Annotated in this window: 94 protein-coding genes, 2 tRNA genes, 1 other RNA gene and 2 pseudogenes; 63 read left to right on the forward strand and 36 right to left on the reverse strand. The window is 72.0% G+C overall.

All coding sequences use genetic code 11. The annotated features are described in order from the left end of the window. Nucleotides 1-462: 462 nt before the first annotated feature. Both ACFV18_RS27870 and ACFV18_RS27875 read right to left on the reverse strand, forming a co-directional pair. Entirely contained in the window at nucleotides 463-957 is a 495-nt protein-coding gene (locus ACFV18_RS27870; protein ID WP_380487828.1) for a hypothetical protein, read from the reverse strand. A gap of 234 nt (nucleotides 958-1,191) precedes the next feature. Further along, nucleotides 1,192-1,707, reverse strand: a complete 516-nt coding sequence (locus ACFV18_RS27875) for a very short patch repair endonuclease (protein ID WP_380487830.1) — start codon at nucleotides 1,705-1,707, stop codon at nucleotides 1,192-1,194. Between the two features lie 116 nt (nucleotides 1,708-1,823). On the opposite strand from ACFV18_RS27875, the gene ACFV18_RS27880 reads away from it, so the two are divergent. After that, nucleotides 1,824-2,969 (forward strand): hypothetical protein, encoded by a 1,146-nt coding sequence (locus ACFV18_RS27880; protein ID WP_380487831.1) that lies wholly within the window; start codon nucleotides 1,824-1,826, stop codon nucleotides 2,967-2,969. Nucleotides 2,970-3,019: 50 nt separating this feature from the next. On the opposite strand, the gene ACFV18_RS27885 is transcribed toward ACFV18_RS27880, so the two are convergent. Together ACFV18_RS27885 and ACFV18_RS27890 are read right to left on the reverse strand one after the other, a co-directional pair. Beyond that, nucleotides 3,020-3,433: an NUDIX hydrolase gene (locus tag ACFV18_RS27885; RefSeq protein WP_380487833.1), complete on the reverse strand. Its 414-nt coding sequence runs from the start codon at nucleotides 3,431-3,433 to the stop codon at nucleotides 3,020-3,022. After that, nucleotides 3,426-3,776 (reverse strand): annotated as a pseudogene (locus tag ACFV18_RS27890) (NUDIX hydrolase); the annotation flags it as partial. The pseudogene ACFV18_RS27890 and the gene ACFV18_RS27885, both read right to left, overlap by 8 nt. Here ACFV18_RS27890 and ACFV18_RS27895 point away from each other — a divergent pair. After that, nucleotides 3,773-4,444: pseudogene (locus tag ACFV18_RS27895) on the forward strand (tyrosine-type recombinase/integrase); the annotation flags it as partial. The pseudogenes ACFV18_RS27890 and ACFV18_RS27895 overlap by 4 nt on opposite strands. Before the next feature lie 246 nt (nucleotides 4,445-4,690). Here the strand turns inward: ACFV18_RS27895 and ACFV18_RS27900 are convergent. The 3 genes from ACFV18_RS27900 to ACFV18_RS27910 all read right to left on the reverse strand — a co-directional run bounded on the left by ACFV18_RS27900 (nucleotide 4,691) and on the right by ACFV18_RS27910 (nucleotide 6,266). Further along, entirely contained in the window at nucleotides 4,691-5,473 is a 783-nt protein-coding gene (locus tag ACFV18_RS27900; protein WP_380487834.1) for a helix-turn-helix transcriptional regulator, read from the reverse strand. After that, nucleotides 5,470-5,766, reverse strand: a complete 297-nt coding sequence (locus ACFV18_RS27905; RefSeq protein WP_380487835.1) for a hypothetical protein — start codon at nucleotides 5,764-5,766, stop codon at nucleotides 5,470-5,472. Before ACFV18_RS27905 ends, ACFV18_RS27900 begins: the two co-directional genes overlap by 4 nt. 412 nt (nucleotides 5,767-6,178) lie before the next feature. Further along, nucleotides 6,179-6,266, reverse strand: a tRNA-Ser gene (locus ACFV18_RS27910). 154 nt (nucleotides 6,267-6,420) lie between these two features. Here ACFV18_RS27910 and ffs point away from each other — a divergent pair. From ffs to ACFV18_RS27950, 8 genes are all read left to right on the forward strand, one after another. Further along, an RNA gene (ffs, locus tag ACFV18_RS27915) (signal recognition particle sRNA small type) lies at nucleotides 6,421-6,511 on the forward strand. Between the two features lie 65 nt (nucleotides 6,512-6,576). Continuing rightward, nucleotides 6,577-8,718 (forward strand): DNA polymerase III subunit gamma and tau, encoded by a 2,142-nt coding sequence (locus ACFV18_RS27920; RefSeq protein ID WP_380487837.1) that lies wholly within the window; start codon nucleotides 6,577-6,579, stop codon nucleotides 8,716-8,718. A gap of 191 nt (nucleotides 8,719-8,909) precedes the next feature. Continuing rightward, entirely contained in the window at nucleotides 8,910-9,221 is a 312-nt protein-coding gene (locus ACFV18_RS27925; RefSeq protein WP_380487984.1) for a YbaB/EbfC family nucleoid-associated protein, read from the forward strand. 293 nt (nucleotides 9,222-9,514) lie between these two features. Further along, nucleotides 9,515-10,114, forward strand: coding sequence for a recombination mediator RecR (recR, locus tag ACFV18_RS27930; protein ID WP_380487986.1), 600 nt, complete (start codon nucleotides 9,515-9,517; stop codon nucleotides 10,112-10,114). Further along, the gene (locus ACFV18_RS27935; protein ID WP_380487839.1) at nucleotides 10,107-10,907 is read left to right on the forward strand and encodes a DUF5063 domain-containing protein; all 801 of its coding nucleotides are present in this window, start codon (nucleotides 10,107-10,109) and stop codon (nucleotides 10,905-10,907) included. Before recR ends, ACFV18_RS27935 begins: the two co-directional genes overlap by 8 nt. Nucleotides 10,908-11,144: 237 nt before the next feature. Next, the gene (locus tag ACFV18_RS27940; protein WP_380487841.1) at nucleotides 11,145-12,425 is read left to right on the forward strand and encodes an aspartate kinase; all 1,281 of its coding nucleotides are present in this window, start codon (nucleotides 11,145-11,147) and stop codon (nucleotides 12,423-12,425) included. 256 nt (nucleotides 12,426-12,681) lie between these two features. Further along, nucleotides 12,682-13,209, forward strand: a complete 528-nt coding sequence (locus tag ACFV18_RS27945; protein ID WP_157032412.1) for a SigE family RNA polymerase sigma factor — start codon at nucleotides 12,682-12,684, stop codon at nucleotides 13,207-13,209. Next, nucleotides 13,202-14,236: a hypothetical protein gene (locus ACFV18_RS27950; RefSeq protein WP_380487842.1), complete on the forward strand. Its 1,035-nt coding sequence runs from the start codon at nucleotides 13,202-13,204 to the stop codon at nucleotides 14,234-14,236. The genes ACFV18_RS27945 and ACFV18_RS27950 overlap by 8 nt, the downstream gene beginning before the upstream one ends. Nucleotides 14,237-14,429: 193 nt before the next feature. Here ACFV18_RS27950 and ACFV18_RS27955 read toward each other — a convergent pair whose 3' ends face one another. Then, complete coding sequence (locus tag ACFV18_RS27955) at nucleotides 14,430-15,017, reverse strand: hypothetical protein (protein ID WP_380487844.1); 588 nt, start codon at nucleotides 15,015-15,017, stop codon at nucleotides 14,430-14,432. A gap of 142 nt (nucleotides 15,018-15,159) precedes the next feature. Between ACFV18_RS27955 and ACFV18_RS27960 the strand changes: the two genes are divergently transcribed. Together ACFV18_RS27960 and ACFV18_RS27965 are read left to right on the forward strand one after the other, a co-directional pair. Next, the gene (locus ACFV18_RS27960) at nucleotides 15,160-16,983 is read left to right on the forward strand and encodes a prolyl oligopeptidase family serine peptidase (RefSeq protein ID WP_380487846.1); all 1,824 of its coding nucleotides are present in this window, start codon (nucleotides 15,160-15,162) and stop codon (nucleotides 16,981-16,983) included. A gap of 33 nt (nucleotides 16,984-17,016) precedes the next feature. Further along, the gene (locus ACFV18_RS27965; RefSeq protein WP_380487848.1) at nucleotides 17,017-17,652 is read left to right on the forward strand and encodes a hypothetical protein; all 636 of its coding nucleotides are present in this window, start codon (nucleotides 17,017-17,019) and stop codon (nucleotides 17,650-17,652) included. Nucleotides 17,653-17,677: 25 nt separating this feature from the next. Here the strand turns inward: ACFV18_RS27965 and ACFV18_RS27970 are convergent, their stop codons facing one another. Continuing rightward, nucleotides 17,678-18,460, reverse strand: coding sequence for an SURF1 family protein (locus ACFV18_RS27970; RefSeq protein WP_380487849.1), 783 nt, complete (start codon nucleotides 18,458-18,460; stop codon nucleotides 17,678-17,680). Nucleotides 18,461-18,529: 69 nt separating this feature from the next. On the opposite strand from ACFV18_RS27970, the gene ACFV18_RS27975 reads away from it, so the two are divergent. Beyond that, a complete protein-coding gene (locus tag ACFV18_RS27975) occupies nucleotides 18,530-19,048 on the forward strand; it encodes a GNAT family N-acetyltransferase (protein WP_380487850.1) in 519 nt (172 codons plus the stop codon). Between the two features lie 16 nt (nucleotides 19,049-19,064). Here the strand turns inward: ACFV18_RS27975 and ACFV18_RS27980 are convergent, their stop codons facing one another. After that, complete coding sequence (locus tag ACFV18_RS27980) at nucleotides 19,065-19,436, reverse strand: YybH family protein (protein WP_380487852.1); 372 nt, start codon at nucleotides 19,434-19,436, stop codon at nucleotides 19,065-19,067. Nucleotides 19,437-19,526: 90 nt separating this feature from the next. Here ACFV18_RS27980 and ACFV18_RS27985 point away from each other — a divergent pair, with 90 nt between their 5' ends. After that, entirely contained in the window at nucleotides 19,527-20,399 is an 873-nt protein-coding gene (locus ACFV18_RS27985; protein WP_380487854.1) for a LysR substrate-binding domain-containing protein, read from the forward strand. A gap of 94 nt (nucleotides 20,400-20,493) precedes the next feature. Here the strand turns inward: ACFV18_RS27985 and ACFV18_RS27990 are convergent, their stop codons facing one another. The 4 genes from ACFV18_RS27990 to ACFV18_RS28005 form a co-directional block, all read right to left on the reverse strand. Beyond that, nucleotides 20,494-21,609 (reverse strand): aminopeptidase P family protein, encoded by a 1,116-nt coding sequence (locus tag ACFV18_RS27990; protein WP_380487856.1) that lies wholly within the window; start codon nucleotides 21,607-21,609, stop codon nucleotides 20,494-20,496. Between the two features lie 20 nt (nucleotides 21,610-21,629). Next, a complete protein-coding gene (locus ACFV18_RS27995) occupies nucleotides 21,630-22,976 on the reverse strand; it encodes a dipeptidase (protein ID WP_380487858.1) in 1,347 nt (448 codons plus the stop codon). A 114-nt stretch (nucleotides 22,977-23,090) separates the two neighbouring features. After that, on the reverse strand, nucleotides 23,091-24,140 hold the full coding sequence (locus ACFV18_RS28000; protein WP_380487860.1) for a hypothetical protein: 1,050 nt from the start codon (nucleotides 24,138-24,140) through the stop codon (nucleotides 23,091-23,093). 425 nt (nucleotides 24,141-24,565) lie between these two features. Further along, nucleotides 24,566-25,036: an NUDIX hydrolase gene (locus ACFV18_RS28005; protein WP_380487862.1), complete on the reverse strand. Its 471-nt coding sequence runs from the start codon at nucleotides 25,034-25,036 to the stop codon at nucleotides 24,566-24,568. A 17-nt stretch (nucleotides 25,037-25,053) separates the two neighbouring features. Between ACFV18_RS28005 and ACFV18_RS28010 the strand changes: the two genes are divergently transcribed. From ACFV18_RS28010 to ACFV18_RS28105, 20 genes are all read left to right on the forward strand, one after another. Then, nucleotides 25,054-25,833 (forward strand): GntR family transcriptional regulator, encoded by a 780-nt coding sequence (locus tag ACFV18_RS28010; RefSeq protein ID WP_380487864.1) that lies wholly within the window; start codon nucleotides 25,054-25,056, stop codon nucleotides 25,831-25,833. Between the two features lie 882 nt (nucleotides 25,834-26,715). Then, nucleotides 26,716-26,967 carry a hypothetical protein gene (locus ACFV18_RS28015; RefSeq protein ID WP_380487866.1) on the forward strand — a complete coding sequence of 84 codons (252 nt, stop codon included), beginning with the start codon at nucleotides 26,716-26,718 and terminating at the stop codon, nucleotides 26,965-26,967. After that, nucleotides 26,967-27,362 carry a WhiB family transcriptional regulator gene (locus tag ACFV18_RS28020; protein WP_380487868.1) on the forward strand — a complete coding sequence of 132 codons (396 nt, stop codon included), beginning with the start codon at nucleotides 26,967-26,969 and terminating at the stop codon, nucleotides 27,360-27,362. Before ACFV18_RS28015 ends, ACFV18_RS28020 begins: the two co-directional genes overlap by 1 nt. A gap of 101 nt (nucleotides 27,363-27,463) precedes the next feature. After that, nucleotides 27,464-28,948, forward strand: coding sequence for a DUF2637 domain-containing protein (locus ACFV18_RS28025; protein ID WP_380487870.1), 1,485 nt, complete (start codon nucleotides 27,464-27,466; stop codon nucleotides 28,946-28,948). Between the two features lie 15 nt (nucleotides 28,949-28,963). Further along, entirely contained in the window at nucleotides 28,964-29,101 is a 138-nt protein-coding gene (locus tag ACFV18_RS28030) for a hypothetical protein (RefSeq protein WP_380487872.1), read from the forward strand. Between the two features lie 2 nt (nucleotides 29,102-29,103). After that, the gene (locus ACFV18_RS28035; RefSeq protein WP_380487874.1) at nucleotides 29,104-29,490 is read left to right on the forward strand and encodes an ATPase; all 387 of its coding nucleotides are present in this window, start codon (nucleotides 29,104-29,106) and stop codon (nucleotides 29,488-29,490) included. 10 nt (nucleotides 29,491-29,500) lie between these two features. Continuing rightward, nucleotides 29,501-29,695: a hypothetical protein gene (locus tag ACFV18_RS28040; RefSeq protein ID WP_380487875.1), complete on the forward strand. Its 195-nt coding sequence runs from the start codon at nucleotides 29,501-29,503 to the stop codon at nucleotides 29,693-29,695. Nucleotides 29,696-29,706: 11 nt separating this feature from the next. Continuing rightward, nucleotides 29,707-30,246, forward strand: a complete 540-nt coding sequence (locus ACFV18_RS28045; RefSeq protein WP_380487877.1) for a hypothetical protein — start codon at nucleotides 29,707-29,709, stop codon at nucleotides 30,244-30,246. A 17-nt stretch (nucleotides 30,247-30,263) separates the two neighbouring features. Further along, nucleotides 30,264-30,857: a plasmid transfer protein TraA gene (gene traA / locus ACFV18_RS28050; protein ID WP_380487879.1), complete on the forward strand. Its 594-nt coding sequence runs from the start codon at nucleotides 30,264-30,266 to the stop codon at nucleotides 30,855-30,857. 125 nt (nucleotides 30,858-30,982) lie between these two features. Beyond that, nucleotides 30,983-33,043, forward strand: coding sequence for a plasmid transfer protein TraB (gene traB, locus ACFV18_RS28055; RefSeq protein WP_380487881.1), 2,061 nt, complete (start codon nucleotides 30,983-30,985; stop codon nucleotides 33,041-33,043). A 176-nt stretch (nucleotides 33,044-33,219) separates the two neighbouring features. Further along, nucleotides 33,220-33,411 carry a hypothetical protein gene (locus ACFV18_RS28060; protein ID WP_380487883.1) on the forward strand — a complete coding sequence of 64 codons (192 nt, stop codon included), beginning with the start codon at nucleotides 33,220-33,222 and terminating at the stop codon, nucleotides 33,409-33,411. A 29-nt stretch (nucleotides 33,412-33,440) separates the two neighbouring features. Next, on the forward strand, nucleotides 33,441-33,854 hold the full coding sequence (locus tag ACFV18_RS28065) for a hypothetical protein (protein ID WP_380487884.1): 414 nt from the start codon (nucleotides 33,441-33,443) through the stop codon (nucleotides 33,852-33,854). Nucleotides 33,855-33,870: 16 nt separating this feature from the next. Then, nucleotides 33,871-34,146 carry a hypothetical protein gene (locus ACFV18_RS28070; protein ID WP_380487886.1) on the forward strand — a complete coding sequence of 92 codons (276 nt, stop codon included), beginning with the start codon at nucleotides 33,871-33,873 and terminating at the stop codon, nucleotides 34,144-34,146. 177 nt (nucleotides 34,147-34,323) lie between these two features. After that, on the forward strand, nucleotides 34,324-34,914 hold the full coding sequence (locus ACFV18_RS28075) for a hypothetical protein (RefSeq protein WP_380487888.1): 591 nt from the start codon (nucleotides 34,324-34,326) through the stop codon (nucleotides 34,912-34,914). Between the two features lie 110 nt (nucleotides 34,915-35,024). Next, nucleotides 35,025-35,669: a DNA methylase gene (locus ACFV18_RS28080; RefSeq protein WP_380487988.1), complete on the forward strand. Its 645-nt coding sequence runs from the start codon at nucleotides 35,025-35,027 to the stop codon at nucleotides 35,667-35,669. Then, nucleotides 35,666-36,022, forward strand: coding sequence for a hypothetical protein (locus ACFV18_RS28085; RefSeq protein ID WP_380487890.1), 357 nt, complete (start codon nucleotides 35,666-35,668; stop codon nucleotides 36,020-36,022). Before ACFV18_RS28080 ends, ACFV18_RS28085 begins: the two co-directional genes overlap by 4 nt. Before the next feature lie 53 nt (nucleotides 36,023-36,075). Further along, on the forward strand, nucleotides 36,076-37,014 hold the full coding sequence (locus ACFV18_RS28090) for a bifunctional DNA primase/polymerase (protein WP_380487892.1): 939 nt from the start codon (nucleotides 36,076-36,078) through the stop codon (nucleotides 37,012-37,014). Then, entirely contained in the window at nucleotides 37,011-38,285 is a 1,275-nt protein-coding gene (locus ACFV18_RS28095; protein WP_380487894.1) for a DUF3631 domain-containing protein, read from the forward strand. The genes ACFV18_RS28090 and ACFV18_RS28095 overlap by 4 nt, the downstream gene beginning before the upstream one ends. A 167-nt stretch (nucleotides 38,286-38,452) precedes the next feature. Then, nucleotides 38,453-38,791, forward strand: coding sequence for a helix-turn-helix domain-containing protein (locus ACFV18_RS28100; RefSeq protein WP_380487896.1), 339 nt, complete (start codon nucleotides 38,453-38,455; stop codon nucleotides 38,789-38,791). Between the two features lie 63 nt (nucleotides 38,792-38,854). After that, nucleotides 38,855-40,378, forward strand: coding sequence for a LacI family DNA-binding transcriptional regulator (locus tag ACFV18_RS28105; RefSeq protein ID WP_380487898.1), 1,524 nt, complete (start codon nucleotides 38,855-38,857; stop codon nucleotides 40,376-40,378). 115 nt (nucleotides 40,379-40,493) lie between these two features. On the opposite strand, the gene ACFV18_RS28110 is transcribed toward ACFV18_RS28105, so the two are convergent. Further along, a tRNA-Pro gene (locus tag ACFV18_RS28110) sits at nucleotides 40,494-40,567 on the reverse strand. 88 nt (nucleotides 40,568-40,655) lie between these two features. Further along, on the reverse strand, nucleotides 40,656-41,600 hold the full coding sequence (locus ACFV18_RS28115; RefSeq protein WP_380487899.1) for a metallophosphoesterase: 945 nt from the start codon (nucleotides 41,598-41,600) through the stop codon (nucleotides 40,656-40,658). 131 nt (nucleotides 41,601-41,731) lie between these two features. On the opposite strand from ACFV18_RS28115, the gene ACFV18_RS28120 reads away from it, so the two are divergent. Beyond that, nucleotides 41,732-42,187: a GatB/YqeY domain-containing protein gene (locus ACFV18_RS28120; RefSeq protein ID WP_380487900.1), complete on the forward strand. Its 456-nt coding sequence runs from the start codon at nucleotides 41,732-41,734 to the stop codon at nucleotides 42,185-42,187. Between the two features lie 90 nt (nucleotides 42,188-42,277). On the opposite strand, the gene ACFV18_RS28125 is transcribed toward ACFV18_RS28120, so the two are convergent. Further along, nucleotides 42,278-44,602, reverse strand: coding sequence for a transglycosylase domain-containing protein (locus ACFV18_RS28125; protein WP_380487902.1), 2,325 nt, complete (start codon nucleotides 44,600-44,602; stop codon nucleotides 42,278-42,280). 400 nt (nucleotides 44,603-45,002) lie between these two features. Between ACFV18_RS28125 and ACFV18_RS28130 the strand changes: the two genes are divergently transcribed. Continuing rightward, nucleotides 45,003-45,326: a WhiB family transcriptional regulator gene (locus ACFV18_RS28130; protein ID WP_380487904.1), complete on the forward strand. Its 324-nt coding sequence runs from the start codon at nucleotides 45,003-45,005 to the stop codon at nucleotides 45,324-45,326. Nucleotides 45,327-45,363: 37 nt separating this feature from the next. On the opposite strand, the gene ACFV18_RS28135 is transcribed toward ACFV18_RS28130, so the two are convergent. Next, the gene (locus ACFV18_RS28135) at nucleotides 45,364-46,509 is read right to left on the reverse strand and encodes an ArsA family ATPase (RefSeq protein ID WP_380487905.1); all 1,146 of its coding nucleotides are present in this window, start codon (nucleotides 46,507-46,509) and stop codon (nucleotides 45,364-45,366) included. Then, a complete protein-coding gene (locus tag ACFV18_RS28140; RefSeq protein ID WP_380487907.1) occupies nucleotides 46,506-47,591 on the reverse strand; it encodes an ArsA-related P-loop ATPase in 1,086 nt (361 codons plus the stop codon). The genes ACFV18_RS28135 and ACFV18_RS28140 overlap by 4 nt, the downstream gene beginning before the upstream one ends. A gap of 173 nt (nucleotides 47,592-47,764) precedes the next feature. On the opposite strand from ACFV18_RS28140, the gene ACFV18_RS28145 reads away from it, so the two are divergent. From ACFV18_RS28145 to ACFV18_RS28165, 5 genes are all read left to right on the forward strand, one after another. Continuing rightward, nucleotides 47,765-47,920, forward strand: a complete 156-nt coding sequence (locus ACFV18_RS28145) for a DUF4177 domain-containing protein (RefSeq protein ID WP_152645221.1) — start codon at nucleotides 47,765-47,767, stop codon at nucleotides 47,918-47,920. A 2-nt stretch (nucleotides 47,921-47,922) separates the two neighbouring features. Next, the gene (locus ACFV18_RS28150; RefSeq protein ID WP_380487909.1) at nucleotides 47,923-48,387 is read left to right on the forward strand and encodes a RidA family protein; all 465 of its coding nucleotides are present in this window, start codon (nucleotides 47,923-47,925) and stop codon (nucleotides 48,385-48,387) included. Between the two features lie 95 nt (nucleotides 48,388-48,482). Continuing rightward, the gene (locus tag ACFV18_RS28155) at nucleotides 48,483-49,325 is read left to right on the forward strand and encodes an NUDIX hydrolase (RefSeq protein WP_380487911.1); all 843 of its coding nucleotides are present in this window, start codon (nucleotides 48,483-48,485) and stop codon (nucleotides 49,323-49,325) included. A gap of 95 nt (nucleotides 49,326-49,420) precedes the next feature. Next, nucleotides 49,421-49,615, forward strand: coding sequence for a hypothetical protein (locus tag ACFV18_RS28160; protein ID WP_380487912.1), 195 nt, complete (start codon nucleotides 49,421-49,423; stop codon nucleotides 49,613-49,615). Then, on the forward strand, nucleotides 49,612-50,433 hold the full coding sequence (locus ACFV18_RS28165; protein ID WP_380487914.1) for an MBL fold metallo-hydrolase: 822 nt from the start codon (nucleotides 49,612-49,614) through the stop codon (nucleotides 50,431-50,433). The genes ACFV18_RS28160 and ACFV18_RS28165 overlap by 4 nt, the downstream gene beginning before the upstream one ends. A 177-nt stretch (nucleotides 50,434-50,610) precedes the next feature. On the opposite strand, the gene ACFV18_RS28170 is transcribed toward ACFV18_RS28165, so the two are convergent. Both ACFV18_RS28170 and ACFV18_RS28175 read right to left on the reverse strand, forming a co-directional pair. After that, nucleotides 50,611-51,285: a Crp/Fnr family transcriptional regulator gene (locus ACFV18_RS28170; RefSeq protein ID WP_014136744.1), complete on the reverse strand. Its 675-nt coding sequence runs from the start codon at nucleotides 51,283-51,285 to the stop codon at nucleotides 50,611-50,613. Between the two features lie 194 nt (nucleotides 51,286-51,479). Further along, entirely contained in the window at nucleotides 51,480-51,905 is a 426-nt protein-coding gene (locus ACFV18_RS28175) for a universal stress protein (RefSeq protein ID WP_380487916.1), read from the reverse strand. 114 nt (nucleotides 51,906-52,019) lie between these two features. On the opposite strand from ACFV18_RS28175, the gene ACFV18_RS28180 reads away from it, so the two are divergent. The 3 genes from ACFV18_RS28180 (at nucleotide 52,020) to ACFV18_RS28190 (ending at nucleotide 53,930) form a co-directional block, all read left to right on the forward strand. Then, nucleotides 52,020-52,634: a universal stress protein gene (locus tag ACFV18_RS28180; protein WP_380487918.1), complete on the forward strand. Its 615-nt coding sequence runs from the start codon at nucleotides 52,020-52,022 to the stop codon at nucleotides 52,632-52,634. Further along, a complete protein-coding gene (locus tag ACFV18_RS28185; protein ID WP_380487920.1) occupies nucleotides 52,627-52,965 on the forward strand; it encodes a hypothetical protein in 339 nt (112 codons plus the stop codon). Before ACFV18_RS28180 ends, ACFV18_RS28185 begins: the two co-directional genes overlap by 8 nt. Before the next feature lie 122 nt (nucleotides 52,966-53,087). Continuing rightward, nucleotides 53,088-53,930 carry an NAD-dependent protein deacetylase gene (locus tag ACFV18_RS28190; protein WP_380487922.1) on the forward strand — a complete coding sequence of 281 codons (843 nt, stop codon included), beginning with the start codon at nucleotides 53,088-53,090 and terminating at the stop codon, nucleotides 53,928-53,930. Between the two features lie 18 nt (nucleotides 53,931-53,948). Here ACFV18_RS28190 and ACFV18_RS28195 read toward each other — a convergent pair whose 3' ends face one another. Continuing rightward, complete coding sequence (locus ACFV18_RS28195; RefSeq protein ID WP_380487924.1) at nucleotides 53,949-54,209, reverse strand: hypothetical protein; 261 nt, start codon at nucleotides 54,207-54,209, stop codon at nucleotides 53,949-53,951. Beyond that, nucleotides 54,206-54,358, reverse strand: a complete 153-nt coding sequence (locus ACFV18_RS28200; protein ID WP_380487925.1) for a hypothetical protein — start codon at nucleotides 54,356-54,358, stop codon at nucleotides 54,206-54,208. Before ACFV18_RS28200 ends, ACFV18_RS28195 begins: the two co-directional genes overlap by 4 nt. A 127-nt stretch (nucleotides 54,359-54,485) precedes the next feature. Here ACFV18_RS28200 and ACFV18_RS28205 point away from each other — a divergent pair, with 127 nt between their 5' ends. From ACFV18_RS28205 to ACFV18_RS28245, 9 genes are all read left to right on the forward strand, one after another. Further along, nucleotides 54,486-54,638: a hypothetical protein gene (locus tag ACFV18_RS28205; RefSeq protein WP_380487927.1), complete on the forward strand. Its 153-nt coding sequence runs from the start codon at nucleotides 54,486-54,488 to the stop codon at nucleotides 54,636-54,638. Beyond that, entirely contained in the window at nucleotides 54,635-54,724 is a 90-nt protein-coding gene (gene kdpF, locus ACFV18_RS28210; RefSeq protein WP_380487929.1) for a K(+)-transporting ATPase subunit F, read from the forward strand. Before ACFV18_RS28205 ends, kdpF begins: the two co-directional genes overlap by 4 nt. Before the next feature lies 1 nt (nucleotide 54,725). Next, nucleotides 54,726-56,387 carry a potassium-transporting ATPase subunit KdpA gene (gene kdpA, locus ACFV18_RS28215; RefSeq protein ID WP_380487931.1) on the forward strand — a complete coding sequence of 554 codons (1,662 nt, stop codon included), beginning with the start codon at nucleotides 54,726-54,728 and terminating at the stop codon, nucleotides 56,385-56,387. Then, nucleotides 56,387-58,474 carry a potassium-transporting ATPase subunit KdpB gene (gene kdpB / locus ACFV18_RS28220; protein ID WP_380487932.1) on the forward strand — a complete coding sequence of 696 codons (2,088 nt, stop codon included), beginning with the start codon at nucleotides 56,387-56,389 and terminating at the stop codon, nucleotides 58,472-58,474. The genes kdpA and kdpB overlap by 1 nt, the downstream gene beginning before the upstream one ends. Nucleotides 58,475-58,493: 19 nt before the next feature. Beyond that, nucleotides 58,494-59,111 (forward strand): K(+)-transporting ATPase subunit C, encoded by a 618-nt coding sequence (gene kdpC / locus ACFV18_RS28225; RefSeq protein WP_380487933.1) that lies wholly within the window; start codon nucleotides 58,494-58,496, stop codon nucleotides 59,109-59,111. Between the two features lie 101 nt (nucleotides 59,112-59,212). Then, on the forward strand, nucleotides 59,213-61,756 hold the full coding sequence (locus ACFV18_RS28230) for an ATP-binding protein (protein ID WP_380487935.1): 2,544 nt from the start codon (nucleotides 59,213-59,215) through the stop codon (nucleotides 61,754-61,756). After that, a complete protein-coding gene (locus ACFV18_RS28235; protein WP_380487937.1) occupies nucleotides 61,753-62,427 on the forward strand; it encodes a response regulator in 675 nt (224 codons plus the stop codon). Before ACFV18_RS28230 ends, ACFV18_RS28235 begins: the two co-directional genes overlap by 4 nt. 35 nt (nucleotides 62,428-62,462) lie before the next feature. Further along, nucleotides 62,463-63,122, forward strand: coding sequence for a response regulator (locus tag ACFV18_RS28240; RefSeq protein WP_380487939.1), 660 nt, complete (start codon nucleotides 62,463-62,465; stop codon nucleotides 63,120-63,122). Between the two features lie 89 nt (nucleotides 63,123-63,211). Then, nucleotides 63,212-64,282, forward strand: a complete 1,071-nt coding sequence (locus tag ACFV18_RS28245) for a sensor histidine kinase (RefSeq protein ID WP_380487940.1) — start codon at nucleotides 63,212-63,214, stop codon at nucleotides 64,280-64,282. Nucleotides 64,283-64,418: 136 nt separating this feature from the next. Here the strand turns inward: ACFV18_RS28245 and serS are convergent, their stop codons facing one another. Continuing rightward, nucleotides 64,419-65,714, reverse strand: coding sequence for a serine--tRNA ligase (gene serS, locus ACFV18_RS28250; RefSeq protein ID WP_380487942.1), 1,296 nt, complete (start codon nucleotides 65,712-65,714; stop codon nucleotides 64,419-64,421). Between the two features lie 313 nt (nucleotides 65,715-66,027). Here serS and ACFV18_RS28255 point away from each other — a divergent pair, with 313 nt between their 5' ends. Continuing rightward, entirely contained in the window at nucleotides 66,028-66,453 is a 426-nt protein-coding gene (locus tag ACFV18_RS28255; protein WP_380487944.1) for an SRPBCC family protein, read from the forward strand. Next, nucleotides 66,450-66,950: a MarR family winged helix-turn-helix transcriptional regulator gene (locus tag ACFV18_RS28260; protein WP_380487946.1), complete on the forward strand. Its 501-nt coding sequence runs from the start codon at nucleotides 66,450-66,452 to the stop codon at nucleotides 66,948-66,950. Before ACFV18_RS28255 ends, ACFV18_RS28260 begins: the two co-directional genes overlap by 4 nt. A 125-nt stretch (nucleotides 66,951-67,075) precedes the next feature. On the opposite strand, the gene ACFV18_RS28265 is transcribed toward ACFV18_RS28260, so the two are convergent. Further along, a complete protein-coding gene (locus ACFV18_RS28265) occupies nucleotides 67,076-67,873 on the reverse strand; it encodes an alpha/beta fold hydrolase (protein ID WP_380487948.1) in 798 nt (265 codons plus the stop codon). A 32-nt stretch (nucleotides 67,874-67,905) separates the two neighbouring features. After that, on the reverse strand, nucleotides 67,906-68,100 hold the full coding sequence (locus ACFV18_RS28270) for a DUF4287 domain-containing protein (RefSeq protein WP_380487950.1): 195 nt from the start codon (nucleotides 68,098-68,100) through the stop codon (nucleotides 67,906-67,908). A 237-nt stretch (nucleotides 68,101-68,337) separates the two neighbouring features. Here ACFV18_RS28270 and ACFV18_RS28275 point away from each other — a divergent pair, with 237 nt between their 5' ends. Beyond that, the gene (locus ACFV18_RS28275) at nucleotides 68,338-69,243 is read left to right on the forward strand and encodes a hypothetical protein (protein ID WP_380487952.1); all 906 of its coding nucleotides are present in this window, start codon (nucleotides 68,338-68,340) and stop codon (nucleotides 69,241-69,243) included. Between the two features lie 9 nt (nucleotides 69,244-69,252). Here ACFV18_RS28275 and ACFV18_RS28280 read toward each other — a convergent pair whose 3' ends face one another. The 3 genes from ACFV18_RS28280 to ACFV18_RS28290 form a co-directional block, all read right to left on the reverse strand. Further along, on the reverse strand, nucleotides 69,253-69,696 hold the full coding sequence (locus ACFV18_RS28280) for an iron chaperone (protein ID WP_380487954.1): 444 nt from the start codon (nucleotides 69,694-69,696) through the stop codon (nucleotides 69,253-69,255). A 160-nt stretch (nucleotides 69,697-69,856) separates the two neighbouring features. Next, a complete protein-coding gene (locus ACFV18_RS28285; RefSeq protein WP_380487955.1) occupies nucleotides 69,857-72,109 on the reverse strand; it encodes a heavy metal translocating P-type ATPase in 2,253 nt (750 codons plus the stop codon). A 56-nt stretch (nucleotides 72,110-72,165) separates the two neighbouring features. After that, nucleotides 72,166-72,438: a heavy-metal-associated domain-containing protein gene (locus ACFV18_RS28290; RefSeq protein WP_380487957.1), complete on the reverse strand. Its 273-nt coding sequence runs from the start codon at nucleotides 72,436-72,438 to the stop codon at nucleotides 72,166-72,168. Nucleotides 72,439-72,796: 358 nt separating this feature from the next. Here ACFV18_RS28290 and ACFV18_RS28295 point away from each other — a divergent pair, with 358 nt between their 5' ends. The 4 genes from ACFV18_RS28295 (at nucleotide 72,797) to ACFV18_RS28310 (ending at nucleotide 76,997) form a co-directional block, all read left to right on the forward strand. Continuing rightward, nucleotides 72,797-73,789, forward strand: coding sequence for a hypothetical protein (locus tag ACFV18_RS28295; RefSeq protein WP_380487959.1), 993 nt, complete (start codon nucleotides 72,797-72,799; stop codon nucleotides 73,787-73,789). A gap of 107 nt (nucleotides 73,790-73,896) precedes the next feature. Beyond that, nucleotides 73,897-75,324: an MFS transporter gene (locus ACFV18_RS28300; protein ID WP_380487961.1), complete on the forward strand. Its 1,428-nt coding sequence runs from the start codon at nucleotides 73,897-73,899 to the stop codon at nucleotides 75,322-75,324. Between the two features lie 105 nt (nucleotides 75,325-75,429). After that, on the forward strand, nucleotides 75,430-76,305 hold the full coding sequence (gene nth / locus ACFV18_RS28305) for an endonuclease III (protein ID WP_380487963.1): 876 nt from the start codon (nucleotides 75,430-75,432) through the stop codon (nucleotides 76,303-76,305). Beyond that, the gene (locus tag ACFV18_RS28310) at nucleotides 76,302-76,997 is read left to right on the forward strand and encodes an NUDIX hydrolase (RefSeq protein ID WP_380487965.1); all 696 of its coding nucleotides are present in this window, start codon (nucleotides 76,302-76,304) and stop codon (nucleotides 76,995-76,997) included. Before nth ends, ACFV18_RS28310 begins: the two co-directional genes overlap by 4 nt. Before the next feature lie 7 nt (nucleotides 76,998-77,004). Here the strand turns inward: ACFV18_RS28310 and ACFV18_RS28315 are convergent, their stop codons facing one another. Next, nucleotides 77,005-77,811: a DUF4389 domain-containing protein gene (locus ACFV18_RS28315; protein WP_380487967.1), complete on the reverse strand. Its 807-nt coding sequence runs from the start codon at nucleotides 77,809-77,811 to the stop codon at nucleotides 77,005-77,007. A gap of 145 nt (nucleotides 77,812-77,956) precedes the next feature. On the opposite strand from ACFV18_RS28315, the gene ACFV18_RS28320 reads away from it, so the two are divergent. Then, the gene (locus ACFV18_RS28320) at nucleotides 77,957-79,141 is read left to right on the forward strand and encodes a MarP family serine protease (RefSeq protein ID WP_380487969.1); all 1,185 of its coding nucleotides are present in this window, start codon (nucleotides 77,957-77,959) and stop codon (nucleotides 79,139-79,141) included. 125 nt (nucleotides 79,142-79,266) lie between these two features. Further along, a complete protein-coding gene (locus tag ACFV18_RS28325) occupies nucleotides 79,267-79,965 on the forward strand; it encodes a metal-dependent hydrolase (RefSeq protein ID WP_380487971.1) in 699 nt (232 codons plus the stop codon). 69 nt (nucleotides 79,966-80,034) lie between these two features. Here the strand turns inward: ACFV18_RS28325 and ACFV18_RS28330 are convergent, their stop codons facing one another. The 5 genes from ACFV18_RS28330 to acs form a co-directional block, all read right to left on the reverse strand. Next, nucleotides 80,035-80,229 (reverse strand): hypothetical protein, encoded by a 195-nt coding sequence (locus ACFV18_RS28330; protein ID WP_380487972.1) that lies wholly within the window; start codon nucleotides 80,227-80,229, stop codon nucleotides 80,035-80,037. A 130-nt stretch (nucleotides 80,230-80,359) separates the two neighbouring features. Further along, complete coding sequence (locus tag ACFV18_RS28335) at nucleotides 80,360-81,307, reverse strand: alpha/beta fold hydrolase (RefSeq protein ID WP_380487989.1); 948 nt, start codon at nucleotides 81,305-81,307, stop codon at nucleotides 80,360-80,362. Nucleotides 81,308-81,406: 99 nt separating this feature from the next. Next, entirely contained in the window at nucleotides 81,407-81,883 is a 477-nt protein-coding gene (locus ACFV18_RS28340) for a phage holin family protein (protein ID WP_380487974.1), read from the reverse strand. A gap of 124 nt (nucleotides 81,884-82,007) precedes the next feature. After that, nucleotides 82,008-83,324, reverse strand: a complete 1,317-nt coding sequence (gene nhaA, locus ACFV18_RS28345; RefSeq protein ID WP_380487976.1) for a Na+/H+ antiporter NhaA — start codon at nucleotides 83,322-83,324, stop codon at nucleotides 82,008-82,010. Nucleotides 83,325-83,526: 202 nt separating this feature from the next. Then, the gene (acs, locus tag ACFV18_RS28350; protein WP_380487978.1) at nucleotides 83,527-85,479 is read right to left on the reverse strand and encodes an acetate--CoA ligase; all 1,953 of its coding nucleotides are present in this window, start codon (nucleotides 85,477-85,479) and stop codon (nucleotides 83,527-83,529) included. 308 nt (nucleotides 85,480-85,787) lie between these two features. Between acs and ACFV18_RS28355 the strand changes: the two genes are divergently transcribed. Further along, nucleotides 85,788-86,309 carry a hypothetical protein gene (locus tag ACFV18_RS28355; RefSeq protein WP_380487980.1) on the forward strand — a complete coding sequence of 174 codons (522 nt, stop codon included), beginning with the start codon at nucleotides 85,788-85,790 and terminating at the stop codon, nucleotides 86,307-86,309. Nucleotides 86,310-86,509: 200 nt separating this feature from the next. Here the strand turns inward: ACFV18_RS28355 and ACFV18_RS28360 are convergent, their stop codons facing one another. Next, complete coding sequence (locus ACFV18_RS28360) at nucleotides 86,510-88,885, reverse strand: SulP family inorganic anion transporter (RefSeq protein ID WP_380487982.1); 2,376 nt, start codon at nucleotides 88,883-88,885, stop codon at nucleotides 86,510-86,512. Nucleotides 88,886-89,204: the final 319 nt, after the last annotated feature.

Genomic DNA, 89,204 nt, shown 5'->3' on the forward strand with positions numbered 1-89,204 from the left:
ACGCGCCGGGGTTGGGGGCGGGGGCGTGGGGGTGGCGCTACCCCCGCCCGCGCCACCGACTGCGTCACCCGCGCTCAACGAGGCGTTGGTTCGAGGACCCGCGTCAGGCCCCGGCAGGCCGACCGTACGTTCTATGGGGCAGTCCAGAACGTGGCTGCAGACGAGAACTGCAAACCAAAACTGCAACCACGAGACGACGAAGGCCCCGACCGCTGAGTGGTCGGGGCCTTCGTTTGCCCTGGCGGGCGAAGGCGGAGGATACGAGATTCGAACTCGTGAGGGGTTGCCCCCAACACGCTTTCCAATTCTCCTCAGCACTGTCCACCGGGGTTTACACCCGTCCTGACCTGCGGCTGAGCACACGGTTGGGCGGCGGCTGAACCTGCCCGGACGGGGCTGAATGAGACCAGAACTGAGACCAGTACGGGTCCTGTCGAAGAAGGACGGCGGGTTCGCTGCCGATCAGGTGCCCAGGCTCTTGCGGCGGGCTCGCATGTAGGTCCCGGAGGTGGAACTCCCTCCCCAACCGCCTGTGGTGGCGATGTCCCACCCCCGCTGCTCGCGCATCTGGCCGGCGAAGGTGCCGAGGTCCTGGATGGAGCAGCCGCAGTCCAAGTGGACTCGGATCGTGATGTACGAGCCGAGCGGCTTCGTCTCGCTCGGGTCCAGCGACCAACGAACGGTGTGCTCGTGATCGGCGAGCCCCGTGCGCTTCTCGTCGTGGACGAGCCCGTGGGCACGGGCGTACTCGTCCAGATCGTCGATGACGAACAGGTGACTGCTCCACTCGCCCGGCCAGACCGCGTAGAGGGTGGACTTCCCGCTCCGTGCCCGCTCGTAGGTTCCGGAGTCGGTGCCGTGAGAGACCGTGCCGTCTTCGGATATCTCGATGTAGCAGGTCGTCCGGCTGGTGTAAGGGAAGTCTGTGCCAGCGGCAGCGGCACTTCTCGGCTGCATCGGTGTTTTCTCCTGTGGGCCGGTTGGAGCAGAAGGCTGGGCGCCGTAGATCGTCAGCCTCATAGGCGCACCAACCAATGCGATCTGCGCCGAGGTTACGGCCCTTTCCCCCGTTGCTTCTACCGGTCCCTCTCGTGGAGCAGGTGGATCGGCCGTCCCCCACAAGCTCAGGCCAGCGTCTTTGCTGCGGCTGCTGGGCTCTCTCCTTGCCTGCCGTAGCGCCCTGGAACCACCTCAGGCACTCCCCGCTCTTCCGGCCGGCTGCGGGGAGAGGGGCCTGCGGTTCCGTTCCTGGACCTCCTGTGCCCGTGGGTGCCCTTGGTGAGCGAGCACCTCAACCACCTTGGTCACCGCAGTCTCCACGGCTTCGTGCTCCCATACCCTCAGCGGAAGCCAGCCCAGCCGGACGAGGTAAGCGTCGGTGTCCGCGTCTCGGCCGACGTTGTGCTGGAGCTTGTTCCACCACCACTCGGCATTGTGCTTCGGCGCGTGCAGGTGCTGGGGACAGGCGTGCCAGAAGCAGCCCTGGACGAACACCGCAGTGCGCCAGCGCGTGAACGTGAGGTCCGCACGGCGTCGTCTCAATCCCGGCAGTGGGAGGTTCACTCGGTACCGGAACCCCAGCGAGTGCAGCGCGCACCGCAGCGCGAGTTCGGGACGGGTGTTGATACTGCGCTGCGCGATCATCACGCGACGGGCGGCGGCATCGCGGGGCGGTGGCGCGTCGGGGCGGTTGGCTCTGTCTCCCATGCGCTGAACAACCGGTGCTCAGCGTCCTGGTCACTCCCAGTTGGCGTTCTCCACGGGCCGGCCGTGCAGGAAAACTGTGTGGGACCCGCCAGATCTGCGGCATACAATCCCTTGCCATGGCCGTGTATGACAACCGGAGGCGGACGGATCCTGCGCCGAAGCGCGAAATGGAGTCGAGTGCCGATTTCTTCAACAGGATTTCCGGTCCATTTTGGGATCAAATTCGCGACGTGGTCAACGAGTGGTGGGCGCACTTTCCCGACCATGTGCGGCCCGGCCTGATGAGTCGACTGGTGGACCGAAACTCGGATGCCAATGTACATTCCGCGCTCTGGGAGCTGTATCTGCATGAGATGCTGATCGGATCCGGTTGCACTGTGCAGATCGAGCAGCAGGTAGGCGCGCGGGGGAAATATCCCGACTTTTTGGTAACGTACGGTGAGACGCAGTTCGTGCTTGAGGCGATCTGGACAGCTCAGCGAGTAGGGGGCGGGGAGCCTGGCCGAATGCCGCCTCAGTTGGTCGATGCCATCGATCGTGTCCCCAGCCCGAACTTCTTCGTCGCCTACCAGCTCGACGTGGCAGGGCTGGCCACACCCCCGCAGAGGAAGCTGAAGGCCGAGCTCGCGAAGTGGCTCGACGGGTTGGACCCGGACCGGGTCGTCGCTGCGCGGGAGCGCGGAGTTCCACTGCCCCGGCACGTATGGCAAGAGTCCGGTTGGCGCGTCACGTTCGATGCGATTCCTCGCAGTCCTGATAGACGAGGTGATCCAACGGCCAGGACCATCGGCGTTCACGCCTCGGTGTGGCTCGACGAAGATTTGAACCTGGTGCTGGAGGCAGTCAGGAGGAAGGGAGGAAAATACGGGGAAATGAACCTTCCATTCATCGTCGCTGTCGGCAATGAGGTCGTCTTCCCGGAAGATTCGGAAACCGAAGCTGCGCTGTACGGAGCCTTGAATGGAAGAGCTTCCGGTCGCGCTTCGGGAGGCTATTGGGGCGTTCCGGAAGGGCATCCTCATAGTCGCGTCAGCGGCGTTCTCGTAGTCGATAATCCAGGGCCTTGGAACTGGGCCAGAAGGACTCCCGTCCTTTGGCGAAGCCCTCACCCGGAATCGATGCCGGCACCTGTCCTCCCGACTTGGGAGGCTGCATCGCTGGTCGGGACGGAGGTCGCCCGCGTGCCTGCGGAGAGTCCCGTCAGCTCAGCTCTTGAGCTACCCGACCACTGGCCGGTCGGGGCGCCGTTCCCGCGCAGTTAGCCGACTTTCCATGACTGACGAGGCGGTGCATGCGGCGTGGTGCGATTCCGTCAGGACGAGAGTTCGGCATCCAGGTATGCCTGAACGGGTTCGAACAGGCCGTAGGGAACGAACCGGGCGATCCGGTCGTGCGTCACCCACGCGAGTTCCGCCAGCTCTTCGGTGTCGACCACGGTCGCAGTGCCGCTCACCACTTCGCAGGCGGTGTACGACATCTGTCGGCCGGTCTTCGGGTGCAGGCGCTCGCCCAGGAGCCCTACGGCCTTCACCGTCAGGCCAACCTCCTCGGCGGTCTCGCGGACGGCAGCCGCTTCGGGCGTCTCACCTGCCTCGAGCTCGCAGGCCGGGAACTGCCAGGACAGCTCGCCCTCGGCGACACGGCGCTGGACCATCAGGACGCGGCCGTCCTGGACCACGACGGCTGCGGCGATGCCCGGCTTCGTGCTGCTGGTCGGCTCAGTCATTCTGCGGCTTCTCCAGGGCGGCCAGGATCGGCGGGAAGAGCGTATCGACGGGGATGAACCGGGTCACGGCGTTTCGCGGAACCCACATCACGTCGGCGTTCTCGATCGCGTCCTGGTTGCGGGCCTCACCGGCCAGGTACTCGGTGAGGTAGTACTGGCACCACACCCCGGTGGTCGGGTGGAGGCGGCCGCCGAGGTCTTCGCGGACCGCGCAGTGGACACCGGTCTCGGCGAGCGTTTCGCGCACGGCCACCGAGGACGGGTTGCTGCCCGGCTTCACGACGCCCGCTGGGAACTGCCAGCGGATGCCGGCCGATTCGTCGTCCCGGCGGCAGACGAGCAACTGCGCTGGCGGGCCGGAACTCCGCCCGCTGGATCTTTGCCCTCGCGCTCGGCCTGCGACAGGGCGAGGTACTCGGGCTCCAGTGGAAGGACATCGACTTCGACCGCGGCATCGCCTGGGTCCGACGAGGCCGCCTCCGGCCCAAGTACGCGCACGGCTGCGGCGACCGCTGCGGGCGGAAGCCCGGCTTCTGCCCGCAGAAGGTGGCCGTCCGCCGCGAGACCAAGGACACCAAGTCCCGCGCCGGCCGCCGCCCGGTCCCGCTGCCCGAACCGCTCGCCGTCGTCCTCCGCCACCACCAGGAGGAACAGGACCGCGAGCGCGCCCTCGCCCGCGACCTCTGGACGGAGAAGGGCTACGTCTTCACCGACGAGACCGGCCAGCCCCTCAACCCCAGCACCGACTACCACCGCTGGAAGCGCCTCCTGTGCGAGGCCAACATCCGTGATGGCCGCCTCCACGACGCCCGCCACACCGCCTCGACCGTCCTCCTCCTGCTCGGTGGCCCCGAGCGGATCGTCATGGCGATCATGGGCTGGTCCTCGGCCTCGATGGCCAAGCGCTACCAGCACGTCACCGACCCGATGCTGCACGACGTCGGCCAGAAGATCGGCGGGCTGCTCTGGGGCATCGCAGGCGACGAGGCCGATACGGGGAGCGCAGAGTGATGTAGGGCGCGCTGGGACATGGTGATGGGACGGCCTGTAGAGCGGGCCGTTCCATCACTCGGTCGACGACGTCTCAGGCTCATGAGCGGCGCGGTTTGCCTCAGTTCTGCCTTCGTCGCTGGTGCTTTGGTCGGCATGCGCGAGCTGTGCCGTGGTTGGTGCGAGGGCCCTGCCTGCTGCTCAGCGAGGTTTTCTCAACGATGTTCGCTTCCGGATACGGACCACTGCGGATCGTCGCCGCGCTGCTCACACCTTCTCGACGGCGAAGGTCCGGCCGGTGTGGCGTTCGGCGAAGTACGCGTCATTGGCTGCCTTGACCGCGCAGTCCGTGGCGTACCCCCTCACCGTGCCGTCCAGACTGGTCGCCCGGTACCGGGCGTCGGGCTGGCAAGGAAGGCAGGGCTCGACCCCAGGGCGCGCACGAGCATTATGGTGTCGGCAGTGGTGGAGAGACGGCTGCGGCTTGGCGGGCGGAGGTGCGGGCCTCGAAGCAGGCTTCCGATGTACCGGTGCTATCGGGGTTGCGCTGGTGAAGAGATACGCGTGGTCCCATCCGGAGGCGGCGAGGGCGCGGTCGACCGACGGTGAGCTCTTCCCGGACTCCCAGGCCCGAAAGGTATAGGCCGTTATACCCAGCGCCCGGGCTACCTCGGTGGAAGTCATGCCCGCACGTTTCCTGCACGAGCAGAAGACGACGCCGGCCGCCTGCGTTCGGAGTTGTTTGATCACCGTAGACTCGCGCCTTCCGAAGAAGACGCGATTGAGTACCTCAGCGGCGTTTCTGTGAAGGGCTCCACCTCGATCTATGCCCTTCTTCCATTCCCGATAACGGCGGCTGAGGCCGAGGCTGTCGATGCCCAGGAGATCGGCCCACTCCAGAATCGGTTCGGCGATGTCCCGGGCGGTTCCTAGCTCGGCGCTCTGGACCGCGGAGATACTGGCTCCGGCCTCCATGGCCAACTGCGTCTGAGTCAGGCCCAGCTTGGCCCTAAGCTCGGCCAGCGGCCCTCCCATAGCCAGCTTTTTCACCAGGCGACCAGCGGGGACAGTGCCGAGGTGATCGTGGAGGAGGCGCATTCGTCAGTCGCGATGATCACCAGGTGGCGGTCAGCGGCCGCAGGTCTGAGCGCGTCCGTGTGCGGCCGGTCGGGACTCCCGAGGCGGGCGGTCTGCACGAGCTGGCCTAGCGCCTTGCCCAGAGGGCCATTGGGTGTGGTGCTCAGGTTCAGGCCCTTCTTGGCCTGAACTATGACCCAGCCGACGTCTGTGAAGATGCCAAGGTCGTCGACGGGCCGGTTCGTCTGGCCTCCCACGGTCAGCACTTGGCAACCTGACGCCCAGGCTGGCAGGGGCGTCTCGGTCAACATATGTGCTGCAGCCCCTGCCAGGAAACGGCCTTCATGGCCAACTCCACCGGCTGTTCCGGCCCCTCCAGCTAAGCCTCGGTTCCTGGCCATCCCGCGCCGACCCCTCTGAACGATGCATGGTTCGCCGCATGTCGCCCTGATGTGCAAGGCGGCGCTTCGACGAGCGCAGCCTACGACGTGGCTGGTTCTCCTGACAGGTCCGTTGCTGTTGGAGATTTGCGCCTCTTGCATCCGATCGGAACGCCGACTGCGACCGGCGTCTTCTGGCGACAGGGCGGCTGCGACCCTGGGTAACGCAACTGAGACCACGACACGACGTAGGCCCCGACCGCTGAACGGTCGGGGCCTACGTTATGGCTGTAAGCCATGGCGGAGGATACGAGATTCGAACTCGTGAGGGGTTGCCCCCAACACGCTTTCCAAGCGTGCGCCCTAGGCCTCTAGGCGAATCCTCCGTGGGAGAGCTTAGTACATGTCGAGGGGTGGTTGCGACCACGGTCTCGCAGGTGGGTGGCGGGGGTGGCCTGCGGATCGGAGATCGGGGTGGGATCGGGGTGGGATTGGAGTGGGTGGGGGGAGTGGGGGCCGGGATCCGCTACTCTTGGGGGCAGCCCCTCGTGTGGCGTCATCTCTCTGAACCCCCCCAGGGCCGGAAGGCAGCAAGGGTAGGAGGGCTCTGGCGGGTACGCGAGGGGTCCTTGCGTTTCCGGGGTCGGTGGTGGTGGGGGGCCACGTTTGTCGGTTGGTCCCGATATCGTCGGTGGCGTGTCCCTAGCCCTGTACCGCCGCTACCGCCCCGAGACCTTCGCGGAGGTCATCGGGCAGGAGCACGTGACCGTCCCGCTCCAGCAGGCCCTGCGTAACAACCGGGTCAACCACGCGTACCTGTTCAGCGGGCCGCGCGGGTGTGGAAAGACGACCAGTGCCCGCATCCTGGCCCGCTGCCTGAACTGTGAGCAGGGGCCGACCCCGGAGCCGTGCGGGGAGTGCCAGTCGTGTCGCGACCTGGCGACCGGCGGGCCGGGTTCGATCGATGTGATCGAGATCGACGCGGCGTCGCACGGTGGTGTGGACGATGCGCGTGAGCTGCGGGAGCGGGCGTTCTTCGCGCCGGTGCACAGTCGCTACAAGATTTTCATCCTGGACGAGGCGCACATGGTGACCTCGGCCGGTTTCAACGCGCTGCTGAAGGTGGTGGAGGAGCCGCCGGAGCACCTGAAGTTCATCTTCGCCACCACCGAGCCGGAGAAGGTGATCGGGACGATCCGGTCCCGCACCCACCACTACCCGTTCCGGCTGGTTCCCCCGGGCACGCTGCGCGACTACCTGGCGCAGGTGTGCGGCCGTGAGGGCATCCAGGTGGAGGATTCGGTGTTCCCGCTGGTGGTGCGGGCCGGCGCCGGGTCGGTGCGTGACTCGATGTCGGTGATGGACCAGCTGCTGGCGGGTGCCGGTGAGGCCGGCGTGACGTACCAGATGGCCACCGCGCTCCTGGGGTACACCGATTCCTCGCTGCTGGACGAGGTGGTGGACGCGTTCGCGGCGCAGGACGGCGCGACGGTGTTCCAGGTGGTCGACCGGGTGGTCGAGGGCGGGCACGACCCGCGGCGTTTCGTCACGGACCTGCTGGAGCGGCTGCGCGACCTGGTGATCCTGGCCACCGTGCCGGACGCGGGGGAGAAGGGCCTGATCGACGCCCCGGCCGACCGGGTCGCGGTGATGCAGGCGCAGGCCGACCGCTTCGGCCGGGCCGAGCTGAGCCGCGCCGCGGACCTGGTCAACACCGGCCTGACCGAGATGCGCGGCAACGCCGCCCCCCGGCTGCAGCTGGAGCTGATCTGCGCCCGGGTGATGCTGCCCGGCGCGTACGGGGACGAGCTGTCGACGCAGGCCCGGCTGGACAAGCTGGAGCGCCGGGCCGCCACCGGCGGCTTCGCCGCGCCGATGGCGTTCCAGCCCGCGCCGGTGGAGGCGCCCGTGCAGCAGGCCCCGGCTCCGCAGCCGCAGGCCCAAGCCCCGGCGCCCGCGCCCGTGCCGGCCCCGGCCCCGGCCCCCGCGCCGTCGGGCCCGGCCCCGGGCGCCTGGCCGATCGCCCGCAGCTTCCCCCCGGCGGACCAGACCCCGCCGCCCGCCCCGGCCCCGCAGTCGCAGGCCCCACAGGCTCCGCAGCCGCAGGCCCCGGCACCGCAGCCGCAGGCTCACGCGCCGCAGCCGTCCGCCGCCCAGCCCTCCGTGGCCGCGCAGCAGGGCGCGGCGCAGATCCGGCAGATGTGGCCGCAGATCCTGGAGGCGGTGAAGAACCGCCGCCGGTTCACCTGGATCCTGCTCAGCCAGAACGGCCAGGTGGCGGGCTTCGACGGCAGCACGCTGCAGGTGTCGTTCGTGAACGCGGGCGCCCGGGACAGCTTCGTCGGCAGCCACAGCGACGAGGTGCTGCGGCAGGCGCTGACGGACGCGCTGGGCGTGGACTGGCGGGTGGACTGCATCATCGACCCGTCGGGTGGCACGTCCTCGCCGTCCGGCCAGCCCGCCGCCTCGTACGCGCCCCCGGCGGCTCCGACGGCCCCGGCCCCGGCCGCGCCGGTCGTGCCGCCCGGCGGTGGCTGGGGCGGGACTCAGGCGCACGCCCCGCAGTCGGCCGCGCCCGCTCCGGTCGCACCGCCCGCGCAGCAGCCCCCGTCCGCCCCGCAGGCCCAGGTCCAGGCCCCGAGGCCGTCCGCCGCACCGCCCGTCCAGCAGCCCCCGGCCGCCCCGCCGGTGCAGGCGCCCCCCGCGGTGGCGCCGGAGGACGACATCCCGGAGGAGGACGACCCGGACCTGAACGAGGACGCGTTCTCCGCGCAGGAGCTGATCGTCCGGGAGCTGGGGGCGACGGTGCTGGAGGAGATCCACCACCGTCCGGGCTGAGCCGCCGCAGGCAGCGCGGGCCTTCGGAGCTGCCCGGGCCTGCGCGGGGTCCCGGAACTGACGTGGGGCCGACGAGCGGCCGCGTAGGCTCGGGGGCAGGTGTCGGCGCGGGTGCTCGTGGTGGTTCGCGTCGGCCGTGTGAGTGCCGATGGATCGAGGAGAGTGCCGTGTTCCCTGGTGGCCAGCCGAACATGCAGCAGTTGCTGAAGCAGGCGCAGAAGATGCAGGAAGAGCTCGGCCGGGCTCAGAAGGAGCTCGCCGAGACCGTGGTCCGCGGTTCGGCGGGCGGCGGTCTGGTGGAGGTGACGGTCACGGGCGCCGGCGAGCTGACGTCGGTGACGATCTCCCCGGAGGCGGTCGACCCGGAGGACACCGAGACCCTGGGCGACCTGGTGCTGGCCGCGGTGCGGGACGCCAACGCGGCGGCGCAGAAGCTCCAGGCGGAGCGGATGGGCCCGCTCACCCAGGGCCTGGGCGGCGGCATCCCCGGCCTCCCGTTCTGAACCGCGCTGAACCGCTCTGAACCACGCACAGCAACCGAACCGCACGCGGCACTGCCGCCGCAGCATTGCGGCACTGCGCCGCAGCACCGCGGCACTGCCGCCGCAGCACTGCGGCGCGTAGCCCCGAGCAGCACCGTGCAGCGCCCGGCGGTTCCTGCACGCTTCACTGGCAGCTTCACTGGCAGTGAGTTGTGTGATTTATGAGCCAGTAGGGCGTCGGGCGGTGTGTCCGGCGCCCGATTCGTTGGATGATGGCACCGGAGTGCGAACCCTGGTCGAAGGAAGGCGTGGCGGTGTACGAGGGCGTGGTGCAGGACCTGATCGACGAGCTGGGCAGGCTGCCCGGAGTCGGTCCGAAGAGCGCCCAACGGATCGCCTTCCACATCCTGCAGGCCGATCCGACGGACGTGCGCAGGCTGGCGTACGCGCTGCAGCAGGTGAAGGAGAAGGTGCGGTTCTGCGTGGTCTGCGGCAACGTCGCGGAGTCCGAGCAGTGCCGGGTCTGCCTGGATCCGCGCCGCGACCTCGCGGTGATCTGCGTGGTGGAGGAGCCCAAGGACGTGGTGGCGATCGAGCGGACGCGCGAGTTCCGCGGCCGCTACCACGTGCTGGGCGGGGCGATCAGCCCGATCGAGGGGGTCGGCCCGGACGATCTGCGGATCCGTGAGCTGATGACCAGGCTCGCGGACGGCACGGTCACCGAGCTGATCCTGGCCACCGACCCCAATCTGGAGGGGGAGGCGACCGCGACCTACCTGGCCCGGCTGTGCAAGCCGATGGGCCTCAAGGTCACCCGGCTGGCGAGCGGACTGCCCGTCGGCGGGGACTTGGAGTACGCCGACGAGGTCACCCTCGGCCGGGCGTTCGAAGGGAGACGACTGCTCGATGTCTGACCGAACCGACACCGCTCACCGGACCGACGCCGCCCACCGCGCCGACGCCGCCCACCGCGGCACCGAAAGCGCGTCCTACAGCAGCGCGCTCCACACCAGCGCGCCCTACAACAGCGCGTCCCCCCACGACACCGCCGACCGGCCTCACCCCTCGGACCCGGCCGCGCTGCTGGGCCGCACCGAGGCTCCGGACGACTTCGCGGTGCAGATCGCGGACTCGGTGGAGAGCTTCGTGCTGGCCGTCACCGAGGTCGCCAAGGGCGACGAGCCGGGCAGCGCGATCTCGCTGCTGCTGCTGGAGGTGTCGCAGCTGCTGCTGGCGGGCGGCCGGCTGGGCGCGATCGAGGACGTGCTGCCCGAGGACCGCTTCGAGCCGGACGCCGGCCCGGAGCCGGACGGGGTGGAGCTGCGCGAGCGGCTCGCCGAGCTGCTGGCGCCGATCGACGTCTACCACGAGGTGTTCGACCCGTACGGCCCGCCGGAGAAGCCGAGCGCGTTCCGGATCTCGGACGACCTGGCGGGGGTGGTCAGCGAGCTGAGCCACGGCCTGACGCACTACCGCGAGGGCCGGGTGTCGGAGGCGCTGTGGTGGTGGCAGTTCTCGTACCTGTCCAACTGGGGCTCGACCTGTACGGCGGTGCTGCGCGCCCTGCAGTCGCTGATCGCGCACGTGCGGCTGGACTCGCCGCTGGGCGCGGTGCCGGACGGGGCGGACACCGACGACGACGGGTTGACGGACGAGCAGCTGGAGCAGCAGGCGGGCGACCTGATGGCGGCCGAGCTCGGGCTCTGAGGGCGAATCGCGGGGGAGTGTGACGCATCCGTCACCCGCGCGCCGGAGGCGAAGATTCCGGTACCGGGGTGGTGTGCGGGCGGCGATTCTTCGGGGCGGGTCGCCGGGGCCCGCAGACCTGACAGTCCGCGGTGATCAGATTTCGATATTCACATCTCACCATGTGGAAGTCGTCGGCCGGAACATCCCTGCTCGTTAGACTGACGGTGACCCAACACCCCAAGTCGAGGAGCCCCCGTGGGCCTTGTCGTGCAGAAGTACGGCGGCTCATCCGTCGCGGATGCCGAAGGCATCAAGCGCGTCGCCCGCCGAATCGTGGACACCCGGAAGGCCGGCCATGAGGTCGTCGTCGTGGTCTCCGCGATGGGTGACACCACGGACGAGCTCATCGAACTCGCGGAACAGGTGACGCCTATTCCGTCCGGCCGTGAGTTCGACATGCTGCTGACCGCCGGAGAGCGCATCTCCATGGCGCTGCTGGCGATGGCGATCAAGACGCTGGGCTTCGACGCCCAGTCGTTCACCGGCAGCCAGGCCGGTGTGATCACCGATGCGACGCACAACAAGGCGCGGATCATCGACGTGACGCCGGGCCGGATCCGCAACGCCCTCGACGAGGGCAACGTCGCGATCGTGGCCGGTTTCCAGGGCGTTTCGCAGGTCTCCAAGGACATCACCACGCTGGGCCGCGGCGGCTCCGACACCACCGCGGTGGCGCTGGCGGCCGCGCTGGGCGCCGAGGTGTGCGAGATCTACACCGACGTGGACGGCGTCTTCACCGCCGACCCGCGGGTGGTCAAGAAGGCCCGCAAGATCGACTGGATCGCCTTCGAGGACATGCTGGAGCTGGCCTCGTCCGGTACCAAGGTGCTGCTCGACCGCTGTGTGGAGTACGCGCGGCGCTACAACATCCCCATTCACGTACGATCGTCGTTCTCCGGCCTGCCGGGGACCATCGTCAGCGCCACCAACCCGAACCAGCCCGAAGGGGGCGAGATGGAGCAGGCCATCATCTCCGGAGTCGCCCACGACACGTCGGAGGCCAAGGTCACCGTCGTCGGCGTGCCGGACAAGCCGGGCGAGGCGGCACGGATCTTCCGCGCCATCGCCGACGCCGAGGTCAACATCGACATGGTGGTGCAGAACGTCTCCGCCGCCGCCACCGGCCTCACCGACATCTCCTTCACCCTGCCCAGCACCGAGGGCCAGAAGGCCATCGACGCGCTGAACCGGGTCAAGGCGGGCATCGGCTACGAGTCGCTGCGCTACGACGACGCGATCGGCAAGATCTCGCTGGTCGGCGCCGGCATGCGTTCCAACCCGGGCGTCACCGCGACCTTCTTCGAGGCGCTGTCCGAGGCGGGCGTGAACATCGAGCTGATCTCCACCTCCGAGATCCGGATCTCGGTGGTCACCCGCGCCGAGGACGTGCCGGAGGCGGTCCGCGCCGTGCACACCGCCTTCGGGCTGGACAGCTCCGGCGACGAGGCGGTCGTCTACGGCGGCACCGGCCGCTGAACCCCGCACCCGAGGCCGTGCACAGCGCAGAGGTTGTGTGCGGGACGGGTGAAGCGGACCCTGACCGTCCGCCGGGTCTGCCAGAATCCCCCTTCGGAGCGATGTGTTCCGGAGGGGGATTCCCTCTCTGCGGAAGAACTCCCCCGGCGCGGGGCAACCAGGACAGGGGATCGGGTGTCCAACCAGCGTGATGAACGTGACAGGGGCGGTGGTGGCGATCACCCTGCCCGGGGCGGCCCGGCGGGCCGGTAGTCGGATGGGCTTTGCTGCGGCGGCAGCGGACGCGACCGGGGCCAGCGTCGACCAGCTCACCGACACCTACCGGGCCCACTACCGTTCCCTGCTGCGGCTCGCCGCACTTCTGCTGGACGACCTGTCCTCCTGCGAGGACGTCGTGCAGGAGGCGTTCATCCGGGTGCACGCCGCCCGGCGCCGGGTCCGCGATCCCGAGAAGACCCTGGCGTACCTGCGGCAGACCGTGGTCAACCTGTCCCGCTCCACGCTGCGACGCCGACTGCTCGGCCTGCGCCTGCTGCCCAAGCCCATGCCTGACATGGCCAGTGCAGAAGAGGGGGCATACGATGCGCTGGAGCGCGATGAACTGAAGGCCGCGCTACGGGGGTTGCAACGCCGTCAGCGGGAGGTGCTGGTGCTGCGCTACTACGCCGACCTGACGGAGGCGCAGGTCGCGGAGGTGCTCGGCATCTCCATCGGCTCGGTCAAGGCCTACGGCTCGCGCGGACTGGCCGCCCTGCGGGTGCGGCTGGAGACCGGCGATGACTGACCCGCACCGGCCGCACCCGCCCCGCGAACTGACCGAGGACCAGCTCCGGGACCGGCTGCACCGCGCCGTCGCCGGTGTCCAGCCCGAACCCGGGGCGCTGCCCAGGCTGCGCGCCGCCGTCCCCCGCCGCCGGGCCGCCCGGCGGCGCGCCTGGGGCGGCGCCGCCGTGCTGGCCGCCGCCGTCGCCGGGCTGCCCGTGGTGCACGCCGCCCAGCCGTTCCACCTGTCCGGCGACCCCACCGGCGGCCAGGCCGCGCCCGGCGCCACCGCCGCCCCGGACCACTCGGTGGCCGCCCCCGGCCGCGCGCACAGCCCCGCCACCGCGACCGCCGCCGGGGCCGACGGCACCGGCCCCGGAACCACCGCCGACCCGAGCGCCGACAGCAGCCCGGGCGGCTCGCCCGCCGCCACGCCGCTGTGCGGCCGTGCCGACCTCGGCCGGGGCGAGTCCCAGAAGACCGCCACCGCCACGGCCGACGGCCGGATCTACGGCTGGTTCCGGCTCACCAACACCGCCGACCACCCGTGCCGGATCACCGGCCCGGGCGCCGTCGACGTCGACCCCGGCACCACCGGCGTCCGCCTGCTCGCCCACACCGTCGGCGACCCGGCCGAGGCGCTGCCCGACCCGGCCGGGCTGCCCCGCGAACTGCTGCTCGCACCCGGCGGCTCCTATCTGGTCCGGTTCGCCTGGGTGCCCACCCGCTGCGCCACCACCTCGCCCACCCCCAGCGGCCCGCAGCCCAGCTCCACCCCCAGCAGCGCCGAAGTGCCCGGCAGCGACACCCCGGCCGGCGGCACCCCCGCGGCCGACCCCAGCCCCACCGGTGGGTACTCCGGCGCCGTCCAGGTCGGCCGCAAGTCGGCGAACGACATCTTCCGGCTCGGCTACACCCCCGACGCGGCCACCGCCTTCGCCGCCACCACGGTCCTCCCCGCGGGCTGCGGCGGCACCGTCTACCACACGGCCCCCGAACCGGCCCCCGCCACCGACGGCCCGTCCCCCTCCCAGAGCCCCGCTCCCTGACGGCCCGCCCAGGCCTGCCGGGCCGGCAGCACCACGAGGTGCCGGCGGGCGGCCGCACGCTGCTGCCGCACCTGGGGGAGGGCGAGCCGGACCCCCCGGGCTCCAGCCGGTCGTCTGCGCCGCGGAGCCCGGCTCGTCCACCGCGGCAGCGTCGGCACTGCCGGCGGGCGCCGCCCGGATCTGCTGCCGGGCGTCAGATGCCCAGCGACTCGGCGCGGGTCTCGGCGCGCAGCAGCAGGGCGTGCACCTCGGCCTGGCGGCGGCCCGGGCGGTCGTTCCAGGCGTCGGGGGAGGGGGCCGGGCGGCCGGTGGCGTGCAGGACCTCCATGACCTGGGTGCGGGCCCGGCGCACCGTGTACGCGGTGCCGTAGCCGTGCGCGAGGACGGCGGTCTGCGCGCCGAGCAGGCAGACCCGGCCGGCCGCGTCCCACATCGCGCCCTGGATCCAGCCCGCCTCGGCGAGGTAGCGGGAGGTCAGCCGCAGGTGCCCGGCGACGGTGACCGCCACCGGGCGGGCGGGGCGGCGGACCAGCCGGTCCAGCAGGGCGCGGCGCGGCAGCGGGTACCCGAAGTTCCACGGCTGCTGGACGGACCCGTACGGTCCGCCGTCGCAGCCGGGCTCCACCAGCGGTGGTGCGGGCAGTGGCAGCAGGGGCAGCCGGTCGGGGGCGGGGAGTCCGGCCAGGTACTGCTCGATCTCCTCGACCAGGCCCAGGTGCTGGGCGAGGACGGGCAGGTCGAGTCGGTCGAGCCGGTCGAAGGGCGGCGCTGAAGCGGGCATGGTACAACTCCTCCGGTCGTTATGTCGTATTTGTACCTCGTCCGCTGATCGTCCATCAGGAGCCGCACCGCAGCCGTTTCGTGTCCCCACCGTTCGCTGCCCGCCGTTCCGATCACCGCCCGGAATCGGGTTGGATGAGGGTATGAACGAGCAGACGAACGTCGTGCCGGCGTGGGAGCAGCGGTTCCGGGCAGCGCGGGTCTCGCTGCCCGACTGGGCGGACGAGGCACCCGACCGGGCGCTGTACGTGTCCAACGCGACGGGCACCTACGAGGTCTACGCGTGGGACCGCGCCACCGACGAGCACCGCCGCGTCACCGACCGTCCGAACGGCACCACGGACGCCGAACTCAGCCCGGACGGCCAGTGGATCTGGTGGTTCGACGACACCGACGGCGACGAGTTCGGCGTCTGGCGCCGCCAGCCGTTCGCCGGCGGCCCCGACCAGGAGGCCGTGCCGGGCGTGCCCGCCGCCTACGAGGCGGGTCTGGCGCTCGGCCGCGACGGCACCGTGGTGGTCGGCACCTCCACCGACGACGAGGGCACCACCCTGTACCTGCGCCGCCCCGGCGCCACCGAGCCCGAGGTGGTCTACCACCACGCCGAGTACGGCGGCGTCGGCGACCTGTCCCACGACAGCACCCTGCTGGCCGTCGACCACACCGAGCACGGCGACGCCATGCACGGGGCGATCCGGGTGCTGCGGCTGTCCGACGGCGCCACCGTCGCCCAGCTCGACGAGGTCACCGGCCACGCCGAGCCGCGCGGCGTGTCCTGCCTGGGCTTCGCGCCCGCCGCCGGCGACACCCGGCTGCTGGTCGCCCACCAGCGCACCGGCCGCTGGGAGCCGATGCTGTGGGACGTCGCCACCGGCACCGAGACCGAGCTGACCCTGCGCGACGAGCAGGGCCGGCCGTTCCCCGGCGACCTGTCCGCGCAGTGGCGGCCCGACGCCCGCTCGCTGCTCATCGAGCACGAGTACGAGGCCCGCTCCGAGCTGTTCTCCTACCAGCTGGAGACCGGCGAGCTGACCCGGCTGGACACCCCGCGCGGCACCGTCGCCGGGGCCACCGCCCGGCCCGACGGCACCGTGGAGTTCCTGTGGTCCTCGGCCGCCGAACCGTCGGCGGTGCGCTCCACGGCCGGCACCGTGGTGCTGCGCGCGCCCGGCCCGGTGCCGCCCGGCTCGGTGGCGGTCGAGGACGTCTGGGTGGACGGCCCCGGTGGCCGGGTGCACGCCCTGGTGCAGCGGCCCACCGGCGAGGGCCCGTTCCCGACGGTGTTCGAGGTGCACGGCGGCCCCACCCACCACGACAGCGACTCCTTCGCGGCCGGCCCCGCCGCCTGGCTCGACCACGGCTTCGCGGTGGTCCGGGTCAACTACCGGGGTTCCACCGGCTACGGTCAGGCCTGGACCGACGCGCTCACCGAACGCGTCGGCCTGATCGAGCTGGAGGACATCGGCGCGGTCCGCGACTGGGCGGTCTCCTCCGGCCTGGCCGACCCGGACCGGCTGGTGCTGTCCGGCGGCTCCTGGGGCGGCTACCTGACCCTGCTCGGCCTCGGCACCCAGCCCGACCGGTGGACGCTCGGCCTGGCCGCCGTCCCGGTCGCCGACTACCTCACCGCGTACGCGGACGAGATGGAGGCGCTGAAGTCGCTGGACCGCACGCTGTTCGGCGGCACCCCCGAGGACGTCCCCGAGCGCTGGCACGCCTCCTCGCCGCTGTCGTACGTCGAGCAGGTCAAGGCCCCGGTCTACATCAGCGCCGGCGTCAACGACCCGCGCTGCCCGATCCGGCAGATCGACAACTACGTGCAGCGGCTGGAGGAGCTCGGCAAGGTCCACGAGGTGTACCGCTACGATGCCGGGCACGGTTCGCTGGTCGTCGACGAGCGGATCAAGCAGCTTCGCTTGGAGATCGACTTCGTCCGGCGACACCTGGCCCCCGGCACTGTCCGGTGACCCGGTAGACCCGGCCGACCGGGGGGACAACCGATGGGTGGACGCGCCGCGCTGGCCGCTGCCGCGGTCGGCACGATCGTGCTGACCTTGGCCGGCTGCTCGTCGAACAATCAGAAGTACGACTGCGTGGAGGCCGCCGCCCCCGCCAAGGCGGACACCGGCATCGACCTGCGGGTCCTCGCCAAGGGCAAGAGCGGCAGCCGCGGCTCCAAGGGCTCCAGCGGGTCGAGCGGGTCCGGCGGGTCGAGCGGCTCCAGCGGGTCGAGCGGGTCCGGCGGGTCGAGCGGCTCCAAGAAGGGGTCCGGCATCTCGCCGTACTCGGGGGGCGGCGGCACCAAGGTGGTGCACCACTACCACCACCGGCCGGGCTCCAGCCGCAGCGACGACTACGTCGACGAGTGCGGAAACCCGTCGCCCGCGCCGGGCTTCGGCGACTTCGGCGCCGACTGCGCCACCCCGAACGCGTTGCCGCCCGCGAGCCCCGTCGGCGGCTCGCCCTCGGCCTCGCCGAGCGGGTCCGCCGCGCCGAGCGCCGCCGCCCCGCCGGTGCCCTGTCCGAGCGGGTCGCCGTCCGCCGGGGCCTCGGCCTCGCCGTCCGCGCTCTCCTCGCCCTCGCCCTCGGCCCCGGCCCCGGCCTCGCCGAGCGCGTCGCGGTCGGGGACGCGCTGACGGGGCGCCAGTAGCCGGTCGGCGGTCAGTCCAGGGCCGGGTCCAGTCCGAGGGCCCGGTCCTGGGCGGCCTCCGCCTCGCGGCGCACCAGCCGGAACCACATGAAGACCACGAACCCGGCGAAGACGAACCACTCCAAGGTGTAGCCCAGGTTCTGGAACGCCCGCAGGCTCAGCCCGTCGCCGCCCTGCGGCTGCACCGTCGGCACCGCCGTCAGCCCCGCCGGGACGTCGTCCGCCGCCACCCAGCCGTCGTACAGCGGGTACGGCAGCACGTTCACCAGCGTCGCCGGGCTGATCGTGCCCAGCTGCCCGGCCGGCAGACCGCCCGCCACCGCGCCGCCGCTGCCGCTGTTCTCCGGCGCCTGCAGCCGACCCGTCACGCTGACCTGCCCGGACGGAACCTCCGGCGCCGCCTTCGGGGAGCCCTCCGCCCAGCCGCGCACCACCGGTACCGCCCGGCCGCCGTCGGTGAGCAGCGGGGTGAGCACGTAGTAGCCCAGCCGGCCGTCCACCGTGCGGTTCGGCACCAGCAGCTGGTGCGCGGCGTCGTACGAGCCCGTGACGTTCACCGTCCGCCCGAGGGTGTCGGTGCCGACCTTCGAGGCGGCCTCCGGCAGCACCTCCGCCAGCGGACTGGGCTGCGCCTGGGCCGCCGAGGCGGCCGCCTTGTCGATCTCCTTGTGCGTCGAGACCCGGTTCTCGAACCGGCCCAACTGCCAGGAGCCCAGCATCAGACAGACCCCGATCGCCGCCACCGCGACGACCGTGCCGACGAGCCACCGCGGGCTGAACAGGAACCGGTACACCCCACCACGGTAACCATTCCTGACACCCGCCCCGACCGCCGGGTGCCGCCGCACCGTAGGGTGACCGCCGTGATCAGCCCACTGACCGCCGACAACCTCCCCGCCCACTGCGAGGCGCTCGCCGATCTGCTGCTGGACGCCGTGGACGACGGCGCCTCGGTCGGCTTCCTGGCCGGCACCCGCCGCGAGGAGGCGGTCGCCTGGCGGCGCACCCTGTGCCCGTCCGTCGCGGACGGCACCCGGCTGCTGTGGACGGCGACCGGCCCCGGCGGCCGCGTGCTGGGCACCGTGGCCCTGGTCCGCGAGAGCCGGCCGAACGGCTCGCACCGCGCCGAGGTCGCCAAGCTGCTGGTGCACCGCGACGCCCGTGGCGCGGGCCTGGGGCGGCGGCTGCTGGCCACCGCCGAGCAGGCCGCCCGCGACACCGGCGTCACCCTGCTGCTGCTCGACACCCAGACCGGCAGCGCCGCCGAACACCTCTACCGCTCCGCCGGCTGGACGGCCTTCGGCACCGTCCCCGGCCATGCCGCCACGCCGGACGGCGTCCTGGCCGACACCACGTACTACTACAAGCAGCTCATCGCCTGAACGGGCCGCTGCTTGCTCAGGCGTCGGCGCCCGGCCGGAGGAACTCGGGCTGGTCGAGCAGCCGCAGCCAGCTGCCGTCCGGCTGCTGCCGCACCACCTGGGCGCGGGCCCCGGCGCCGTCCTTCGGCGGGGTGGCGGTCAGCGCGATGCCGTCCGCGGCCAGCGTCGGCAGCGGCGGCTCCGGGGTGAACCGCGGGCGGTGCGCCAGCACCCGCTCCCACAGCGCCCGGATCGCCTCCCGGCCGACCGTGAACTCCCCCGGCGGGTAAGCCATCACGGCGTGCTCCTCGTACAGCGCGGCGACCCCGGCGGCGTCGCCCGCGTTGGAGCGCTCCACGAACAGCCGGGTCAGGTCCTCGGGGCGCATCGCCTTCTCGTACTCGCTCATCACAGCCTCCTCGTCCTCGTGCTCCCAGCCTCCCGTCCGGCCGATCAGAAGTCCAACAGCTGGTTCTGCTCGGAACTAGAATCTGTGGTCATGGAACTGAGGCAGCTGGAGTACTTCCTCGCCGTCGCCGAGGAGCGCAACTTCACCCGCGCCGCCGAGCGGGTGCACATCAGCCAGTCCGGGGTCAGCGCCCAGATCCGGCAACTGGAACGCGAACTCGGCGCCGAACTCTTCGACCGCTCGGCCCGCACCGTCACCCTCACCGTGGCCGGCAAGGCCGCCCTCGAACACGCCCGGCAGGCGGTGGCCGCCGCCCGCGCCGTCGGCCAGGCGGTCGGCGAGGTCAGCGACCTGATCCGGGGCAGCCTCACCGTCGGCATGGTGGCCGGCTGCACCCTCACCCCGCTCTTCGACGGCCTCGCCGCCTTCCACCGGGCCCACCCCGGCGTCGAACTCGCCCTGCTGGAAGCCGACTCCGACCACCTTGCCGAAGCCGTCCGGGCCGGCGCCCTCGACCTCGCACTGATCGGCTGCGCCGGCACCACCCCCGACGGCCTGGACGCACACACCCTGATCAGCGAACCCCTGGTCGCCGCCGTCCCGCCCGGCCACCCACTGGCCGGCCGCGACGTCACACTCGCCGAACTGCTCGCCCACCCGCTGATCTGCCTGCCACCCGGCACCGGCGTGCGCACCGTCCTCGACCGCGACTGCGCCGCCGCCGGCCTCACCCCACGGATCGCCCTGCAGGCCTCCGCCGCCCCCGCGATCGCCGACCTCGCCACCCGCGGCCTCGGCGTCGCCGTGCTCAGCCGGTCCATGGCCGAGGCCTTCCCCGCCCTGCTGCCGGTCGCCGTCACCGACCTCACCACCCCGGGCCTGCTCGCCCTGGTCTCCCGCCCCGGCCCCGCCCCGGCGCTGCGCGCGCTGCTCGCCGAACTGCGCCGGGCGTTCAGCCGCTGACGGCGGCCGGCCGCGCCCCGCCGGGCGTTCAGCCGCTGACCGTTCCGTCGAACTGCGCCGGGCGTTCAACCGCTGAACGCCCGGCGGGCGGCCGTCAGTTCACGAACGCCAACTCGTGCGGCGTCCCGTTGAACCGCAGGCCACCGGTCTCCGTGACCGTCACGATGTCCTCGATCCGGACGCCGAACCGGCCCGGCAGGTAGACGCCCGGCTCGATGGAGAAGCACATCCCCGGCACCAGCGGCCGGGTCTCGCCCTCGATCATGTACGGCGGCTCGTGCGTGGTCAGCCCGATGCCGTGCCCGGTGCGGTGGATGAAGTACTCGCCGTACCCGCCCTCGGTGATCACCGCCCGGGCCACCCGGTCGATCTCCTGGCAGCTCACCCCGGGCGCCACCGCGTCGAACGCGGCCTGCTGGGCCCGCCGCACCAGGTCGTGGACCTTCTGCACCTCCTCGGGCGGCTCGGTGCCGACGAACACCGTGCGGGTGGTGTCCGAGCCGTAGCCGTCCTTCAGCCCGCCGAAGTCCAGCACCACCGTGTCACCGCGCTCGATCACCCGCTCCCCGGCCTCGTGGTGCGGATTCGCCCCGTTCGGGCCGGAACCCACCACCGTGAAATCCACCTGGCTGTGCCCGTGCTCGAGCAGCAACGCCGCCAGGTCGGAGGCCACCTCGCGCTCGGTGCGCCCCGCGAACGGCACGCCCAGGATCGCCCCGTACGTCAGGTCCGCCGCCGCACCCGCCGCCGCCAGCCGGGCCAGCTCGTCCGGCTCCTTCACCGCCCGCAGCATCGGCAGCACCGCCGTCAGCGAGGCGTACGAGGTACCCGGCAGCGCCTCCTGGAGGCCCAGCAGGTGCATCGCCCAGGCGTTGTCCGAGATCCCGTACCGGCCGGCCGGGTCCATGCTCGGCGCCAGCACCGCGAACGGGTCCTGGCCGTCGATCCAGTCGGCCATCCGGACGGCCTCCGCACCCGCCGCCCGCTCCGCGTCCGGACGCTCCAGCCTCGGCACCAGCAGCACCGGCTCGGCACCCGGCGCCACCACCAGCGCGGTCAGCCGCTCGGTGTTCACCGGGAGATACCCCGTCAGGTACGTCAGGTCCGGGCCGGGCGTGACGACCAGCCCCGCCAGACCCGCATCGGCGGCGGCCGTCGCGGCACGGGCCATCCGGGCCTGGAAATCGGCCGTGGTGAACGGCTCGGGCATCAGGATCCCCTCCCTCGGGGTCAGCGGCCGGCGGCCGCGTAGTGACGCAGGAACAGCGCCTCGACCAGGGCCATGTGCTCGATCTCGCCCGGGTCGACGCTCTCGTTGGGCGCGTGGATGAGCGAACGCGGCTCCTCCACACCCATCAGGATGATCTCCGACTCCGGGTACTGCGCGGCAAGAGCACTGCACAGCGGAATCGAACCGCCCTGCCCGAGGAACGACAACGGCCGGCCGTACGCCTCCCGCGCCGCCCGGTCCAGCGCCGCGTACGCCTTCCCGTCCGTCGCGGCCCGGAACGGCGAACCCTTCGACTCCGGCTCCACCGACACCCGCGCACCCCACGGCGCGGCCTTCACCAGATGCGCCGTGAGCGCCTGCTGCGCCGCCTCCGGATCCATCCCCGGCGGCACCCGCAGACTCACCCGGGCCCGCGCCTCAGCGGGCACCGCCGAAGCCGAACCCACCACCGGCGGACAGTCGATGCCCAGCACCGTCACCGCCGGACGGGCCCACAGCCGGTCCGCGACCGTCCCCGACCCCATCAGCGCGACCCCGTCCAGCACCCCCGCGTCCGACCGGAACTGCTGCTCGTCGAACCCCGCGCCCTCCCAGACGCCGTCCGCCGACAGGCCCTCCACCCGCGTCCCGCCGTCGGCGTCGCGCAAGGAGTCCAGGATCCGGATCAGCGCCGCCAGGGCGTCCGGGGCCGGGCCGCCGAACATCCCCGAGTGCAGATCCGACTCCAGCGTCCGCACCGTCACCACCACGTTCGCCATCCCGCGCAACGAGACGGTCGCCGTCGGCACCCCCACCGCCGCGTTGCCGGTGTCGCAGATCAGCAGCGCATCGGCGTGCAACTCCTCCGGATGCTGCGCCAGATACGCCTCCAGGCCGCCCGTCCCCTGCTCCTCCGACCCCTCGACCACCAGCTTCAGCCCCACCGGCAACTCGTCCCCGAGCGCCCGCAACGCGGTCAGGTTCATCACCACATTGCCCTTGCAGTCCGCCGCCCCCCGTCCGTACCACCGCCCGTCCCGCTCCGTCAGCTCGAACGGCGGCGACACCCACGCCTCGTCGCCCAGTGGCGGCTGCACGTCGTAATGGCAGTACAGGAGCACCGTCGGAGCCCCCGGCGGCGGCGGACGGTGCCCCAGCACCGCGAAACTCCCGTCCGGCGTCTCCACCAGCCGCACATCCCGCAGCCCCACCCCCGCGAACGCCGCGGCCACCCACTCCGCGGCCTCCCGGCAGCGTTCCGGCGGCTGCTGCCGCGGATCCGCCACCGAGGGAATCGCCACCAGCTCCGCCAGATCCTCCCGGGCCCGCCCCATCAAAGCGGCCACCCGCTCGCCCAACTCACCCACCACGCACGTCCCTTCTCCGCAGCACCGGCACAACCCCACCGATCATGCCCCGCCACGCGGCCCCGCGCGCGAGATCACGCCTTCCCTTGTTCATCTGCACGCCCGCGCGCGAGATCACGCCGTCGCGCCGCCCAGGATGCGCACCCACCACTCCAACTTCTCGACCTCGTCCCGCCGGTACACCCGCGCCCGCAAGCCCCGGTACGCGGCGACCAGCCGCTCGGCGGTCAACCTGGTCAGCACGGGCACCCGATGGTCGAGGATCCGCTCCCACTCCGGCGCCGACGGATCCGCCGGGTCGCGGTGCAGCGCGCCGAGCGGGAGCTCGCGGGCGACCGCCCACACCACCAGATCCGGCGCATCCGCCAACAGATGCCAATGATGCGCCGACCGCTCGCCGAACAACCCCTCCAACTCCCGCAGGATCGCCCGCCGGAACGTGATCGCGATCCGCACCCCCGTCGCCTCCGTGTGCGCGCCGAACAACGCCCGGAACTTCGGCCCCGACGGATCCCGCCAGATCTCCTCCCGGCCCTCCGGCGTCAACGTCTGGAAGGCGAGCGCCGGTTCGCCCCCGGCCAGGAAGAACGCCAACGCGGTGGTCGCCTCGTCCACCGCGTACCCCTCCCGGCTGGGACCTCGCCGCTCACCGCGCCGCAACCGGAACGGAATACCGTCGCGCTCGAACTGCCGCACCAGCCTGCGCATCACCGGATGACGCAGCAGCAGATCCTGCGCGGCCGTCGGATTGTGATGCCGGTGCGCCTGGTCGTGCGCCGCCCGGGCGAGATCGCGCGCCGCACCACTGACGACCCGCACATCCAGCACAGCCCGGTCCAGATGCTCGACCGACAGCTCGGCCGCACCCTGCGCGAGCAGCCCCAGCGTCTGGAACCCGTCGATGCACTCGATCCCCGACAGCTCGACACTGCACCCGCCCCAGTCCGGCTCCGCCCGCCACAGCCGCTCATCCACCCCGAGCACCACCCGCCCGACGATCCCGAACAACTCCGGACACTCCCGCAACAGATGCGCCCGCGCCGCATTCTGCGGACTCACCAGCAACTCCCGCCGCGCCCCCAACCGCTCAGCCGCATCCACCGCCCCACCCAGCCCCGCCAACTGCCCGGCCGGCACCCGCAGATCCCACTGCTCGTCGTCCACCCGCTGCATGTACCCGGGCCTGAGCCAGTACCCCGAACAGAACACCGGAACGCTGATCGGCCCCGGCCCGCCTGGGAACGGCTGTGTCATCGCAAACACACTCATGCCATCACAACGGCCCGACCCGACACAGGTGACGCCCGAACCCTCAGAGCCCCACAACGAGTGAGGGCCGCACCGGATTTCTCCGATGCGGCCCTCACTGCTCGGTCGGGGTAGCGGGATTTGAACCCACGGCCTCTTCGTCCCGAATGAGGTCCGGGGAGGCTCGGGACCAGTGCGAATCGAGATCGGTGCAGGTCACAGCGTTGGTCATCGTTGGGGCTGGGAGGCCAACGCGCCGTTGGATCTCAAGATCTTCTCCCGGGATTCTCCCAATGGGCCGTAGAAAGCCGGCGCGCGCGGTGGCGGCCCGGGTGGGCTTCCTAGGCGATCAGCCGGTGGCCGTCGTGAGAGCGGATTCGGGGTTCTCCTCCGCGGCTGGGGTCCAAGGCGTCGAGGATGCGCACGGCGAACACTTCGGACACGTTCTGACGAACTTCCTCGGAGGTGAACCAATCGACAGCGACGGCTTCCTCGGTGGGGCGAGCCTCGCCGTTCTCGACTGTGCAGCGGAATACCAGTGCCACAACCCCGCGACTCATGTTCTTGTAAACGCCGGTCAGGCATTCGGGTCGGACCCACACCCCGGTTTCCTCAAAGACCTCCCTGCGGACGCCGTCCTCAACCGATTCACCGAGTTCGAGCACTCCACCCGGCGGCTGCCAGGCGCCGTTGTCGGCGCGCTGGATGACCAGAACCCGGCCGTCCTCACGTACTACCGCTCCGGCTACCGATACGGAGTGGAGCGGCGTTGACGGGCTTTCCTGGCTGCTGCTACTCATGTACATGAGCATAGGAGACGAGAAGGACCATGGCGAGTAGCGATATGGCCGCATCGGCCAAGGCGAAGTATCTGCAGATCGCGGATGACCTCGCGGCAAGGATCAGGTCCGGGACGCTCGCTCCGGGGGCTCCGGTCCCGAGCGAAGCCGAGCTTATGAAGGACTACAAGGTGGCATCGGGCACGGTGCGCAAGGCCGTGGCGGAACTGAGGGCCGCTCAGCTCATTGAGACCCATCACGGCCGTGGTTCGTTCGTTCGCTCCCGGCCTCCGGTGCAGCGGAAATCGTCGGACCGGTTCCGCCGGGCCCACCGTGCGGCCGGCAAGGCTGCATACCTCGCCGAGGCGGAGCAGTCGGGCGGCACGCCGTCGGTGACCGTGCTGTTCGTGGGGCCGGCCGATGCGCCGGCCGAGATTGCCGAACGCCTGGGTGTGTTGCCGGGTGCGAAGGTGCTCGTTCGCCGGCGCCGGTACTTCCGGGACGGCGTTCCGACGGAGGAGGCCACGTCCTACCTGCCCTGGGAGGTGGTCAAGGAGATCCCGGAGGTGTTTGCGGAGAACCCCGGTGGCGGCGGGATCTACGCCCGCCTCGAAGAACACGGCCACGTCCTCGCCGAGTTCACCGAGACGGTCCGTGCCCGCTTGGCGAGCAAGGCCGAGTCGTCCGCGCTCGCCCTGAGTCCGGGTGCACCGGTCATCGACCTGGTCAGGAACGCCATCACTGCTGACGGCGTGGTGGTGGAGGTGTGCGACACCGTCATGGCGGCTGACCAGTTCGTTCTGGACTACCGCTTCCCCGCCCGAGACTGACGCTCCGTTAGGCAACAACCCGCCGCGAAGAGATTTTTTCGTGGCGGGTTGACTCATGTACAGGAGTGGTGCAGTCTTCTGCATGTCACTCCTGTACATGAGTGACGGAGCAAGGCTCATGTAGCGGAGCTGTGCCCACTTGGGCCTGTCTCAGCTGCGCAAATGCGCCCGGAGGGCGGGGTGAGACCCGTTCGAAGTGAGCGCTGTTGCTTGAGAACTGAAGAGTGATCATGCGAGACCGGCGCGAGGGTGACGGTCGCAGTAAGCGCCTAGGTTGAGAAACCGGGGGTGAACCGCTGCGACGCACGGCGCCCTCCCCCTACGCAGTGGCGCGGCGCCCGCTTCGGCGGGCGCGGGGACCGAGACGGACTCTGGCCAGGACGATTCGTACGGCTGGCTGGAGATCCGGGAGACAGCGTCGGCTCAATGCATGTGGCGGGATGAGACAGACCGCCCCCGAGGCGACCGGGTGACGTCGCCGGCGGCAGCAAGCCATGCAGCACCCGAGGGTGCGCCGCCCTGCTCGTGCTGAGCAGAGAGGAAGCACCGGACCAGGCCCGAGAGTCCTGACGCCCGTTGGCCGGGCACCCCATCTCTGGCCCATACAGGGCTGTTCCGACGGAGGTTGAGCCGTGCAGGTTCGCCGACATATTCGGCCCCGCCGCTGATCGCGGGCGGGGCTCACTGCTTCTGATCGCACACCAGTGATCACGGTGCCCGGCGCGCAACTCCCGCCCCGCGTGGGTGGCGGATGTGCGTCGAGCGCCGCGGCCGCTCGTGGACGTGACGAGTGGTCCAGGCCCGAATCGGGGCCGCCGCGCACCCGGCCAAGGATCGCGCGGCGGCTCCTGGGCCCCACCTACAACCCGAAGAGGTAAGGCCGTGAAGACGATTGTCGCAGGACAGGAGGCCCTTGGGGCCGAGGAGTTGCGAGAGTTGGCGCTCGGCGTCGGCGTGGACGCCGAGCTGTTCGCCGGCGTGCCGGGCGAGAGCCCGGAGGAGGAGCGGGCCCGCCTGGACGTGGCCCGCGAGGTCGAGCGGGAGCTGGACCTCGCTGCCCGGGGAGTCGCCCGCCGGTTGATGCGCGCCGGGGCCGAGCGCCGCCGGGTGCTGGCCTGGAAGGCGGTCGCGTGATGGCCCGCGCCCGCCTGCACCGCCGCAGCCTGCGCGGTACCCGCCGCCCGCACGTCGCCGCCGTCGCGGTGGTGGCGCCGCCCGCCGAGGGCGACCTGACCGGCGCCGCGTGCAAGGGCCTCGACCCGGACCTGTTCTTCCCCGAGCCCGACCCGGACCGCCCCGAATGGGAATGCGTGTTCGAATTCGCGGAGCGTCGGGCGAAGATGATCTGCGCCGGGTGCCCGGTGCGGCAGTTGTGCCTGGCCGGCGCGCTGGAGCGGGGCGAGCCGGCGGGCATCTTCGGTGGGCTGACCGCCGACGAGCGCGCCAAGCTCAAGCGCCGGACGGAGAACCAGCGGGCCCACCGGCGCCGCGCCGAGCGCGAGGCCGCCGGGATCGGGGGTGCCGCGTGAGCGCCTCGGCCGTGCCGTTCGGCATTTCGGCCCCGGCCGCGTCCGCTTCGGCGACGCGCCCCGCCGCTTCGACCGCGCGGTCGGCGGCTTCGGGCAGGCTCATGCTGGGCCTGACGATCCTCGCCGCACTCGGCGGCGCGGCCCTCGCCGGGATCGGCTTCACCGGCTCCTACACCGCGCTGCGCGACCTCGGTTTCAGGCACGGCTTCGGGGACTTCAGCTACGCCTTCCCCGTCGGCGTGGACGCCGGCATCGTCGCGCTGCTGGCGATGGATCTGCACCTGATCCGCAAGGGCACGCCGTGGCCGATGCTCAGGCTGCTCGCCCACGGTTTCACCGCCGCCACGATCTACTTCAACGCCGCCTCGGCCGGTCCGCTGCTGGGGAATCCGACCGGCACGGCGATGCACGCGGTCATCCCGGTCATGTTCGTCGCCGTGGTCGAGGCCGGGCGCCGCCTGGTCATCCGGATCACCCGGATCGAGGCCGGCCACCAGCGCGACGGCGTCCCGCTCCACCGCTGGATCCTCGCCCCGGGGCCGTCGTTCGCCATGTACCGGCGCATGCGCCTGCGGGGCATCGACTCCTACGACCAGGCTGTCGCGCTGGAGCGTGAGCACACCGTCTACGAGGTGATGCTGGAGCGCGACCACGGCAAGAACCTGAAGAACGCGCCCGCCGACCTGCTGCTTCCCCTGGTGATGAAGAAGTACGGGCTGAGTGTGGAGGAGGCCCTCGCCCTGCCGCAGGAGGCCGACGAGGCCGCCCGCCTGCGGGCCGAGCGCACCGCCGCGTTCGAAGCCGAGGCAGCCGTGCGGGCCGAGGCCCGGGCCGCCGAGGTCGAGATCACCAAGCTCCGCACCGCCGGCCGTATCGAGGCCGCCGGGTACGAGGTCGGCGCGGAGACCGCGACCGCCAAGGCCCACGCCCACGCCCGGGCCCTTGCCGCCGGCCGTGAAGCCGAAGCCGCCGAACGCCTCGACCACGCGACCGAGGAACTCGCCGCCGCGGCCACCGAACAGGAGGCCGCCGACGCCCGCCTGCGCGCCGCCGAAACGGCGAAGCTCGCCGCTGAAACGGAGAAGGCCGCCGCCGAAGCACGCGAGCGCACCACCGAAACCGAAGCCCGCGCAGCAGCCCACGAGAAGGCAAAGGCGGAGAACGAGGACGCCGCCCAGACCCTCCGCCTGCGCGCCGCCGAAACCGCCAAGCTCGCCACCGAAACCGAGGCCGACGCCGCCGAAGCAGCGCGCCGCACGGCCGAAGCCGAGCGCGACACCGCCGCCGCGAAGCGCGACCGCGCCGAGCACGAACAGGCCGCGAACGCGACCCTCCTGCTCGCCGCCGAAGCACGCGAGCGTGCCGCCGAAATCGAACTCCGCGCCGTCGAAGCCGAGGACGCCGCGAAGCTCACCCCCGCCGCCCGCGGCGCCCGCCGCGTCGCCCGGATGATCCTCGCCGCCGGCGGCGACCCCGAGGCCGTCACCCTCCAGACCATCACCGAGGCCCTCGACGTCTCCCTCGCCACCGCGTCCCAGCGGCGCGCCGACGCTGTCGAACTCCTCCACCACGGCTACCGCCCCTGAACAGGAGAAACACGCATGAAGTGCCACTTCTGCAACATCGCCAAGCCGGACGTCGAGGTCGTCGCCGACCCGTACGCGGCGGACGTCAACGACGAGGTGTGGCTGATCCCGCTGTGCGGAGACTGCTACGGCGCCCGCTGCGACGAGATCTGATCATGGGCGCGTCCGCGATCAACGTCGTCTCGTTCGGCTACCTGCACGGCGACCCGCCGCTCGCGCACCTGGTGCTGAACCTGACCAAGCACTTCCGCGACCCGCACGTGTCACCCGCCCTGCGCTACATGGACGCCAACGACCTGCCGGTCCGTCAGGCCGTCCTGGCCACGCCGGGCGTCCGCGAGCTGATCTGCGCCGCGAGCCTGCTCGTGGACGCCTACGACGTCGGCCCCGTCGACGCGCCGCTGACCATCGCGGTCGGCTGCGCGGGCGGCCGGCACCGCGCCGCCACCGTCGCCATGGCCCTCGCCGACCGGCTCGGCAAGACCGGCATCCCCGTCCACCTGGAGCACCGCGACCTGGCCAAGCCGGTCGTGGAGCGCTGAAGGAGCCCTCATGCCGTCCGCCCGACCCACCGACCAGCTGTTCATCGACTACATGCACGCCTTCAAGGCCGCCGTCGAGCACATGGGCGACTGCCTCGACTGCGAGAACGACCTGCCGTGCGAGACGGGCACGTCCACCTGGACGCGGTTCGTCGAGCTCCAGCAGCAGTGGGAGTCCCGTTCCTCGACCGCTCTGACGACCTGAAAGGGGTCGGCGTGTCCAAGGTCCGCATGTCCAAGGCCCGCATTCCCTCCCAGCGCGGCGGCCCGGCCGCGCACGTCCTCGACCTCGGCGACGGCAGCGCGCCGGTGGTCCTCGTGATGCCCCACCGCCGCTCGCTGGCCAGCCGGTTGGCGCTCGCCGCCGCCCGCGAGCTGTGGGAGCGCCGCTTCGCGTGGGCGCCGCTGTGGGCGGGGGTCGGCCTCTTCGTCGCCGCCGCCGTGCTGTCGCTCGTGCTGCCCGGCGCGGCCCTCGCCCTCGCCCTGCCGGTGCTGCTGATGCCTGCCGGGTGGGCGCTGATCGCCTACCGCCACCCGCGCTGGTCGGTGCGCCGCACCGCCCGCGACCAGTTCCCCTCGATCGCCATCGCCGCCGGCGTGCTGGCGTGGTCGGCCGCCGCGACCTGGTTCGGCCCCGGCCGGGTGCTGACCGTGCTGTGGGCGGTCGGCACCGTCGCCGCGCAGGCCGCCTGGTCCTACCGCCGCAGCAAGACGCCAATCCCCGCGCCCGCCGCCGACCAGACCGCCCAGAACTGACCTAGGAGGAACCGCAGATGAGCACCCCCTACAGCAGCGGCAGCCCGTTCCCGCCCCCGCGCCGCACCGGCGCCCAGCAGACCTCCAAGGCCCAGACCCGCCCCAGCACCGGCGGCGGTGGTGGCGGTGGGAAGAGCTACCACTTCCACTACAGCCCGAACACCGCCAACGGCGGCTCCGGCCGCGGCAACGCCGGCGGCGGCGCGCAGGGCGGCGGGATCGGCCAGCCGTCCGGCGGCGGGCAGAACGCGGGCGGCCGGGCGAACTACTCGCCGCTCGGCGACCCGGAGTTCTTCACCAACGCCGACGTCCGCGCCTACTGCGAGCGCGGCCGGTCCCTGCTCATGCAGCTCTCCTTCGAGCTGTCGATGGCCCACGAGATCCTGCGCGCCGTGCTGAAGGAGGTCCCCGACCCCGAGGGCCGGCCGTTCGGCTCGCAGGCCCGCGCCCGCCGCGTCGCCAAGCACCTGGGCAAGGCCGCCGACGACGCCAAGGACTGCGCCGCCGAGATGGCCCGCACCTACGCCGCGTTCCAGCGCGAGTACGACCCGGAGATCTCCCGCGTCGCCAAGCCGAGCAAGCCCCGCCGCAAGTTCGACTTCGGCGGCTGACCTTCCCGCCCCGGCCGGGGCGGGCGATGTGCCCGTCACCCGGCCCGCCCGGGTGACGTGTGCCCCGCGACCGCTCCGGCCCGGCTCAACTCCTGTCCCCGCCACATCTGTTCACGGAGGAAGCCGTGCCCCGCCACGCTGCCGCGCACCCCGACACCGCCGCCTCGACCCTGACGCTGGACGCCAACCAGCACGCCGGCGGCCCCATCGACTACCTGTTCCACCGCGTCAAGCCCTACCTGCCGCCGTGGCTGCTCGGCGCCGGCGTCGGCATGCTGTCGTTCCCCGCGCACGCCCTGTGGGGGAACTCCGCCGGCGGCGGCGTCGGCCTGACCCTCGCCTCCGTCACCCTGAGCGGCGTCACCTGGTGGGCGGGCAAGGCCACCAGCGCCCAGCGCCGCCTGCACTCCGCCATCACCGTCGTCCTCGGCTCGACGTGGTTCACCGCCGCCGCCCTCGCCGGCCCGACCGCCGGCCCGCTGCCCAGCCTGTTCTTCCTCACCCTGCCGACCGTCGCCGTGTCCTGGAACGCCCGCCAGATCCTGCGGATCAACCCCGAAGGCACCGGAAACAGCGCCGACAAGGGCCTGCTGGAGAAGGTCGGCCTCGCCAAGACCATGGTCACCTCCGCCACCGTCCAGCCCAACAAGGCCAGCTTCGAACTCCAGCTTCCTGGTGGGGAGTTGACGCCGGACGACGTGTCGAAGGCCCTGCCGCGGCTGGCGGGCGCGCTCAAGGTCGCCAAGAACGCCGTGCGGATGACGCCGGACGCCGACGACTCCTCCCGCGCCACCCTCACCGTCGTCCCCAACGACCTGCTCAAGGCCGGCGCCCCCTACCCGGGCCCCTCGCACCCGGGCGGGTCGATCGCCGACCCGATCCACGTCGGGATCTACGAGGACGGGGCCTACATGGCGATGTTCTTCCCCGGCGACCCGGACGCGGCGCGCAACGCCATGCACATCCTGGACATGGGGATGACCGGCGCGGGCAAGTCCGAAGGGGCGATCACCGCCCTGACCGAGGTCGTCACCCGGCGCGACGCCATCCTGTGGGCGTCCGACCCGGCCAAAGCCGAGCAGACCCTCGGCCCCCTGCTGCCCGCCATCGACTGGGCCGCTCTCGACATGGACTCCACCAAGGCCATGATCACCGCCCTGCGCGCAGTCATCCCCGCCCGCACCTCCTGGCTGGCCAAGTACGGCTACAAGCAGTGGGTTCCCGCGTGCGCCGAGACGCAGGCCGACGGCTCCCCGGGCATGCCCTACCTGATCGCCTGGTTCGAGGAGGCCGCCAAGACCATCCGCGAGACCGACGACGACGTGTTCACCGGCATCGCCCAGGAAGCCCGCTCCGCCGGCATCTCGCTGGCCATCTCCCTCCAGCGCGCCTCCGGCTCGCAGATCTCCACCGACACCCGCGCCTCCCTCGGCAGCTCGTGGGTGTTCGGCGTACGCGACGAACGCGACGCCGGGTTCGCCCTGCCCGACGAAGCCCTCGACGCCGGCGCGGCGCCGCACGCGTGGAGGGACAAGAAGCCCGGCTACTGCTACCTCGCCGCCAACGGCATCCCCGAGACGTTCTGGGCCACCCCCGGCCGGGCCTACCTCACCCCGGTCGAAGCGTCCGAGTGGGCCGTTGTCGAGTTCGCCGGCGTCCGCGCCCAGTGCGACCCCGTGACCGCCAAGGCCGCCGCGAACGCCGTCGGCCCGGCCTTCACGAAGCGCACCCGCTACCCGCTGCCCGCCCTCGACACCGACCCGGACGAGACGGGCGTCTACGACCAGGAGGCCGACATGCACGGCGACTTCGACTACGACCTCGACCCCGACGACGAGACCGAGGCGGTCGAGGACGACGGCGACGGCTGGATCGACCCCGAGGTCGAACTCCCGCCTGTCGAGGACGACGACGTGGTGGAGATCGTCCCGCCCCGGATCCCGCCGCGCACTCGGGTCGGCAAGAACGAGGCCCAGCGCATCATGATCGAACTCCTCGCCGAGTTCGAGGCCGAGGGCCGCACCGTCGTCGGCCCGGTCGACTTCATGGAGTACTGCGACCGGTTCAACCGCCGGCGCTCGTGGGTGTCCGGAGAGGTCGCCGCGATGGTCGCCGACGGCCGCCTGCGCGAGACCGACGAGACCGGCCGCTACGAGATCGTGCCCCTCCAGGCGATCGCCGCCTGACGGCATCTGACGCGTCAGACGCGTCAGACACCCCTGACGCCAGAAGGCCCTTTTCCCCAGGTGACGCGTGCGCGCGAGGGGTGTCAGACGCGTCTGACACCCCTCCTGACGCTTCTGACACCCCATCGCCTGACACCTCTGACACCCCCTCCCGCTCCGCCTGAAAGGCACCCTCGTTGGTCTTCACCGCCTCCGCCGCGCTCGTCCTCGGCGCGATCACCGTCATCCTCATCCGCGCCCAGCGCGTCTCCACCGGCTCCGCCGCCCTCGTGTGGCTGTCCGGCTTCACCGCCGCCTCCACCGGCCTCGCCGGCCCCGTCAACAGCGCCCTGACCGCCCTCACCCACGCCCTCGCAGCCATCCACTGAACCCCGCCCCGCCGACCGAGGAGAGCACCGTGCACCACACCCCCTACGCGCAGCCCGCCGCCCCCGTGCTCCACACCCCGGACGGCACCCCCTACTACACCGCCCCGCCGCAGACCGCACCCCTCGCCCTCTACCAGCCCACCGCCGTGCTCCCCGTGTCCGCCGCCCAGCACCCGGCCGCCACCTACCTGCCCGCACCGGCGAACACCCCGGGCCGCGACCCCTGGCCCGCCCGCCTCCTCGCCGGCGGGATCGGCCTCGGCGCCGGCGGCCTCGGCCTCGGATTCCTCCTCCAGACCCTCGCCGCCGCCACCACCGCACTCGGCCTGCTCCTCGGCATCCTCGCCGTCGTCTGGCTCCTCAAGAACGGCGGAACCGGGGCCAGCGGAGGACGCGGCGGAGCCGTGAACGTCCACGTCAATGTGTCGAACCGCAACCGCTGAACGGAGAAACCGCAGCATGGCCCGTCTGCGACTGCGCTACGAGGGCGACCACCGCCCCCGGCTGGTCCTGACCGACACCCCCGACCCCAAGTGCCCCGAATGCCACGGCATCGGCGGCTGGGCCGAGGACTACGGCGACCACGACACCGGCGAGTACGCCGGCACCCACTACTACCGGTGCACCTGCTGGAACCCCGACCACCCCACCCGCCCCGTGCCCCTGCCGCGCTGGGCCGCCCGCCTCCTGTTCGGCTGGACCGAACCCTCCTACAGCGACGAACCGCCGTTCTGACCTGCCTGTGCCGACCGTCGTGCCGCCCAACACCCGCCCGCGCGGCGGCTGTTGGGCGGTGCGGGGGACGGACGGCCCGCCCCGGAACCACAAAACCCCGCAACAGCCGCCGAATCCTGGCAGACGAGGACGGCTGTTGCGGGGCGCGTGTCCGTACGAGACGAACCAGGAATCAGCATGCCCGACTTCACCCGCTCCACGCTCGCGATCGCCGATGACGTCGCCGACCGGCGCGACGCCTCCGACGGCCGCTCCCGCTTCGGCGCCTACCTCGCCCGCAACGCCGGCCTGCTCCACGACGACGGCGACCCGCTCTCCGCCCGGGAGTTCGCCTTCTCCGTCTGGCAGATCGCCACCAGCCCCGTCATGTCCCCCGGCTACGTCCGCCACCGGCCCGACCTGCACGCCCTGGCCCTCGTGAGCCACGGCGAGGACATGGACCAGGTCGCGGTCCGCATCGACGTCCCCCTGCGGCACCACCACCTCGCCGCCCGGACCGACCACCGCCTCGCCGACTGGCAGCGCGACGTTTGGGCCACCGCCGACGGCTTCACCGCCCTCGACCAGCCCCGCCCCACCGGCCGGCCCGCCCTGCTGGCCACCGCCACCGTGCTGCTGCCCGTCCCCGCCCGCGTCCTCGTCGCCCCGACCGCCACGACGCCGGGCCATGAGATGACCGCACAGGCCAAGAACGCCGTCGCCGCGCTGGTGATCTGGACGAACGCGCACGCCCACCTCGTCAACGACCTCACCGGGGCCGGGGCGTGAGCGCCGGGGCGTGGCCCGTCACGGTCCGGCCGGAAGCGGATCGGCTTCCGGCGCGGCCGTGGAACGGGCTCACGCTGCTGGACGCGTTCTGCAACATCGGCGGTGCCGGGATGGGCTTCCACCTCGCCGGGTTCCGCGTCCTCGGCGTGGACGTCCTCGACCAGCCGAACTACCCGTTCGCTTTCGTTCGCGGCGACGCGATCGACTTCATCCGCGCCCACGGCGCGGCGTTCGACCTGATCTCCGCCGGACCGCCGTGCCAGCACGACTGCACCCTCACCGCCGGCACCAACGCCCGGCACCGCGACCGATACCCCGACCTGCTCGAACCCACCCGGGACGCGCTGGAGGCGGCGCGGCGGCCGTACGTGATCGAGCAGCCCCCCGGTCGCGCCTCCAAGCGGATGCGGGTCGATCTCACCCTGTGCGGGGAGATGTTCGGCCTCCGGGTGCTCCGCCACAGGAACTTCGAGTTGGGCGGCTGGGCCATGCCCCGCCCGGCGCACGTTCCGCACCGTGGACCGACGATCGGTTACCGCCACGGCACCTACGTCAGCCCCGAGCAGGGCAGGTACTTCCAGGTCTACGGCAACGGCGGCGGCAAGGGTTCGATCACCGACTGGCAGCACGCCATGGGCATCGACTGGACCGGCGACCGCAGGGAGATCGCCGAAGCCATCCCCCCGGCCTACACCGAGCTGATCGGCCGGCACGCCGCTCAGCAGATGACCGCACCCGGGACGGTGGCGGCGTGAACGCCCGGACCCCGCCCCTGGTCGGCGCAGACCTGTGGCAGGCCGTGATGGCTGCCGCCGCCGGACGGTGCCAGTGCCGCGGGGCGTGCGGGAAGTCCCACGCCAAGGACGGCGGCAGGTGCGTCCGGGAGCACGGCGGCTACCAGCAGCGCCACGGCGGCGGCACCGTCCGCCTCCTCGCCGCCCCCGCCAACCCGGCCGACATGCTCCTGCCCCCGCACCGGGCCGCCGCCCTGCCCAAACAGGCCCTCGCCGCCTGGTGCCCCGTCTGCCACGATGCCGCCCTCGCCGCCGCCCGCAGGGCTGCCCGGACCACCGCCCCGGCCGCGCCGGACGTCCTCTTCGACCTCTGACCCGCCGTCCGTCCGCCCCGAGGAGCGGACGGACGGCCCGGAAGGGACTCCCTTTGACTGCACGACCCGACCTGCTCGCCGCCGCCCTGGACGCCGCACAGCGGGGCTGGCCGGTCTTCCCCCTGCGCCCCGGCGACAAGCGCCCCGCCCTCCACCACGCCACCCGCTGTCCCCGCACCGGCCCCTGCACCGGCGGCCACGCCGGATGGGAGCAGCGCGCCACCACCGACCCGGACGCGATCCGGCGGGCATGGGAGCACGGCCCCTACAACATCGGGCTGGCCACCGGCCCCGCCCGGCTGCTCGTCATCGACCTCGACGTGCCCAAGCACCCGAGCGACACCCCGCCCGCACGGTGGGCGAAGCAGGGCGTCGCCGACGGCGCGGACGTGCTCGCCGCACTGTGCGAGCAGCACCAGCAGCCCTACCCCGCCAGCACGTTCACCGTGCGGACCGCCTCCGGCGGGACCCACCTGTACTTCACCGCGCCGGCCGGGGTCGCCTTGCGCAACACCAGCGGCGAGCACGGTAGCGGGCTCGGGTGGAAGATCGACACCCGCGCCGCCGGCGGCTACGTCGTCGCCCCCGGCTCCGTCATCGGCGACCGGGCCTACACCGTCGAGCACGACGCCGCCCCCGCACCGCTGCCCCCGTGGATCGCCCGGCTCCTCGCACCCGCCCAACCGGCGGCCGTCCGACCCGCCGTCACCATCCGCGCCCGCAACGGCTCCGCGTACGCGGCGGCTGCGCTGCGCAACGAAACGGCCAACGTCGCCGGCGCGGCCGAAGGCACCCGGAACTGGACCCTCACCCGTGCCGCGCGTGCCCTGGGCCGCCTCGTCGCCGACGGACGCCTCACCCGGGCGGAGGTCGAAGACGCTCTTAAGGGGGCGGGAGAGGCATGCGGCCTGCCCGCCCGGGACGTCGCCGCCACCATCACCAGCGCCCTCGACTGGTCCATCGCCAACAACCCCCGAGGAGAAGCCGCATGACCACGCTCCCCGGCTCCCCCCTTAAGAGCCACACCGAGCACGACCGGCCCGCACCCGAGGACGGCGCCGCCCTCCTCGACGCCGTCGAAGCCCACCACCGCCGCTTCAACGTGTTCCCGTCCGAGGCCGCCTACGTCGCCGTCGTCCTGTGGGACGCCCACACCCACCTCCTCGACTGCTTCGAGTCCACCCCCCGCATCGCCTTCCTCAGCCCCGAGCCCGGCTCCGGCAAGACCCGCGCCCTGGAGATCATCGAGACCCTCACCCCGCGTCCGATGCTCACCACCGACGTGTCCCCGGCCGCGCTGTTCCGCTCCGTCTCCGACCCCGAAGCCCGACCCACCGTCCTGTTCGACGAAGTGGACACCACCTTCGGCCCCAAGGCCGCCGGCAACGAGGACCTGCGCGGCCTCATCAACTCCGGCCACCGCCGCTCCGGCGTCGTCCTGCGCTGCGTCGGCGACGGCAACACCCAGACCGTCCAGCACTTCCCCGTCTACGCCGCCCTCGCCATGGGCGGACTCGGCGACCTCCCCGACACCATCATGAGCCGCTCCGTCATCATCCGAATGCGACGCCGCGCCCCCAACGAGAAGGTCGAACCCTTCCGCGAGCGCAAGAACGCACCCGAAGGCCACGCCCTGCGCAAGCGCCTCGCCACCTGGGCCGACACCGTCCGCGGCACACTCCAGGACGTCGAACCCGAACTGCCCGACGGCATCAGCGACCGCCCCGCCGACGTGTGGGAGCCCCTCCTCGCCGTCGCCGACGCCGCCGGCGGCCACTGGCCCGCCCGTGCCCGCGCCGCCTGCCTCCAACTCGTCAACGCCGCCCGCGCCAACGACAAGGGCAGCGTCGGCATCCGCCTGCTCACCGACCTGCGCGACCTCTTCGCGGGTGCGGAACGGGTGCTCACCTCCGACCTGCTGAACCGGCTCGCCGAGTTGGACGACGCCCCGTGGGCCGACCTCGACGGCAAGCCCATCACCGCCCGCGCCCTCGCCCGCATGCTCGGCGACTACGTCACCGTCGACGGCGACCCCATCAAGCCCCGCACCATCAAGACCGGCCCCAAGACCGGTGCCAAGGGCTACTACGCCGCCGACCTCGCCGACGCCTGGAACCGTTACTGCCCGCCGTCGTCCCAGGAATCCGTTACCGCCGTTACTTCCGTTACCGCGCAGGTCAGGGCCCTGTTCCCGGTAACGGATACGCCGCAGGTAACGGATACCGATCCGTCACCCGTCACCACGTCCGCCACCGCGCCGTAAGCCTCCCCGCCGTTCCCGAGACGCGTCCGGGAACGGCACCAATCCGTTACCGCTACCGAATCCGTTACCGCGATCACGCCTCTGAGCTGCGCGGTAACGGAGGTAACGGCAGTAACGGATCCCACAGAAGGAGGGGCAAAGCCCCGCCGACGACCTGGAGGGTTCCCATGCTCAAGAATCCGGGCGCGCTGCCGACGCTGTTTCAGCCGGCGGACGTCGCCAAGGCGCTTGGCAAGTCCGAATGGTGGGTCAAGGAGCAGGCCCGGCGAGGCCGCATTCCCTTCACCAAGCCGGGGCGGGCCTACCGCTTCACCGCCGAACAGGTAGCTGAGATCGTGCGGCTCTACGAGGCGCGGCCGGCCATCACGGTCGTGTCGCAGCCTCAGGCCGTCAGCGCCGACAAGTCCAGGAAGCAGACGTCCGTCCAGCCGCCCGCCAGACCGGCGGTGCGTCTTCGCGCGCGGGCCCCGCGTCGAGTCGCGCTCCAGCAGCAGAACGCCGCCTGAATGCGCATCACCTGCCCCGCCTGACCAAGAAGCCGGGCGGGGCCCAGTTCTAGAGAGGCCATATTGGGATACGGCGAGAACCGGGGCGACTACTGGCGCGCCCGGTACAAGATCGCCCGTGGGAAGTACGGGACTGTCTTGGACGCCAACGGCAAGGCGGTCCGCTTCAAGACCCAGCGTCAAGCCGAGAAGGCCGCTGCGGTTGCCGAGGAGAACGTGGCCAAGGAAGCCGCGCAGCCGGTCACGGTCCCCGAGCCGGAGCGGATGACCTTCGGCGAGTACGCGAGCGGCTGGTACGAGGAGCAGGACTTGGCCGCCTCGACCATGCAGAACTACCGCCGCCACATCGAGGAGCACCTGCTCCCCGAGTTCGAGAACGCCATCGTGGACGAGATCACCCGGGCCGACATCGAAGCTTGGGAGCGCAAGGAGCGGGGCCGCGGCTACGCGGAGAGCAGCATCAAGACCTGGCGTGCGACGCTGCACCTGCTTCTCGCGGACTCGGTGGAGGAGGGGCTGCGCGACGCCAACCCTGCGACGAGACGGCGCGGTCGGGGCAAGCGCGCCGGTCGGTCGCGTCGGCGCGGCCCGGAGAAGGTGGTGACCGATGCGCTGGGCGCGCTGCTCATCGCCGAGCGGTCGGCGCTGCTGTCGGGTCGGGACGACGAGTTCGTGGCGAACGTGCAGATCTACTACACCGGCAACCGGTGGGGGGAGGTCGTGGGGCTGGAGACGGAGTTCGTGCGCCGCGGCTCGATCCGGGTGGAGCATCAGTTGTACGAGCTGGACTCCGGGGAGCTGCACCGCTGCCCGCCGAAGGACGACTCCTATCGGACGATCGACACCCCGCCTTTCCTGGACGGCCTGCTGTTCGGTCAGATCGCCAGAACCTCGCCGAAGCCGTGCCCCTGCCACGGCCTCACTTACCTGTACAGCGGCCATGGCGCGGCCAACGGCGCGACCTCCCGTCCCGGGGCCAAACTGGCGGACGTCGCCCGGCTCGCCGGTGTCTCCACCGGCACGGTCTCCAACGTCCTCAACCACCCGAACCGAGTGACCGAGCAGACCCGGGTGAAGGTCGCCAAGGCGATTGCCGAGCTCGGCTTCGTTCGAGGCGGTGGGGCGGGGGAGCGGGCCCCGCACTGGCGGCGCAACGGCTTCGCGCAGTGGCTGTTCCAGCCCGCCGCCACCGGCTGGTACCCGAAGAAGGCACCGGAAGAAGCGCACCCGGTGCCGGTGCTCGCCGAGCCCTTCCCAGGGATCCCGGCGCGTGGTCGGGGTGCCTCCGGCCGGGCCACCGCCTGCTGGCAGCCGATCGCCAAGGGGCTGACCCCGCACGGCAACCGACACGGGCACAAGGTCACCCTGGACGAGCTGAAGACGCCCAAGGTGCTCGTGGACGAGCGGATGGGCCACATCGACGGCTCGGTGTCCGCCCGCTACTCCCACGTCACCCAGACCATGCGCGACGAGCTGATGGAGGGTCTCACCCGGGTCTGGGAGTCGGCTCTCGACCTGCGCCGGCAGATGTGCCCGACCTCCCCGGTCGCCGTCCTCGACCGGCTGCTGACGGGCCGTCCGGCCTAGAACGGGGGAACCTCTCAGGGGAGGTTTTCTCCCAGGATTCTCCCGAGAGGTCTGGGAGAGACAAGCAGGGCCGGTGTTCCCTGAGGAACACCGGCCCTGACCTGCACTTACGAAGTCGGGGTAGCGGGATTTGAACCCACGGCCTCTTCGTCCCGAACGAAGCGCGCTACCAAGCTGCGCTATACCCCGGTCCTGCTTTGTTGCTTTCCGTTCCCGGTGCAACGAGTAGAACTCTACAGGAGGTGGGGCCAGACGCGAAATCCGGTTTAGCGGCTGGTCAGCGAGGGGTGGGGGTGAGGGTGAGGAGGGTGGCCTCGGGGGGGCAGGCGAAGCGGATGGGGGTGTAGCGGTTGGTGCCGCAGCCGGCGGAGACGTGGAGGTGGGAGCGGTGGCCGGCGGCGGTGTGGGTGGAGAGGCCCTTGACGCGGTCGGTGTCGAGGTCGCAGTTGGTGACGAGGGCGCCGTAGAAGGGGATGCAGAGCTGGCCGCCGTGGGTGTGGCCGGCCAGGATCAGGGGGTAGCCGTCGGCGGTGAAGGCGTCGAGGACGCGCAGGTAGGGGGCGTGGACGACGGCGAGGGAGAGGTCGGCGTCGGGGGAGGGGCCGCCGGCCACCGCGGCGTAGTCGTCCTGGCGGATGTGCGGGTCGTCGAGGCCGGTGAACTCGATGTCGAGGCCGGCCACCGTGAGGCGGCCGCGGGCGTTGTTGAGGTCGAGCCAGCCGGCCCGGTCGAAGCCGTCGCGGAGCTTCTGCCAGGGATTGTGGACGGCGCCGGTGATGCCGCGGCGGCCGGTGCCGTCGGGGTTGTTGAGGCCGTGGACGCCGCTGCGCAGGGCCTTGAGGTAGCGGGTGGGCGACTTGCGGGCGGGGCCGTAGTAGTCGTTGGAGCCGAAGACGTAGACGCCGGGGAAGTCCATCAGCGGGCCGAGCGCGTCCAGCGTGGCGGGGACGCCGAGCGGGTCGGAGAGGTTGTCGCCGGTGTTGACGACCAGGTCGGGGTGGAGCCCGGCGAGGCTCTGCAGCCAGCGCTGCTTCTTGGCCTGCCCGGTGACCATGTGGATGTCGGACACCTGGAGGATCCGGATCGGCCGCGCGCCGGCGGGCAGGATCGGAACCTCGACGCGCCGCAGCCGGAACGAGCGGACCTCGTACCCGGCGGCGTAGACGAGACAGGCGGCGCCGGTGGCGGCGACACCGAGCGGGACGGAGTACAGCGGTCGCATCGGTCCATGGTCGCAGACCGTTCGAAAAGACGGACAAGCACCCGGGGTTCGGCGGAGGATGACGGGCCGTCAGCACGAACCGGCAGGTAAAGGGGCGGCGGCGGGGCGGGACAGGTGTCAGAATCGGCGGCATGACGACGCTCAAGGAGCAGCTGCACGAGGACCTCACGGCTGCCATCAAGGCACGGGACGAGCTGCGCTCGTCCACCCTCCGGCTGACGCTGGCCTCGGTGACCGGCGCGGAGGTGGCGGGCAAGCAGAAGCGCGAGCTGTCCGACGCCGAGGTGCTTCAGGTGATCGGCAAGGAGGCGAAGAAGCGGCGGGAGGCCGCGGAGGCGTTCGAGGGTGCCGGCCGGACGGAGCAGGCGGCGCGCGAGCGGGCCGAGGGCGAGGTGCTGGAGGCGTACCTGCCCAAGCAGCTCACGGACGAGGAGCTGGCCGGGATCGTGGCCGCCGCGGTGGCAGAGTCCGGGGCGAGCGGCCCGCAGGGCATGGGCGCCGTGATGAAGCTGGTGCGTCCGCAGGTCGAGGGCAAGGCGGAGGGCGGCCGGGTGGCCGCCGCGGTGAAGGCCGCGTTGGCCGGCTGACCTGCGACAACCCCTGCAACTGCTGAAGCCGCCCGCCCGGAGGTGATCTCCGGGCGGGCGGCTTCCGTGTGTACGGCGTGCGGGGTGGGGTCAGTGGTGGCCGGGCTTTCCGGTGGTGCCGCCGGTGGTCGGCGGGAAGGAGAAACCGCCGGTGGTCAGGCCGCCGGTGGTCAGGCCGCCGGTCGTCAAGCCCGTGGTGCCGCCGTTGGTGCCGCCGCCATTGCCGTTGCCGCCACCGTTGCCACCGCCGTTGCCGCCACCATTGCCACCGCCGTTGTTGCCACCGCCGGTGGTCGCGCCGGCGGTGTCGCCGGACGGGGTGTCGGTGGCGGGCGGGTTGCTGGTCGCCGGCGGGGTGGTGACGAGGTTCTTGAAGGTGGAGATCGGAGTGCCGTCCAGGGCGTCGTTCATGGCCATCTGCCAGATCGGGCCGGGGCCGTCGGCGCCGTAGACCGCCCCGAAGGACTTGCCGCCGATGGTGATGTTCTTCATCGAGACGTTGCCGCCGACACCGCCGAGCCAGACCGAGGTGGAGAGGTCGGGGGTGTAGCCGGTGAACCAGGCGGCGTACCGCTCGTCGGTGGTACCGGTCTTGCCGGCGATCGGGCGGCCGTCGTCGAGGCCGAGGGAGGAGCCGGTGCCCTTCTCGGTCACGCCGAGCAGCAGGCTGTTGACGTTGTCCGCGGTGGACTGGCTCATCGCCTGGTTGCAGTTGGCCTTCGGCACGTCGAGCTTCTTGCCGTCGCTGGCGACCACGGAGGTCAGCGCGATCGGGGCGCAGTAGACGCCGCGGGAGGCGAAGGCCGCGTAGACCGAGGCCATCTGGAGCGGGCTGACCTCCTGGGTGCCGAGCACCATGGAGGGGACCTCCTGCAGGGGCTTGCCGTTGGCCAGGGTGCCGACGCCGAGCTTGTCGGCCATCTGCTTCATCGGGCACAGGCCGGTCTGCTGCTCCAGCTGCACGAAGTAGGTGTTGACCGACTTCTGCATGGCGACCGTCATGTTGTACGGGCCGATTTCCCGCTCGGACTCGTTCGACACGGTGGGCTTGGAGGTGTCGTTCCAGGTGCCCTGGCAGGTGGAGACCCGCGGGTACTCCATCTTCGGCGGCGAGGACAGTTCCTGGCTGATCGGCACCCCGCTCTCCAGGGCGGCCGCGGCCAGGATCGGCTTGAAGGTCGAGCCGGGGGAGAAGCCGTTGCCGCCGCCCATGGACGCGCCGGCGTTCAGGTTGAGGACGGTCTGCTTCTTGGCCTCGTCCAGGCCGTACGGGCGGGTCTGCGCCATCGCGAGGATCTCGCCGGTGCCGGGCTTGACCATGGTGCCGGCGGCGGACACCTTGTCGGTCACGTAGACCTTCTTGGTGACCGCGTTGTACATCGCCTGCTGCTTTTCCGGGTCGATGGTGGTGTTGATCTTCAGGCCGCCCTGCGACCAGAGCTTCTGCCGGTCGGCGGCGGTCTTGCCGAACACCGGGTCCTGCTTGATCACGTGGCGCACGTAGTCGCAGAAGAAGCCCATGCCGTTCCCGGCGGTGATGCAGCCGTTCTGCGGCTCGGTGTAGGTGATGCCGAGCGGGGCGGCGAGGGCGGCCTTGGCCTCCTCCGGCGAGATGTGCTTGTACTCCAGCAGCTTGTTGATCACCGTGTTGCGGCGGGTCTGCGCGGCCTGCGGGTGGGTGATCGGGTCGTACGCCGAGGGGTTCTGCACCAGGCCGGCCAGCATCGCGGCCTGGGGGATGTCGAGGTCCTTGGCGCTCTTGTTGAAGTAGCGCTTGGCGGCGGACTCGATGCCGTACGCCTGGTGGCCGTAGAAGGTGATGTTCAGGTAGTTGGTGAGGATCTGGTCCTTGCTCAGGTCCTCTTCCAGCTTGATGGCGTACTTGAGCTCCTGGATCTTGCGACCCATGCTCTTCTTGGTGGCTTCCAGGAACGCCTGCTGGTCGTCGCCGGCCTGCTCGACGAAGACGTTCTTCACGTACTGCTGGGTGAGTGTCGAGGCACCCTGGGCGGTGGTGCCGGACTCGGCGTTCTTGGTGGCGGCGCGCAGCACGCCCTTGAGGTCGACGGCGCCGTGCTCGTAGAAGCGGTTGTCCTCGATGTCGACCTGGGCCTGGCGCATGATCGGCGCCATCTGCTCCTTGGTGAGGATGGTGCGGTCGCGGTCGTAGACCTTGGCGATCAGGCCGCCCTTGGCGTCGTAGATCATCGACACCTGGGAGAGTGTGGGCGTCTTGAAGTCGTCCGGGATGTTGTCGAACGACTCGGCGGTGTCCTTGGCGGTCAGGCCGAACGCGCCGACGGCAGGCAGGGCCATGCCGGCGACCAGGATGCCTGCGAGCACGGCGCTGCCCAGGAACTTGACGCCGAGCCCTGCCTTGTCCAGTGCGGTGCCCGTGGATCGCGTAGCTGCCATGGGGAGAACCCTACGTTGCGGAATCCCGTACAGGGGGGCAGGTGTTCGCCTACGCTTGTCACAGAACTGCGACAGCTTCGCTCTGCTCATCATCATCACTCTTGTGAGTGATGAGCTTTGTCCGATTCCAGGCATTCTGGGCCCATTTCAGGCGGCTGCATGGCGGGCCGCTGTTGCACACCGTGACGAAAACGCACCATTCGGCCCCCGCAAGGCCCGCGACCTGCAATCACTCCAACGAGTGAGCTGTCGGACACCCATAGTCCGATCGGGTCATTCGAGATTGGGCCGACAGGGGCTGTTGCGTTGTGTCGTTCTTCCGTAACGTCCTCAACTGGCAACGGTGAATATGCCGTTGCCGCCGTGGGGGAGCCCCGAATCGGGAGAGGACGGCGCCGGGATGGGCTGGGTGGACGACTGGAGCGTGCAGGCCGCGTGCCGCACGAGCGATCCGGATGAACTGTTCGTGCAGGGGGCGGCGCAGAATCGCGCCAAGGCGGTGTGCAGCGGCTGTCCGGTGCGCACCGAGTGCCTCGCGGACGCACTCGACAACCGTGTCGAGTTCGGCGTGTGGGGCGGAATGACGGAGCGCGAGCGTCGGGCGCTGCTGCGCCGGCGCCCGACTGTGGGGTCCTGGCGCAGGCTGCTGGAGACCGCGCGCACCGAGTACGAGGAGTCGCTGGCCACCGGGGTGGTCCTGCGGGACTACGCCCAGGCGGGCTGAGACTCCGTCAAGCAGGGCGGTGGGGCGGGCCGTTGGCTCACTCGGCGGGGGAACCGAGTCGGTCGCCGATGGCCCGCAGTCCGTCCAGGTCGTGGACGTCTCCGGGCAGTGCGGGCACTTCGACGATCGGCACGTCCGGGTAGACCGAGGCGAAACGGTCGCGGGTGCGCCGTTCCCGGGTCATGACCTGCATGCGTTCGGCGTGCAGGCGCAGCAGTCCGGCGGCCAGGGTCTCGGCCTCGACGGTCGAGGTGGCGGTGCCGTTCTCCTCCAGCGCCTCGGCGGCGGCCAGGGCGCGCTCCGAGGTGAGCTGCGGGGCGCCGCTGGTGTGCACCCGGTTGAGCACCAGGCCGGCCAGCGGCATGGTGTCGGCGGCGAGCCGGTCGACGAAGTACGCGGCCTCGCGCAGCGCGTCGCGTTCCGGTGCGGCGACCACCAGGAACGCGGTGCCCTCGGCCTTCAGCAGCTGGTAGGTGCGGTCGGCGCGCTCCCGGAAACCGCCGAACATCGAGTCCATCGCGGAGACGAACGTCTGGACGTCGGTGAGCAGTTGGGCCCCGAAGATCTTGCCGAGGGTGCCGGTGATCAGCCCCATGCCGACGTTCAGGAACTTCATCGCGGAGCGGCCGCCGACCTTGGCGGGGGCGGTGAGCAGCCGGATCACCTTGCCGTCCAGGAAGGACCCGAGCCGGGTGGGGGCGTCCAGGAAGTCCAGCGCGGAGCGGGACGGCGGAGTGTCCACGACGATCAGGTCCCAGCGGTCCTCGGCGCGGAGCTGGCCGAGCTTCTCCATCGCCATGTACTCCTGGGTGCCCGCGAAACCGGCCGACAGCGACTGGTAGAACGGGTTCTCCATGATGGCCCGGGCCCGGTCGGGTTCGGCGTGGGCGAGCACGACCTCGTCGAAGGTCCGCTTCATGTCCAGCATCATCGCCTGGAGCTCGCCCTCGCCCCGGGTGCCCTTGACCACCCGCGGGGTGTTGTCGAGCTCGGTCAGGCCCATCGACTGGGCGAGCCGGCGGGCCGGGTCGATGGTCAGTACCACGACGCGGCGGCCGCGTTCGGCGGCGCGCAGGCCGATCGCCGCGGCGGTGGTGGTCTTGCCGACACCGCCGGAGCCGCAGCAGACCACGATCCGGGTCGCCGGGTCGTCGATCAGGGTGTCGATGTCCAGCCCGGTCATGCCGCTCCCTGCCGCTTCAGTTCGCCCGCCAGCCGGTACAGGCCGGCCAGGTCCATGCCCTCGCCGAGCAGTGGCAACTCGTAACTGGGCAGACGCAGTTGTTGAAGGTCGATGCGCTGGGTGCGTTCCAGTTCGACCCGTTCGGCGTGCTCCCGGGCCTGTTCCAGCAGCGGGTCGAGCAGTGGCTCCACGGCGGCCCGCACGGTCTCCGGCTTGCGCGAGCGCCCGCCGAGGCCGGCCTCGCCGAGGGCCAGCGCCACCTCCTCGCGGTGGTCGCCGTGGGCGGCCTCCACCGCCGCCGCGTCCAGTATCGGCGGGCGCACCATGTTCACCAGGACACCGCCGACCGGCAGCCCGGCCTCGCGCAGGTCGGCGATCCCGTCCACCGTCTCCTGCACCGGCATCTCCTCCAGCAGGGTGGTGAAGTGCACCGCCGTCTCCGCGGAACGCAGCACCCGCATCACGGCCTGCGCCTGGGTGTGGATCGGGCCGAACCTGGCCAGGCCCGCCACCTCGGAGTTGACGTTCAGGAAACGGGTGAGCCGACCGGTCGGCGGGGCGTCCATCACCACCGCGTCGTAGGCCCGCCGGCCGTCCGGGCCCTTGCGGCGGGCCGCCTCGCAGGCCTTGCCGGTGAGCAGCACATCGCGCACGCCCGGGGCGATGGTGGTGGCGAAGTCCACGAAGCCGACCTTCTGCAGGGCCTTCCCGGCCCGGCCCAGCTTGTAGAACATCTCCAGGTACTCCAGCAGCGCCTGCTCGGTGTCGATGGCCAGCGCGTGCACCTCGCCGTGGCCCTTGCCCGGCAGCCCCAGCTGAGCCGGCGTCACCGTGGCCACCCGGCGCTCCTCGTACGGCAGCGCGGCGATCTGGAACAGCTCCGCGATGCCCTGCCGGCCCTCCACCTCGATCAGCAGGGTGCGGCCGCCCTCGGCGGCCAGCGCCAGCGCGAGCGCCGCCGCCAGCGTGGTCTTGCCGGTGCCGCCCTTGCCGCTGACCACGTGCAGCCTGACGCCCTCCCAGTCCGGCTCCCGCGGCGACGTCTGCCCGGTCGGCCCCGCCGTACCGCTGCTGCCCGCCACGCCCGCTCTCCGTCCGTCGCCGCCTGCTTCTGCCGAGGGGTCCCCCGCGGGCATCCCTCACCGCGAGGGTAACGAGCGCGCGCTCCGGATGACGGGAGCATCCCGGCCACCCCGGCGTTTGATGCCCGCTTTGTGTCCCACCTCACACCGGGCGGGGCGGCTAGAGTCACCCCATGACCAAGTGGGAATACGCAACCGTGCCGCTTCTTGTGCACGCCACCAAGCAGATCCTCGACACCTGGGGCCAGGACGGCTGGGAGCTCGTCCAGGTCGTTCCCGGGCCGAACCCGGAGCAGCTGGTGGCGTACCTGAAGCGCGAGAAGGAGTAGTCATGGGTCAGGTAGAGCAGAAGCTCGCCGAGCTCGGGCTGACCCTGCCCGAGGTGGCGGCCCCCGTCGCCGCGTACGTCCCGGCGCTGCGCACCGGTCACTACGTGATGACCTCCGGGCAGCTGCCGATGGTCGGCGGCAAGCTCCCGCTGACCGGCAAGGTCGGCGCCGAGGTCACCGCGGAGGACGCCAAGGACCTGGCGCGGATCTGCGCGCTGAACGCGCTGGCCGCCGTCAAGTCGGTGATCGGCGACCTGGACAAGGTCGAGCAGGTCGTCAAGGTGGTCGGCTTCGTCGCCTCCGCCCCCGACTTCACCGGCCAGCCCGGCGTGGTCAACGGCACCAGCGAACTGCTGGGCGAGGTCCTCGGCGACAAGGGCGTGCACGCCCGCAGCGCCGTCGGCGTCGCGGTGCTGCCGCTGGACGCGCCGGTCGAGGTCGAGCTGATGGTCCGCGTCCGCGACTGACCGCCTGTGCGGAAGGGCCCGTCGCCGCACCGCGGTGGCGGGCCCTCGCATTGGGGCCTGTCGGCCCGGGGCGACGGCGGTTAACATCCGTGAACATGCCCGAGATGCCGCCGTCCTGGCCCGCCCGAATCCGCGCCCTGGCCACCGGGGAACTCACCCCCGCCGCGCCCCGGCCCGCCGCCACCGTGGTGCTGCTGCGCGACGGCGCCACCGGCCCCGAGGCGTACCTGCTGCGCCGGCGCACCACGATGGCCTTCGCCGGCGGCATGTACGCCTACCCCGGCGGCAGCGTCGACCCGCGCGACCGCGAGGTGCGCCCGCCGTGGGCCGGCCCGTCCACCGAGGAGTGGGCCGAACGTCTGGGCGTGGACGAGCCGACCGCCTGCGCGGTGGTCTGCGCCGCCGTCCGGGAGACCTTCGAGGAGGCCGGCGTGCTGCTGGCCGGCCCCGACGACCGGACCCTGGTCGAACCCACCGACCGGTCCGCCGAACGCGCCGCGCTGGAGTCCCACCAGCTGTCCCTCGCCGAGTTCCTGACCCGGCACAACCTGGTGCTGCGCAGCGACCTGCTGGCCGCCTGGGCCCGCTGGGTCACCCCCGAGTTCGAGGAACGCCGCTTCGACACCTGGTTCTTCGTCGCCGCCCTGCCGGCCGGGCAGACCGCCGCGGACACCGTCGGCGAGGCCGACCGGGTCACCTGGATGACCCCCGCCGACGCGGTGGCCGGCTTCCACGAGGGCCGATTCGGGATGATGCCGCCGACCGTCACCGTGCTGCGCGAGCTGACGCCGGTGCGCAGCGCCACCGAGGCGCTGACCGCCGCCGCGGACCGCAAGGTGACCCCCGTGCTGGGGCAGGCCGAGGTGCGCGGGGACCGCATGACGGTGCGCTGGCCCGGGTATGACGAACTGACCGTCGACGGCGTGTTCCCGGCGTGAGAGCCTTCCCCCGGGAAGCTCGGCAGCAGCCGCGCCGACCAGCGGCTTTCCACTGCGACAGCACCGACCGCGTACACCCCGGAAGGAGACCTCCGATGACTCACAACGACGTGGCTCGCCGGACCTCGGCCACGCCCGCCCGCACCGTCACCCCCCGTGCCGCCGCCTGCGACGCACCGGCGCCCGCGGCCACCACCGCCCGCCTGCTGGTCCGCGAGCTGCCCGCCCGGGCACTGGTACGGACGCTCCCGCTGCGGCAGCTCAGTCGGGCCGAGGCGGACGCCGCGTGAGCGGTCTGCTTCCGGGCGACCCCGCCGACGTGGTCGGCGGGGCCGCCACCGCGCGCGCCCAGTGCGTGCTCGCACCCAACCCGTCCCCGATGACGCTGGACGGCACCAACACCTGGCTGCTCTCCGAACCCGGCTCCGACCTCGCCGTCGTGGTGGACCCCGGCCCGCTCGACGAGACCCACCTGCGACGGGTCGTCAGCACCGCCGAACAGCAGGGCAAACGGATCGCCCTCACCCTGCTCACCCACGGACACCCCGACCACGCCGAAGGCGCCGCCCGGTTCGCCGAACTCACCGGCACCGCCGTGCGCGCCCTCGACCCGGCACTGCGACTCGGCGAAGAAGGCCTGCACGGCGGCCAGCGGCTGGAGATCGGCGGCCTCGACCTGCGGGTGGTCGCCACCCCCGGGCACACCTCCGACTCGCTGACCTTCCACCTGCCCGCCGACGGCGCGATCCTCACCGGCGACACCGTCCTCGGCCGCGGCACCACCATGGTCGCCCACCCCGACGGCCGGCTCGGCGACTACCTGGCCTCGCTGCGCCACCTGCACGCGATGGCCGCCGAGCACGGCGTCCGCACCGTCCTGCCCGGCCACGGCCCGGTCCTCGCGGACGCGCTCGGCGCCGTCGACTACTACCTTGCCCACCGGGCCGGCCGGCTCGCCCAGGTCGAGACCGCGGTCGAGACGGGATGCCGCACGGCGGCCGAGGTGGTCGCCCGGGTGTACGCGGACGTGGACCGCGCGCTGTGGCCTGCGGCGGAACTGTCGGTGCGGGCGCAGCTCACGTACCTGGAGGAGCACGGGCTCATCTGAGAACGGCAGCGGGTGCGCAAACAGGGGCGCGGGGAACTGCGCGAAGCGGAAGGCACTCAACCGCAAGATCGCGACGCAGGACAATCACTTGCACTTGATCGCGACCTTGCGGATGAGGCTTGCGCTTGTCGCGCAGTTCCCCGCGCCCCTGTTTGCGCGCCCCCTGGGCGGAGCCCCTTAGCGTGAGCGGCGCGAGAGGCGTTCGACGTCCAGCAGGACGACCGCGCGGGCCTCCAGCTTCAGCCAGCCGCGGCCGGCGAAATCGGCGAGGGCCTTGTTGACCGTTTCGCGGGAGGCGCCGACCAACTGGGCCAGTTCCTCCTGGGTGAGGTCGTGGGCGACGTGGATGCCCTCGTCGGACTGGACGCCGAAGCGGCGGGACAGGTCGAGCAGGGCCTTGGCGACGCGGCCGGGCACGTCGGAGAAGACCAGGTCGCTCATCACGTCGTTGGTGCGGCGCAGGCGGCGGGCGATCGCGCGGAGCAGCGCGATGGAGACCTCGGGGCGGGCGTGCAGCAGCGGGAGCAGGTCGCCGTGGCCGAGGCCGAGGAGCTTGACCTCGGTGAGGGCGGTGGCGGTGGCGGTGCGCGGGCCCGGGTCGAACAGCGAGAGCTCGCCGATCATCTCGGAGGGGCCGAGCACGGCGAGCATGTTCTCGCGGCCGTCCGGCGAGGCGCGGTGCAGCTTGACCTTGCCCTCGACCACGACGTACAGCCGGTCGCCCGGGTCGCCCTCGTGGAACAGCGACTCGCCGCGGGCGAGCGTCACCTCGGTCATGGAAGCGCGGAGCTCGGCAGCCTGGTCGTCGTCGAGTGCCGCGAACAGCGCGGCGCGCCGCAGAACGTCGTCCACGAGCTTCCTCCTGCTGGTGTCATGGGCAGTGCTATTCACCACCAAGGATGACGCATGTCGCTCCGATCATATGAGGAGGGGGGTGGGCCGGGTGCGGCCCACGCGGCCATTCGCGCACTTCGGGTGACGGCCCACGACGGCGCCCGTCCGGCGGCGTGTCGTCGAACGGGCGCGCGGCGCGGGCCGGTGGGTGCTCAGACGGTCAGCCCCAGGCCGGACGGCGGAGCGGTGACGGTCAGCACCGGGCACGGGGCGTGACTGCGGCAGTGCCGGGCGGTGCGGTCGCCGTGCGGGTGCGCCCAGCGGCGGTGCGGGGTACCGAGCAGCAGCAGGTCGGCGGGGCCGGTGACCGCCGCGACCAGGGCCGGACCGGCGGCTCCGGTGACCACGGTGGGGCGGACCAGGACATTGCCCGGCCAGCCGCCGAGCGCGGTGTCGAAGGCGGCGTCCAACAGCAGCCCGGCGGCGCGGGCGGGCACCTCGTCGGACGGGCGCCGGACGAGCACCGGGACCAGCACGGCGCCGCGCACCGCCGCCTCCATCGCGGCCCGGCGCAGCGCCGCCAGGCTGTCCGGCGAGCCGTCCACACCGACCACCACATGGGTTTCGCCGTGTTCCATGACCGGCCTCCTCGTCCCTCTCCTTCAGTGAACGCCGTCGGCGGCGGCCCGGGCGTCAGGGCGGCGTTGGGAAACCGGCCGTGGGCGTCAGGGAGCCGTCAAGGACGGCCGGAGGTGGGGCGGGGACGCGATCTGCTGGGTGGTGCGGGCCCCGCCGGGGTCCGCGAGTTCCTGGACGGAGGACGCGTGATGGAGCAGCGGCCGCGCATCGTGGTCGGGGTCAGCGGATCGCTCGGCAGCCTGGCGGCCGTGCACCGTGCGGTGGCCGAGGCCCGGCGGTTGGGCGGCGAGGTGCTGGCCCTGCACGCCTGGGAGCCGCCGAACGGGGAGTTCGGCCACCGCCGCTCGCCGTGCCCGCCGCTGCTGTCGGCGGTGCGCGAGCTGGCCGCGACGACGCTGGCGGAGGCGATGGCGGAGGCGTTCGGCGGCACCGACCCGGGCGTTCCGCTCACCGCCCGCACCGTCCGGGGACAGACCGCCCCGACCCTGCTGGCCGCCGCCGATCGGCCGCGCGACCTGCTGGTCCTCGGCCCGTCCGGCTCCTGGCTGCACCGCGGCCTGCGCGGCTCCGTCCCGGCGTACTGCGTGCGCCGGGCTAGCTGCCCGGTGCTGGTCGTGCCGCGCTCCGAACTCGCCACCACCCTCGACGAGGTGAGCAGCCGCCTGTTCGCCGCCCGGGCCCTGGACGCGGAGCTGCGCGACCTGGTCGCGGTGTCCGACGGTGCCTGAACGGCTGCCGGTCGCCCTGTCGGGCGCGGCGGCACTGCTGCTGGGCGCGGCGACCGCGCTGGCACTCGCGCCGCTCGGCGAACTGCGCGCCGGCTGGTTCGCCCTCACCGCGTTCGCCGCCGGGTGCGCCGCCCTCGGCAGCCGCTCGCGGCCGGCCGCCGCACCGTTCGTCGGCCTGGCGGCATGGCTGTTCCACAACGGCTTCGCCGAACACCGCTACGCCGAGCTCAGCTGGTCCGGCCCGGGCACCGAGGCCGGCCACCTGGCACTGTTCACCGCGGCGGCACTGCTCGCCGCCCTCCCGTGGGCCCGGATGCGCCCCCGGAAGTGAGCGCAAGTACAAAAGAGACGGCGGCAGTTCGGGCTGTGGGGGCCGGGGCTGCCGCGAACGGGAGCGGCCCGGGTGGTGCGTGGGGGCACCGTCCGGGCCGCGTTCCTTCCCGGGCGTCCACAATGGACGGTATGACTGCGCACGAGGACGGCCTGTCCGCGCTGGTCCGGCTGCTGGCCGGGGGCGGGGTGGCGGTGCTGAGCGGCGCCGGGCTGTCGACCGAGTCCGGGATCCCGGACTACCGGGGGCCGGACGGGATCCGGCGGCACCGGGCGCCGATGACGTACCAGGAGTTCCTGGCGGGGGAGCCGGCCCGCCGCCGCTACTGGGCACGCAGCCACGCCGGGCGCGCCGTGATCGCCGGGGCCCGCCCGAACGCCGGCCACCTCGCGGTCGCCCGGCTGCGCGCCGCCGGGCCGGTCTCGGCGGTGATCACCCAGAACGTCGACGGCCTGCACCGTGCCGCGGGCACCACCGACGCCGTCGAACTGCACGGCGGCCTCGACCGGGTGGTCTGCCTCTCCTGCGCCGCGATCAGCCCCCGCGCCGAACTCGACGAACGCCTCGCCGCCCTCAACCCGGCCTTCCGGGACGCCGGTTCACGCATCAACCCGGACGGCGACACCGAACTGACCGACGACCTGGTGGCGTCCTTCACCCTCGCCGACTGCGCCCGCTGCGGCGGCATCCTCAAACCCGACGTGGTGTTCTTCGGCGAGAGCGTCCCCAAGGACCGCGTCGAGCACTGCTACCGCCTGGTCGACGCCTCCCGCGCCCTGCTCGTCCTCGGCTCCTCGCTGGCCGTCATGTCCGGCCTGCGCTTCGTCCGCCACACCGCGAAGTCCGGCAAGCCGGTCGCCATCGTCAACCGCGGCACCACCCGCGCCGACGACCTCGCCACCCTCCGCCTCGACGGCCCCCTCGGCGAAACCCTGACAGCCCTGGCCGCCCAACTCGGCGCCTAGCCCTGGCCCGACCCGGGCTCACGCCGCCGGTGGCGCGGTGAGCTGGCAGATCGCGACGAGTTCCAGTCGTGGCACGACGTAGTAGGTGAGCAGCCCGCCCGCGACGTCGAGGTGGCGCATCGGCTCGCCGGGGCCTTCGTACGACGTGCCGTCGAGGTACCGGGCCTCGGCGGCCCGGACCGGTTCGGCGGCACGGAGCTCAACGGCGGCGAGGAAGCCTGCGGGAAATCCGCCGGCGATGTGTTCCGCGTCGGGCAGATACTCCCAGCCCCAGCTCACCCGTTCACCGCCGCGAACGCGGCCCGGTACAACTCGGCGACCGCGATGGCGTGCCGACGGCACTCCTCGATGCTCGCCGCGTGATTGGCGAGGTAGTTCGACCGGTGGTACGTCCGGGCGGTCGCCGGGAAACGTTCGATCTCCAGCACCGCGGCCCATGTTGTGAGGCCACCGGGCCGGACCCGCGCCCAGGGGCCGGGAGGCGGGGCGTCAAGGAGGCGTCAAGGCCGGGGAACCACCCGTATGGGGGGCGTCAGGAACCGTAATGGCGGATGGATGCGCTGGTTGGCTCAGGGTGCCGGCGAAATACGCAGGCCGTTGTCCCGAGCCACCTTGGTGGATGCCATGTCGGATCTGATCTATGTCGGTGTCACGGTCGCCGTGTTCGCCGTCATCGCCCTGATCGCGCGGGGGGTGGAGAAGCTGTGACCGTGGAGAACCTCGTCGGTCTCATCGTCGCCGCCGCGCTGGTCGGTTACCTCGTTCTCGCGTTGATCCACCCGGAGAAGTTCTGACATGAGTGCCACTCTTGCCGGCTGGCTCCAGGCGCTCGCCCTGGTCGGTGCGCTGGCCCTTTGCTACCGGCCGCTGGGCGACTACATCGCGCGGCTGCTGACGTCCGCGAGACACCTCAGAGCCGAGAAGGCCCTGTACCGACTGGTCGGCGTCGATGGCGACGCCGACCAGCGCTGGCCGGTGTACCTGCGGTCGGTGCTGGCGTTCTCGATGCTCTCGGTGCTGTTCCTGTACGGGCTGATCCGCCTTCAGACGCATCTGCTGCTGAGCCTGGGCGTGCCCGAGATGGAGGCGCACCAGGCGTGGAACACCGCGATCTCCTTCACCACCAACACCAACTGGCAGTCGTACAGCGGCGAGTCCGCGATGGGCCACCTGGTGCAGATGATGGGCCTGGCGGTGCAGAACTTCGTCTCCGCGGCCGTCGGTATCGCCGTGGTGGCGGCGCTGATCCGCGGCTTCACCCGCAACCGCACCGACCGGGTCGGCAACTTCTGGGTGGACCTGACCCGGATCTCGCTGCGCCTGCTGCTGCCGATCGCGATCCTGTTCGCGCTGGTGCTGGCCGCGAACGGCGTGGTGCAGAACTTCCACGGCTTCCACGAGGTGACCACCCTGACGGGCGGTCAGCAGGCCGTCCCCGGCGGGCCGGTGGCCTCGCAGGAGGTCATCAAGCTGCTCGGCACCAACGGCGGCGGCTTCTACAACGCCAACTCGGCGCACCCGTTCGAGAACCCGACCGGCTTCACCAACCTGGTCGAGGTGTTCCTGCTGCTGGTGATCGCGTTCTCGCTGCCGCGCACCTTCGGCCGGATGGTCGGCGACAACCGGCAGGGCTACGCGATCGTCGCCGTGATGGCCATGTTCTGGGTGGCCTCGGCGTCGCTGATCACCTTCTTCGAGCACCAGCACGCCGGCAGCGCCCTGCAGGCGGCCGGCGCGGCGATGGAGGGCAAGGAACAGCGGTTCGGCATCGCCGGCTCCAGCCTGTTCGCGGCGTCCACCACGCTCACCTCGACCGGTGCGGTGGACTCCTTCCACGACTCGTACTCGCCGCTCGGCGGCGGTCTGACGATCTTCAACATGATGCTCGGTGAGATCGCGCCCGGCGGTACCGGCTCCGGCCTGTACGGCATGCTGATCCTGGCGATCGTCGCGGTCTTCGTGGCCGGTCTGATGGTCGGCCGCACCCCCGAGTACCTGGGCAAGAAGCTCGGCGGCCGGGAGATGAAGTTCGCCTCGCTGTACATCCTCACCACCCCGGCGATCGTGCTGATCGGCGCCGGCATCGCGATCGCCCTGCCCGGGGAGCGCGCCGGGATGCTCAACTCCGGGGCGCACGGCTTCTCCGAGGTGCTGTACGCGTTCACCTCCGCCGCGAACAACAACGGCTCGGCGTTCGCCGGCATCACCGTGAACACCACCTGGTACGACACGGCGCTGGGCCTGGCGATGGTGTGCGGACGGTTCCTGCCGATGGTGTTCGTGCTGGCGCTGGCCGGCTCGCTGGCCCGCCAGCAGCCCGTCCCGGCGAGCGCGGGCACCCTGCCCACCCACAAGCCGCTGTTCGTCGGACTGCTCTCCGGTGTGGTGCTGATCGTCGTCGGCCTCACCTACTTCCCGGCCCTGGCCCTCGGGCCGATCGCAGAAGGTCTCCACTGATGTCCACCACCCTTGAACCGGCGGCCCCCGAACAGGCGCCGCACAGAGTCTCCGCGGGCCTGCTCGATCCGAAGCTGCTGCTCGCCTCGCTGCCCGACGCGGTGAAGAAGCTCGACCCCCGGGTGATGGTGAAGAACCCGGTGATGTTCGTGGTCGAGGTCGGCTCGGTGGTCACCACCGTCGCCGCGATCGCCGACCCGTCGGTGTTCGCCTGGGCGATCACCGCCTGGCTCTGGCTGACCACGGTGTTCGCCAACCTGGCCGAGGCGGTCGCCGAGGGCCGCGGCAAGGCACAGGCCGACACGCTGCGCCGCACCAAGTCCGACACGGTGGCCCGACGGCTCGTCAACTGGCCGTCCGAGAAGGCCGAGGAGGAGGTGCCGGGCACCGCGCTGCGGCTCGGCGACCACGTGGTGGTCGAGGCCGGGCAGATCATCCCCGGCGACGGCGACGTGGTCGAGGGCATCGCCAGCGTCGACGAGTCGGCGATCACCGGCGAGTCCGCGCCGGTGATCCGCGAGTCCGGCGGCGACCGCTCGGCCGTCACCGGCGGCACCAAGGTGCTGTCCGACCGGATCGTGGTGAAGATCAGCTCCGAGCCGGGCAAGACCTTCATCGACCGGATGATCGCCCTGGTGGAGGGCGCGGCCCGGCAGAAGACGCCGAACGAGATCGCGCTGAACATCCTGCTGGCCTCGCTGACCATCGTGTTCCTGATCGCCGTGGTCACCCTGCAGCCGATGGCGACGTACGCGGGCGCCCCGCAGCCCACCGTGGTGCTGGTCGCGCTGATCGTGGCGCTGATCCCGACCACCATCGGCGCGCTGCTCTCCGCGATCGGCATCGCCGGCATGGACCGGCTGGTCCAGCGCAACGTGCTGGCCATGTCGGGCCGGGCCGTGGAGGCCGCCGGCGACGTCAACACCCTGCTGCTCGACAAGACCGGCACCATCACGCTCGGCAACCGGCAGGCCGCCGAGTTCCAGCCCGCGGAGGGCGTCACCGTCGAGGAACTCGCGGACGCCGCCCAGCTGTCCTCGCTGGCCGACGAGACTCCCGAGGGCCGCTCCATCGTGGTGCTCGCCAAGACCGCCTACGGCCTGCGGGCCCGCGCCCAGGGCGAGTTGGCGCATGCCGAATGGGTGCCGTTCACCGCGCAGACCCGGATGTCGGGCGTCAACGTGGACGGCCGTGAGGTCCGCAAGGGCGCGGCCGCCTCGGTCTCCAACTGGGTGACGGGCAACGGCGGTTCGGTCGGCTCCGAGGTGGCGCAGCTGGTCGACGGCATCTCCGCCGCCGGTGGCACCCCGCTGGTGGTCGCCGACCGCGAGGGCGGACGGCCGCCCCGGGTGCTCGGCGTGATCCACCTCAAGGACGTGGTCAAGGAGGGCATGCGCGAGCGCTTCGCGGAGCTGCGCCGGATGGGCATCAAGACCGTGATGATCACCGGTGACAACCCGCTGACCGCCCGGGCGATCGCCGAGGAGGCGGGCGTCGACGACTTCCTCGCCGAGGCCACCCCCGAGGACAAGATGGCCCTGATCCGCAAGGAGCAGGAGGGCGGCAAGCTGGTCGCGATGACCGGCGACGGCACCAACGACGCCCCGGCGCTCGCCCAGGCCGACGTCGGCGTGGCGATGAACACCGGCACCATGGCCGCCAAGGAGGCCGGCAACATGGTGGACCTGGACTCCAACCCGACCAAGCTGATCGAGATCGTCGAGATCGGCAAGCAACTGCTGATCACCCGCGGCGCGTTGACGACCTTCTCGATCGCCAACGACGTGGCCAAGTACTTCGCGATCATCCCGGCGATGTTCGCCGGCGTGTACCCCGGCCTCAGCCACCTGAACATCATGGGCCTGCACAGCCCGACCTCCGCGATCACCTCGGCGATCATCTTCAACGCCCTGGTCATCATCGGCCTCATCCCGCTCGCCCTGCGTGGCGTCAAGTACCGCCCGTCCGACGCGAGTTCGCTGCTCTCCCGGAACATCGGGATCTACGGCATAGGCGGACTGGTGGTGCCGTTCGTCGGCATCAAACTGATCGACCTGATCGTCCAGTTCGTCCCCGGCCTCAACTGACCAGAGAGGAGAACGAGACATGCCCGTCTTCCTGCGCACCCACCTCACCGCGCTGCGGATGCTGCTGGTGATGACCGTGATCCTCGGCATCGCCTACCCGCTGCTGATCACCGGCATCAGCCAACTCGCGTTCCCCGCCAAGGCCAACGGCTCCATCGTCAAGAGCGACGGCAAGGAGATCGGCTCCAGCCTGCTCGGCCAGAGCTTCGACCTGCCCAAGCAGAACCCCGACGACCCGGACGAGCAGGCGCAGCCCGACCCCAAGTGGTTCCAGCCGCGCCCGTCCGCCGGCAGCTACGACCCGAAGCCCTCCGGCGCCTCCAACCTCGGCCCGAACAGCGAAGAACTGCTGAAGGCCGTCGAGGAACGCCGCGCCGCCGTCGCCGCGTTCGACGGCGTCGATCCGGCGAGCGTCCCCCCGGACGCGCTGACCGCCTCCGGCTCCGGACTCGACCCGCTGATCTCCGTCGCGTACGCCAAGGAACAGGTCCAGCGCGTCGCCAAGGCCCGCGGCGTCAGCCCCGAACAACTCGACCAGCTGATCGGCACGTACACCGACGGCCGCTCGCTCGGCATCTTCGGCCAGGGCGGCGTCAATGTGGTACTGCTCAACCGTGCGGTCGCCGACCTGAAGTGACGATGCGTCCCTTACCGAAGCAGGCCGACCCGGGCGCTCCCACGCCCGGGTCGGCCGGCCGCGTCCCCGCCCCTACCGACCCGACCGTGAGACGAGCCGCCATGCCAGTTGACCTCGGAGCCCAGATGCCCGCCCACCGGCGGGGCCGGCTACGGGTCTACCTCGGCGCGGCCCCCGGCGTCGGCAAGACCTACCGGATGCTCGACGAGGCGCACCGCCGCCAGGAACGCGGCACCGACGTGGTCGTCGGCTTCCTGGAGACCCACAACCGGCCCCGCACCGCCCGACTCCTCGACGGCCTCGAACAACTCCCGCGCACCGTACGGCGCTACCGCGACACCGAGTTCGCCGAACTCGACCTGGACGCACTGCTGGCCCGCCGCCCCGAACTCGCCCTGGTCGACGAACTCGCCCACACCAACGTCCCCGGCGGGCGGCACGCCAAACGCTGGCAGGACGTCGAAGAACTGCTCGCCGCCGGCATCGACGTCATCACCACCGTCAACATCCAGCACCTCGAATCACTCAACGACGTGGTGCAGAAGATCACCGGCGTGCCGCAGCGCGAAACCGTCCCCGACGACGTGGTGCGCCGCGCCGACCAGATCGAACTGGTCGACATGGCCCCGCAGGCCCTGCGCCGGCGCCTCGCCCACGGCAACGTCTACCAGGCCGAAAAAGTCGACGCCGCACTCGCCAACTACTTCCGGGTCGGCAACCTCACCGCACTGCGCGAACTCGCCCTGCTCTGGCTGGCCGGCCGGGTCGACGAAGGACTGCGCGACTACCGGGCCGTGCACAACATCGACCGGGTGTGGGAGACCCGCGAACGCGTCGTCGTCGCCCTCACCGGCGGACCCGAAGGCCCCACCCTGATCCGCCGCGCCGCCCGGATCTGCGACCGCACCGCCGGCGGCGAACTCCTCGCCGTGCACGTCACCCGCAGCGACGGCCTGGCCGGCGCCTCGCCCGGCCGGCTCGCCGAACAGCGCAGCCTGGTCGAATCCCTCGGCGGCAGCTACCACGTGGTCGTCGGCGACGACATCCCCGAGACACTGCTGACCTTCGCCCGCGCCCGCGACGCCACCCAACTCGTCCTCGGCACCAGCCGGCGCGGCCGCACCAACCGCTTCCTCACCGGACCCGGCATCGGCGAAACCACCGTCGACCGGTCCGAGGACATCGACGTCCACATGGTCACCCACGCGTTCACCGGCCGCGGCCGCCTCCCCTCGCTCGGCCGCCGGCACTCCCGCCGCCGCACCCTCGCCGGATACGCCGCCGGACTCGCCGTCCCCTGGGTGCTGACCGCCATCCTCTCCCAGTCCCACCACACGCTGAACCTCACCACCGACGCGCTGATCTTCCAACTCGGCGTCGTCGCCGTCGCCTTGCTCGGCGGCGCGACCTCCGCCCTGCTCGCCTCGGTGGTCGCCTCACTGCTGCTGAACTACTACTTCATCCCGCCCGTCCACACCTTCACCGTCGGCGAGGCCAACAACTTCATCGCCCTCGCCGTGTTCGCCGCCGTCGCCCTGTGCGTGTCCACCGTCGTCGACCACGCCACCCGGCAGACCGCCCGCGCCGCCCGCGCCACCGCCGAAGCCGAAACCCTCTCCACCCTCGCCGGCTCCGTCCTGCGCGGCGCCGACGCCGTCCCCGCCCTGCTGGAACGCACCCGCACCTCCTTCGGCCTCGACACCGCCGCCCTGCTCGACCCCGCCACCGGCGACGTCCTCGCCCGCACCGACACCCCCGCCGCCGCCGACCAGCACCCCGAAACCACCGAACTGCCCGTCGGCGCCGACGCGTTGCTCGTCCTCACCGGACGCCGCCTGCCCGACACCGACCACCGGGTACTCGCCGCGTTCGCCGCCCACCTCGCCGCCGCCCTCGAACGCGACCGCCTCGCCACCGTCGCCGCCGAGGTCGAACCCATCCGCGCCGCCGACCGGATGCGCACCGCCCTGCTCGCCGCCGTCAGCCACGACCTGCGCACCCCGCTCGCCACCGCCCTCGCCTCCGTCGGCTCCCTGCGCAGCCCCGACGTCGAATTCTCCGCCGACGACCGGAACGAACTGCTCGCCCTCGCCGACGAATCCCTCGTCGAACTCACCCGACTCGTCGACAACCTGCTCGACCTCAGCCGCCTCCAGGCCGGCGCCCTCACCCTGCACCTGCAAACCACCCACCTCGACGAGATCCTGCCGCGCGCCCTCGACTCACTGCCCGACCCCGACGCACCCGTCCAACCCCTCGACCTCGACACCGCCCCGCCCGTCCTCGCCGACCCGCCCCTGCTGGAACGCGTCCTCGCCAACGTCGTCACCAACGCGCTCCGGCACAACGCCCCCGGCGCACCCGTCCTGGTCACCGCCTCCACCCACGCCGACCGCGTCGAAATCCGCATCGTCGACCGCGGACCCGGCATCCCGCCCGAGGACCGAGACCGCGTCTTCCTGCCGTTCCAACGCCTCGGCGACACCGACAACACCACCGGCCTCGGCCTCGGCCTCGCCCTCTCCCGCGGCCTCGCCGAAGCCATGGGCGGCAGCCTCGACGTCGAGGACACCCCCGGCGGCGGCACCACCATGCTGCTCACCCTGCCCGCCGCCACCGAAGCACCCCACGAGGAAACCCCATGACCCGCGTCCTGGCCGTCGACGACGAACCCCGCCTGCTGCGCACCCTGCGCCTCAACCTGCTCGCCCGCCAGTACGCCGCCCTCACCGCCGGCACCGCCCGACAGGCCCTCCAACTCGCCGAACAGACCCCGCCCGACGCCGTCCTGCTCGACCTCGGCCTGCCCGACCAGGACGGCATGGACGTCCTGCGCGCACTGCGCCGCCACAGCGCCGCACCCGTCATCGTGCTGTCCGGCCGCACCGACCCCGCCGACCGCATCCACGCCCTCGACGGCGGCGCCGACGACTACCTCACCAAACCCTTCGTCATGGACGAACTCTTCGCCCGCCTCCGCGCCGTCCTGCGCCGCCCCGCACCCGCCACCGCCCCGCCACTCGCCCGGATCGGCGACCACGACATCGACCCCGCCGCCGCCCGCGCCACCGGACCCGACGGCCCCGTCCGGCTCACCCCCATCGAATGGAAACTGCTCTCCGTCCTGCTCGCCGCCCCCGGCCGGCTCGTCGGCCGCCAACAACTCCTCACCGCCGTCTGGGGACCGGGCCACGAAGAACACAGCAACTACCTGCGAGTCCACTTCGCGGCCCTGCGCCGCAAACTCGAACGCGACCCGCACCGCCCCCGTCACCTGGTCACCGAACCCGGCCTCGGCTACCGCTACCTCCCCTGACGGACCGTCAACAACGCTGTGACAGAATCCGCCGGGTGACCATCCGGGTACTGCTCGCCGACGACCAGGAGATGGTGCGACGGGGACTGCGCCGCATCCTGGAGACCCAGCCCGACCTCCAGGTGGTCGGCGAGGCCGCCGACGGCATCGCCACCGTCGAAGCCGCCCGCGCCCTGCGCCCCGACGTCGCCCTCGTCGACGTCCGGATGCCCCGGATGGACGGCCTCGAAGTCGTCCGGCAACTCTGCGGGCCCACCGCCGACCCGCAGGTCAAAGTGGTCGTGGTGACCACCTTCGACCTCGACGAGTACGTGTACCCGGCGCTGCGCGGCGGCGCCTCCGGATTCCTGCTCAAACGCTCCGGACCGGCCCTGCTGATCGAAGCCGTCCGCGCCGCCATGGCCGGCGACAGCCTGATCAGCCCGTCCGTCACCGTCCGCCTGCTCCAGCACGTCACCGGCCGCCGCGCCGAGAGCACGCCGCTCACCGAACCGCTCACCACCCGCGAACAGGAGATCACCCGCGAAGTCGCCGCCGGCCGCACCAACGCCGACATCGCCGCCGCCCTGTTCATCTCGCCCGGCACCGTGAAAACCCACGTCGCGCACATCCAGCGCAAACTCGGCGTCCGCAACCGGGTCGGCATCGCCATGCGCGCCTTCGAACTCGGCTACCTCACCGACCTGCCCGCATGACCGCGCGCACTCCAGTCCGTACGGCCGCCGGCACTTTCGTCCGCACGACGGTCCGTACGACCGCCCGCCGGGTTCTGACCGCCCGCCGAGTGCTCACCGCCGTCGCGGCCGTCCTGCTGCTTCTGCCCGCGGCGGCCGCCCCGTGGACGGCCTGGCTCCCCGCCACCGCCGCCGCCCTGGTGCTCGCCCTCACCACGCTCCGCCCGCCGCCCGTCCTGGCACCCGTCGCCGCCGCCCTGCTCTCGCTCGCCGTCGATGTCGGCTACCTGGGCGACCACGGGCTGACACTGCTCTGGATGCCCGTCGAATTCGCCGCCCTGCTGGTCCTGGTGGTGCGCTCCGTACGACGGCTGACGGACCGTCGGGCCTGGGCGGTCGGCACGCTCACCGCCACAGCCGCCCTGGTGCTGCCGCTGCGCTTCACCCTGCGCCAGCCGCGCCCGGCGGACGCCTCGGTGGCCGGCCTGCTGCTCGCCGCCGTCCCCGTCGCCGCCGGCCTGGGCGCCGCCCTCTACCTGCGCGGCCAGGACGACCGCCGGGCCCGCGCCGTCCGCGACGCCCGCCACCAGCAGCGCCTCACCGTCGCCCGCGACCTGCACGACTACGTCGCCCACGAGCTCACCGGCATCCTGCTCGAAGTGCAGGCCGCCCAGGTCAGCGGCTACGACGCGGACGAGAACGCCCGGCTGCTGACCCGCCTGGAAGCCGCCGGACAGCGCGCCCTCGCCTCCATGGACCACACCCTCGACACCCTGCGCGCCCCCGAGGCCGCCGGCCCGCGCCGCCACACCCTCACCGAACTGCCCGCCCTGCTCGACCACTTCCCCGACCGGCCCACGTTGCAGCGCCCGGCCGAGCTGCCCCCGCTGCCGCCCGCCGTCGAGGACGCCGCCTACCGGGTCGCGCTGGAAGCCCTCACCAACATCCGCCGCCACGCACCCGCCGCCGACCGGATCACCGTCGCCCTCGCCCACCACCCCGGCACCGGCCTCACCGTCACCGTCACCGACACCGGGCCCGCCCACCCCCGCGCCCGCCCCGGCGGCGGCACCGGCCTGGCCGCGCTGCGCGCCCGGATCGCCGACCTCGGCGGCGAGCTGACGGCCGGCCCGCACGGCACCGGCTGGCAGGTGGCGGCGACACTGCCCACCGGGGGCTGAACGTGGTGACGGCGCGTGGACGTACTGACGTTGCGTGAACGCGCTGACCTTGCGTAAACGCGCTGACGGCGCGTGGCCGCCCCTGGTGCCGGGGGCGGCCACGTGCCGTTAATTCGCCTGTTCTTCCCCAGGGGGTCTACTCCTCGACCGGGGTGCCGTCGGCGGCGATCCGGGCGAAGCCGAGGTACTTGTGCAGCGCCTTCGGCAGCAGCACCGAACCGTCGGCCTGCTGGTGCTGCTCCAGCACCGCCGCGATGGTGCGGCCCAGCGGCAGACCCGAACCGTTCACGGTCGCGGCCGGGGTCGGCTTGCCGTTCTCGTCCCGGGTGCGGATGCCGGCCCGGCGGCCCTGGAAGGTGCCGAAGTCCGACACCGAGGAGATCTCCCGGTAGGTGTCCTGGCTGGGCAGCCACACCTCCAGGTCGTACGTCAGCTGCGAGGAGAACCCGGTGTCGCCGGCCGCCAGGGTGACCACCCGGTAGACGAGTTCCAGCTCCTGCAGACACGCCTCGGCGTGCGACACCATCAGCAGCATCTGCTCCCGCGCCTGCTCGGCGGCGCAGATCCGCACCATCTCCACCTTCGAGAACTGGTGCAGCCGGATCAGCCCGCGGGTGTCCCGCCCGTACGAACCGGCCTCCGAACGGAAGCACGGCGTGTGCGCGGTGAGCGCCAGCGGCAGCTCGGCCGGCGCGACGATCTCGTCCGCGTACAGGTTGGTGAGCGGCACCTCGGCGGTCGGGATCAGGAACAGGTCCCGGTCCGCGACACCCGTCCTGAACAGGTCCTCCTCGAACTTCGGCAGCTGCCCGGTGCCCGTCATGGTGCGCCGGTTCACCAGGTACGGCACCGCGTGTTCGACGTAGTCGTGCCGGCGGGTGTGCAGGTCCAGCAGCAGCGCGACGATCGCGCGCTCCAGCGCCGCACCGGTACCGCGCAGCACGCTGAACCGCGAACCCGACAGCTTGGTGGCCCGGCCGAAGTCCATGATGCCCATGGCCTCGCCCAGATCGACGTGGTCCTTGGGCACGAAGTCGAAGGCCTGCGGCTCGCCGACCCGGCGCACCTCGTGGGCGTCCTCGTCCGAGAAGCCGTCCGGCGCCTCGTCGGCGGGCAGGTTCGGGATCGTCAGCAGCAGCTCGGTCAACTCCTGCTGAACCGACTCCAGTTCGGCCTCGTTCTGCTGGATCTGCTCCTTCAGCGAGCGGGCGCTCTCCTTCAGCTCCGAGACGTCCCCGCCCTGCTTCGCCGTCCGCTGCACCTCCTGCGCGACCTGCTTCGACCTGGCCCGCAGCTCGTCACCGGTCTGGATCCCCGCGTTCCGCCGGGACTGCAGGCTCTCCAGCGCGGACAGGTCGAGCCGGTAGCCGCGACGTGCGAGCCGCCGGACGGCTTCGTCCCCCAGGTCGATCAGGGCGCGGGCATCATGCATCGGAGTCTGCTCCTCGGGACAGCCAGGTGAGTGCCCCGACGGTAGCAGGGGGGCGGATCGGGGTGCACGGGCTTTGGGGGGCGGTCGGGGGAGTGGTGGGGGGTGGTCTGGGGGCGGTCCGGGAGCGGTCCGGGGGTGGCTCGGGAGCGGTCCGGGGGTGGCTTGGGGGCGGTCCGGGAGCGGTCCGGAGCGGTGGGGGTGGTCGGGTTCGGTCGGATTCGGTCAGGTGTGGTCACGCTTGCGAGTTGCTCTACGCGGAGATAATCTCTGCGTAGAGCAACTCGCTCCGACCGACTCTGCAGGGGGACCCACCATGTGGCAGCACGAGTACACCGCCGACACCACCGCCGCGCCGCACGCCGTCTGGGCCGTGCTCAGCGACCTGAACTCCTGGCCGAGTTGGGACACCTCGATGGAGTCGGTGACGCTGGACGGCCCGTTCGCCGTCGGCAGCAAGGTCGCGATGACGCCGACCGGCCAGGAGCCGATCGTCTCGGTGATCACCCAGATCGAGGAGAACCACGTCTACGCCGACGAGACCGAGTTCGGCGGCACGACGCTGCGCTTCTCGCACACCCTCACCGCCCTGCCCGAGGGTGGGACACGCGTCCTGCACCGCCTGGAGATCACCGGCCCGGACGCGGACGGGCTCGGCCCCGAGCTCGGCCCGATGATCACCGAGGACTTCCCTGAGGCGATGGCCGGCCTGCTGGCCCAGGCGGAGCGAGTGGCCCGATGAAGATTCACCCCGAGGACGCGGCGATCGTCGAGCAGGACCTGCTGGCCGACGGCCCGGTGCACAGCCCCGGCTTCTGGCTGTGGCACGCCACCATGCGCTGGCAGCGCGAAGTCGCCGCCGCGCTCGCCCCCTACGACCTGACGCACCCCCAGTTCGTCCTGCTCTCCTGTGCCTGGTGGCTCAACGAGCAGGGCAAGACCCCCAACCAGCAGGAGCTCTCCCGGCAGGCCGGCACCGATGTCCGCACCACTTCGCAGGTGGTGCGGAAGCTGGAGGCCAAGGGCCTGCTGACCCGCACCACCGACCCGGACGACACCCGGGCCCTGCGCCTGCGCATCACCTCGCAGGGCGTCGGCCTGGCCCGCGCCGCGATCCCCGACGTCGAGGCCGTCGACCGTGAGTTCTTCGCCCCCGCCGCCTTGGCCCTCCCCGGCCACCCGCCCATGGACGGAGTCGCCCTCAGCGCCCTGCTCCGCCACCTGGTCGACGCCCCCTGAGACAGCCGGCCATACCCCGCCGGCCTTCCGTCGGCGGCCGTCCCCAGCCGGCCGTCCCCAGCGGGTTCCCCTGCCGGAGCCCCCGCCGGCCCCCGCCCGGGGAAACGGCCCGGGGACCAGCCCCGTCAGCCCTTGGCGACGAACTCCGCGAGCACCGGCGCCAGCACCTCCGGCGCCACCTCATGGGTCTGACCCTCCAGCGTGCGGTACTCGGAGCCGGCGGCCGCGGCGGCGGTCGCCCGGGCCGCGTCCCGCAGCATCTCGGGGCTGAGGCCACCGTCCAGGACCAGCACCGGCACGGTCAGCGCGGCCAGTCGCTCGGTCGGCACCGGCGCACCGCCCTCGCCGTCCAGGGCCTCCGTGTCGGTGACCAGCGTCGGCGCGACGGATTCGAACACCGGCCAGACGGGGGAGTTGCGCATCCCGTCGATCATCGGCTCGGGCATGCCGACGAACGCCATGAAACGCGCGACCGCCGCGCCCCGCTCACCGGCGGCGATGTCCTGCGCCACGTCCGTCCGGTAGTCCGTGAACCGGGCCCGCTGCTCGTCGCTGGTGCTGAACGGCGGCTCGTACACGGCGACCCGCTCGACCCCGATGCCCGCACCGGCTGCCCGCAGCGCGAGCGCCCCGCCGGAGGACAGGCCGAGCAGGGTCGCGGAGCCGCCCGCCACCGCGACGATCGCCGCCAGGTCCTCGATCTCCCGCTCGGCGGCGTACCCGTCGAGCGGCCCGCTCTCCCCGCGGCCGCGCCGGTCGTAGCTGAACGCCCGGTGCCCGTCGGCCAGTTGGTCGGCGATCCCGGTGGACGGGCCGAACGCGCGATGGCAGATCGCCCCGTCCACGATCACCACGGCGGGGCCCTCGCCCACCACCTGGTAGGCGATCCGGGTGCCGTCGGCGGAGGTCACGAACTCGGTCATGCAAGGCTCCTCGGGAGGGTGGGACGGGACGCTCAGGCGGCGAGCGTGTGGGCGACCAGCGCGTTGGCGTGGCCGTGGCCGATGCCATGCTCCGCCTTCAGCCAGGCGACCAGCTCCATGTGCTTGGTCAGCGGCGAGTTGCGGATCAGCTCCTGCCAGTCGGTGATCGGGCGCCCGTACTTCTGCTCGATCGAGGGGAAGTAGCTGGCCGGTCCCTTGACGCTCATCCCTGGTTCCTCCGTGCTCGTCGCGCTGCGTTGTTGCCGTCGCTGTCGTTGCCGTCGTTGGTGGTCGTCGTTGGTCGTCGTCGTCGTCGTCGTCGTCGTCGTCGTCGCCGCCGTCGCCGTCGCCGTCACAGGTATGGACGACCGGCCCCGGCGGAACTCATCGGTCCCCGCGAAACTTTTTCCGCGCCACTTCGCGAACAGCGTCCGCGGCCCGCCGGTGCCACCTACGGTCGAGTCATGGCATGGATCGATGACAGCACGATCGAGCGCGCCGCCGACTACCTGTGGACCGCGGGCCGGGTTCTGGAACAGCGGCGCTTCACCCACCTGTTCGACGCCCCGGACCCGGCGGGCGTCCTCGCCGCCCTGGACGCCTACCGCACTCCGGACGGTGGCTGGGCGTACGGCCTGGAGCCCGACGTCCGCGGCCCGGCCGCCCAACCGCTGGCCGCCGGTACCGCTGCCCGCATTCTCGGCGAGGCCGGTGCGCTGACCGGCCCGCGCGGACGCGAACTCTGCGACTGGGTCGCCACCTTGACCACCCCGGACGGCGGCGTGCCCGCGGTGCTGCCCAGCCTGCGCCGCTACCCGCACCCACCGTTCCTGCCGATCGCCGACGACCCCCCGGCCGAGCTGCTCTCCACCGGCCAGATCGCCGCCCCGCTGCTGCGCCACGGCGTCCAGCACCCGTGGCTGACGGGCGCTCAGGCGTTCTGCCGTCGCGCCGTCGAGGCGATCGAGAAGACCCACCCGTACGAGGTGTTCACCGCCGTCGGAGTCCTGGACGCCTCGCCGGACCGCGACTGGGCCGCCGAACAGGCCGCCCGGCTCGGCGAGTTGGTGCGCCGCCAGCAGCTGGTGCTGCTGGACCCGGCCCACCCGGAGCAGGTCCGGATCGCCCCCGGGTACGCGCCCCGCGAGTACCACCTGCCGCACGACTTCGCGCCCCGCCCGGACAGCCTGGCCCGCGCCTGGTTCTCGGACGCCGAGCTGGAACGCGGACTCGTCCACCTGATGTCCGCCCAACTCCCGGACGGCGGCTGGCCGATCAACTGGGCCCGGTGGTCCGAGTCCACCGAGCACGAGGCCCGCCCGGGCGTCACCCTCGGCGCCCTGCTCACCCTGCGTGCGTACTCCTCCTGAATCGGCCGCTCAGCCGACGGCGCGCTTCACCAGCTCGGTGAGGCGCGCCGTCTCGGCCTCGCCCAGGTCGGCGACCGCGTAGGACGTCGGCCACAGGTCGCCGTCGTCGAGGCGCGCCTGGTCGCTGAAGCCGATGGTCGCGTATCGGGACTTGAACTTGGCGGCGCTCTGGAAGAAGCACACCGGCTTGCCGTCCTTGTTGTTGTACGCGGGCATCCCGTACCAGGTCTTCGGCGCCAGCTCCGGCGCGACCTCGGTGACGATCGCGTGGAAGCGCTCCGCCAGCACCCGGTCCTCGGGCGGCATCTCGGCGATCTTCTCCAGCAGGTCCCGCTCCGCCTCGGCAGCCTTGGCGGCGGCCGACGCTCGCTTGGACTCCGCCTTCAGTTCCTTGGCGCGCTCCTTCATCGCCGCGCGCTCGTCCGCCGTGAAACCCTCGTGCTTCTCCGCCATGACCGGCTCTCCTGTCCCGTTCCCTGGTGACGTTCTTCATCGGTGACGTTTTTCATCGTAGGAACGGGGCCGCCACCCCGGCTTCTCGGAAACTGATCGGTCCGGGTACGCCGAAGTCCGGCCCGGGAGGCTCCCGAACCGGACTTCTTGGACGTGAGGCTCAGCGGGCCTTGAAGGTCCGCAGGCGCAGGCTGTTTCCGACCACGAAGACCGAGGAGAAGGCCATGGCGGCGCCCGCGATCATGGGGTTGAGCAGGCCGGTGGCGGCCAGTGGCAGGGCGGCGACGTTGTAGGCGAAGGCCCAGAACAGGTTGCCCTTGATGGTGGCCAGGGTGCGCCGGGACAGTCGGATGGCGTCGGCGGCGGAGCGGAGGTCGCCGCGGACCAGGGTGAGGTCGGCGGCCTCGATGGCGGCGTCGGTGCCGGTGCCGATGGCCAGGCCGAGGTCGGCCTGGGCGAGGGCGGCCGCGTCGTTGACGCCGTCGCCGACCATGGCGACGGTGCGGCCTTCGGCCTGCAGCCGCTGGATGGTGGCGACCTTGTCCTCGGGCAGCACCTCGGCGATCACGTCCTCGGCGGGGATGCCGACCTCGGCCGCCACCGACTCGGCGACCAGCCGGTTGTCACCGGTCAGCAGTACCGGGCGCAGGCCCAGGGCCCGCAGCTCGGCGATCGCCTCCGCGCTGGTCGGCTTCACGGCGTCCGCCACCTCCAGCACGGCCCGCGCCGCACCGTCCCAGCCGACCGCGATCGCGGTCCGGCCGGCCCGCTCGGCCTCGGCCTTGGCGACCAGCAGCTCCGCCGGCAGCCGCTGCGCCCAGTCGGCCAGCAGTGCCTCGCGTCCGGCGACCACCGCGTGGCCGTCGACCACGCCCTGCACGCCCAGCCCGGGGACGTTCTCGAAGCTCTCGACCGCCTCCAGCTCGCCGAACTTCTCCTGTGCGGCGGTGGCGACGGCCTGGGCGATCGGGTGTTCGGAGGCGTGCTCCAGCGCGCCGGCCAGCCGCAGTGCCTCGTCCTTGCTGGTGCCCTCGGCGGTGTGGACGCCGACCAGGGTCATCCTGCCGGTGGTCACGGTGCCGGTCTTGTCGAGGACGATGGTGTCGACCTTGCGGGTGTTCTCCAGAACCTCGGGGCCCTTGATCAGGATGCCCAGCTGGGCGCCGCGACCGGTGCCGACCAGCAGCGCGGTCGGGGTGGCCAGACCCAGGGCGCAGGGGCAGGCGATGATCAGCACCGCGACGGCGGCGGTGAACGCGGCGGTCCAGCCTTCGCCGGTGCCCAGCCAGTAGCCCAGGGTGGCGAGCGCCAGGGTGATCACGACCGGCACGAACACGCCGGAGATCCGGTCCGCCAGGCGCTGCGCGGCGGCCTTGCCGTTCTGCGCGTCCTCGACCAGCTTGGCCATCCGGGCCAGCTGGGTGTCCGCACCGACCCGGGTGGCCTCGATCACCAGCCGTCCGCCGGCGTTGACCGTCGCGCCGGTGACGGCGTCGCCCGGGCCGACCTCGACCGGCACCGACTCACCGGTCAGCATCGAGGCGTCCACGGCGGAGCTGCCCTCGATCACGGTGCCGTCGGTGGCGATCTTCTCGCCGGGACGGACCACGAACCGGTCCCCGACCGCGAGTTGGCCGATCGGCAGCCGCACCTCGCGGCCGTCCCGCAGCACCGTCACGTCCTTCGCGCCCAACTCCAGCAGCGCCTTCAGCGCCGCGCCCGCCGTCCGCTTCGACCGGGCCTCGAAGTACCGGCCGGCGAGGATGAACGCGGTGACGCCGGCCGCCGCCTCCAGGTAGATGTTCGACGCGCCGTCGGAGCGGGCGATGGTGAACTCGAAGCCGTGCCGCATGCCCGGCATGCCCGCGTCGCCGAAGAACAGCGCCCACAGCGACCACAGGAACGCGGCGCCGGTGCCCAGCGAGACCAGGGTGTCCATGGTCGCGGCGCCGTGCTTGGCGTTGGTCCAGGCGGCGCGGTGGAACGGCCACGCCGCGTACGTCACGACCGGGGCGGCCAGCGTCAGCGACAGCCACTGCCAGTTGTCGAACTGCAGCGCCGGCACCATCGCCATCGCGATCACCGGCACGGCCAGCGCCAGCGAGGTGATCAGCCGCTGCCGCAGCGGGGCCAGCTCGTCGGCCGCGTCGGTGCCCTGCTCGCCCTTCTCCTCGGCCGGGGGCTCCGGCAGTGCGGCCGTGTAGCCGGTGGCTTCCACGGTGGCGATCAGGGCGGAGACCTCCACGGGCCCGTCGATGACCACCTTGGCCTTCTCGGTGGCGTAGTTGACGCTGGCCTGGACGCCGTCCATGCGGTTGAGCTTCTTCTCGATCCGCGCGGCGCAAGAGGCACAGGTCATGCCGCCGATGCGGAGTTCCACCTCGGTGGAGGCGGGTGCAGCCTGGGTGGTCATCAGGGGCTCCTCGTGGGTTTCGAACATCCCGGCCGGTGGCCGGGCTGCTGCCTTCCTCAGGCGCGGCCGGTCAGTTCGTAGCCCGCCTCGTGGACGGCGGCGCGCACCGTCTGGTCGTCGAGCTCGGCCGCCGAACCGACGGTGACCAGCCCGTTCTGCACGTCCACCTGCACGGTCTCGACGCCCTCCAGGGCCCCGATCGCCTTGCCGACGGCCTTCTCGCAGTGCCCGCAGGTCATCCCGGACACGGCGAACACGGTGGTGACGGCGGCCGGCGCGGTGATGGTCGCGGTGGTGGAGCAGGTGCCGTCGCTGGAGCAGCAGGACATGGGATCCTCCGTTGAAGTTCTCGATACCGGGAGGGGGTATCCCTTCCGGCAAGAACATTTATACCCCTGGGGGGTATGCAGTGCAAGCGTTTCCCGCCTGAATCCGGGGCCGGCCCGGTCCTGTAGTGGGGTGTGGCTCCCCGCCGCGGCCGCCCGGCCCTCCGCTTCCGAAGAATTTCCGGCCCACAGCCGGCCCTCGGTCCGCACCGGCTCTGACCTCGCAACTTCCGCCCCGCGCAGGCCTCGTGGGGGTCTTCCCGTGCCCCGGAATCCGGCCCCGAAGCGCTTGACACATACCCCTAGGGGGTATCTACTCCGGGGTGTCGCAGGGCACCGTCAACCGCCAAGGGAGTCCGCCATGAACACCGCACTCAAAGTCGCCGTCTTCGCGTCCGGTCTCGCCGTCGCGTTCGGCGCCGCCTTCGGGGTCGGCCACGCCGTCGGCGGCGCCCCGGCCCCGGCCCACACCTCGCACGAGGCCGGCAAGGCCAACGGCGCGCACGGGGACCACGACGCCGCCGCCGGTCACGGGGAACGCGGCGGCAAGGACGACCACCCCGTCGGCGGCCTGCAGATCTCCGAGGACGGCTACACCCTGAGCCTCGACCGCTCGGTGGTCCCGGCCAGTGGCCCGACCGAGCTGAGCTTCCGGGTGCTGGCCCCGGACGGGAAGCCGCTCACCGCGTACCGGCCGGCACACGAGAAGGAGCTCCACCTGATCATCGCCAGCCGCGACCTGACGTCCTTCCAGCACCTGCACCCGGTCCGCGCGGCCGACGGCACCTGGAGCGTCCCGGCGAACATCGCCAAGGCCGGCGACTACCGGGTGTTCGCCGACTTCACCCCGGCCGCCGGGGGCGAGGCGCTGACGCTCGGCGCGGACCTGCACGCCGGCGGCGACTACCAGCCGGCCGCCCTCCCGCAGACCGGCCGCACGGTCACCGTCGAGGGCTACACCGTGACCGTCACCGGCGACCTGACGGCCGGCCGGGCGGGCAAGCTGGCCTTCGCGGTGTCGAAGGACGGCAAGCCGGTCGCCGACCTCGACCCGTACCTCGCCGCCTACGGCCACCTCGTGGTGCTGCGCACCGGCGACCTCGGCTACCTGCACGTCCACCCGGACGGCGAGCCCGGCGACGGCGTCACCAAGCCCGGCCCGGAGGTCGACTTCACGGCCACCGCGCCCAGCGCGGGCGACTACCGCCTGTTCCTGGACTTCCAGCATGAGGGCACCGTCCACACCGCGGTCTTCACCCTCGCCGCCGGCGCGAACGGCGCCTCCACCGTCGGGTCCCCGACCACCGCCACAACTGCGGCGCCGACCCCCACCGAGTCGGCCCACCACCACTGACCGGCCACCACTGATCGGCCGCCCCACCCCCCGCGCGGATTCCAGGCCTGCGCACACCCGCGTTAGCCACATACCCCCTCCCGGTATAGCCCGAAGGAGACCCGGCCATGTCCGACCTCAGCGCACCCCCCGCACCGCGTCGCTGGACAGCGCTCGCCTTAATTGCCCTCGCCCAGTTCATGGTCATCATGGACACCTCGATCATCGGCGTCGCCCTGCCGAAGATGCAGACCGCGCTCGGGTTCTCGCAGGAGAACCTGTCCTGGGTGTTCAACGCCTACGTGATCGCCTTCGGCGGTCTGCTGCTGCTCGGCGGACGCCTGTCCGACCTGCTCGGCGCCAAGCGCATCTTCGCCGCCGGCTGGATCGTCCTCGCCGCCGGCTCCCTGGTGGCCGGCCTGGCCGGCACCGCCTGGGTCGAACTGGTCGGCCGCGCCGCCCAGGGCGCCGGCTCGGCGCTGATCGCCCCGGCCGCGCTCACCCTGCTGATGACCCTGTTCGGCGGCCGTCCCACCGAACTGCCCAAGGCCTTCGCCCTGTACGGCGCGGCCGCCCCGGCCGGCGGCACCGCGGGCGTGTTCCTCGGCGGCCTGATCACCCAGTACGCCAGCTGGGAGTGGGTGTTCTGGATCAACCTCCCGGTCGCGCTGATCGTGCTCGCCGCCAGCCCCTCGGTGATGCCCGCCGCCGCCGCCCGCCGCGGATCGATCGACTGGCTGGGTGCGATCACCGTCACCGCCGGCCTCGCCGTCACCGTGTTCGCCATCGTCCGTGCCCCCGAGGTCGGCTGGGACTCCGCGCAGACCTGGCTGGTGCTGGCCGCCGGTCTCCTGCTGATCGCCGCGTTCCTCGGCATTCAGTCCCGCCGCCGCGAGCCGCTGATGCGCCTCGGCATCTGGCGCAGCCCGAACCTGGCGGGTGCCAACCTGGCGCAGCTGCTGATGGCGGCGGCCTGGATCCCGATGTGGTTCTTCCTCAACCTCTACCTGCAGCAGGTGCTCGGCCTGAAGGCGTTCGCCTCGGGTGCGGCGCTGCTGCCGATGACCGCCGCGATCATGCTGATGATGATCGTCCTGGCGCCCCGCCTGATCGCCCGCTTCGGCCCGAAGCCGCTGATCGTCGCCGGCCTGGCCGCGCTCGCCGCCGGCATGTACTGGCTGTCGCTGGCCCGCCCGGACGGCAGCTTCGCGGTCGATGTCCTGCCGGCCTCGCTGCTCGCCGCGATCGGCATGGCGCTCGCCTTCATCCCGTCGCTGGGCACCGCGCTCGCCGTCCCGAACCCCGCCGAGGGCGGCCTCGCCTCCGGCATCGTCAACACCTCCTACCAGGTGGGTTCGGCCCTGGGCCTGGCCGCCATGACGGCCGTCGCCGCCGCCAACGGCTCCCGTGAGCTCGGCAACTCGGTCGCCCTGACCCACGGCTTCTCCGCCGCCTTCGTCGGCGCCGCCGCCCTGGCCCTGCTCGGCGCCCTGGCCTCCCTCCTCACCCTGCGCACCCCGGCCCCCGCCGCCGAGCCCGTGGAGGCCGCGGCCTGATCCGCCCGCACCGACCGCCCGACGCTCCCCGGCGGAGCGCCGGGCAGTGCGTCGTCCTCGGTGCAAAGCGGCCGTGGGCCCGGCGGATCGGCGTAGCCTTCGTGCATGGCAGAGAGCAAGGTCGCGAAGGCCGGGCGGAAGAAGCCCGAGACGCACCTGGGGATGGTGCGCCGGGCCCGGAAGATCAACCGTGAACTGGCGCAGCTGTACCCCTACGCGCACCCGGAGCTGGACTTCGACGGTCCGTTCCAACTTCTGGTGGCGACGGTGCTGTCGGCGCAGACCACGGACCTGAGGGTCAATCAGACCACCCCGGCGCTGTTCGCCAAGTACCCGACGCCGGAGGACCTCGCGGCGGCCGTCCCCGAGGAGCTGGAGGAGATCGTCCGCCCGACGGGGTTCTTCCGCGCCAAGGCGAAGTCGCTGATCGGCCTGTCGATCGCGCTCCGCGACCGCTACGACGGCGAGGTGCCGCGCAAGCTGGAGGATCTGGTCACCCTCCCCGGCGTGGGCCGCAAGACCGCCAACGTCGTCATCGGGAACGCGTTCGGTGGCGCCGGAATCACCGTGGACACGCACTTCGGACGCCTCGCCCGCCGCTTCGGCTGGACCACCGCCGAGGACCCGGAGCAGGTCGAGGCCGACGTCATGGCGATCTTCCCGAAGTCGGAGTGGACGATGCTCTCGCACCGGGTGGTGTTCCACGGGCGCCGGGTCTGCCACGCCCGCAAGCCCGCCTGCGGGGCGTGCCCGATCGCGCCGCTCTGCCCGTCGTACGGCACCGGCGAGACCGATCCCGAGCAGGCCCGCAAGCTGCTCAAGTACGAGCTCGCCGGACAGCCCGGCCAGCGCCTGCGCCCCCCGGCCGACTTCCCGGGCGAGGCGGCGGCCCGCGCCGAGGTCGCGGCCGGACACCCGTTGCCCGACACCGCCCCGGACGCGGTACGGGCGGTCCGAAAGAACGTGGGGGGCAAGGCATGACGGGGCCCGCGGTACTTCGGGACGGCCTGCCCGAGTGGCTGCTGCCGGTGCGCGACGCCGCCGAGCGGGCGGTGCCGGAGCAGCTGAGCCGGTTCCTGCCACCCGCCGAGGGCGGCCGGCCGTCGGCGGTGCTGATGCTGTTCGGCGAGGGCCCGACCGGCCCGGACCTGCTGATGATCGAACGGGCCCGCAGCCTGCGCTCGCACGCCGGCCAGCCGTCCTTCCCCGGCGGCGCGCTGGACCCGGAGGACGGCGACCCGGCCACCGCGGGCCCGTTGGCGGCGGCGCTGCGCGAGGCCACCGAGGAGACCGGGCTCGACCCGTCGGGTGTGCAGTTGTTCGCGCGGCTGCCCGCGCTGTACATCCCGGTCAGCGGCTTCGTGGTGACGCCGGTGCTCGGCTGGTGGCGGCGCGAGTCGCCGGTCGCGGTGGTGGACCCGGCGGAGACCGGCGCGGTGTTCCGGGTGCCGCTGGCGGAGCTGACCGAACCGGCGAACCGGGCCCGGCTGCGCCACCCGTCGGGTTTCACCGGCCCGGCGTTCCAGGTGGCCGGCCGCCTGGTGTGGGGCTTCACGGCGGGGGTGATCGACCGGGTGCTGCACTTCAGCGGCCTGGAGCGGCCCTGGGACGACAGGCGCACCGTCGAACTCTCCGAGGAGGCCGTGGCCCTGTCGCTGCGGCCCCGCTCCTGACCGCCCCTCAGCGTCCGACGCGCAGCGGGGCGAGCGTCGAGATCACGTCTCCGGTGTCGGGGTTCTTGTCCCCGGTGTGCCACTCGTCGGTCGCCGAGCCGACCGCCCACGAGGCCGCCCCGAGCACCAGGTAGATCACCAGCAGCGCCTTCGCGGCCCCGGTCAGCACCAGCGGCCGGGTCGCGGAGTGCTGCGGCTCGGTGTTCGGCGGGTCGCCGAACACGTCCTTGGGGTAGGCGGAGGTGAGCATCATCAGGTAGGCCTGGAACCGCATCCGGTAGCGCAGCACGGCGGCGGTGGCCTCGAACAGCGCCTGTGGCATCCGGCCCGTGATCAGCACGATCAGCCAGTGGACGACGGACAGCGTCCACCAGCCGGCCTGCAGCAGGCCCTGGATGATCGCGGCCGGGATGGCCAGCAGCAGCCGGAAGAACACCGCGAGCCGGTTCAGCTCCTCGCCGGGCCGCACCTCGATCCGCACCGGATGCTCGGACGCGTCGAAGCTGAACGGCGGGTAGCGGTCGACCAGCAGCAGCATCGAGGCGTAGACCCTGGTGTCGTACGCCAGGAACCCCGACAGCCACTTGGCGGCGAACCGGGGGAGCCGCCCGGTGAACAGCGCGCCGAACCAGCCGATCACCGCGACCACGAAGGCCACGATCGACAGCAGCCACAGCACGATGAACTGCGGGATCAGCAGCAACAGACGCAGCAGTACGGTGAACCGGTTCTGGCGGGCGGACGGTGGGAGGTCGAGGGCCGGCTGGAATTCGGCGCGGTCCACGACGGGTACGTCCCACCTGGGCTGTTCCATGGCACGACTCCCTGGTCCCTCGTCAGCTGTCCGGATGATCAGACAGTCGCAACCAATCCGGGCGCGTTGCCCGCCGGGCTGACCCGATCGGGCGACCACCGGTGGCCGGTGTCCCCCGCCCGGTGGGACGTGGGAGGGTATCCGGGTGAACGTCCTGGATCTGCTGCTGATCGCCGCCGCACTGGGCTTCGCCGTCTCCGGCTATCGGCAGGGCTTCGTGGTCGGCGTGCTCTCGGTGCTCGGCTTCCTCGGCGGCGGCCTGATCGCAGTCCAGCTGCTCCCGCTGGTACTGCGCCACCTCTCCCCGGGCACCACCGCCTCGGTGGTGGCGGTCGTGGTGGTGATCGTGCTCGCCGCGATCGGCCAGGCGATCACCACCCACTTCGGCTGGAAGCTGCGCGGACGGCTCGGCCGCGGCAAGGTCAAGGCCCTGGACGCGGTCGGCGGCTCCCTGGTGAACGTGCTGTCGATGCTGCTGGTGGCCTGGCTGATCGGCTCGGCGCTGGCGGGCACCTCGCTGCCGACGGTCTCCAAGCAGGTGCGCACCTCCAAGGTGCTCGGCTCGGTGCAGTCGGCGCTGCCGTCCGACGCCCCGAACTGGTTCTCCGACTTCAGCAAGGAACTCGCCCGCAACGGCTTCCCGCAGGTGTTCAACCCGTTCGAACAGGAGCCGATCACCGAGGTGGAGCCGCCCGACCCGGCGCTGGCCGGCAGCGCCGGCGTGCAGAAGGCCAAGGGCTCACTGGTGAAGGTGCTGGGCACCGCCCCCTCCTGCGGCAAGACCTTGGAAGGCTCCGGCTTCGTGTTCGCCCCGCACCGGGTGATGACCAACGCGCACGTGGTCGGCGGCGTCGACGAGCCGACCGTGCAGATCGGCGGTACCGGCCAGCTCTACGACGCCACCGTGGTCCGCTACGACTGGCAGCGCGACATCGCCGTACTGGACGTCCCCCGGCTGAACGCCCCGCCGCTGACCTTCGCCGGCGAGGCGCGGACCAACGACTCGGCGATCGTCGCGGGCTTCCCCGAGAACGGCGCCTTCAACGTCCAGCCCGCCCGCATCCGCGGCCGCATCCAGGCCAACGGCCCGGACATCTACCACCGCGGCCAGGTGGTCCGCGACGTCTACTCGGTCCGCTCGCTGGTCCGCCAGGGCAACAGCGGCGGCCCGCTGCTCACCCCGGACGGCCAGGTGTACGGCGTGGTGTTCGCCAAGTCCCTGGACAGCTCCGACACCGGCTACGTGCTGACCGCCGCCGAGGTGAAGGAGGACGTCATCCAGGGCGCCACCGCCACCGGCAAGGTCGGCACCGAGGGCTGCGCGCTCTGACCGCGCGCCCGCCGCTCGTTCCCTGACGACCCGTCGGCCTGCCTGGTAGCGTCGGCCGAGCTCACCCGAACGGCCCAGCCGGGCCGCCCCGGCGGAGCCCGACGGGAGGTTCGACAGACGTCATGATGGGTCATTCGCACGCGGTCAGCGGCGCCCTGCTGTTCGCGGCCACCGCGCCGTTCGTCCCCCCGCTGATGGGCATGCACCTGACGCCGGCGGACGTATTGATGGGCACCGTGCTGTGCGCCGGTGCGGCGCTGCTGCCGGACCTCGACCACCACGACGGGACGATCGCCAACTTCCTCGGCCCGGTCTCCAAGGCGCTGTGCCGCTTCGTCGCCTGGGCCTCCGGCGGCCACCGGCACGCCACCCACTCGCTGCTGTTCGTCGCGCTGATGGGCGGCGGAAGCTGGGCCGGCATCACCTTCCTGGGCCGCTGGTTCACCATCGGCCTGACCTTCTTCCTGCTCGCCATGGCGATCAAGGCGCTGCGCCTGCACCCGCCGGGCCACGGGCACGCGCCCTGGATCATCGTGGTCGGCCTGGCCGCGCTCGGTACCTTCGGCATGCTCACCTGGCTGCCCAACGCCCCCGGCTGGCTGCCGTACGCGGTGGCCCTGGGCACCCTGGCGCACCTGCTCGGCGACTGCCTGACCAAGCAGGGCTCGCCGCTGCTGTGGCCGCACAAGGAGCGCTACGAGGTGGTGCTGATCAAGCGCACCGGCAATGACATGGAGACCAAGATCCTGGTCCCGGTGATGTCGGTGGCGACCTTCGGGCTGCTGCTCTGGTCCACCGCGATCTCGCCGAGCGTGCTGGGCTGAGACTCTTCGCAGGCGCGAAACGCAGGCGCCCCTGATTTCGCGCCGCCTGCGTTTCGCGCCTGCCGGCCCTCAGCCCTCCCGGCGCAGCCTCGCGCCGACCCAGCGGGCGCGCCGTCCGATGATCTTCGGAATCCCGAGCCGGTATCCCGCGCTGCGTGGCGTCCGCTCGGTCGGCTCGTAGGGCCAGTCCGGCTGCGGAACGTGCTGCTGCGAGCTGCTGCTGCCACGGCGGCTTCGGCGCGGCTGGGCTTCTCGATCGGGCATCCAGGTCATACCGGAGGGATTCCCTGGGGCCGCCCGGAGTAACCGCTCCGATGCCATGCGGCTGGCGTATGCGTTTGTCATATGAACGCCGTCAACTCCGTGGCAGCGCGCCGGGGTTGGCGCCGGACGCTCAGCCGTCCTTGTGCTGCCGGACCCACCCGATCAGCTCCGCCGTGAACTCCTCCGGCACCTCCTCGTGCGGGAAGTGCCCGACCCCCGGCAGTAGCCGCCACCGGTACGGCGCGGAGACGAACTCGCCCGCCCCCAGCGCGGTGCGCGACAGCAGCACCGGGTCGGCGGCACCCTGCACGTGCAGCACCGGCGCGGTGACCTGCTTCTTCATCCGGCGCGCGAACTGGATGCCGTCCGGCCGGGCCATCGAGCGCATCAGCCAGCGGTACGGCTCGATCGAGCAGTGCGCGGTGCTGGGCACCTGGATCGCCTCGCGGTACGACGTCACCGCCTCCTCGGGCAGCGTGTTCGGCCCCGTCCAGGCCCGCAGGTAGTCGCCGACCAGCGCCCCGTCGTCCGCGACCAGCCGGCGTTCCGGGATCCACGGCCGCTGGAAGCCCAGCACGTGCTCGAACGCGGCGATCTGCCGACGGTCGGTGAGCAGCGCCCGCCGCAGGTGCCGCGGGTGCGCGGCCGACACCACCGTCAGGCTGCGGATCACCGAGGGACGCATCACCGCGGCCACCCAGGCCAGCGTGCCACCGGTGCCGTGGCCCACCAGGTGCGCCTGCCGCTCGCCGAGCGAACGGATCACGCCGGTGACGTCCAGCGCCAGGTTGCCGGGGTCGTAGCCGCGCGGGGTGCGGTCCGAACCGCCCATCCCGCGCAGGTCCAGCGCCACTGCCCGGAAGCCCGCCTCGGCGAGCGCCGTCAACTGGTGCCGCCACGCCCACCAGTACTCGGGCCAGCCGTGCACCAGCAGCACCAGCGGGCCCTCGCCGAGCTCGGCGATGTGGAAACGCGCGCCGTTCGCGGCCAGATCGCGGTGCGTCCACGGCCCCGCCGAGCGCACGCTCCACGGCTCCCCGGCACCCGGCCGGACGGGAACGGAGGCGGGCTCATCCACGGGCTTCTGGTCCAACGACATACCCGCAGCCTGTCATACCCGGGCCCTCCGTACCTGCCCGGCACTCACAGCCGGGCGCAAACCGTTACCGGCCGTCGGTCACTGGATCCGGCCCAGCGCCCGGTCGATCTCCTCCTTGGTGGCCGGCCGCGGCCGGGCGTTCTTCAGCACCTCCGCGGTGGCCTGCGCCCCGGCGATGGTGCGCTCCGGCTTCCGGACCTTCTTGAAGTACCGGATCATCATGAACGCCAGCAGCAGCGCGATCACCACGTACGCGCCACCGACGATGGCGAACGACCAGCCGGTGGTGATGCCCAGCGCCTGCAGGCCCCAGGCGAAGGCGAAGGAGAACATCGGGATCGACGCCAGTGCCACCACACCGGCCACCACCCCGGCCGCGGTGCCGATGCCGCCCCGCACCACGTCCGCCTTGATCTCGGCCTTGGCCAGCGCGATCTCGTCGTGCACCAGGCTGGAGAGCTCGGCGGAGGCGGCGGCGAACAGCTCGCCGACGGTACGCTCACCCTCGTGCGGGATGCGGCCGTTGCCGTTCGGGTTGGTGGCTCCTGCGGCCATCGGCGGTCTCCACTTCGCGGGCTGGGTGCGGCGCGCTGAGGGTGCGTCACGCACGGGTGTCAGCTCAGCATCATGCCCCTACCGGCGAGTCGGGCACCACTCCGGGTCCCCGCCGGACGGCGTGTCACCCCCGCTGTTGGTACACATCGGGGATGCCGTCGCCGTCCGAATCGCGCTCCTCGTCCTCGACCAACTGCCGGTAGTACCGGTTGCGGCGCTTGAGCAGCAGGGTGCCGACCACCGCGCAGGTCAGCGAGCCGACCAGGACGGCCTCCTTGCACAGCTCGGCCAGGTGCGGGTCGTCCACGAACGCCAGGTCGCTGATCAGCAGCGACACCGTGAAACCGATGCCCGCCACGGTGGCCAGCGCGAACATGTCGGACCAGGTCAGCTGCGGGTTCAGGGTGGCCCTGGTGTAGCGGGCGGCCAGCCAGGTGCCGCCGAAGATACCCACCGACTTGCCGACCAGCAGACCGATCACGATGCCCAGCGGCGCCGCCTCGGTGAACACCTCGCCCAGCACCTTCGCGGACACCGGCACCCCCGCCGCGAACAGCGCGAACATCGGCACCGCGAACCCCGCCGACAGCGGACGCACCAGGTGCTCGACGTGTTCGCCGGGGGAGTGCTCCTCGCCCTCCTCGCGGTGGCAGCGCAGGATCAGGCCCATCGCCACACCGGCCACCGTCGCGTGGATGCCGCTCTCGTGCATCAGCGCCCAGATCACCAGGCCCAGCGGCACCATCACCCACCAGCGGCCCAGCCCGTGCCGGTGCAGGAACCAGAACAGCACCAGCCCCGCCAGTGCCGCGCCCAGCGCCCAGAAGGTGATCCCGGCCGAGTAGAAGACCGCGATGATCAGGATCGCGATCAGGTCGTCCACCACCGCCAGGGTCAGCAGGAACGCCCGCAGCGCCGACGGCAGGTGGCTGCCCACCACGGCCAGCACGCCCAGCGCGAACGCGATGTCGGTGGCGGTCGGGATCGCCCAGCCCGCCGGGTGGCCGTCGCCGACCACGTTCACCACCGTGTACAGCACCGCGGGCAGCGCCACACCGCACACCGCCGCCACCACCGGCAGCAGCGCCGCGCTCGGCGTGCGCAGCTCCCCGGCCACGAACTCGCGCTTCAGCTCGATGCCCGCGACGAAGAAGAAGATCGTCAGCAGTCCGTCCTGCACCCAGGCCTCCAGCGGGAGGTTCAGATGCAGCGGCGCGGACGGGCCGAAGGTCAGTTCGCGGACCGTCTCGTAGGCGTGCGGCCAGACGTTCGCCCAGACCAGTGCGACCAGGGCGGCGCCCAGCAGCAGGATCCCGCCGACCGTCTCGGTGCGCAGCGCGTCGGCGAGAAATCGGCGTTCGGGCAGCGGGAGCAGACCGAGGAACTGGCGGCGCTCGTTGGACGGGCTGGCCAAGGGGGGACCTCCTGAGGCGGGCGGCATGCGGACACACGGGTGGTGCAGTGCCGACCAGACTTCCCGGCGCGCCTCAGAACTTTGATGATTCCTTGACATCCTACGGGGCGCGGCAAGGGGTATGTCGTTCTGTCTTACTTTATGAGTATTTGGTCCTCCAGGAACGACAACGGGCCGGGCCCGCCCCGAGATCTCACGGAGCGGGCCCGGCCCAGTGGCTGACGGTGGATCAGACCTGGGTGCCGCCCGGCAGCTGGGACTGGATCAGGTTCATCACCGCGGAGTCGGCCAGCGTGGTGGTGTCGCCCACCTCGCGGCCCTCGGCGATGTCGCGCAGCAGGCGGCGCATGATCTTGCCGGAGCGGGTCTTCGGCAGCTCGGAGACCACCTTGATCTGCTTCGGCTTGGCGATCGGGCCGAGCGTCCTGCCCACGTGGTTGCGCAGCTCCGCGATCAGGTCGGCGCTGTCGCTGGCGCTGCCGCGCAGGATCACGAACGCCACGATCGCCTGGCCGGTGGTGGGGTCGCTGGCGCCGACCACCGCGGACTCGGCCACCGCCGGGTGGCCGACCAGCGCCGACTCGACCTCGGTGGTCGAGATGTTGTGGCCGGACACCAGCATCACGTCGTCCACCCGGCCGAGCAGCCAGATGTCGCCGTCCTCGTCCTTCTTCGCACCGTCACCGGCGAAGTAGCGGCCCTCGAACCGCGACCAGTAGGTGTCGATGTAGCGCTGGTCGTCGCCCCAGATGGTGCGCAGCATGGACGGCCACGGCTCGGTCAGCACCAGGTAGCCGCCGGAGCCGTTGGGCACCTCGCGGGCCTCGTCGTCCACCACGGTGGCGGCGATGCCCGGCAGGGCGCGCTGGGCCGAGCCCGGCTTGGTCTCGGTGACACCCGGCAGCGGGCTGATCATGATCGCGCCGGTCTCGGTCTGCCACCAGGTGTCGACGATGGGGGTCTTGCCCGCGCCGATGTGCTCCCGGTACCAGACCCACGCCTCCGGGTTGATCGGCTCGCCGACCGAACCCAGCACCCGCAGGCTCGACAGGTCGAAGCGGGCCGGGATGTCGTCGCCCCACTTCATGAAGGTGCGGATCGCGGTGGGCGCGGTGTAGAGGATGGTGACGCCGTACTTCTGCACGATCTCCCAGAACCGGCCCTGGTGCGGGGTGTCCGGGGTGCCCTCGTAGATCACCTGGGTGGCGCCGTTGGAGAGCGGGCCGTAGACGATGTACGAGTGGCCGGTGACCCAGCCGATGTCGGCGGTGCACCAGTAGACGTCGGTCTCCGGCTTCAGGTCGAACACCGCGTGGTGGGTGTAGCTCGCCTGGGTCAGGTAGCCGCCGGAGGTGTGCAGGATGCCCTTGGGCTTACCGGTGGTGCCCGAGGTGTACAGGATGAACAGCGGCTGCTCGGCGTCGTGCGCCTCGGGGGTGTGCTCCGCGGACTGGCCGTCGACCAGCTCGTGCCACCAGACGTCGCGGCCCTCGGTCCAGGCCACCTCCTCGCCGGTACGGCGCACGACCAGGACCTTCTCCACGCCGTCGACCTTGGTCAGCGCCTCGTCGATGGCCGGCTTCAGCGCGGACGGCTTGCCGCGGCGGTAGCCGCCGTCGGCGGTGATCACCACCTTGGCGTCGGCGTCCTGGATGCGGGAGGCGACCGCGTCGGCCGAGAAGCCGCCGAAGACCACCGAGTGGGCGGCGCCGATGCGGGCGCAGGCGAGCATCGAGACCACCGCCTCGGGGATCATCGGCAGGTAGACGGCGACCCGGTCGCCCTTGGCCACGCCCAGCTCCAGCAGGGCGTTGGCGGCCTTGGAGACCTCGTCCTTCAGCTGCGCGTAGGTGATGGCCCGGCTGTCGCCCGGCTCACCCTCGAAGTGGATCGCGACCCGGTCGCCGTTGCCGGCCTCCACGTGCCGGTCGACGCAGTTGTACGCCACGTTGAGCTTGCCGTCCGCGAACCACTTGGCGAACGGCGGGTTCGACCAGTCCAGGGTCTCGGTGGGCTCGACCGCCCAGCTCAGCCGGCGGGCCTGCTCGGCCCAGAAGGCCAGCCGGTCCTCGGAGGCCTGGGCGTAGGCGTCGGCGGTGACGTTGGCGGAGGCGGCGAGCTCCGCGGGCGGGGCGAAGCGCCGCTCCTCCTTGAGCAGGTTGGCCAGGCTCTCGTTGCTCAACGCGCACTCCTCATCGAGTCTCAAATACCGGGAACCCCGTGCGGAGGATGGTCCCGTGTGTCCCAGCGCACAGCTCACCAGGCCAAGTGCCGTGTTGACAAGAGGCTCCCGAAAATTGGTGTAGACCTTTGATCGACTGCAGGCCGCGCCCCTGATGGACACCTCCGACAACGCTCGGCCGGTCCTCCCGACGACTTCCCGCCCCCAGGGTCGATCAATCCCGCGCAGCACCTTGACGACCCCCGGCCCCGGTACTCCACTGTTAGTACGCAACCCATCACCGTACGCGACAGTGACGGGGGTTCTGCATGACCGACACCTCACCCCGGCCCGGCGACTTCGCGGTTGTCCGCATGGACGGCCGCACCGGCCGCCTGATCCGGATCGGACAGTTCCTCAACGGCGACGGATTCTCCGACTACGAGCACGCCTTCGTCTTTGTCGGCGACGGCCTCGTGGTCGAAGCCCAACCCGGCGGAGCGGCGCTCGATCCGCTCAGCGACTACGACGGACAGCCCGTGCTCTGGTCCACCGGCCGCATACCGCTCACCGACGACCAGCGCACCGCCATCACCACCGCTGCCCGCTCCTACCTGGGCACCCCCTACTCCTTCGCCGACTACCTCGCCCTCGCCGCCGCCCGCCTGCACCTTCCCGCAGGCCCGCCGCTGCGCAAGTACGTGGCCTCCACCAAGCACATGATCTGCTCGCAACTCGTCGACCAGTGCTACCAGGACGCCGGCATCCACCTCTTCGACGACCACCGCTGGCCCGGCTACGTCACCCCCGCGGACCTGGCCAACCTGATCAAGCACCGCACCGGCGGTTGACGCACAATCAGGGGCGCTGGAGAAGTCTCCACGCGCCCCTGTCTTCTTCTGTGCGACCGGCAGTTGGCGGCCTCCGGCTGGTGGCCGGGTGGCCTGAATCCAGGTGCCTGCGTCCGGTGGCCGGTGGCCGGTGGCCGGTGGCCGGTGGCCGGTGGCTGCGGGTCTGCGTCCGGCGGCCGGTGGCTGCGGGCCGGGGTTTGCTACGCGGCCAGCTCCGGTTCCGATGTTCGGTCGGCTGCCTGTTCGGTCTCCGCGTGCACCGGCGCGAAGCGGCCGGACTGACTGTCCATCACATAGGCCTGGGCGGTGGCGAGGTCGAAGAACATTCCGACCAGGCGCAGCGACCCGTTCGACACCCGGCGCTCAACGGCCGGGTTGGCCATCAACTGCTCGAGCTGCTGCACCACGTTGGTGATGCACAGCTGCTCGACCACATCCACCGCCGCGCGGCCCTCGAACTCCGCGGGGGCCCGCCGCAGTCGGGCCAGCGATCCGCGGCCGTTGCGCAGCCACCGGGCCAAGGCCGTGGGTGGCCCCGCCTGCTCCGTCACCCCGTCCAGCAGGGCCTTCATCGCGCCGCAGCCGGAGTGCCCGCAGACCGTGATCGAGGCGACCTCCAGCACCTCCACGGCGTACTGGACGGCCGCGGCCACCGAATCGTCGGCCGCGCCCGGCTCGTACGGGGCGGGCACCAGGTTGCCGACATTGCGGACGGTGAAGAGATCGCCCGGGCCGGAGCTGGTGATCATGCTGGTGACCATCCGGGAGTCCGCGCAGGTGAGGAAGAGCTGCGAGGGAGCCTGGCCGTCGCGGGCCAGCCGGGCCAGCTCCTGGCGGACCAGCGGGGCGGTGTGCTGCTGGAAGCCGCGTACGCCGTGCAGCAGCCGGACGTGCGGATCGTCCTCGTTCTGCTCGATGCAGTGATGGCCCACCCAGGGCGTCCAGGCGCTGCAGCGGTGCCCGCCCGGGGCGTCGTCGACCAGGACGGTGCCGTCGGGGTCGAGCACCTCCTGTGCCTGACGGTCGGTCAGCATCGAGACCTGGGCCCCCGTGGCCTGGTGGCCGACGCGCCAGGCGTGCAGTGCCTCGAACGCGGCGTGGTCGAGGAAGGAGCCGTCGTGCCGGACCGTCACCCGGGCGCCGGCAGGGACCCGGGCGAACGCCCGGCTCAGCCTGGGCACGGCCACGAACGTCAGCGGACCGTGGGTGCGGACGGTGCAGGAGCCGTCCGGTTCGGTGATCACCTCGACGTGCGCCCGCGTCAGCCGGTAGAGGGCGAGCAGCACGGCGACCGAGCCGCCGAGGACCACCCCGAGCGGGACGCCGAGCAGCACCACGCCGAGCACGGTGGCCAGGTAGACCGGGAACTCGCGGTGCCGGTGCACCCGGCGGATGTGCGCGAAACTCACCATCTGCACGCCGACCACCAGCACCAGCGCGGCGAGTGCGGCCAGCGGGATCCTGCGCAGCCCGGCGGTCAGTGCCAACGCGGCGACCAGCACCCAGCAGCCGTGCAGCACCGCCGACATCCGGGTAGCCGCCCCGGCCTGCACATTGGCGGTGGAGCGCACCGCGCCGCCGGCCACCGGGAGGCCGCCGAGCAGCCCGGAGAGCAGGTTGGACACGCCCTGGGCGCGCAGTTCGCGGTCCAGGTCGCCGGATCGGCGGGTCATCCGGTCTACGGCGACGGAGGACAGCAGGGACTCGACACCGGCCACGGCGGCGACCGTGAGCACCAGGCCGAGCAGGGCCGCCCAGTGGCCGGCCAGCATTCCTGGCGATGGTGGCGCGAAGAACTGGTGGTGCTCCCAGACCGGGAGCTCGACCCGGGCCAGGCGCAGTTCGGCGATCAGCGAGAGCGTGGTGGCGGCGGCGACCGCGACCAGGGCGGCGGGCAGCCGGGCCAGTCCGGTGCCGATCCGGCCGGCCGCGCCTGGCAGCCGGCCGAGCCTCGGCCAGCCGTAGAGCACCGTGAGGGCGAGCAGGCCGACCACCAGCGCGGGTGGGTGCGCGCCGGCCAGCTCGCCGGGCAGCGAGCGCAGGTCGGCGAGGGCCGAACTCTGTGGCGAACCACCGAGGATGACGTGCAGTTGGGCGATCGCGATGGTGAGGCCCACTCCGGCCAGCAGGCCGTGCACCACGGCGGGGGAGACCGCGAGCGCGGCGCGGGCCACCCGCAGCGAGCCGAGCAGCAGTTGCAGCAGACCGGCGGAGACCGTCACCAGGCAGGCGATCTGCCAGCCGTACTGGGCGATCACCCCGGCGGTGACCACGGTGAGTGCGGCCGAGGGCCCGCTGACCTGCAGATGGGTGCCGCCGAGCAGGCCGGCCACCAGCCCGCCGACGGCGGCCGCGACCAGACCGGACGTCAGCGGCGCGCCGGTGGCCAGCGCGATACCGAGCGAGAACGGCACCGCGATCAGGAGCACCGCGAGCGAGGCCGGCAGATCGTGCGCCAGCAGCGCACGCACCCGCTGCCCGGCGGAGGTGCCCCCGGCCGAGGCGGCAGGGGTGCCCGGCGGGGCGTGGTCGGTGGTGTCGGAGGCGATGGGGGCGCTGGAAATGTCGAGGGTCATGTCTCTTCCCGTCTTCTTCCGGGGGAACGAACGCAGTCAGGTCCGGCGGTGGGGTCTCGGTCGGATCGGCTGTCGTGGGTCGCAGCGGGTGTGGCGGGGCGGCCGGGCGATGGGTGGCCGCGCGGGGCCCGGGGCGCGCGGCGACGGCCAGTGGCGACCCGGGTTCAAGACTTGGTAAACCGAGAGTAATGAGACCTTTGCACAGCGTGCGCGTTCGGTGGAAGCGCAAAAAGGGCTTTTCACCACATCGTGTGGTACCCGAACCAAGTGGGAATTCGTCGGAAACGCCCAGGGGCCGGTCCGTCCAGCAGGACGGACC

This window comes from Kitasatospora sp. NPDC059673 (genome assembly GCF_042734215.1).
GTDB lineage: Bacteria > Actinomycetota > Actinomycetes > Streptomycetales > Streptomycetaceae > Kitasatospora.

Excerpts from the sequence above, each read along its gene's own strand:
- ACFV18_RS27870 (WP_380487828.1), bottom strand. The coding sequence starts at position 957 with ATGCAGCCGAGAAGTGCCGCTGCCGCTGGCACAGACTTCCCTTACACC.
- ACFV18_RS27875 (WP_380487830.1), bottom strand. The coding sequence starts at position 1,707 with ATGGGAGACAGAGCCAACCGCCCCGACGCGCCACCGCCCCGCGATGCC.
- ACFV18_RS27880 (WP_380487831.1), top strand. The coding sequence starts at position 1,824 with ATGGCCGTGTATGACAACCGGAGGCGGACGGATCCTGCGCCGAAGCGC.
- ACFV18_RS27885 (WP_380487833.1), bottom strand. The coding sequence starts at position 3,433 with ATGACTGAGCCGACCAGCAGCACGAAGCCGGGCATCGCCGCAGCCGTC.
- ACFV18_RS27925 (WP_380487984.1), top strand. The coding sequence starts at position 8,910 with ATGCAGCAGTTGCTGAAGCAGGCGCAGAAGATGCAGGAAGAGCTCGGC.
- ACFV18_RS27935 (WP_380487839.1), top strand. The coding sequence starts at position 10,107 with ATGTCTGACCGAACCGACACCGCTCACCGGACCGACGCCGCCCACCGC.
- ACFV18_RS27945 (WP_157032412.1), top strand. The coding sequence starts at position 12,682 with ATGGGCTTTGCTGCGGCGGCAGCGGACGCGACCGGGGCCAGCGTCGAC.
- ACFV18_RS27950 (WP_380487842.1), top strand. The coding sequence starts at position 13,202 with ATGACTGACCCGCACCGGCCGCACCCGCCCCGCGAACTGACCGAGGAC.
- ACFV18_RS27955 (WP_380487844.1), bottom strand. The coding sequence starts at position 15,017 with ATGCCCGCTTCAGCGCCGCCCTTCGACCGGCTCGACCGACTCGACCTG.
- ACFV18_RS27960 (WP_380487846.1), top strand. The coding sequence starts at position 15,160 with ATGAACGAGCAGACGAACGTCGTGCCGGCGTGGGAGCAGCGGTTCCGG.
- ACFV18_RS27965 (WP_380487848.1), top strand. The coding sequence starts at position 17,017 with ATGGGTGGACGCGCCGCGCTGGCCGCTGCCGCGGTCGGCACGATCGTG.
- ACFV18_RS27980 (WP_380487852.1), bottom strand. The coding sequence starts at position 19,436 with ATGAGCGAGTACGAGAAGGCGATGCGCCCCGAGGACCTGACCCGGCTG.
- ACFV18_RS27985 (WP_380487854.1), top strand. The coding sequence starts at position 19,527 with ATGGAACTGAGGCAGCTGGAGTACTTCCTCGCCGTCGCCGAGGAGCGC.
- ACFV18_RS27990 (WP_380487856.1), bottom strand. The coding sequence starts at position 21,609 with ATGCCCGAGCCGTTCACCACGGCCGATTTCCAGGCCCGGATGGCCCGT.
- ACFV18_RS28005 (WP_380487862.1), bottom strand. The coding sequence starts at position 25,036 with ATGCTCATGTACATGAGTAGCAGCAGCCAGGAAAGCCCGTCAACGCCG.
- ACFV18_RS28010 (WP_380487864.1), top strand. The coding sequence starts at position 25,054 with ATGGCGAGTAGCGATATGGCCGCATCGGCCAAGGCGAAGTATCTGCAG.
- ACFV18_RS28020 (WP_380487868.1), top strand. The coding sequence starts at position 26,967 with ATGGCCCGCGCCCGCCTGCACCGCCGCAGCCTGCGCGGTACCCGCCGC.
- ACFV18_RS28025 (WP_380487870.1), top strand. The coding sequence starts at position 27,464 with ATGCTGGGCCTGACGATCCTCGCCGCACTCGGCGGCGCGGCCCTCGCC.
- ACFV18_RS28030 (WP_380487872.1), top strand. The coding sequence starts at position 28,964 with ATGAAGTGCCACTTCTGCAACATCGCCAAGCCGGACGTCGAGGTCGTC.
- ACFV18_RS28035 (WP_380487874.1), top strand. The coding sequence starts at position 29,104 with ATGGGCGCGTCCGCGATCAACGTCGTCTCGTTCGGCTACCTGCACGGC.
- ACFV18_RS28040 (WP_380487875.1), top strand. The coding sequence starts at position 29,501 with ATGCCGTCCGCCCGACCCACCGACCAGCTGTTCATCGACTACATGCAC.
- traA (WP_380487879.1), top strand. The coding sequence starts at position 30,264 with ATGAGCACCCCCTACAGCAGCGGCAGCCCGTTCCCGCCCCCGCGCCGC.
- ACFV18_RS28070 (WP_380487886.1), top strand. The coding sequence starts at position 33,871 with ATGGCCCGTCTGCGACTGCGCTACGAGGGCGACCACCGCCCCCGGCTG.
- ACFV18_RS28075 (WP_380487888.1), top strand. The coding sequence starts at position 34,324 with ATGCCCGACTTCACCCGCTCCACGCTCGCGATCGCCGATGACGTCGCC.
- ACFV18_RS28080 (WP_380487988.1), top strand. The coding sequence starts at position 35,025 with ATGGGCTTCCACCTCGCCGGGTTCCGCGTCCTCGGCGTGGACGTCCTC.
- ACFV18_RS28095 (WP_380487894.1), top strand. The coding sequence starts at position 37,011 with ATGACCACGCTCCCCGGCTCCCCCCTTAAGAGCCACACCGAGCACGAC.
- ACFV18_RS28100 (WP_380487896.1), top strand. The coding sequence starts at position 38,453 with ATGCTCAAGAATCCGGGCGCGCTGCCGACGCTGTTTCAGCCGGCGGAC.
- ACFV18_RS28115 (WP_380487899.1), bottom strand. The coding sequence starts at position 41,600 with ATGCGACCGCTGTACTCCGTCCCGCTCGGTGTCGCCGCCACCGGCGCC.
- ACFV18_RS28120 (WP_380487900.1), top strand. The coding sequence starts at position 41,732 with ATGACGACGCTCAAGGAGCAGCTGCACGAGGACCTCACGGCTGCCATC.
- ACFV18_RS28125 (WP_380487902.1), bottom strand. The coding sequence starts at position 44,602 with ATGGCAGCTACGCGATCCACGGGCACCGCACTGGACAAGGCAGGGCTC.
- ACFV18_RS28130 (WP_380487904.1), top strand. The coding sequence starts at position 45,003 with ATGGGCTGGGTGGACGACTGGAGCGTGCAGGCCGCGTGCCGCACGAGC.
- ACFV18_RS28135 (WP_380487905.1), bottom strand. The coding sequence starts at position 46,509 with ATGACCGGGCTGGACATCGACACCCTGATCGACGACCCGGCGACCCGG.
- ACFV18_RS28145 (WP_152645221.1), top strand. The coding sequence starts at position 47,765 with ATGACCAAGTGGGAATACGCAACCGTGCCGCTTCTTGTGCACGCCACC.
- ACFV18_RS28150 (WP_380487909.1), top strand. The coding sequence starts at position 47,923 with ATGGGTCAGGTAGAGCAGAAGCTCGCCGAGCTCGGGCTGACCCTGCCC.
- ACFV18_RS28155 (WP_380487911.1), top strand. The coding sequence starts at position 48,483 with ATGCCCGAGATGCCGCCGTCCTGGCCCGCCCGAATCCGCGCCCTGGCC.
- ACFV18_RS28160 (WP_380487912.1), top strand. The coding sequence starts at position 49,421 with ATGACTCACAACGACGTGGCTCGCCGGACCTCGGCCACGCCCGCCCGC.
- ACFV18_RS28175 (WP_380487916.1), bottom strand. The coding sequence starts at position 51,905 with ATGGAACACGGCGAAACCCATGTGGTGGTCGGTGTGGACGGCTCGCCG.
- ACFV18_RS28190 (WP_380487922.1), top strand. The coding sequence starts at position 53,088 with ATGGACGGTATGACTGCGCACGAGGACGGCCTGTCCGCGCTGGTCCGG.
- ACFV18_RS28205 (WP_380487927.1), top strand. The coding sequence starts at position 54,486 with ATGCGCTGGTTGGCTCAGGGTGCCGGCGAAATACGCAGGCCGTTGTCC.
- kdpA (WP_380487931.1), top strand. The coding sequence starts at position 54,726 with ATGAGTGCCACTCTTGCCGGCTGGCTCCAGGCGCTCGCCCTGGTCGGT.
- kdpB (WP_380487932.1), top strand. The coding sequence starts at position 56,387 with ATGTCCACCACCCTTGAACCGGCGGCCCCCGAACAGGCGCCGCACAGA.
- kdpC (WP_380487933.1), top strand. The coding sequence starts at position 58,494 with ATGCCCGTCTTCCTGCGCACCCACCTCACCGCGCTGCGGATGCTGCTG.
- ACFV18_RS28230 (WP_380487935.1), top strand. The coding sequence starts at position 59,213 with ATGCCAGTTGACCTCGGAGCCCAGATGCCCGCCCACCGGCGGGGCCGG.
- ACFV18_RS28235 (WP_380487937.1), top strand. The coding sequence starts at position 61,753 with ATGACCCGCGTCCTGGCCGTCGACGACGAACCCCGCCTGCTGCGCACC.
- serS (WP_380487942.1), bottom strand. The coding sequence starts at position 65,714 with ATGCATGATGCCCGCGCCCTGATCGACCTGGGGGACGAAGCCGTCCGG.
- ACFV18_RS28255 (WP_380487944.1), top strand. The coding sequence starts at position 66,028 with ATGTGGCAGCACGAGTACACCGCCGACACCACCGCCGCGCCGCACGCC.
- ACFV18_RS28260 (WP_380487946.1), top strand. The coding sequence starts at position 66,450 with ATGAAGATTCACCCCGAGGACGCGGCGATCGTCGAGCAGGACCTGCTG.
- ACFV18_RS28265 (WP_380487948.1), bottom strand. The coding sequence starts at position 67,873 with ATGACCGAGTTCGTGACCTCCGCCGACGGCACCCGGATCGCCTACCAG.
- ACFV18_RS28270 (WP_380487950.1), bottom strand. The coding sequence starts at position 68,100 with ATGAGCGTCAAGGGACCGGCCAGCTACTTCCCCTCGATCGAGCAGAAG.
- ACFV18_RS28275 (WP_380487952.1), top strand. The coding sequence starts at position 68,338 with ATGGCATGGATCGATGACAGCACGATCGAGCGCGCCGCCGACTACCTG.
- ACFV18_RS28280 (WP_380487954.1), bottom strand. The coding sequence starts at position 69,696 with ATGGCGGAGAAGCACGAGGGTTTCACGGCGGACGAGCGCGCGGCGATG.
- ACFV18_RS28285 (WP_380487955.1), bottom strand. The coding sequence starts at position 72,109 with ATGACCACCCAGGCTGCACCCGCCTCCACCGAGGTGGAACTCCGCATC.
- ACFV18_RS28290 (WP_380487957.1), bottom strand. The coding sequence starts at position 72,438 with ATGTCCTGCTGCTCCAGCGACGGCACCTGCTCCACCACCGCGACCATC.
- ACFV18_RS28295 (WP_380487959.1), top strand. The coding sequence starts at position 72,797 with ATGAACACCGCACTCAAAGTCGCCGTCTTCGCGTCCGGTCTCGCCGTC.
- ACFV18_RS28300 (WP_380487961.1), top strand. The coding sequence starts at position 73,897 with ATGTCCGACCTCAGCGCACCCCCCGCACCGCGTCGCTGGACAGCGCTC.
- nth (WP_380487963.1), top strand. The coding sequence starts at position 75,430 with ATGGCAGAGAGCAAGGTCGCGAAGGCCGGGCGGAAGAAGCCCGAGACG.
- ACFV18_RS28310 (WP_380487965.1), top strand. The coding sequence starts at position 76,302 with ATGACGGGGCCCGCGGTACTTCGGGACGGCCTGCCCGAGTGGCTGCTG.
- ACFV18_RS28315 (WP_380487967.1), bottom strand. The coding sequence starts at position 77,811 with ATGGAACAGCCCAGGTGGGACGTACCCGTCGTGGACCGCGCCGAATTC.
- ACFV18_RS28325 (WP_380487971.1), top strand. The coding sequence starts at position 79,267 with ATGGGTCATTCGCACGCGGTCAGCGGCGCCCTGCTGTTCGCGGCCACC.
- ACFV18_RS28330 (WP_380487972.1), bottom strand. The coding sequence starts at position 80,229 with ATGCCCGATCGAGAAGCCCAGCCGCGCCGAAGCCGCCGTGGCAGCAGC.
- ACFV18_RS28340 (WP_380487974.1), bottom strand. The coding sequence starts at position 81,883 with ATGGCCGCAGGAGCCACCAACCCGAACGGCAACGGCCGCATCCCGCAC.
- nhaA (WP_380487976.1), bottom strand. The coding sequence starts at position 83,324 with ATGCCGCCCGCCTCAGGAGGTCCCCCCTTGGCCAGCCCGTCCAACGAG.
- ACFV18_RS28355 (WP_380487980.1), top strand. The coding sequence starts at position 85,788 with ATGACCGACACCTCACCCCGGCCCGGCGACTTCGCGGTTGTCCGCATG.
- ACFV18_RS28360 (WP_380487982.1), bottom strand. The coding sequence starts at position 88,885 with ATGACCCTCGACATTTCCAGCGCCCCCATCGCCTCCGACACCACCGAC.